63 protein-coding genes, 10 tRNA genes, 1 other RNA gene, 2 pseudogenes and 1 riboswitch are annotated in these 96771 nt (G+C 71.0%); of the genes and pseudogenes, 43 read left to right on the forward strand and 33 right to left on the reverse strand.

The window, feature by feature from the left end; genetic code table 11:
* The first annotated feature begins 847 nt into the window (after window positions 1-847).
* Window positions 848-2341: a SpoIIE family protein phosphatase gene (locus tag ACIQMX_RS20760; protein WP_402480154.1), complete on the forward strand. Its 1494-nt coding sequence runs from the start codon at window positions 848-850 to the stop codon at window positions 2339-2341.
* A gap of 158 nt (window positions 2342-2499) precedes the next feature.
* Window positions 2500-3762: a hypothetical protein gene (locus tag ACIQMX_RS20765; RefSeq protein ID WP_402480043.1), complete on the forward strand. Its 1263-nt coding sequence runs from the start codon at window positions 2500-2502 to the stop codon at window positions 3760-3762.
* A 90-nt stretch (window positions 3763-3852) separates the two neighbouring features.
* Here ACIQMX_RS20765 and ACIQMX_RS20770 read toward each other — a convergent pair.
* A tRNA-Ser gene (locus ACIQMX_RS20770) sits at window positions 3853-3940 on the reverse strand.
* A 122-nt stretch (window positions 3941-4062) separates the two neighbouring features.
* Between ACIQMX_RS20770 and ffs the strand changes: the two genes are divergently transcribed.
* The 6 genes from ffs to ACIQMX_RS20800 all read left to right on the forward strand — a co-directional run bounded on the left by ffs (window position 4063) and on the right by ACIQMX_RS20800 (window position 12653).
* An RNA gene (ffs, locus tag ACIQMX_RS20775) (signal recognition particle sRNA small type) lies at window positions 4063-4159 on the forward strand.
* A 141-nt stretch (window positions 4160-4300) separates the two neighbouring features.
* Complete coding sequence (locus tag ACIQMX_RS20780) at window positions 4301-6472, forward strand: DNA polymerase III subunit gamma and tau (RefSeq protein WP_402480045.1); 2172 nt, start codon at window positions 4301-4303, stop codon at window positions 6470-6472.
* Window positions 6473-6611: 139 nt separating this feature from the next.
* Window positions 6612-7862: a phosphoribosylamine--glycine ligase gene (purD, locus tag ACIQMX_RS20785; protein ID WP_363066720.1), complete on the forward strand. Its 1251-nt coding sequence runs from the start codon at window positions 6612-6614 to the stop codon at window positions 7860-7862.
* 383 nt (window positions 7863-8245) lie between these two features.
* Window positions 8246-9979, forward strand: a complete 1734-nt coding sequence (locus tag ACIQMX_RS20790) for a hypothetical protein (protein WP_402480047.1) — start codon at window positions 8246-8248, stop codon at window positions 9977-9979.
* A 180-nt stretch (window positions 9980-10159) separates the two neighbouring features.
* Window positions 10160-11623, forward strand: coding sequence for a N,N-dimethylformamidase beta subunit family domain-containing protein (locus ACIQMX_RS20795; RefSeq protein ID WP_402480050.1), 1464 nt, complete (start codon window positions 10160-10162; stop codon window positions 11621-11623).
* Between the two features lie 115 nt (window positions 11624-11738).
* Window positions 11739-12653: a phosphoribosylaminoimidazolesuccinocarboxamide synthase gene (locus ACIQMX_RS20800; protein WP_363066717.1), complete on the forward strand. Its 915-nt coding sequence runs from the start codon at window positions 11739-11741 to the stop codon at window positions 12651-12653.
* 59 nt (window positions 12654-12712) lie between these two features.
* On the opposite strand, the gene ACIQMX_RS20805 is transcribed toward ACIQMX_RS20800, so the two are convergent.
* The 8 genes from ACIQMX_RS20805 to ACIQMX_RS20840 form a co-directional block, all read right to left on the reverse strand.
* Window positions 12713-12785, reverse strand: a tRNA-Gly gene (locus ACIQMX_RS20805).
* Window positions 12786-12807: 22 nt separating this feature from the next.
* The gene (locus ACIQMX_RS20810; protein WP_363066716.1) at window positions 12808-13419 is read right to left on the reverse strand and encodes a response regulator transcription factor; all 612 of its coding nucleotides are present in this window, start codon (window positions 13417-13419) and stop codon (window positions 12808-12810) included.
* Window positions 13416-14705 (reverse strand): sensor histidine kinase, encoded by a 1290-nt coding sequence (locus tag ACIQMX_RS20815; protein WP_402480157.1) that lies wholly within the window; start codon window positions 14703-14705, stop codon window positions 13416-13418. The genes ACIQMX_RS20810 and ACIQMX_RS20815 overlap by 4 nt, the downstream gene beginning before the upstream one ends.
* A 19-nt stretch (window positions 14706-14724) precedes the next feature.
* On the reverse strand, window positions 14725-15534 hold the full coding sequence (locus ACIQMX_RS20820; RefSeq protein ID WP_363066715.1) for an ABC transporter permease: 810 nt from the start codon (window positions 15532-15534) through the stop codon (window positions 14725-14727).
* Window positions 15531-16475: an ABC transporter ATP-binding protein gene (locus ACIQMX_RS20825; RefSeq protein WP_402480054.1), complete on the reverse strand. Its 945-nt coding sequence runs from the start codon at window positions 16473-16475 to the stop codon at window positions 15531-15533. Before ACIQMX_RS20825 ends, ACIQMX_RS20820 begins: the two co-directional genes overlap by 4 nt.
* A 188-nt stretch (window positions 16476-16663) precedes the next feature.
* Window positions 16664-16736: transfer RNA gene (locus ACIQMX_RS20830), tRNA-Gly, on the reverse strand.
* Window positions 16737-16816: 80 nt separating this feature from the next.
* Window positions 16817-16888 (reverse strand) — tRNA-Gly (locus ACIQMX_RS20835).
* A 165-nt stretch (window positions 16889-17053) separates the two neighbouring features.
* Window positions 17054-17389 carry an Lsr2 family protein gene (locus tag ACIQMX_RS20840; protein WP_185092256.1) on the reverse strand — a complete coding sequence of 112 codons (336 nt, stop codon included), beginning with the start codon at window positions 17387-17389 and terminating at the stop codon, window positions 17054-17056.
* A gap of 405 nt (window positions 17390-17794) precedes the next feature.
* On the opposite strand from ACIQMX_RS20840, the gene purS reads away from it, so the two are divergent.
* The 8 genes and pseudogenes from purS to ACIQMX_RS20880 form a co-directional block, all read left to right on the forward strand.
* Window positions 17795-18046, forward strand: coding sequence for a phosphoribosylformylglycinamidine synthase subunit PurS (gene purS, locus ACIQMX_RS20845; protein WP_363066713.1), 252 nt, complete (start codon window positions 17795-17797; stop codon window positions 18044-18046).
* Window positions 18043-18723 (forward strand): phosphoribosylformylglycinamidine synthase subunit PurQ, encoded by a 681-nt coding sequence (gene purQ, locus ACIQMX_RS20850; RefSeq protein ID WP_393059395.1) that lies wholly within the window; start codon window positions 18043-18045, stop codon window positions 18721-18723. The genes purS and purQ overlap by 4 nt, the downstream gene beginning before the upstream one ends.
* Window positions 18720-20969 (forward strand): phosphoribosylformylglycinamidine synthase subunit PurL, encoded by a 2250-nt coding sequence (purL, locus tag ACIQMX_RS20855; protein ID WP_402480058.1) that lies wholly within the window; start codon window positions 18720-18722, stop codon window positions 20967-20969. The genes purQ and purL overlap by 4 nt, the downstream gene beginning before the upstream one ends.
* 166 nt (window positions 20970-21135) lie before the next feature.
* Window positions 21136-21702, forward strand: coding sequence for a helix-turn-helix domain-containing protein (locus tag ACIQMX_RS20860; RefSeq protein WP_363066710.1), 567 nt, complete (start codon window positions 21136-21138; stop codon window positions 21700-21702).
* Window positions 21703-21802: 100 nt separating this feature from the next.
* Window positions 21803-22771 carry a M23 family metallopeptidase gene (locus ACIQMX_RS20865; RefSeq protein WP_402480061.1) on the forward strand — a complete coding sequence of 323 codons (969 nt, stop codon included), beginning with the start codon at window positions 21803-21805 and terminating at the stop codon, window positions 22769-22771.
* Window positions 22772-22984: 213 nt separating this feature from the next.
* Window positions 22985-23623, forward strand: coding sequence for a TetR/AcrR family transcriptional regulator (locus ACIQMX_RS20870; RefSeq protein ID WP_402480160.1), 639 nt, complete (start codon window positions 22985-22987; stop codon window positions 23621-23623).
* A gap of 216 nt (window positions 23624-23839) precedes the next feature.
* Window positions 23840-24640: a sterol carrier family protein gene (locus ACIQMX_RS20875; protein WP_363066708.1), complete on the forward strand. Its 801-nt coding sequence runs from the start codon at window positions 23840-23842 to the stop codon at window positions 24638-24640.
* Between the two features lie 138 nt (window positions 24641-24778).
* A pseudogene (locus tag ACIQMX_RS20880) lies at window positions 24779-24928 on the forward strand (META domain-containing protein); the annotation flags it as partial.
* Between the two features lie 237 nt (window positions 24929-25165).
* On the opposite strand, the gene ACIQMX_RS20885 reads toward ACIQMX_RS20880, so the two are convergent.
* Together ACIQMX_RS20885 and ACIQMX_RS20890 are read right to left on the reverse strand one after the other, a co-directional pair.
* Entirely contained in the window at window positions 25166-26614 is a 1449-nt protein-coding gene (locus ACIQMX_RS20885; protein ID WP_402480064.1) for a sulfatase, read from the reverse strand.
* A 559-nt stretch (window positions 26615-27173) separates the two neighbouring features.
* Entirely contained in the window at window positions 27174-27266 is a 93-nt protein-coding gene (locus tag ACIQMX_RS20890; RefSeq protein WP_356741706.1) for a putative leader peptide, read from the reverse strand.
* Window positions 27267-27958: 692 nt separating this feature from the next.
* Here ACIQMX_RS20890 and purF point away from each other — a divergent pair.
* Together purF and purM are read left to right on the forward strand one after the other, a co-directional pair.
* The gene (gene purF, locus ACIQMX_RS20895) at window positions 27959-29485 is read left to right on the forward strand and encodes an amidophosphoribosyltransferase (protein WP_363066705.1); all 1527 of its coding nucleotides are present in this window, start codon (window positions 27959-27961) and stop codon (window positions 29483-29485) included.
* Window positions 29486-29545: 60 nt separating this feature from the next.
* Window positions 29546-30619: a phosphoribosylformylglycinamidine cyclo-ligase gene (gene purM / locus ACIQMX_RS20900; protein WP_402480068.1), complete on the forward strand. Its 1074-nt coding sequence runs from the start codon at window positions 29546-29548 to the stop codon at window positions 30617-30619.
* A 351-nt stretch (window positions 30620-30970) separates the two neighbouring features.
* Here the strand turns inward: purM and ACIQMX_RS20905 are convergent, their stop codons facing one another.
* Window positions 30971-31228, reverse strand: coding sequence for a DUF3073 domain-containing protein (locus ACIQMX_RS20905; RefSeq protein ID WP_033296941.1), 258 nt, complete (start codon window positions 31226-31228; stop codon window positions 30971-30973).
* Window positions 31229-31570: 342 nt separating this feature from the next.
* Complete coding sequence (locus ACIQMX_RS20910; protein ID WP_363066703.1) at window positions 31571-32653, reverse strand: Glu/Leu/Phe/Val dehydrogenase dimerization domain-containing protein; 1083 nt, start codon at window positions 32651-32653, stop codon at window positions 31571-31573.
* Between the two features lie 175 nt (window positions 32654-32828).
* On the opposite strand from ACIQMX_RS20910, the gene ACIQMX_RS20915 reads away from it, so the two are divergent.
* Complete coding sequence (locus ACIQMX_RS20915; protein ID WP_363066702.1) at window positions 32829-33674, forward strand: hypothetical protein; 846 nt, start codon at window positions 32829-32831, stop codon at window positions 33672-33674.
* A gap of 524 nt (window positions 33675-34198) precedes the next feature.
* On the forward strand, window positions 34199-34405 hold the full coding sequence (gene bldC / locus ACIQMX_RS20920; RefSeq protein ID WP_003949541.1) for a developmental transcriptional regulator BldC: 207 nt from the start codon (window positions 34199-34201) through the stop codon (window positions 34403-34405).
* 514 nt (window positions 34406-34919) lie between these two features.
* On the opposite strand, the gene ACIQMX_RS20925 is transcribed toward bldC, so the two are convergent.
* The 3 genes from ACIQMX_RS20925 to hrpA form a co-directional block, all read right to left on the reverse strand.
* A complete protein-coding gene (locus tag ACIQMX_RS20925; RefSeq protein ID WP_402480072.1) occupies window positions 34920-36053 on the reverse strand; it encodes a DUF6274 family protein in 1134 nt (377 codons plus the stop codon).
* Window positions 36054-36191: 138 nt separating this feature from the next.
* Window positions 36192-36266: transfer RNA gene (locus ACIQMX_RS20930), tRNA-Asp, on the reverse strand.
* A gap of 115 nt (window positions 36267-36381) precedes the next feature.
* The gene (hrpA, locus tag ACIQMX_RS20935; RefSeq protein WP_402480075.1) at window positions 36382-40302 is read right to left on the reverse strand and encodes an ATP-dependent RNA helicase HrpA; all 3921 of its coding nucleotides are present in this window, start codon (window positions 40300-40302) and stop codon (window positions 36382-36384) included.
* 158 nt (window positions 40303-40460) lie between these two features.
* On the opposite strand from hrpA, the gene ACIQMX_RS20940 reads away from it, so the two are divergent.
* The 3 genes and pseudogenes from ACIQMX_RS20940 (at window position 40461) to ACIQMX_RS20950 (ending at window position 42709) form a co-directional block, all read left to right on the forward strand.
* The gene (locus ACIQMX_RS20940; RefSeq protein ID WP_402480077.1) at window positions 40461-40856 is read left to right on the forward strand and encodes a hypothetical protein; all 396 of its coding nucleotides are present in this window, start codon (window positions 40461-40463) and stop codon (window positions 40854-40856) included.
* Window positions 40857-40922: 66 nt separating this feature from the next.
* A pseudogene (locus tag ACIQMX_RS20945) lies at window positions 40923-41708 on the forward strand (DsbA family protein); the annotation flags it as partial.
* Window positions 41709-41842: 134 nt separating this feature from the next.
* Complete coding sequence (locus ACIQMX_RS20950) at window positions 41843-42709, forward strand: cytochrome c biogenesis CcdA family protein (RefSeq protein ID WP_363066698.1); 867 nt, start codon at window positions 41843-41845, stop codon at window positions 42707-42709.
* A gap of 38 nt (window positions 42710-42747) precedes the next feature.
* On the opposite strand, the gene ACIQMX_RS20955 is transcribed toward ACIQMX_RS20950, so the two are convergent.
* From ACIQMX_RS20955 to ACIQMX_RS20970, 4 genes are all read right to left on the reverse strand, one after another.
* Window positions 42748-42824 (reverse strand) — tRNA-Phe (locus ACIQMX_RS20955).
* A gap of 22 nt (window positions 42825-42846) precedes the next feature.
* Window positions 42847-42921: transfer RNA gene (locus tag ACIQMX_RS20960), tRNA-Asp, on the reverse strand.
* A 36-nt stretch (window positions 42922-42957) separates the two neighbouring features.
* Window positions 42958-43030: transfer RNA gene (locus tag ACIQMX_RS20965), tRNA-Glu, on the reverse strand.
* A 177-nt stretch (window positions 43031-43207) separates the two neighbouring features.
* Window positions 43208-44767, reverse strand: a complete 1560-nt coding sequence (locus tag ACIQMX_RS20970) for a metallophosphoesterase (protein WP_402480079.1) — start codon at window positions 44765-44767, stop codon at window positions 43208-43210.
* A gap of 85 nt (window positions 44768-44852) precedes the next feature.
* On the opposite strand from ACIQMX_RS20970, the gene ACIQMX_RS20975 reads away from it, so the two are divergent.
* The 9 genes from ACIQMX_RS20975 to ACIQMX_RS21015 all read left to right on the forward strand — a co-directional run bounded on the left by ACIQMX_RS20975 (window position 44853) and on the right by ACIQMX_RS21015 (window position 61544).
* On the forward strand, window positions 44853-45203 hold the full coding sequence (locus ACIQMX_RS20975) for a metallopeptidase family protein (RefSeq protein WP_206309567.1): 351 nt from the start codon (window positions 44853-44855) through the stop codon (window positions 45201-45203).
* Between the two features lie 346 nt (window positions 45204-45549).
* Window positions 45550-46125 (forward strand): hypothetical protein, encoded by a 576-nt coding sequence (locus ACIQMX_RS20980; RefSeq protein ID WP_363066696.1) that lies wholly within the window; start codon window positions 45550-45552, stop codon window positions 46123-46125.
* A 211-nt stretch (window positions 46126-46336) separates the two neighbouring features.
* Window positions 46337-48595, forward strand: a complete 2259-nt coding sequence (locus ACIQMX_RS20985; protein WP_402480082.1) for a DEAD/DEAH box helicase — start codon at window positions 46337-46339, stop codon at window positions 48593-48595.
* Between the two features lie 335 nt (window positions 48596-48930).
* Window positions 48931-51075 carry an FG-GAP repeat domain-containing protein gene (locus ACIQMX_RS20990; RefSeq protein WP_402480085.1) on the forward strand — a complete coding sequence of 715 codons (2145 nt, stop codon included), beginning with the start codon at window positions 48931-48933 and terminating at the stop codon, window positions 51073-51075.
* Window positions 51076-51349: 274 nt separating this feature from the next.
* Window positions 51350-54505 carry an FG-GAP-like repeat-containing protein gene (locus ACIQMX_RS20995; protein ID WP_402480088.1) on the forward strand — a complete coding sequence of 1052 codons (3156 nt, stop codon included), beginning with the start codon at window positions 51350-51352 and terminating at the stop codon, window positions 54503-54505.
* Window positions 54506-54610: 105 nt separating this feature from the next.
* Complete coding sequence (locus tag ACIQMX_RS21000) at window positions 54611-56191, forward strand: amino acid permease (protein WP_402480091.1); 1581 nt, start codon at window positions 54611-54613, stop codon at window positions 56189-56191.
* Window positions 56192-56282: 91 nt separating this feature from the next.
* Window positions 56283-56356 (forward strand) — tRNA-Lys (locus ACIQMX_RS21005).
* Window positions 56357-57201: 845 nt separating this feature from the next.
* A complete protein-coding gene (locus ACIQMX_RS21010) occupies window positions 57202-59508 on the forward strand; it encodes a hypothetical protein (RefSeq protein ID WP_402480093.1) in 2307 nt (768 codons plus the stop codon).
* Window positions 59509-60053: 545 nt separating this feature from the next.
* Window positions 60054-61544 (forward strand): long-chain fatty acid--CoA ligase, encoded by a 1491-nt coding sequence (locus ACIQMX_RS21015; RefSeq protein ID WP_402480095.1) that lies wholly within the window; start codon window positions 60054-60056, stop codon window positions 61542-61544.
* Between the two features lie 243 nt (window positions 61545-61787).
* Here ACIQMX_RS21015 and ACIQMX_RS21020 read toward each other — a convergent pair whose 3' ends face one another.
* Complete coding sequence (locus ACIQMX_RS21020; protein WP_402480098.1) at window positions 61788-62744, reverse strand: hypothetical protein; 957 nt, start codon at window positions 62742-62744, stop codon at window positions 61788-61790.
* Window positions 62745-62748: 4 nt separating this feature from the next.
* Window positions 62749-63126: a peptidase inhibitor family I36 protein gene (locus ACIQMX_RS21025; RefSeq protein ID WP_402480100.1), complete on the reverse strand. Its 378-nt coding sequence runs from the start codon at window positions 63124-63126 to the stop codon at window positions 62749-62751.
* Window positions 63127-63282: 156 nt separating this feature from the next.
* On the opposite strand from ACIQMX_RS21025, the gene ACIQMX_RS21030 reads away from it, so the two are divergent.
* Complete coding sequence (locus tag ACIQMX_RS21030) at window positions 63283-63642, forward strand: peptidase inhibitor family I36 protein (RefSeq protein ID WP_402480102.1); 360 nt, start codon at window positions 63283-63285, stop codon at window positions 63640-63642.
* 175 nt (window positions 63643-63817) lie between these two features.
* Here the strand turns inward: ACIQMX_RS21030 and ACIQMX_RS21035 are convergent, their stop codons facing one another.
* Both ACIQMX_RS21035 and ACIQMX_RS21040 read right to left on the reverse strand, forming a co-directional pair.
* Window positions 63818-65158 carry a protein kinase gene (locus tag ACIQMX_RS21035; RefSeq protein ID WP_402480105.1) on the reverse strand — a complete coding sequence of 447 codons (1341 nt, stop codon included), beginning with the start codon at window positions 65156-65158 and terminating at the stop codon, window positions 63818-63820.
* Window positions 65155-65898, reverse strand: a complete 744-nt coding sequence (locus tag ACIQMX_RS21040) for an FHA domain-containing protein (protein WP_363066685.1) — start codon at window positions 65896-65898, stop codon at window positions 65155-65157. The genes ACIQMX_RS21035 and ACIQMX_RS21040 overlap by 4 nt, the downstream gene beginning before the upstream one ends.
* 365 nt (window positions 65899-66263) lie before the next feature.
* Here ACIQMX_RS21040 and ACIQMX_RS21045 point away from each other — a divergent pair, with 365 nt between their 5' ends.
* Window positions 66264-67781, forward strand: coding sequence for an NAD(P)/FAD-dependent oxidoreductase (locus tag ACIQMX_RS21045; RefSeq protein WP_402480107.1), 1518 nt, complete (start codon window positions 66264-66266; stop codon window positions 67779-67781).
* Window positions 67782-67872: 91 nt separating this feature from the next.
* On the opposite strand, the gene ACIQMX_RS21050 is transcribed toward ACIQMX_RS21045, so the two are convergent.
* Window positions 67873-68283 carry an SHOCT domain-containing protein gene (locus ACIQMX_RS21050; protein ID WP_363066951.1) on the reverse strand — a complete coding sequence of 137 codons (411 nt, stop codon included), beginning with the start codon at window positions 68281-68283 and terminating at the stop codon, window positions 67873-67875.
* Between the two features lie 155 nt (window positions 68284-68438).
* Window positions 68439-68822: a hypothetical protein gene (locus tag ACIQMX_RS21055; RefSeq protein WP_363066683.1), complete on the reverse strand. Its 384-nt coding sequence runs from the start codon at window positions 68820-68822 to the stop codon at window positions 68439-68441.
* A gap of 606 nt (window positions 68823-69428) precedes the next feature.
* Between ACIQMX_RS21055 and ACIQMX_RS21060 the strand changes: the two genes are divergently transcribed.
* The 4 genes from ACIQMX_RS21060 (at window position 69429) to ACIQMX_RS21075 (ending at window position 74012) form a co-directional block, all read left to right on the forward strand.
* Window positions 69429-69502, forward strand: a tRNA-Met gene (locus ACIQMX_RS21060).
* Between the two features lie 362 nt (window positions 69503-69864).
* Window positions 69865-71028, forward strand: coding sequence for a PP2C family protein-serine/threonine phosphatase (locus ACIQMX_RS21065; protein WP_402480110.1), 1164 nt, complete (start codon window positions 69865-69867; stop codon window positions 71026-71028).
* Between the two features lie 274 nt (window positions 71029-71302).
* A riboswitch (cyclic di-AMP (ydaO/yuaA leader) is annotated at window positions 71303-71457 on the forward strand.
* Window positions 71458-71468: 11 nt separating this feature from the next.
* Window positions 71469-72638, forward strand: a complete 1170-nt coding sequence (locus ACIQMX_RS21070) for a M23 family metallopeptidase (protein WP_402480113.1) — start codon at window positions 71469-71471, stop codon at window positions 72636-72638.
* Between the two features lie 429 nt (window positions 72639-73067).
* On the forward strand, window positions 73068-74012 hold the full coding sequence (locus ACIQMX_RS21075) for an aldo/keto reductase (RefSeq protein WP_363066680.1): 945 nt from the start codon (window positions 73068-73070) through the stop codon (window positions 74010-74012).
* Here ACIQMX_RS21075 and ACIQMX_RS21080 read toward each other — a convergent pair.
* The 4 genes from ACIQMX_RS21080 to ACIQMX_RS21095 all read right to left on the reverse strand — a co-directional run bounded on the left by ACIQMX_RS21080 (window position 74009) and on the right by ACIQMX_RS21095 (window position 79948).
* The gene (locus ACIQMX_RS21080) at window positions 74009-75649 is read right to left on the reverse strand and encodes a PrsW family intramembrane metalloprotease (RefSeq protein WP_402480116.1); all 1641 of its coding nucleotides are present in this window, start codon (window positions 75647-75649) and stop codon (window positions 74009-74011) included. The two genes, ACIQMX_RS21075 and ACIQMX_RS21080, sit on opposite strands and share 4 nt — an antisense overlap.
* 199 nt (window positions 75650-75848) lie before the next feature.
* Window positions 75849-76799: a tRNA (guanosine(46)-N7)-methyltransferase TrmB gene (gene trmB / locus ACIQMX_RS21085; protein ID WP_402480119.1), complete on the reverse strand. Its 951-nt coding sequence runs from the start codon at window positions 76797-76799 to the stop codon at window positions 75849-75851.
* On the reverse strand, window positions 76792-78048 hold the full coding sequence (lhgO, locus tag ACIQMX_RS21090; protein WP_363066678.1) for an L-2-hydroxyglutarate oxidase: 1257 nt from the start codon (window positions 78046-78048) through the stop codon (window positions 76792-76794). Before lhgO ends, trmB begins: the two co-directional genes overlap by 8 nt.
* Window positions 78049-78205: 157 nt before the next feature.
* Window positions 78206-79948, reverse strand: coding sequence for a sporulation protein (locus ACIQMX_RS21095; protein WP_363066677.1), 1743 nt, complete (start codon window positions 79946-79948; stop codon window positions 78206-78208).
* A gap of 1314 nt (window positions 79949-81262) precedes the next feature.
* Here ACIQMX_RS21095 and ACIQMX_RS21100 point away from each other — a divergent pair.
* Together ACIQMX_RS21100 and ACIQMX_RS21105 are read left to right on the forward strand one after the other, a co-directional pair.
* Window positions 81263-83380, forward strand: coding sequence for an asparagine synthase-related protein (locus ACIQMX_RS21100; protein WP_363066676.1), 2118 nt, complete (start codon window positions 81263-81265; stop codon window positions 83378-83380).
* Between the two features lie 83 nt (window positions 83381-83463).
* The gene (locus ACIQMX_RS21105; protein ID WP_402480124.1) at window positions 83464-86808 is read left to right on the forward strand and encodes a BTAD domain-containing putative transcriptional regulator; all 3345 of its coding nucleotides are present in this window, start codon (window positions 83464-83466) and stop codon (window positions 86806-86808) included.
* 165 nt (window positions 86809-86973) lie between these two features.
* Here ACIQMX_RS21105 and ACIQMX_RS21110 read toward each other — a convergent pair whose 3' ends face one another.
* Together ACIQMX_RS21110 and ACIQMX_RS21115 are read right to left on the reverse strand one after the other, a co-directional pair.
* Window positions 86974-89025, reverse strand: a complete 2052-nt coding sequence (locus tag ACIQMX_RS21110; RefSeq protein WP_402480126.1) for a sigma-70 family RNA polymerase sigma factor — start codon at window positions 89023-89025, stop codon at window positions 86974-86976.
* Window positions 89026-89629: 604 nt separating this feature from the next.
* Window positions 89630-90544 carry a TetR/AcrR family transcriptional regulator gene (locus ACIQMX_RS21115; protein ID WP_402480129.1) on the reverse strand — a complete coding sequence of 305 codons (915 nt, stop codon included), beginning with the start codon at window positions 90542-90544 and terminating at the stop codon, window positions 89630-89632.
* Window positions 90545-90882: 338 nt separating this feature from the next.
* Here ACIQMX_RS21115 and ACIQMX_RS21120 point away from each other — a divergent pair, with 338 nt between their 5' ends.
* Both ACIQMX_RS21120 and ACIQMX_RS21125 read left to right on the forward strand, forming a co-directional pair.
* On the forward strand, window positions 90883-92280 hold the full coding sequence (locus tag ACIQMX_RS21120) for an NAD(P)/FAD-dependent oxidoreductase (RefSeq protein ID WP_363066672.1): 1398 nt from the start codon (window positions 90883-90885) through the stop codon (window positions 92278-92280).
* Window positions 92281-92474: 194 nt separating this feature from the next.
* Complete coding sequence (locus ACIQMX_RS21125; RefSeq protein WP_402480132.1) at window positions 92475-94139, forward strand: SpoIIE family protein phosphatase; 1665 nt, start codon at window positions 92475-92477, stop codon at window positions 94137-94139.
* 27 nt (window positions 94140-94166) lie between these two features.
* Here ACIQMX_RS21125 and ACIQMX_RS21130 read toward each other — a convergent pair whose 3' ends face one another.
* On the reverse strand, window positions 94167-95474 hold the full coding sequence (locus ACIQMX_RS21130) for an MFS transporter (protein WP_402480164.1): 1308 nt from the start codon (window positions 95472-95474) through the stop codon (window positions 94167-94169).
* Between the two features lie 146 nt (window positions 95475-95620).
* On the opposite strand from ACIQMX_RS21130, the gene ACIQMX_RS21135 reads away from it, so the two are divergent.
* Complete coding sequence (locus ACIQMX_RS21135) at window positions 95621-96175, forward strand: MarR family winged helix-turn-helix transcriptional regulator (protein ID WP_148019506.1); 555 nt, start codon at window positions 95621-95623, stop codon at window positions 96173-96175.
* Window positions 96176-96771: the final 596 nt, after the last annotated feature.

Genomic DNA, 96771 nt, shown 5'->3' on the forward strand with positions numbered 1-96771 from the left:
TGGTTCGTTTAGGGGCGTCGGGGGCCGATGCACCTACACGATCCAGCTGCGCGGTGGTTGGCGGTACCTTTTGGATGTTGTTCTGGCGACAACGGCGGGTTATCGCGGAACAACATGGGGAGCAGCGATGGAGGAGCGGAAGAAGCGCCCGGGGCGTCCCTGGGCGCCGCCCAAAGGAGCCAGCGCCGAAGCCAATGCGCTGGTGCAGATGGTCCGCTCATGGATCGATGAGGCTGGTCTGAGCGTTCGGGACCTCCACAGTCGGCTGACCCCGGAGCACTTCGAGGGCGGGAGAGTTGCAGACCTCCGCCGCCTGCGCATTCATCTGTCAGGGGAAGACCTGACCTGGGATGTCGTGGAGGCCGTTGCGGACGTGTGCTTCCCCGACGAGCCCGGCCACCAGGCGCTGGGCCGCGTACGCGAGGCGCGGGCCCTCTGGGACAAGGCACAGAAGGCTCCGACCCTGGTCGGCGTCGACGGTCAGGTGGTCGTGTCGCCGCGCGAGCTCATCGAGGAGAAGGAACGCACGATTCAGGTTTACCGGGACCTCGTGCGCGCGCGCCAGGCATACGAGACGAGTGAGCAGGGGCGCCAACAGGCGCTCCGGATCGCCTCGATGCTCCTTCTCGTCCTCGGCCAGGCACAAGCCAAGGTCGCTGAGCTGTCGCGACGTATCGACGTACTCACTGGGGTCGGTGTGCACTCCCCGGGCCCGACGCGTGCGCTGCAGCCGCAGCTTGAACGTGCTCGGGACCAAGAGGCGCGCCTGAGCGCCCAGCTCGAACGGGCGGTGAGGCAGCGTGACGAAGCCCAGCGCATCGCCGACCTTGCTGCCCGGCGTGTGCAGATGCTGGAGGCGTATTTGCTGGACATCGGCCAACAGCCGCTGGTCAGTGACTCTGGAGACCTGCCCGCAATCCCCGCAGACGCCATCGTTCACGACGTACCGGGCGAGGACAGCGCTCTTGACCAGTTCGACGAGGTCCTGGCGCGAACCGACGACGCCTTGGACCGTGAACAGGAGGCTGTGCGAGATGCCGCAGACGACCTGGGTGTCACCGCAGCGCACCACGATTCCTCCGACGCACGCGTCATTGCGGGAAGTGTGCTTCCACATCCCAGATCGTCCGCAGGAGGCCCTAGCCCCGAGTTGTTCCAAACAACCCTGAACAAGTCCTACGGGTCGAACGACGACGTTGCCGTGCTGCGCGAGAGGCTTGCTCTCTCCGAGAAGGATCGGCACAAGACGGCCGTTGAACTTCAGCAGTCCCTGCTCCCGCAGGAGCTGGAGGAGCCCGACGATCTGCGCATCGCCGCCACGTACCAGCCCGGAGACTCCGACGCGGGTGGCGACTGGTACGACGTTGTCTCCCTAGGGGCCGGCCGTACGGCCTTCGTCATCGGCGACGTGATGGGCCGCGGCGTGCGTGCCGCTGCGGCCATGGGCCAGCTGCGTGCCGCTGTTCGAGCGTATGCCCGATTGGACCTGCCTCCCCATGAGGTGATCCAGCTCCTTGACGGCCTCGCCGCCGAGATCGCCGCCAGCCAGATCGCCACCTGCGTGTACGCCGTCCACGACCCGCACGAGGGACAGCTCGTCTACGCGTCCGCCGGGCACCTGCCGATTCTTGTGCGGGATGAGGACGGCACCATCCGCCGTGCCGAGAACCCCACCGGGGCCCCTCTCGGCACCGGCGGCTGGCTGCATGCCTCCGGCTCCATCGGCCTGCCGCCCGGCTCCACCGCCGTCCTCTACACCGACGGTCTGGTTGAACGCCGAGACAAGGACATCGACGAAAGCGTGGCCGCACTGGAACGCACACTCGCCGGCGCCCAGGGCACCCCTGCCGACATCTGCGCCACACTCCTACGCACCCTGGGTGGCGACGCCTATCTCGAGGACGACATCGCCGTGCTGGTTCTCCAACAGCCCACCCGCACCGGCGCGGACGCCGAGCTTTTCGTCCATGCGGCGCTGGATCTCGTCGGCGGCATCGAGACAGCCCCGCGGGCCAGGAGCTTCACGCGGGACACGCTCGCCTCCTGGTGCCTCCCGGTCGAGACGTGCGACCTTGGCGTGCTGGCTGCGACTGAGCTGGTGGCGAACGCTCTCCAACACGGCACCCCACCCGTAGGACTGCGCCTGCGCCGCACTGACCGCCGACTGATCATCGAGGTAACGGACGCGGACGATCATCTGCCACGTCGACGGCAAGCTGGACCAGCTGCCGAGGCCGGTCGCGGCATCTCGGTCATCGCCGCGATTGCTTCGTCCTGGGGCTCCCGTCGCGACCCAGGCGGAGGCAAGGCCGTTTGGTGCGAGCTGCCGTTAGGGGCCTAGACACGCCGTTGCGCGCACAGCTATTTCGGATTCCCCCGACAATGCCGTCTGTGTTGCGTTGGAGGGCGGATAGGTCTGCTCGAACTCCCGTTCTGAATCGTCGTGTTGGGTGACCATGCGCCCTTTTGAGTGTCAGTGGTCGTTCCTATGGTGGAGGGATGGCTAATGGGGTGTGGCACACCGGATATGGCATAGAGATCAATCTGTCCCTGCCCGACCTCGGTCACCCGGACCGTCCCGATCTACTCCAGGAGATCACTGCCAGCGTCGCCGAGCGAGACCCGCAGCTGCTCGAATGCCTGGCGCACCACGACAAGCGCGAGTGCCAGTCGGAGTCGGGCGGTAAATCACCCTGGATGTTTATCCGCCGAGGGCGCGTGGGGGGCCGGCGACCACTCGTTGCCTCGCACCTGCCGATCACGCACAAGGCGACGCCGACGGAGAGCGCACAGCACAAGGCCACCAAGGAGCGGATCGTCGAGACCGCCGGGCGGTATGGGCTGGACGCCGAGGCCGAGGTTCCCATCGGCAATCGGCGCAGCATCTCGGACGCCGTAGTCGTCGGACCCGGCGGCACGCGGATCGGCTGGGAGATCCAGTACCACCACCTCAGTCCCAGCAGCGTCCACCGGCGCTCGGTCAACGCCGTGGAGCACGGCATCACTCCTCTCTGGGTCGCGAAGGACCGGACAGCCTCCCTGATCGATCGCGCTCCGTGGGCGCGGGTCGACGACATGCCGTGGAGGGACATCGCCGACGGTAAGGAGATGGTGATCCGCGGTGGGTACCGGCACCTCGAAGTCTGGAAGTGCGTAGCGAGCAGCGAGCGCCACTGCCTCATCAGTGAGGGTGCCGGCCACTGTGGCGCGATTCACGCGGACTGGTTCGTGCCCGCGCTGTGCCTCCCGGAGAAGAAGCCGGTCTTCATCGAGGACTTAGTCCTGCAGAGCGCCACTGGTGAGAGCGTCCCGGTCTACGTGCCCAGCCGGGGAAGCGGCCGTGCCGGTCGGCATATGTGGGTCTCGGCCGACGACTGCGCGCTGTGGCAGGAGCTCATCGGCGAGAAGTCGCCTCTCCCGGCGGCCCCGGCCGAAGAGGAGGACGACGTGATCACCTTCGCCGAGCAGGAGATCGACCGCGCCTGCCGAGCAGGGGAGGAGGGCTGGTTCGTCAGCGACGGCCGGCCCATCCGTGACCTCGACCAGCCGACAGGCGGCTTCACGCTTCCCCGCATGCCGGTTCAGCGCTTCCGCGACCCGATGCGGATCACCACCGTGGAACGCGCCGCCGCCTCCGCCGCGCTGGGATGCCCGCCGTGGGAGCTCGGGCTGTGCGCCGGCTGCGGCCAGCTGATGCGACGCTACGGGCTGAACGCCGCCATGTACTGCAACGTGTGCCGGTCCGCCCTCAACGGGCGATAGCCGGGAACTGCAACCAAAACTGCAACCACATACGTCGAAGGGCCCCACCGCGAACGGTGGGGCCCTTCGACATCGTGCCCGGTGAGGCACTGGCGGAGGATACGAGATTCGAACTCGTGAGGGGTTGCCCCCAACACGCTTTCCAAGCGTGCGCCCTAGGCCACTAGGCGAATCCTCCGCGGCAAACAATACAAGACGTTGAGGAGTGCTCGCGAACCCGTTCCGTCCCGGACCTCTCCGGAGAGGGCTCCGGGGGTGGGGGAGGTGGACTTGCGGGGGTGGGGATCGGCTAAGGTGGGCGTCAGCCCCTCACGTGGCGCTATCTGACTGAACTCCCCCAGGGCCGGAAGGCAGCAAGGGTAGGTTGGCTCTGGCGGGTGCGTGGGGGGCCCTTGTGTTTCCGGGCCCGTCGGCGGCAACGGCTTCCGCTCGCGACCGGGGCTTCAGGCGTCCGGAATCTCTGTGGTGACGTTTCCCGCAGCCGATGGAGCGCCCGGTCCGGGGCCGGTTGTCAGTCCGCCCCGATAACCTCGTATGTGTGTCGTCCCTTGCGCTGTACCGCCGCTACCGCCCCGAGTCGTTCGCCGAGGTCATCGGTCAGGAGCATGTCACTGACCCGCTGCAGCAGGCCCTGCGGAACAACCGGGTCAATCACGCGTACCTGTTCAGTGGTCCGCGAGGCTGTGGCAAGACGACCAGTGCGCGCATCCTCGCGCGCTGTCTGAACTGTGAGCAGGGGCCCACGCCCACACCCTGCGGGGAGTGCCAGTCCTGCCAGGACCTCGCGCGCAACGGCCCGGGATCGATCGATGTGATCGAGATCGACGCCGCCTCGCACGGTGGTGTGGACGACGCCCGTGATCTGCGGGAGAAGGCGTTCTTCGGGCCCGCGTCGAGTCGTTACAAGATCTACATCATCGACGAGGCGCACATGGTCACCTCGGCGGGGTTCAACGCCCTGCTGAAGGTGGTCGAGGAGCCGCCGGAGCACCTCAAGTTCATCTTCGCGACCACGGAGCCCGAGAAGGTCATCGGCACCATCCGGTCGCGTACCCACCACTACCCGTTCCGGCTCGTGCCGCCCGGGACGCTGCGCGAGTACCTCGCCGAGGTGTGCGGCAGGGAGAACAGCCACGTCGAGGACGGGGTGCTCCCGCTCGTCGTGCGGGCCGGTGCGGGATCCGTGCGTGACTCGATGTCGGTCATGGACCAGCTGCTGGCCGGTGCCGCCGACGACGGTGTGACATACGCCATGGCGACGTCCCTGCTCGGTTACACGGACGGCTCCCTCCTCGACTCGATCGTGGACGCCTTCGCGGCGGGTGATGGTGCCGCCGCCTTCGAGGTCGTGGACCGGGTGATCGAGGGCGGCAACGACCCGCGGCGGTTCGTCGCCGACCTCCTGGAGCGGCTGCGTGACCTGGTGATCCTGGCCGCCGTGCCGGACGCCGGGGAGAAGGGCCTCATCGACGCACCGGCCGACGTCGTCGAGCGGATGCAGGCCCAGGCGTCCGTCTTCGGCGCCGCAGAGCTCAGCCGCGCCGCCGACCTGGTCAACGAGGGCCTCACGGAGATGCGGGGTGCGACCTCGCCCCGGCTCCAGGTCGAGCTGATCTGTGCCCGGGTGCTGCTGCCCGGGGCCTTCGACGACGAGCGTTCCCTCCAGGCCAGGCTCGACCGGCTGGAGCGGGGGGCGTCCTTCGCCACCACCGGGCCGGGGCCCTCGATGGGGTACGTTCCCGGGCCCGAGGCACTGGCGCACGCTCCGGTCGCGCAGCAGCCCCAGGCCGCCGCCCCCGCGCCGCCCGCTTTCGTGCAGCCCGACGCCGGAACGGGACCCGCAGCCGCGCGTGCGGCGGCGCGCGGGGAGGCGCCTCCGACGGCTCCCGCGCCCTTCGCTCCCGCTCCTGCTCCCGCTGAGCCGCCGCCCGCCGAGACGCCCGTGGCCGGACAGCGGCCCGGCGCCTGGCCCACTGCCGCCGCGCCCGAGCAGGGCCGTCGGCCCGGCGGCTGGCCCACCGCCTCCACCCCGGGCCAGGCCCCCGCACCCCAGGCCGCCGCCCCCGCACCGGCTGCCGCCGCACCCGCCGCCGCGCCGGCGCCCGTCGCCGCGGAGCCTGCTGCGGGGATGACGCAGGGCGCCGCACAGGTGCGCAACATGTGGCCCGACATCCTGGAGGCGGTGAAGGGCCGCCGCCGGTTCACGTGGATCCTGCTGAGCCAGAACGCCCAGGTCACCGGCTTCGACGGCAGCACCCTGCAGATCGGCTTCCTCAACGCCGGAGCCCGTGACAACTTCGCGAGCAGCGGCAGCGAGGAGGTACTGAAGCAGGCCCTGGCCGAGCGGTTCAACGCGCAGTGGAAGATCGAGGCGCTCGTCGACCCGTCGGGCGGTGCCGGACAGCCCCCGCAGACCGGCGGCGGGCGTCCCTCCGCATCCCCACCGCCCGTACAGCAGCGACCCGCGGCCCCCGCCCCGCAGCAGCAGTACGAGTCCCGGCCGGCGCCGGAGCGGCAGCAGCAGGGCGGCTCCGCGCCGGAACCCGCACCCCCGTCGTACAACGCTCCCGAACCGCCCCGGTCGGTCGCTCCCGAGGACGACACCCCCGAGGCCGACGACCCCGACCTCGTCGACTCGGCGCTGTCCGGCCACGACCTGATCGTCCGCGAACTGGGCGCCACGGTCGTCGAGGAGTTCACCAACGAGTAGGGCGCGCGGCAGGGCACTGCCGTAGGCGTCCCCGCCGCGCCTCCGTCCGGGGCCTCCACCCCGCCCCGTCCGGTGCCCCCGCCGTCCACGGAGCGGCGCCCGTCAAGGGGGCGGCGCCCCGGCGGCTAGGCTGCACCCCGTGAAGGTCCTCGTCATCGGCGGCGGCGCCCGCGAACACGCCCTGTGCCGCTCTCTCTCCCTCGACCCCGACGTCACCGCTCTGTACTGCGCTCCCGGCAACGCCGGCATCGCAGAGGTGGCCGAACTGCACCCGGTCGACGCCCTCGACGGCGCTGCCGTCGCGCGCCTGGCCACCGAACTGGGCGCCGAGCTGGTGGTCGTCGGTCCGGAGGCGCCGCTTGTCGCCGGGGTCGCCGACGCCGTGCGCGCCGCCGGTGTCCCCTGCTTCGGCCCGTCCGGAAAGGCCGCCCAGCTGGAGGGCTCCAAGGCCTTCGCCAAGGATGTGATGGCCGGTGCGGGCGTTCCGACAGCCCGCAGCTACGTCTGCACCACGTCCGCGGAGATCGACACCGCCCTCGACGCGTTCGGCGCCCCGTACGTCGTCAAGGACGACGGCCTCGCCGCCGGCAAGGGCGTCGTCGTCACCGACGACATCGAGGCGGCCCGCGCCCACGCGCTGGCCTGTGACCGCGTGGTCATCGAGGAGTTCCTCGACGGCCCCGAGGTGAGCCTCTTCGCGATCACCGACGGCACCACCGTGCTGCCGCTTCAGCCCGCCCAGGACTTCAAGCGGGCCCTCGACAACGACGAGGGCCCGAACACCGGCGGCATGGGCGCGTACTCCCCGCTGCCGTGGGCCGACCCGAAGCTGGTCGACGAGGTCATGGAGTCGGTCCTCCAGCCGACCGTCGACGAGCTCCGCCGCCGCGGTACGCCCTTCTCCGGGCTGCTCTACGCGGGCCTCGCGATCACCTCGCGCGGTGTACGGGTCATCGAGTTCAACGCCCGCTTCGGCGACCCGGAGACCCAGGTGGTCCTGGCCCGTCTGAAGACCCCGCTCGCCGGTGTCCTGCTCGGCTCCGCCAACGGAACCCTGGACGAGCTGCCCCCGCTGAAGTGGCGCGACGAGGCCGCGGTCACCGTGGTCATCGCCTCGCACAACTACCCGGACACCCCGCGGACGGGCGATCCGATCGATGGGCTCGACGAGGTCGCGGCACAGGATGCGCCGCACGCCTACGTCCTGCACGCCGGGACCCGGCTCGACGGCGACAGGGTCGTCAGCGCGGGCGGCCGCGTGCTCTCCGTGACCGCGACCGCCAAGGACCTCGCGGGCGCCCGCGAGCGTGCCTACGCGGCGGCTGCCCGCATCCGGCTCGATGGCTCCCAGCTCCGCACGGACATCGCCAGGAAGGCCGCGGAGGCCTGACCCGCCCGTAACCGGTACTGAGGGGCCGCGGAGGCCTGCCCCGTACCGGTCCGGAAAGGCTGCGGCCTGCCCCGTACCGGTCCGGAGAGGCCCCTGAGGCCTGACCCCATTGGTCGGGGAGGCCGCGACTGCCTGACCGTTACCGCACTGACCAGCCACTGACGCGCCGCTGCCCCAAGGACAGCGGCGCGTCAGCACCTTTGCCCAAAGCCATTCCATCGAGTGACGGCTGAGCCATCCGGATGACGCCCGCCGAAGCCCCAACTAGGGTGCGGCGCAAGCATTCCGGCACTTGGCCCACCGGCATTGCGATGTCAGTGACGGGTGCCACAGTGGGGGAGTGAGCAACACCGCCGTGGGGGCAGAGGGGGTGACGTCCGGCCGTGTCCGGTACCGGTACAGGTGAGGAGCTGGGTGTGCAGGCAGCGCGCGCCCGGGCTCTCGTGCTGCTGCGCATCCGCAGCAGGGCAACGGCAGTGGCGCTGCTGCCGGCCGCGTTCGCCGTCGTGCTGTTCGCGGCGGGTGCGCAGGGCCTCGCCGAGGGCAGCGGCTGGGACGCGGTGCGCTGGGCCGTGACGGCCTGCGCCGTCGGCGTCCTGCTCGTCGCCGGGGCCGTCGCGATCGCGGTCGTACGCGCGAAGCCGGCGGTCAGCCCGACCGTCGCGCTCAGCGAGGAGGCCGCTCCGGATCTCTACCGGCTGGTCCGCGATCTGGCGGAGCGGCTCGGCGTGCCCGCGCCCTCGGCCATAGCGCTCACGCCCGACTGCGACAGCTGGCTGGAGGACCGTACCCACCCTGCCGCGGACCGGGCGGCCCGCGAAGCCGCTCACCGGGACCGGAGCGGACCGGCGGTCGGTTCGGGCCGTCGGCCGGGGCGGCGTCGCCGGGTCGAGGCGGCACCCGTGCTGGTGATCGGCTCCCCGTTCCTCTGGTGGATGCGCGTCGCCGAGCTGCGTGCGGTGCTCGCGCCGGTCGTGGCCGGCACCGGCCCCTCCGCCCACCCCGACATAGCCGCGGCCCGGCGTTTCGTACGCGGACTGGACGGGGCGGTCGCCGATGCGGCGGAACCCGTCCAGGGGGCGCTGCGCACGGCCCTGAGACTGCCGAGCCGTTTCGTCGGCCGGATCGCCCGGCTGCTGCTGCGCAGTTGCCGCGGCCATGCCGCCGAGATGGAGCGGGGCGTCGCCGCCGCAGCGTCGACTCGGGCACAGGCCGTGGACTACGGGCTGCGGGTCGTCGCCCAGGAACAGGTCGGCCTCGCCTATGCGGGCTGGGACCGGCTGCTCACCCGCGTCGCGCTTCCCGCCTGGCGGATGGGGCGCTGGCCGTCCCGGCTGGATGCGGGCGTCGTCTCCGCCCTCACCGAGCTCTCCCGCCGTGACCGGCTGGCCGAGGGGTTCACCAACCGGCTCGGCGAGCGTCCCGCATGCGATCTCCTGGAAGAGCCGGGGGCGGCCGACGAGGCGGCGTCCCTGCTGGCCGCGAGGCTCTTCCACGGCGGCCCGGCGGCGACCGGGCCCGACTGGGCGCCGGTGGACTGGCAGCAGTATCCGGAAGAGGTCGTCGACCGGAAGTGGCGTACCGAGGCGGCCCGGCTGCACCGGGTCCTGGACAGCATGGGCGTACCCCCCGCTTCCGGTACCGGATCCGACACGGCGAGCGCAGGGGTGCCCACACTGGCGCGCGTCGTCGAGCACCTCGCCGCCGGCCAGGACGGCGGGGAGGAACTGGCGGCCGGAATCAGCGCGGCCGTTGCCAGGGACGAGGCGCGGGCTCCTCAGCCGGTCAGCGGCGGCGCAGGGGGCGCGGGCGGCGATGTGCTGGACCTCGGGGGGCCCGATCCGCTCCCGCTCTTCCCGCTCCAGCCGCCCCGTACGGGTACCGAACTGCTGGCGGACCATGTCGCGGCGATGGTCTGCTGCGCCGCGGTCGACACCGCGGGTGCGGCGCCCGGGCTGGACTGGCTCGACGGACCCGTACTGCTGGTGGACGGTGAACGCCGGGCCGGCCTCGGCAGCCCGGTCCTGAGCCTGGTCGAGGACGGGGACGCGGAGCCGTTGCGGTCCTGGCTCGCCTCGGTCGGCGTACGTACCGACAAACCCGTGCGTCTCGTCTGAAACACGTGAAGGCGGACGGCTGTTCAGGCCGCGGATCCCCGATACCCGGAACATTAGGTTCCGTTCACGTCAATTCGCGACGAACGGTGACGGAGTGCATGCGTTATGTGATGTGCTGGGGATCGGCGCTGACAGTCGGCGCACCACTGTTGTTCCGGGGGCCTGAGGGAGGGATGCGCCATGGGGGCGGAGCAGATTCGTCGTTGGGAGTCGGGTGCCCTGGCGCATGCCGTGACCGATCCCTTCGGCCAGGGGCCCCTTCCCTGGCTGCGCGGGAGTGAGAACTACTTCGACGACACCGGTCAGGTCGTTCCCTGGTACGCCGATCCCACCCTGCCCCGTGGCTCCACCGGCGGCGGTACCCGTACCGCCGACGACGTCCGCCGACAGATCAAGGGATTCATCTCCACCGGTGCCGCGGCTCCTGGCGAGGCGATCGACTTCCACATCACCGTGGACCCGCCCCAGCAGTTCTCCGTGGACATCTACCGGATCGGCCACTACGGCGGCGACGGCGCCGCGAAGATCACCACGAGCCCGCGCCTCTCCGGAATCGTCCAGCCGCCCCCTCTCACCGCCGACCGCACGGTGTCCTGCCACCACTGGTGGCAGTCCTGGCGGCTCCAGATCCCGACGTACTGGTCGATCGGCGCGTATGTCGCCGTGCTCACCACGGTCGACGGCCACCGCTCCCACATCCCCTTCACCGTCCGCGACGACCACCCTGCCGACCTGCTGCTGGTGCTTCCGGACATCACGTGGCAGGCGTACAACCTCTATCCCGAGGACGGTGTGACCGGCGCCAGCCTCTACCACGCCTGGGATGAGCAGGGCCGGCTGCTGGGTGAGGAGGACGCGGCGGTCACCGTCTCCTTCGACCGCCCCTACGCGGGCGCCGGGCTTCCGCTTCACGTCGGCCACGCCTACGACTTCATCCGCTGGGCCGAGCGCTACGGCTACGACATCGCCTACGCAGACACCCGTGACCTGCACGCGGGCCGGATCGACCCCACCCGCTACCGGGGCCTCGTCTTCCCCGGCCACGACGAGTACTGGTCGGTGCCCATGCGCCGCACCGCCGAACGCGCGCGCGACAACGGCACGTCCCTCGTCTTCCTCTCCGCCAACACCATGTACTGGCAGGTCAGCCTCGCGCCGTCGCCCTCGGGCGTCCCCGACCGGCTGCTCACCTGCCGCAAGCGCCGGGGCCCGGGCAAGCCCGCGCTCTGGCGCGAGCTCGACCGTCCCGAGCAGGAACTGCTCGGCATCCAGTACGCGGGCCGGGTACCCGACCCCCACCCCCTGGTCGTGCGGAACGCGGAGCACTGGCTCTGGGACGCGACCGGCGCCGCCGAGGGCGACGAGATCGACGGCCTGGTCGCGGGCGAGGCCGACCGCTACTTCCCGCGCACGACGCTCCCCGAGCACGACAACCGCATCCTGCTCGCACACTCCCCGTACCAGGACAGTGACGGGGTGACGCGCCACCAGGAGACGTCTCTGTACCGAGCGCCGTCGGGTGCACTCGTCTTCGCCTCCGGCACCTTCGCCTGGTCTCCGGCGCTGGACCGTCCGGGCCATGTGGACCCCCGCATTCAGCGGGCGACCGCCAACCTGCTCGACCGCATCTGCAAGCGTGCCTGAGCCACTTCTCCGCCCCGCCCGCTCCCGGAAACACCTCCGCACCCCCTGCGCGGCTGTCCGCACCCCGGTACGGGACAATCGGAGCAGCTCCTGGATCAACCTACGCGGAGGCAGCGTGTCCGGATTTGTAGAAAAGCCCGAGCCCGTGCAGGTTCCGGGGCTCACCCACCTGCACACGGGCAAGGTGCGCGACCTGTACCGGAACGAGGCGGGTGACCTCGTCATGGTCGCCAGCGACCGGATGTCCGCGTACGACTGGGTCCTGCCCACCGAGATCCCGGACAAGGGCCGCGTCCTGACCCGGCTCTCGTTGTGGTGGTTCGACCAGCTCGCCGACCTGGTGCCGAACCACGTCCTGTCCACGGAGCTGCCCGCCGGCGCCCCGGCGGACTGGGAGGGCCGCACGACGATCTGCAAGTCGCTCCGGATGGTCCCGGTCGAGTGCGTAGCCCGCGGCTACCTGACCGGCTCAGGCCTGGTCGAGTACAACGCGTCCCGTACCGTCTGCGGCCTGGCCCTTCCCGATGGCCTCGTCGACGGTTCCGAGCTGCCGGCGCCGATCTTCACCCCCGCCACCAAGGCGGCTGTCGGCGACCACGACGAGAACGTGAGCTACGAGGAAGTGGCCCGCCAGGTCGGAGCCGAGACCGCCGCACAGCTGCGCCGCACGACCCTGGACGTATACAGCCGTGCCAGCGACATCGCTCGCGAGCGCGGGATCATCCTCGCGGACACGAAGTTCGAGTTCGGCTTCGCGCCCACCGCCGACGGCGGCGAGGAACTGATCATCGCGGACGAGGTACTCACCCCGGACTCCTCCCGCTTCTGGCCGGCCGCAGCCTGGGAGCCGGGCCGCGCCCAGCCGTCGTATGACAAGCAGTTCGTGCGCGACTGGCTGACCTCGCCGGCCTCCGGCTGGGACCGCAAGAGCGAACTGCCGCCGCCGGCGCTGCCCCAGGAGATCGTGGACGCGACCCGCGCCAAGTACCTGGAGGCGTACGAACTCCTCACGGGCACGCCCTGGAACTAGCGTCTCCCGACGCACGAAGAAGCCCCCGGCCGAAAGGCCAGGGGCTTCTTGCTGAACCGAGCGGACGACCAGGTTCGAACTGGCGACCTCAACCTTGGCAAGGTTGCGCTCTACCAACTGAGCTACGTCCGCATGCGCCGAAGCGCGAGAACTACTATACCCATCCCCGCTCGCGTGCGAGACGCACTGCGGCATGACGATTCTCCGCACCGAGCTTCGCGGTAGCCGCCGAGAGGTAGTTGCGCACCGTCCCCTGGGACAGGGACGCCCGCTCCGCGATCTCGGCGACCGGCGCCCCGTCGGCCGCCAGTTCCAGCACCTCGGCCTCGCGCACGGTCAGCGGCGAGTCGCCTGCGGCGATGGCATCGGCCGCCAACTCCGGGTCCACATAGCGGTTTCCGGCATGCACGGTGCGGATGATGCCGGCCAGTTGCCGGGCGCTGACGGTCTTCGGTACGAACGCCCGCACACCCGCTTCGAGGGCTCTCTTGAGGTGTCCCGGGAGCCCATGGCTCGTGACGATCATGGTGCGGCAGCCCGGGAGTTCGGACCGTATCGATGTGGCGACGCTCACACCGTCGGCTCCCGGCATCTCCAGATCCAGCACCACCACATCGGGGCGGTGCGCCCGGGCCATGGCAAGCGCCTCGTGCCCGGTGGCGGCCTCGGCGACCACCACCAGGTCGTCCTCCAGCGCGAGCAGGGCGGCGAGCGCGCCCCGGATCAGGTGCTCGTCATCGGCGAGCAGCACCCGTACCGCGGTCATCGTCGTTCCTCCAGAAGGGCCGCACGCGACAGGTCGCCGGCGGCTTTGTGCGGGACTTCAGTGGACTCCTCGCGGGCCAGCGGGATCCGCGCGCTCAGCCGGAACAGCCCGTCCGCTGCCGGGCCCGCCGTCAGAGCCCCGTCGAGCGCGCCGAGCCGCTCGCGGAGTCCGGCCAGCCCGGAACCGGTTCCTTCGGGAGCTGCCACGGGCGCCCCGTCGTTCTCCACGTCCAGCACCACCGCGTCCGCCGAGACGTCGAGGCGGATGGTGCAGTGGCCCGGATCGCCGTGCCGCAACACGTTGGTCGCGGCTTCGCGCACGACCCAGCCGAGCGCCGACTGGACGGGCCCGGGCAGCCCTGTGCCGTCGCTGCCCGTCACTGCACATGTAATGCCCGCTGCCTGCAACACGCCTTGGGCCCCGGCCAGTTCCGTGGTCAGATCGGCTTCCCGGTACCCGCGTACGACGTCGCGGACCTCCTGCTGCGAGGCTCGGGCTATCCGCTGCACCTCGACCATCTGGTCCAGCGCCTCGGGCCTGCCCCGCTGCGCGAGTTCCACCGCCAGCTCGCTCTTCAGCGCGATCACCGCGAGATTGCGGCCCATCACGTCGTGCAGGTCCCGCCCGAACCGCAGCCGCTCTTCGGCGACCGCGAGCCTGGCCTGCACCTCCCGGGCGTCCTCGGCCTGCCACATCACGCTCAGGCTCCAGGCGCTGGGCCGTACCGAAATCAGGACCAGTACGCAGCCGAAGAGCGTGGCCGGCACGACGCCGGCCAAGGTTCCGCCCCGTACCCCGGCCGCGGCGAGTGCGCCGGTGGTCAGAGCGGTGAGGAGGAGCGATTCGAACACGAACGTGCGGACCGGAACCAGGAGCACCCGCGTGATCACCAATGCCATCGGCGTGTTCAGACCCATGAGGAGCAGTCCGGCGCCGGCTACGCCGTCCACCGTGGCCAACGACGCCAGCAGGCCCACTTGGACCAACAGCAGGGCCAGTGGTGCCAGCATCCGCCGTCCGGGAAAGACGGAAAGGCCTAGGTAGTGCGCGTACGACGACTCCACATTGCGGTTGCTCAGCAGGCACTGCGCCATGCTCACCAACAACAGAGCGGCGCCAAGTACCAGCGGGAGCGGTTCATGGCGGATATCCGATTTGAAGGGTGCCAGCTGCCAGCACAGGGTGAAGAGCCAGGGGATCGAGGAGATGGTCATCCGTGAGTACAGATCGATCCGCTCCAGCTTGCTGCGCTCCTGCCAGCCGCGGCGCCATCCCCGTACGTGCACCAACGCGCCACAACCTCTCTCAGCGTCGAGGATCCCAGCGGAACCACCGCTGCACAGCAAACACCGCGAGCGTCGCCCAGACCAGCCCGGTCAGTGCTGCCCCGAGCAGGTCAGTGCCCTCGTTGACGCCCAGCCAGCCCGATCGAACGAGGGTCATCGCGCCGGTCAGTGGCAGGAACTCGCAGGCCGACGCGAGAGGGTCGGGAAATATCTCGAGGGGGACAAAGAGCCCTGACCCCATCATCGAGACGAGGAACAGCGGCAACGTGGTGAGCTGGGCCGTCTGCACGGTGCGCGTCACTATGGAGGTGACCGCGGCCAGCACTGACAACAACACCACGGCCAGCAGCAGCCCCGCGAGGAGCAGTTCCGGCCGTTGCGGTGCGCTGACGCCGAAGAAGGCCGCGCCGGTCACGATGATCAACAGGGTCTGCGTCAGGGCCAGAGCGGCCGAGGGCAGCGCGGTTCCGGTCAGGATCTCGCTGTCACTGACCTCGCCGGTACGCAGCCGCTTCAGGACCAGGTCCTCGCGCCGAGCCACGTAGGCGGCCACCAGGTTCATGTAGACGGCCTGGATGAGCACCGTTCCGACGCCCCCGGTGAGCGCGGCTCCGGCGACCGTCAGCCCGGTCCCGCCGAGATCCACCTGTTCGAGCGTCGATTTCATCGCCATGATCATGGCCGAGGGCACCAGCAGCGCGACGATCACGGCTGTTCTGTTCCGGGCGAGCAGCGTCATCTCGGCTCGGCCGAGGGCCGTCAGCCGGCCCCGGGCCGTTGTCGTGGACCGGACCGTCGCGGTCGGTGTGGTCGTTGGCGCGGTCGTCATGACACGGTCACCCCTTCGGTCTCTGCCGCGGACTTTGCGATATCGAGGAACGCCTCTTCGAGCGAAGCGGACCGGGCGTCGAGGCCGGTCAGCGGAACGTTGGCCTCTCCTGCCCAACTCAGCAGCTCGGTCAGCGACTCCTGGAGCCGATGGGTACGGATCTCGACCCGTTGCCCCTCGGCCGCGGCGCACAGGCCCAGCGGAAGTTGCCCCGGCGTGACCCCGACGGGCAGCTCGAACCGGATCCGCGCCGGGCGCGCGGCCGTAACCTCGGCGGTGCTGCCCGTGGTCACGATCCGGCCCCGATGCATGATCGCCAACCGGTCTGCGAGCGCCTCGGCCTCTTCCAGGTAGTGCGTGGTCAGCAGGACGGTGATGCCGTCCTCCTTGAGCCCCCGCACCAGCTCCCAGGTGTCGCGCCGCCCTTCGGCGTCGAGGCCGGTGGTCGGTTCGTCGAGGAAGAGCACCTCGGGGCGGCCGAGCAGGGCCAGCGCCAGGTCCAGCCGTCGTCTCTCGCCGCCGGAGAGCTGCTTGACCCGGACCCCGGCCCGGTGGCCGAGCCCCACTCGTTCCAGAGCCTCGGCGGTCGGCCGGGCCCCGCTGGTGCAGCCTGCCCACATCCGTACCGTCTCCGCCGCGGTCAGGTCGGACGGGAAGCCGCCCTCCTGCAGCATTACCCCGATCCGAGGCCGGACAGCGGCGCGATCGGCGTACGGGTCGTGGCCGAGCACGCGTATCGCGCCGCTGTCGGGACGGGCCAGCCCTTCAAGGAGCTCGACGGTGGATGTCTTGCCGGCGCCGTTCGTCCCGAGCAGGGCGAACAGCTCACCACGTGCCACGGAGAACGAGACGCCCGTCACGGCCTCGAAGCCGCCCGCGTAACTGCGCCGGACACCGTCCACCTCGATCGCACGGGCATGGGGATTTGCGTCGCTGGTCATGGACTCAAGGTTTCCGCCCGGGCGTGGCCGGGAGCAGTGCGAGCTGTCATCACTGCCCATGACAAACGTCATGCATCGCCGACTCAGGGCAAACGCCATGTGTGAAGACGGCCGAGGAGGGGAGGGATATGACTAGGGCCGAATACGACGAAGGCCCTGGTCGAAATCGACCAGGGCCTTCGATCAAGAGCGGACGACCAGGTTCGAACTGGCGACCTCAACCTTGGCAAGGTTGCGCTCTACCAACTGAGCTACGTCCGCATTGCAGCCACTCGGCTTTCACCGGTGGAGCGAGCACTACTCTACCTGATCCACTGGAGTGGTTGAGGAGAGCGATGCAGAGCGGGTGACAGGAATTGCACACTGCGCCTTCCCCCTGGAAGGGGGATGTTCTACTACTGAACTACACCCGCACGCTGCGTGAGGTTCGGCTTTGCGGCCTTGCCCTTCGGCGTGCTCCAGACTCTAGCCGACCTGCAGGGGTGTCGCGCAAGTCGGCTCCCGCGGGGTGTCGCCCGGGTGGCCGCTGACGGGCCGTCCGGTGCCCGTCGGCCGGTCGGCCGCGACCACCCGTCCGCTCAACTTGCTTCCTGGAATGCCTCGTAGACCTTCTTGGGGATCCGGCCCCGGGCCGGCACCTCCATCCGGTGCGAGCGTGCCCAGGCGCGGACGGCCGCCGGGTCGGGCGCGAGCGAGGTGTGCCGGTACGAGACGGGAACCTTGCCGTGCTTGCCTGCGTTTGTCTGCTTTCGACCGGCTGCCATGTACGGCGCCAAGGCCTTGCGCAGCTTCTTTGCATTGGACGGATTCAGGTCGATCTCGTACGACTTCCCGTCCAGGGCGAAGGTGACCGTTTCCGCCGCTGCTCCCCCGTCGATGTCGTCGGAGAGCGTGACCACTACGCGCTGAGCCACGGATATCGGTCCTTTCCTGCGGCATCCTCGCCTGACATGCGCGGATGCCGGCCTTCCGGCTGTGAGCGCGGATGCGGGCCGGCCGGTGTCGGCCGTTTAGGGGCAATGCTGCTTTCCCCGGTAATCATTTGTACAGCGGCGGGCCCCGCATTGTGAAGCCCGCCCAATTACCTGCGCGTGTCAACCTGATTTGTGTGCTGCTGATGGGGATTTTTGTTGCAGGATTTTCCGCCCCGCCGTAGCGCCCGATATCTCGGCGTGATGCGGTCCGCATCTCGGCGTGATGTGGTCCGCGCGATATCTACCCGCGTAGAATTTCCGGCCAGGTACGCTGAGTGGACCCGCGGGGGTCTGGGGAACCCCCCGGAGAAACAGCCGCACCACACCACCACACCGGGAGTGCCAGTGGCACGCGTCGTAGTCGACGTCATGCTCAAGCCCGAGATCCTCGACCCGCAGGGACAGGCTGTGCAGCGTGCGCTGCCCCGTCTCGGCTTCGAGGGAATCGCGGACGTACGTCAGGGAAAGCGTTTCGAGCTGGAGATCGAGGGGCCGGTCGATGACGCCGCGCTCACTCGTATTCACGAGATGGCCGAGACGTTCCTCGCCAACACTGTGATCGAGGACTTCACCGTGAAGGTCGAGGAGTCGAAGTGACTGCTCGTATCGGAGTCGTCACCTTTCCGGGAACGCTCGACGACCAGGACAGCCTTCGGGCCGTACGCGTCGCCGGCGCCGAACCCGTATCGCTGTGGCACCGCGACAAGGACCTGCACCAGGTCGACGCGGTCATCCTCGCGGGCGGTTTCTCCTACGGCGACTATCTGCGGGCCGGAGCCATCTCCCGCTTCTCGCCGGTCATGGAGACAGTGATCGAGCAGGCGAAGGCGGGCATGCCGGTTCTCGGCATCTGCAACGGCTTCCAGATCCTCACCGAGGCGCATCTGCTGCCCGGCGCGATGCTGCGCAACAACCACCTGCACTTCATCTGCCGCGATCAGAAGCTCCGCGTCGAGAACGCGGAGACGTCCTGGACCTCGGACTACTCCGCAGGCCAGGAAATCTCCGTACCCCTCAAGAACATGGACGGCCGTTACACCGCCGACGAGCGCACGCTCGACGAGCTGGAGGCCGAGGGCCGCGTCGCGTTCCGCTACGTGGACGTCAACCCCAACGGCTCGCTGCGCGACATCGCCGGCATCACCAATGCCGCGGGCAACGTCGTCGGCCTGATGCCGCACCCGGAGCACGCCGTGGAGCCGCTGATCGGCACCGGTCGTACCGACGGTCTCGGTTTCTTCACCTCGATCATCAAGAAGCTGGTCAACGCATGAGCCTGGACACGGTCAAGCACGCGGCCGAAACCCCGGACACCGCGCAGCCCTGGAAGGAGCTCGGCCTCAAGGAGGACGAGTACGCCCGGATCCGCGAGATCCTGGGCCGCCGCCCCACCGGTGCCGAGCTCGCCATGTACTCCGTGATGTGGTCCGAGCACTGCTCCTACAAGAGCAGCAAGGTCCACCTCAAGCAGTTCGGCGAGAAGGTCCCCGCGAACGACGCGATGCTCGTGGGCATCGGCGAGAACGCCGGTGTGGTCGACGTCGGCCAGGGTTACGCGGTCACCTTCAAGGTCGAGTCGCACAACCACCCCTCGTACATCGAGCCCTACCAGGGCGCGGCCACCGGCGTTGGCGGCATCGTCCGCGACATCCTCGCCATGGGTGCCCGCCCGGTCGCGGTCGTCGACCCGCTGCGCTTCGGTGCGGCCGACCATCCCGACACCAAGCGGGTGCTCCCGGGCGTCGTCGCGGGCATCGGCGGCTACGGCAACTGCCTGGGCCTGCCGAACATCGGTGGCGAGGTCGTCTTCGACGCCTGCTACCAGGGCAACCCGCTCGTCAACGCCGGCTGCATCGGCGTGATGAAGCACGAGGACATCCACCTCGCCCAGGCCTCCGGGCCCGGCAACAAGGTCATCCTGTACGGCGCCCGGACCGGTGGCGACGGCATCGGCGGTGTCTCGGTGCTGGCTTCGGAGACGTTCGAGTCGACCGGCCCGGCCAAGCGCCCGGCCGTCCAGGTCGGCGACCCGTTCCAGGAGAAGCTCCTCATCGAGTGCACCCTGGAGATCTTCAAGGAGAAGCTCGTCGCGGGCATCCAGGACCTCGGCGGCGCCGGGCTCTCCTGTGCCACGTCCGAGCTGGCCTCCGCGGGCTCCGGTGGTATGCGCGTCGAGCTGGACACCGTGCCGCTGCGTGACTCCTCACTCTCGCCCGAGGAAATCCTCATGAGCGAGTCGCAGGAGCGCATGTGCGCGATCGTCGAGCCGCAGCACGTGGACCGCTTCCTGGAGATCTGCGAGAAGTGGGACGTCATCGCCACCGTCATCGGTGAGGTGACCGAGGGCTCCCAGCTGGAGATCTTCTGGCACGGCGAGCAGATCGTGGACGTGCCGCCGCGGTCCGTCGCCCACGAGGGCCCGACCTACCACCGTCCGTTCGCGCGCCCGTCCTGGCAGGACGCGCTGCAGGCCGACGACGCCGGAAAGCTGGCCCGCCCGGCTGACGGCGCCGAGCTGCGCGCGCAGGTGCTGCGACTGGTCTCCTCGCCGAACCAGGCGTCGAAGTCCTGGATCACGGACCAGTACGACCGGTTCGTGCAGGGCAACACCGTGCTCGCGATGCCCGAGGACGCCGGCATGGTCCGCATCGACGAGGAGTCCAACCTCGGCGTGGCCATGGCGACCGACGGCAACGGCCGGTACGCGAAGCTCGACCCGTACACCGGTGCGCAGCTCGCGCTGGCGGAGTCGTACCGCAACGTCGCCGCCTCCGGCGCCAAGCCGCTCGCCATCTCGGACTGCCTCAACTTCGGTTCGCCCGAGGACCCGGACGTCATGTGGCAGTTCGCCGAGGCCACGCGTGGCCTCGCGGACGGCTGCCTGGAACTGGGCACTCCGGTCACCGGCGGCAACGTGTCGCTGTACAACCAGACCGGTGACACGGCGATCCACCCGACGCCGGTCGTGGCCGTGCTCGGCGTGATCGACGACGTCACCCGGCGCACGCCCGTGGCCTTCGCGAAAGAGGGCCAGCTCCTCTACCTGCTGGGCGACACGCACGAGGAGTTCGGCGGCTCGGCCTGGTCCGAGGTCATCCACCAGCACCTCGGTGGCATGCCGCCCAAGGTCGACCTGGGCCGCGAGAAGCTGCTCGGCGAGATCCTGATCTCGGCGTCCCGCGACGGCATGATCGACGCGGCGCACGACCTGTCCGACGGCGGTCTGATCCAGGCGGTCACCGAGTCCTGCCTGCGGGGCGGGAAGGGTGCCCGGCTGGTCGTGCCGGACGGACTGGACGCGTTCACGTTCCTGTTCTCCGAGTCGGCGGGGCGCGCGATCGTCTCGATCCCGCGCAGCGAGGAGCTCCGCTTCAACGACATGTGCGGGGCGCGGGGCCTGCCCGTGACCCGGATCGGCGTCGTGGACGGCGAGGAGATCGAGGTCCAGGGCGAGTTCAGCATTCCGCTGAGCGAGCTACGTACGGCGCACGAGGGAACGATCCCCGCGCTGCTCGCGTAGCCGGACGGACGCGTCCGTCACCCCTCGCGCAAGCCCCCGTCCGGTCTCGACCGGGCGGGGGCTTGCGCGTGCTGCTCCCGTCACTGCCGGGCCGCCGGCGCCCCGTCTGCGCACTGGTTTCCCGTAGGCTCTTGACGAGATTACGTAATTACGTAATCCTTGGTCTATGGAGCTGGAGGAACGTGTCTCGGAACTGGAGCGGCGGCTTGAGGCGCTCGTGGGCGAGCGCCCTGACGTGCCGTCCCCGGCAGGGGCGGATTTCTGGGCTCTGGACGGGTTGAAGCAGCAGTTGGAGAGTGCAGGATCGGCCGGCGGTGGAGTGCTCTATACGGGCGCGGTGAGCCTGCCCACGGGCGAGCGGTACGAGTGGCAGTACGGCGCGCTGACGGAGCAGCTGCTGGGTGGTGGCCACGGAGACCCGGGCGCGGCGCATGACGCGGGGGAAGAAGGCGGACGGCCGCCGGCAGGCCCCGACTGGGCGGATATCGCCGAGTCGTTCGCCGCCCTCGGGCACCCGGTGCGGCTGCGGCTGCTCCGGGAGATCCTCGGCGGTCGGCGCACTGCGGCAGAGCTGGCCGCGCTCGACGAGACCGGTACGACAGGGCAGATCTACCACCATCTCCGTCTGCTGACGGGTGCGGGCTGGCTGCACACGAAGGGGCGGGGGAGGTATGAGGTTCCTGGTGCCCGTGTCGTTCCGCTGCTGGTAGTGCTCACAGCTGCGAGGCCCTGAGTCACGCAGAGAGAGCCGCGCCGCGAACCGAGCGCTTGACCGCGCCGGCGATGAGACCGACGACCAGACCAACGACCAGACCGACGATCAGGGGGAAGTCATGTCTGTCCGTAAAGCTGTCATGGTGCTGTACCGGGTCTGCTGGTTCATCTTCTTCGCCATGGTGATCCTCAGCCTCGTCACTACTCCGCCGTTTCCGTACTGGCTGACCTGGGTGCCCGCGGCGGTGGCGATTGCGCTGGGCCTGGCGGCGGGCCGCAGGGCCCGCGCGGCGACTGCGGACTCGCGAGACGCGGTGGAGGTCGACCCGCCGGTGTCCGGGCGGTGGGTGGCGTTGAACAGTCCGGCGGACAAGGTGCCCAGCCACGGGATACACGGCTATGGGCAGACCTATGCGATCGACATCGTGGCGGAGCCGGAGCCGGAGCCGGAGCCTGGGCCTGAGCAGGAGGCTCGGTCCCAGCCTGGTGCTGGTGCTGGTGCTGGTGCTGGTGCTGGTGCCGGGGCGAGGGAGGGTGGCTGTGGTCACGTCGGCTCTTCCCGTCCGAAGTTCCGCTATCTGTGGCCCGTCGTCCGGCGGAATCATCGCTTCCCGGCCTTCGGGGCCCCGCTTCTCGCGGTGGCTGACGGCACGGTGGTGCACGCATCGCATGGCCGGCGTGACCACCTCAGTCGTAATTCCGGTCCTGCGTTGATCTACCTGATGCTGATAGAAGCGTCCGTGCGGGATGTACTCGGCCCGGGGGCCATCGTCGGGAACCACCTCGTGCTGGACCTGGGCGACGGGACGTACGCCATGTACGCGCATCTGCGCCGTGGATCACTCCGGGTGCGCGTGGGGGAGGAGGTCCGGGCCGGACAGATGCTCGCCGAGTGCGGAAACTCAGGGAATTCCACCGAACCGCATGTGCATTTCCAGCTGATGGATGATCCGGACCTGGATGTAGCGGTGGGAATTCCGTTTACCTGGAAGGGGATAGGTCTTCCGGCCAACGGTGAGGCGTTCATAGCCGGGGAAGCTGCCGACGGGCACCCAGTTCAGGATTCGGGTGCGATTCAGGCACTCTGAGGGTAACTGGCCCGGGAGCCGGGAGCCGGGAGCCGGGAGCCGGGAGCCGGAAGCCGGACGGGCAGACGGGCAGACGGGCGGAAGTCGGACGGGTGGCCGTGCCGGTGTAGTGGTTAGCGGTGGAAGGCTCGGCCGGGTGCGCCCCTCCGTGCGAATGTACCAGGACGAATATTTGCCCTGATATAAGTTTAATCCTGGTACAGTGATGCCATGCTGACCGAGGGGATGGGCCTGCGCGAGCGCAAGAAGATCCAGACGCGACGCCGTCTGCTTGCCGAGGCCGCGAGGCTTTTCGGGGAGCGCGGATTCGACCGGGTCTCCGTTGCTGAAATCGCCGAAGCCGCCGATGTGTCGAAGATGACCGTCTTCAACTACTTCGACAGTAAGGAAGACCTGGTGCTCGCTCCTATGGAGGAGCACATCGGGGATGTCGCCCGAGTGGTCCGGGATCGGGCGCACGGAGAGTCCGTTGTGGCAGGCATGCGCCGCCAGTTCCTGGCCGCTGTCGAAAGCCGGGATCCGTCGGTGGGGATGAGTGATTCACCCGTAGCGCTCGGACTCCTCCAGTTGATCCAGCAGACGCCTGCTCTGCTCACCCGCGCCCATGCGTTGTTTGCCCGCACCGACGAACTGCTCGTGGACGCGCTGGTCGAGGAGGGGGAGAACCGGGCTGTCGCACGCATCGTGGCAGCCCAGCTGATCGGGACCCGCAACGCCCTGATCAGCGAGAACCGCCGGCGGCTGTTGGCCGGCGAGTCTGCCGAGGCCATTGCTTCAGATGCTGCGGTTCTTGCCGGACGGGCGTTCGACCTGCTCGAGAACGGCCTGGGCGACTTCGCGACCCGGGGCTGACCCCGACGAGGTGCGGGCGGCTTGGCCTGACCCGGGCGCGCGTGCGGGCGGCTTGGCCTGATCGGTCGGCCCCGGTTGGCTGGGTCCGCCCCCGGGGCAGAGGGGGGCGTATGACGGTGCGGGGGTACGACGGTGCGGCCGCGGGTAGGCCCGTCGGCGGTTGCTGTTGCCGATGCCATGGCATGGGGGTCGGCGGTACGCCGTAGGCTCCCGCTTATGCCGCCGTCCCAGAAGCGCGCCCGCCGCTACGACCCGGTCAGGACCCGCGCCGCCGTCCTGGCGCAGTTCTCCCAAGTCCGAGCTGCGCTAAGCACTCTGACGCCTCAGCAACTAGCAGGACCGAGCGGGCTCGGTGCGTGGACGGTGCGTGAGCTCGCCGTCCACCTGACCATGGCGCTCTCGCACGTCAGCAGGAGCCTGGAGCTTCCGGAGCCCGCCCTTGCCAAGCCGGAGGTGACCTTGCTGGAGTGGCCGTTCTCCACAGCGGGCCGATCCGGCCGCATCGCCGACGACACCGTGGCGCTTGCCGCCGCCCACCTCGATATGGATGCGCTGTACGGAGAGGCGGCCGACCGGTTCGAGGAGCTGGTGCCGGGCGTCTCCGAGGACCGGTTGCTGGCCACCCGGGTGGGTGCCATGCGGCTCGGAGACTTCCTGGTGACCCGCACCGTTGAGCTCGTCGTCCACACGTACGACCTCAACGAGGCGACCGGGTTGGGTATCCCGTACGACCGCCAGGCACTCGCGGCCTGCACCCGGTTGCTCGCGGACGCCTTGGCGGAGAAGGCGCCGGGAGGGTCGGTCGAGGTGCGCGTGCCGCCCTTCGCGGTGGTCCAGTGTGTTCAGGGGCCCCGGCACACCCGCGGTACACCGCCCAACGTCGTCGAGACCGACGCGCTCACCTGGATCAGGCTCGCCACCGGTCGTGCGCAATGGGTACGTGAGCTCGATGAGGCCAAGGTCAACGCCAGCGGTGAACGGGCGGACCTTGCCGCGCTGCTGCCCCTGATGGGGTGACGGGAACCGGGACACCGGTGCCGGTTTCGAGTACGGCAGCAGCAGAGGCAGCAGTGGCGGTAGTGGTGGCTGGGGCGGCAGCGGGCGTGAGGGGAGAGCGACGCACCGACCACCGGCATCCGCGGGGAAGTCGAACCGGTGACGGTCGGCGGGCAGCGTTCCGTCGATCCGGACGGGGCCCACGTCCAGATCGACGCCCAGGGGCGGGCGAGCGGGAACTACGGCTGCAACCACTTCACCGCCGAGGCCCGGTTCGACGGCTACACGGTCACCGTCGAGCCGGGCACGACCACTGAGAGGGTTCGCCAAGGGCGGCACCGTCCAGGACGCCCTTGGCTGCGACAGCCTCCGCGGCACTGCGGACGTCTCCGGCAGCACCCTCGCCGTCGGCCCCGTCGGCCCCCTCGTCACCACCCGCAAGCCCGCCACACGCTGTCCCTCACCGCACCGGACGGCAAGGGAATCGCGGCCTCGGTCCCGGCCCCGGATGAGGAAGCGGAGCGGAGCGGCAGGAGAGGTGGCGGGTCAGGAGGGGGAGGACTTCGGGTAGGGCAGCAGGCCGGCGTCCGTCCGTTCCCAGGCCGCCCGGAGTTCGGCCAGACGCTCCGGCTCGGCGGCGGCCCGGTCGGCCTGTTCCCGCTGGTCGTGCGCCAGGTTGAAGAGCTGATCCGTCCCGCCCTTCCCTCGGTAGTACTTCCAGTCGCCGCGTCGCAGCGCCCGCTCCCCACGTACCCGCCAGAAGAGGTTCCGCTCCTTCGGCTGCTCGCCACGGAGCAAATACCCGGCCAGGCTGATGCCGTCCAGCGGGTAGGCGGGGTCGGGCCGTGCCCCGCCGAGCTCCAGCAGCGTCGCCGTCCAGTCGGGAGAGAACAGGGGCAGGCCGCTCACCTGGTGCGGATCGATCCTGGCCGGCCAACGCAGGACCGCCGGGACCCGGATGCCGCCCTCCTGGAGCGAGCTTTTGTTGCCGGAGAGCGGCCATTGGTACGAGAAGCGCTCGCCGCCGTTGTCACTGGCGAAGAAGACGAGAGTGTCCTCCTCCTGGCCGGAGTGCTTCAGCGCCTTCAGTACCTCGCCGACCGATCGGTCCAGGTCCTCGACCATCTCCTTGTACTTGGCGAGCGAGCCTCCGTCGGCGTGGAACAGTCCTCCGAACCCACCCTCCTTGATCTTCCGTACGATCTCGGCGCTCTCGGCCGTGTCGCCCTCGGCGATCCAGGGCCAGTGGGGGGTGGTGAAGTTCAGGTTCAGCAGCCATGGCTTGTCGTGGTCGCGCTGTATGTACTCGCCCGCCCGCTCGGTGAGGATGCGCGTGTAGTACCGCAGGTCCTTGTACTCGGCATCGCCCTCGTACAGGTCGTACTCACCGGCGAGGCCCAGCTTCGAGTAGTACTCCAGCGCGCCGCCGAAGTTGCCGAAGAACTCGTCCCAGCCGGACCTGGTGGGGCTGTAGTCCGGCAGATAACCGCAGTGCCACTTACCGATCAGCGCGGTCGCATATCCGGCGCCGCGCAGCAGCGAGGCGAGGGTCGGGTGAGTGGGGTCGAGACCGACCGAGCGGTCTGCGATGGGTTCGGCCAGACCACCCTTCGTGCGTCCGGGATAGCGACCGGTGTACAGGCTGAACCGGGTCGGTGAGCACGTCGCGGACCCGGCGTAGGCGTCGGTGAACCGCACGCCCTGCCGGCCGAGCCGGTCCAGGTTCGGGGTGCGGATGTCGGGCGACCCGTAGGAGGAGAGGTCGGCCCAGCCGAGGTCGTCCCCGAGGATGAAGAGGATGTTGGGCCGCCGTGAGTGCCGGCCTCGGGCCGCCCGGAAAGGCTGCTCGTGCGAGGCCGTCTCCGTCGGTGCGGCGGCGGCAGGGGCGGCGGGCAGGCCCACCGCGGCAGTCGCGGCCGTGGCGCCCACAGCCGTTCCGAAGGCGCGCCGCGTCAAAGAATTATGAGAACTGGTGTGCGAGTTACGAAGAGGCATGACTGCTCCAGGGCAGGACTCGGCCGCGCAGGGCGACTAAGGCGAAGGGTCCGTCCGCCCGCCGAAGGCGGATGCGGAAAGCGGAAGGTGACGAATTAAAGGGCGCGGGGGCGCAGGGGTGCAGGGCTGCATGAGGCGCAAGCAGTGCAAGGAGCCTCAGGGGTGCACGGATGCAAGGGGCGCAACCCGCGCCCAGCACCTCACAGGCCCGCGTTCACGCAGCCCATCAGGCTCGCCAGACCCATCAGACCCATCAGACCCATCAGACCGATCGGACCCACCAGGCCCATGACTCATGACCCATCAGACCTGTCAGGCCCGTCAGGCAGACCTGTCGGAGCCATCAGGCCCGTCAGGCTCGCCGCACCCAAGTCGTACCCCGTGCCCGTGGAGAACGAGGCAACGGGAGAACGAGACGGTGAGCCAGCAAGAGAACGAGACGGCGAGGCAGCGGGGTACGAGAGGCGGGGCAACGTGCGACGGGGCAACGAGCGACGGGGCAGCGAGAGACGGGGCAACGAGGTGCGGAGAAGCGAGAGAGCCCTCGCGCGCCGGCGACTCAGGCGTGGCGACAGATGGCGCTCGAGACACGTCCCAGATCGACGTGGCGGCGCTCCACGAGCGTGACCGAGTGATCGCCGAGGGGCTGCATGAGCCAGGAGCCTGCCAACGGGGCATGCGCCTGTCAACGCCGGTCTCGCACTCCGGACGGTCCCCGCGGCCGGCCTGCGGCCTCCCTCCGGGACTCCGGCTGACACTCGGGCGGGGCTCCGACCGGGACTCCGGCTGACACTCGGGCGGGGCTCCGACTGGGACTCCGGCTGACACTCGGGCGGGGCTCCGACTGGGACTCCGGCTGACACTCGGGCGGGACTCCGGCTGGGACTCAGACGGGACTCGGGCAAGGACTCAGACGGGACTCCGGCAAGGACTCCGACCGAGACTCGGCCAGGACTCCGGCGGGACTCCGGCTGGGAATCGGATTGCTCCGGGCGTCACAAGAAGCCGCATACCGGTCGCGCCCGCGGGCGCCAGGTGTGAGGCTCACCACGAAACGAGCGTTCGGCCACCCCCGTGCGAGGCCGTGGCGGGGCTCCTCACGGAGTGCCATGAACCGGCCTGGACGCCCTGCGGTTCCGTGGCCGGAACCCGTCGGTAACCCGGCATTGTTCCGGGCGGCGACTGCCCCGTGGCGGCTGTGGCCGACTGGCCGCCCTCGGGTGACGATCACTCCGTGTCACCCATCGGTGCGGCTGTGGAGGGGGCTCCGGGGGCCTTTCTTCCGCAGTCCGGCGGGGCGTCCCCAATTCGGACCAGTGGTCGATCTCGCCTACACTCGGTGGCGTGCCTCGTGGTGATGGACGACTCAACCACGACCTGCTCCCCGGAGAGAAAGGCCCCCAGGACGCTTGCGGCGTCTTCGGTGTCTGGGCTCCGGGTGAAGAGGTCGCCAAGCTCACCTATTTCGGACTGTATGCCCTGCAGCACCGTGGACAAGAGTCCGCGGGCATCGCAGTGAGCAACGGGTCCCAGATCCTGGTCTTCAAGGACATGGGACTGGTCTCGCAGGTCTTCGACGAAACGTCTCTGGGATCGCTCCAGGGCCATATCGCGGTCGGTCATGCCCGCTACTCCACCACCGGTGCCTCGGTGTGGGAGAACGCGCAGCCGACGTTCCGTGCGACCGCGCACGGCTCGATCGCCCTGGGTCACAACGGCAACCTGGTCAACACGGCCCAGCTTGCCGAGATGGTCGCCGACCTTCCGCGCAAGGACGGCCGCGCCACCCAGGTCGCAGCGACGAACGACACCGACCTGGTGACCGCGCTGCTCGCCGGCCAGACCGACGACGACGGCAAGCCGCTCACCATCGAGGAGGCCGCCGCCAAGGTGCTTCCCGAGGTGCGGGGCGCCTTCTCCCTCGTCTTCATGGATGAGCACACCCTCTATGCGGCCCGTGACCCGCAGGGCATCCGCCCGCTGGTCCTCGGCCGGCTGGAACGCGGCTGGGTGGTGGCCTCCGAGTCCGCCGCCCTGGACATCTGCGGCGCCAGCTTCGTCCGCGAGATCGAGCCGGGCGAGCTCGTCGCCATCGACGAGAACGGTCTGCGTACCTCGCGATTCGCAGAAGCGAAGCCCAAGGGCTGCGTTTTCGAGTACGTGTACCTGGCCCGTCCCGACACCGACATCGCCGGGCGCAACGTCTACCTGTCCCGCGTGGAGATGGGCCGCAGGCTGGCAGCCGAGGCGCCCGTCGAGGCCGATCTGGTCATAGCGACACCGGAATCCGGCACCCCCGCCGCGATCGGTTACGCGGAGGCCAGTGGCATCCCGTTCGGGGCCGGACTGGTGAAGAACGCCTACGTCGGCCGGACCTTCATCCAGCCGTCCCAGACCATCCGGCAGCTCGGCATCCGCCTCAAGCTGAACCCGCTCAAGGAAGTCATCAAGGGCAAGCGACTGGTGGTCGTCGACGACTCGATCGTCCGCGGCAACACCCAGCGCGCACTCGTCCGGATGCTCCGCGAGGCCGGCGCCGCCGAGATCCACATCCGGATCTCGTCCCCGCCGGTGAAGTGGCCCTGCTTCTTCGGCATCGACTTCGCCACCCGCGCCGAGCTGATCGCCAACGGCATGACCGTCGACGAGATCGCCACGTCGATGGGGGCCGACTCGCTCTCGTACATCTCGATCGACGCGATGATCGAGGCGACGACGATCGACAAGCCGAATCTGTGCCGCGCCTGCTTCGACGGCGAGTACCCGATGGAGCTTCCGGACCCGGAACTGCTCGGCAAGCAGCTGCTGGAGACCGAGCTGGCGGCAGGCCCTGCGGCGACCGCCGCGGCCGACGCGCTGCGCCGTCCGTGACCCGGACCGCTCGGCAGTCTTCCCACCAGCCCCGTATTTCCACACGAAAGATCCCAGGCAATGTCTGAGACAACAGGTGCTTCCTACGCGGCAGCGGGCGTCGACATCGAGGCCGGCGACCGTGCCGTAGAGCTGATGAAGGAGTGGGTGAAGAAGACGCAGCGCCCCGAGGTCGCGGGCCTCGGTGGCCTCGGCGGCTTCGCCGGGCTCTTCGACGCCTCGGCACTCAAGCGCTTCGAGCGTCCGCTGCTCGCCTCCGCCACGGACGGCGTCGGTACGAAGGTCGACCTCGCCCGCCAGATGGGTGTGTACGACACGATCGGCCACGACCTCGTCGGCATGGTCGTGGACGACCTCGTGGTCTGCGGTGCCGAGCCGCTCTTCATGACCGACTACATCTGCGTCGGCAAGGTGCATCCCGAGCGTGTCGCGGCCATCGTGAAGGGCATCGCCGAGGGCTGTGTGCTGGCCGGCTGCGCCCTGGTCGGCGGCGAGACCGCCGAACACCCCGGCCTGCTCGGCCCGGACGACTTCGATGTCGCCGGCGCCGGTACGGGCGTGGTGGAGGCCGACCGCCTGCTGGGCCCGGACCGCATTCGCAAGGGTGACGCCGTCATCGCGATGGCATCGTCCGGTCTTCACTCCAACGGGTACTCGCTCGTCCGTCACGTCGTCTTCGACCGGGCCGGATGGACGCTCGACCGCGAGGTCGAGGAGTTCGGCCGGACGCTCGGCGAGGAGCTCCTGGAGCCGACCAGGATCTACTCCCTGGACTGCCTGGCGCTGACCCGTACGACCGAGGTGCACGGCTTCAGCCACGTCACCGGCGGCGGCCTGGCCAACAACCTGGCCCGGGTCATCCCGGACTCCCTGCACGCGACGGTGGACCGCTCCACCTGGACGCCCGGCGCGGTATTCGACCTCGTCGGCAAGGCCGGCCAGGTCGAGCAGCTGGAGCTGGAGAAGACGCTCAACATGGGCGTCGGCATGATCGCGATCGTGCCCGCCGAATCGGTGGACGCGGCCCTGACGACGCTGGCCGACCGCGGCGTCGACTCCTGGGTCGCGGGCGAGATCACCGACCGGGGTGCACACACGACGGGCGCTGAACTCGTGGGCGGGTACGCGCGCTGAGTGTGCGGGCGCAGGTGTCCTCAGGTGGCGGAGGGCGGGCCGTGGAGGCCCGCCCGGACACCACGGTCATGGCCGCCGAGGCCGGACCCCGCCCGAACGGCATGGACGTGCATGGCAGTCCGAACGGTAGGGACATGCATGGAGTCCGAACGTCATGGGCATTCATGGCAGGACCCGTCCGAACGTCATGGACAGGTACGTCGGGGAGCCTCGTTCGTACGCCATGGATCACGACGCCCAGGGCACTCGGGGCCCAAGCGGCAGGGCCGAGGACATCGCGCATTCCGGACCGGGACAGCACAGAACCCGGTCCGGGACAGGCCCGGACCGGGTTGTTGTGTCAGCGCGAGGTCAAGCGCCGCGGCGCTGTGACGACGGACCGGACTGGTCGTCCTCGTCCGCGTCCTCGTCGTCGTTGTACTGATCCGCGTACTGTGCGTACGGGTCATCTTCCTCGTCGTCGTCCTCGAACGGCTCGGCGTTCGGTGGTTGACTCGAAGGTGATGCGCCCAGCTCATTGGCCAGACGCGACAGGTCAGTCCCGCCGCTGCTGTACTTCAGCTGACGGGCGACCTTGGTCTGCTTGGCCTTTGCCCGGCCGCGCCCCATGGCTCGACCCCCTCGGTGACGGGGCTCGACGGCCCCAGAGTCTTGACACGCGTTCATGTTTCAGGACGGACTCTCGGCAGAGAGGCCGTACCTGTGCTTTAACGGTACCTGCTTCCGCGGCCATACGGTACGCCGCCCGCATCACGCGCCTCGGAAGAGGACCCGCAAGGAGCTTGTCCTCGCTGGTCAACTGCGATTTTAACCTCATATCGGCATGCGACCCGCCGACCGGAGTGAGTCTTGTCTCGCCGGTCGGCGGGTCGCTGCGCCACGCGCGGGGATGACGCCCCGCAGGGGCCCCGCGCGGTCACCTGCGCGGGGCCCCTGCGGGCGGCTGTGCGGTCAGCCGCGGCGGGCGTCGGCCATCCGCTGTTCGGCGATCCGGTCGGCCGCCGCGGCCGGCGGGATGCCGTCCTCCTTCGCGCGTGCAAAGATCGCCAAGGTCGTGTCGAAGATCTTCGACGCCTTCGCCTTGCAACGGTCGAAGTCGAAGCCGTGCAGCTCGTCCGCGACCTGGATGACACCGCCCGCGTTCACCACGTAGTCGGGGGCGTAGAGGATCGACCGGTCGGCCAGGTCCTTCTCGACGCCCGGGTGCGCGAGCTGGTTGTTGGCCGCGCCGCACACCACCGAGGCGGTGAGCACCGGAACGGTGGCGTCGTTGAGCGCGCCACCCAGCGCGCACGGGGCGTAGATGTCCAGGCCCTCGGTACGGATCAGAGCCTCGGTGTCCGCGACGACGGTGACCTCGGGGTGCTTCTCGGTGATCCGGCGCACGGAGTCGTCCCGTACATCGGTGATCACCACCTCGGCGCCGTCCGTCAGAAGGTGCTCGACGAGATGGTGACCCACCTTGCCGACACCCGCGACCCCCACTTTCCGGCCACGCAGCGTCGGGTCGCCCCAGAGGTGCTGGGCCGAGGCCCGCATGCCCTGGAAGACGCCGAACGCGGTGAGGACGGAGGAGTCGCCGGCGCCGCCGTTCTCGGGGGAGCGGCCGGTGGTCCAGCGGCACTCGCGCGCCACGACGTCCATGTCGGCGACATACGTGCCGACATCGCAGGCCGTCACGTAGCGCCCGCCGAGCGAGGCCACGAACCGGCCGTAGGCCAGCAGCAGTTCCTCGGTCTTGATCTGCTCCGGGTCGCCGATGATGACGGCCTTGCCGCCGCCGTGGTCGAGACCGGCCATGGCGTTCTTGTAGGACATGCCGCGCGCCAGGTTCAGCGCGTCCGCGACGGCCTCCTCCTCGGAGGCGTACGGATAGAAACGGGTGCCGCCCAGGGCCGGGCCCAGGGCGGTGGAGTGCAGGGCGATGACGGCCTTGAGGCCGCTGGCACGGTCCTGGCAGAGCACGACTTGCTCGTGGCCCCCCTGATCCGAGTGGAAGAGGGTGTGCAGGACGCCGTTGGTCACATCGGTCACTGTGGTGACTCCCAAGTACGAAGCGGCGGGAAGGCCCTCCTGAAGGTGGGGAAGGCCCGGACGGCCCGGCACGGCCGGTCCGTCCGGGCAAGAGCGTAAGTCCTCGGCGGGCGTAGATCTGTTCCAGTGCCGAGGATCACCCCCTACAGGAGTACGGGCGTGACACGATCGCTGCATGTCGGTGGTGTCTTCGGTGCTCGTCCCATACGCGTCCTACCTCCGGGTGTACGAGCCACTGGCGGCCTTCCCGGCGGCCGAACGTGCTCACTGGGCCCGCTATGCGGGCCGCAGGCGGATCCCCACGGCTCAGGACGAACTGCGCCGTTCCCTGGCGGACTTGGCGGCGACCCCTCCGGTGGGCGTGCCGGCGCACGAGAGCGCCGACGCCTTCGTCGCCGAGCTGGACGGTGTCATGTGCGTCTGCCCGTGGCGGACGCGGCTGCGCGGGTGGCTGGCGCTGGACGGGCTGACGGACATGTTTCCCGGCGCGGTGCTCGACGCGGTGCTGCCACCGGTGGTGCGCGGGCAGGCCGTCGCCGACCACGAGCGGTGGGCGGAGCGCAATCCGGACGCGCGGCCCTGGATCCGGACGGCGGTGTGGCAGGTTCCGGTGCGGTGGTTCGTCCTGTTCTCGGACGAGGAGCGTGAGTACCTGGAGGCGGGGGAGGACGGTGAGCCGCCCCTGCTGCGGTACCGGACGCCGATGGTCCAGGCGCGGCGGAGGCTGGCGCGGGGGCTGAAGACGCTGCGGGAGTCCATGGACGACGGTCCGCTGACCGAAGGGCTGGTGGACGTCGGGCGGTGGCTCGAGGAGTTCCATCCGCGCGCGCTCGTGGAGCTGGACTACGGAGGGCTGGTGCACGCCCTGCCGGCGAAGCAGCTCGCGGCGGACCGGAGCGCGGCCGACGTGGCCGAGGGCATCGCGGCGCTGGGCGCCGGGGACGCCGAGCGGGCGAGCGAGGCCTATGCGCGTCTCGCGGAGCGCTGGCGGGCCGTGAGGGACCGCCAGTTCGCGAACTGACGGCCGAACTGACGAGCCATGAACCTGTGACCTGTGTGACACGTGAGGGTGAAGAGGCGGAACGGTATCTCAGTGGTCTCGGGACCTACGTCCCGAACCGGGCCTTTGCCTCAAGCGTGATGGATAGCACTTACGGGGCCCTTGCGTCCTTCCCTACTCCTCGTGCCAAAATAGGACAAGGAGTCCGGGGAGGGCTCCTTCCGTCCAAGTAAGGGCGGAATGCTCTGCATTGCACTCTATGGGGGGTCTGATGACTCCTGATCGCTCTGTGACTGATCGTCACGGTGGTGTGACTGTCCGCTATGGCATGGTCCATCGGCTTCCGTCGCTGATGAACACCTGGGAGGGCAATTCCATCGGTTTGGCCGACGTGGCTGGACGGATGGTGTAGTTGTAGTGCCGAGGACAAGCCGTTCGTCCTATAACCGACTCGGCCCGCGTCCGCCATTTCGGGCAACGCGGGTCAAGGTGCAGAATTTAGAGGAAAGAACCGAGATGGTTCGGTTCTCCCGAGGAGGCCGCTCATGACCGCTCGCACCCCTGATGCCGAGCCGCTGCTGACCCCGGCTGAGGTTGCCACGATGTTCCGCGTGGACCCGAAGACGGTTACCCGTTGGGCCAAGGCAGGCAAGCTCACGTCCATCCGCACGCTCGGTGGACATCGCCGGTACCGCGAGGCAGAGGTCCGCGCACTGCTTGCGGGTATTCCGCAGCAGCGCAGCGAGGCCTGACATACCCCTGTCGCCGCGTCACAACTGGGCTTTTGGGTCCCCCAACCCGCATAGCCCACCTATAGCTCCATATGACGGGCGCCCGCCCCAACGGGCGCCATACCTGTGCCATACGGGTTTCGTCATGAGATCGCGCTGGACTCCGCCGGGTCCAGCGCGATCTTTTTTGTGCGCGCGGCCGGCCGGGAATCCCTCGTCGTCACCCAGGCTCCTGTCCCCGATCCGCCACTGGAAACCGGGCGTCCGGTTGGCTCCCGACGGGTCCCTTGTGTGCGTTCCCGGCCCCGTACGAGGTGTTGCGCCTCGCCTTCCCCGGGGTCGGGTGCGGGCCGAGCGGGGGACTCTGTGGAGGACTCCCACTGAGTGGTGCAATTGCACATATTAAATTCGCCAGTTGTAGGAAGGGTGTAAAGGTACCCCTTCTGAAAACTGATTCGGTGACACCCGTCACATCGCATGAGTCTTGCCAACTACGAGCCTGCCACTGTTAGGGAGCGTAGGGCCACGCCATTGGTCACGCGGCGGGAGGACTTTCGTCCTCCGCCCACCCGGGGCCGCGCCGCCCGTAGGGGCCCGGATCGCCACCGCCGTGGCCCGGATCGCCACCTCCGGGCGACGCCGTGCCGCGTGCGCGGACGAGGCGGATGGGCGCCCGGGCGGAGGCGGGCCGGCTCGCGAGGGCGCGAGGGTCGGTGTCCGGCACCGCGGAGTGGTCCGAGTCCGGCTCCGTGGCGAGCGGTGGAGCCGGATTCGGCCTTGCCGTGGATGACGGCCCCGCCCCCGCCCCTGCCCCCGGCCTCATCGCGCGCGACGGCCCCGCTCCCGGCCTCGTCACAGGCTGCGCGGTCTGTTCCGGCGCTCCGGAAGGCATCACATGCACTCCGGTCTGTTCCGGTGGCTGGAGCGGCTCAGGGGCCGCCACGGCCGCCCAGGCCGTTCCGGGCGGTCCCGGGCTCGTCAGGGGCGCAACTGCCGCGCCTGAGGGGCCAGGGTCCTGCCCTGGGCCGGCGCCAGGGCACGGCTGGGAGACCCGGACCGGCTCCCGCGCACCGAGGCTCGTTTGAGCCCCTTGAGCCCCTTGAGCCCCCTGAGCCCCCTGAGGCGTCAGAGCCGCCGCCAGGCCCGCCTCGGGCAGCCCGGAGCCCGCCACGGCCTCCGGGGCCGTGTGCGTCGCCCCGGAGGCCGTCAGGGGCTCCATGGCGAGCCTCAGCAGCCGTGCGCAGACCGCGCAGTGCCGGGTGAGGTGTCGATAGCCGGAGGCCGCTGCCAAGTGGGCGCGCAGCAGGGCCCGGATCTCGTGCCGGGGCGTCCGCCTGCACACCGGCGCAGGGGCCGGGCCCGAGGCCTGTGCCGGGGCGGGGCGCGAGGCCTGTGCCGGGGCCGGGCCCAAGGTCTGTGCCGGGATTGGGTACGAAACCTGTTCCGGGGCCGGGCCCAAGACCTGCGCCGGGCCCGAAGCCTGCGCCGGAACCGACTCACCGTCTCCGGAGTGAACCGGCTCACGCACTCCGGCGGGGTCCGGTTCAAGCGCTGACGCGCGCACCGGCTCACGCGCTCCGGAGCGGTCCGGTTCAAGCGCTGACGCGCGCACCGGCTCACGGTCTCCGGAGCCGTCCGGAGGGGAGTTCTCGCTCGTGGATGCCGCCATCCGCGCCACCTCCCGGTGGATGCGCGCCGCCCCTCCCGGAAAACCAGGGACAGCCCTTGGTTCTGAGTACTCGTCGGCGGACACCGGAGTCAAGACGCGCGAAAGCCCGGATCCAGAGGATCCGGGCTTTCGTTACTGCGGTCCTGACGGGATTTGAACCCGCGGCCTCCACCTTGACAGGGTGGCGAGCACTCCAAACTGCTCCACAGGACCAGGTTTTCGCGGCTGCCTTGCGGCTGGCTGCGAAGACAGACTGTACAGGAGGTCGGAGGGTGCGGTCGACCTCACTCCTGGTGGCGGGGCCGTTACGCACCCTCCGCCGGTCGCCCTACGGGGCAGCGGCGTCGATCGCCTTCACGATCCGCTTGTCGGAGACGGGGAACGCGGTGCCCAGGGCGTGCGCGAAGTAGCTGACCCGCAGCTCCTCGATCATCCAGCGGATGTCCAGGACCTCCTGCGGAACGGGCCTGCCCTGCGGCAGTTGCTCCAGCAGCCAGGCGTACTCGTCCTGCATCTCGTGGACCTTCTCCATGCGCGTGGTGTCGCGCTGGACGTTCGTCGGCATCTGCTGGAGCCGGCGGTCCTCGGCGACCAGGTAGCGCATCAGGTCGGGCAGCCTGCGCAGCCCGGTCAGGGTGACGAACCCGGACGGCACGAGACGGGCCAGGTGCTCCCGTACGTCCGTGACGTTGTTGATCAGGACCAGGCTGTTGGTGGACTTCAGCCGGCGCTCGCAGGCCTGCCAGGCGGCCAGGATCTGCTGGACCTGGCCGATCGTGCGGACGGTCAGGTCCACCAGGTCGGCGCGCACCTTGTCGTACAGCTTCCGGAACGACGCCTCGTCCCAGGCCGGGCCGCCGTGTGCGGCGATCAGCCGGTCGGCGGCCGCCGTCGCGCAGTCGTCGAAGAGCGCCTGGATGGAGCCGTGCGGATTGCGCGACAGGGCCAGCTTCTGCTGGTTGGTCAGCTTGTCCGAGGCGAACTTCGCCGGGTTCACCGGGATGTTCAGCAGGATCAGCTTCCGCGTACCGCGCCACATCGCCTGCTGTTGCTCGGCCTCCGTGTCGAAGAGGCGTACGGCCACCTTCTCGCCCTGGTCGACGAGGGCCGGGAAGGCCTTGACCGGCTGTCCCGCCCGCCGCGTCTCGAAGACGCGGTCCAGCGTGCCGATCGTCCAGTCCGTGAGCCCCGAACGCTCGATGGACTCGCCCGACGGCCCCGCGGTCGCCGCGGCGGCCTTGGAGAGGGCCTGACGGGCCTTGGGGCGCAGCTGGACCCGCAGCGCCTCCAGGTCCTTGTCCTCGGCGACCTTGCGGCGCCGCTCGTCGACGACCCGGAAGGTGATCTTCAGGTGGTCGGGGACGCGGCTCAGGTCGAAGTCGTCCGCGGTGACCGGGACGCCGACCATCCGCTGGAGCTCACGCGCCAGCGTCACCGGCAGCGGCTCCTGGAGCGGCACGGCACGGTCCAGGAACTTGTCCGCGTAGTTCGGTGCGGGCACGTAGTGCCGGCGGATCGGCTTGGGCAGGGAACGGATCAGCTCGGTGACCACTTCCTCGCGGAGGCCCGGGATCTGCCAGTCGAAGCCGTCGGACGTGACCTGGTTGAGCACCTGGAGCGGGATGTGGACGGTCACACCGTCGGCGTCCGCGCCGGGCTCGAACTGGTACGTCACGCGGAACTTGAGCTTCCCCTGCCGCCAGGAGTCCGGGTAGTCGTCCTTGGTGACGGCCCCGGCCTTCTCGTTGATGAGCATCGAGCGCTCGAAGTCCAGCGCGTCCGGCTCGTCCTTGCGCTTGTGCTTCCACCACGAGTCGAAGTGCGCACCCGAGACGACGTGCTCGGGGATCCGCTGGTCGTAGAAGTCGAAGAGCGTCTCGTCGTCCACGAGGATGTCGCGGCGCCGGGCTCGGTGCTCCAACTCCTCGACCTCGCCGAGGAGTTTGCGGTTGTCGTGGAAGAACTGGTGGTGCGTGCGCCAGTCACCCTCGACCAGGGCGTTGCGGATGAAGAGGTCCCGCGAGGCCTCCTGGTCGATCCGGCCGAAATTCACCTTGCGCTGGGCCACGATGGGCACGCCGTACAGCGTGACCCGCTCGTACGCCATCACCGCCGCCTGGTCCTTCTCCCAGTGCGGCTCGCTGTAGGTGCGCTTCAGCAGGTGCTGGGCCAGCGGTTCGATCCACTCGGGCTCGACCCGGGCGTTGACCCGCGCCCACAGCCGGGACGTCTCGACCAGCTCGGCCGACATCACGAACCGCGGCTGCTTCTTGAAGAGCGCCGAACCGGGGAAGATCGCGAACTTGGCGCTGCGGGCGCCCAGGTACTCGTTCTTCTCGGTGTCCTTCAGCCCGATGTGCGACAGCAGACCGGCGAGCAGCGAGGTGTGCACCGACTGCTCGGGGGCGTCGTCCTCGTTGAGCTCGATGCCCATCTGCTTGGCGACCGTACGCAGCTGCGCGTAGATGTCCTGCCACTCGCGGATGCGCAGGAAGTTCAGGTACTCCTGCTTGCACATCCGGCGGAAGCTGGAGGAGCCGCGCTCCTTCTGCTGCTCGCGGATGTAGCGCCACAGGTTCAGGAACGCCAGGAAGTCCGACGTCTCGTCCTTGAACCGGGCGTGGTTCTGATCGGCCTGCGTCTGCTTCTCGGACGGCCGCTCGCGCGGGTCCTGGATGGAGAGCGCGGCGGCGATGACCATGACCTCGCGGACGCAGCCGTTCCGGTCTGCCTCGATGACCATCCGGGCCAGCCGCGGGTCCACCGGCAGCTGCGAGAGCTTGCGGCCCAGCGGGGTGAGCCGCTTCTTGGGATCCTTCTCCTCCGGATCCAGCGCGCCCAGCTCCTGGAGGAGCTGCACGCCGTCGCGGATGTTGCGGTGGTCCGGCGGGTCGATGAAGGGGAACTTCTCGATGTCGCCGAGACCGGCGGCGGTCATCTGGAGGATGACGGAGGCCAGGTTCGTACGGAGGATCTCCGGGTCGGTGAACTCCGGGCGGGTCAGGAAGTCGTCCTCGGAGTACAGCCGGATGCAGATGCCGTCCGACGTACGGCCGCAGCGGCCCTTGCGCTGGTTGGCGCTGGCCTGCGAGATCCGCTCGATCGGCAGCCGCTGGACCTTGGTGCGGTGGCTGTAGCGGGAGATGCGGGCGTTGCCCGGGTCGATCACGTACTTGATGCCGGGAACGGTCAGCGAGGTCTCGGCGACGTTCGTCGCGAGGACGACCCTGCGTCCGGTGTGGCGCTGGAACACGCGGTGCTGCTCGGCGTGCGACAGGCGCGCGTAGAGGGGGAGTACCTCGGTATGTCTGAGGTTGCGTTTGCCCAGCGCGTCCGCCGTGTCGCGGATCTCGCGCTCGCCGGAGAGGAAGACCAGGACATCGCCGGGACCCTCCGTCTGGAGCTCGTCGACGGCATCGCAGATCGCGGTGATCTGGTCACGGTCGGCGTCGTCGCTGTCCTCTTCGAGGAGCGGGCGGTAGCGCACTTCCACGGGGTACGTACGTCCGCTGACCTCGACGATCGGCGCCTCGCCGAAGTGGCGGGCGAAGCGCTCCGGGTCGATGGTCGCCGAGGTGATGACGACCTTCAGATCCGGGCGCTTGGGCAGCAGCCGGGCCAGATAGCCGAGCAGGAAGTCGATGTTCAGCGACCGCTCGTGGGCCTCGTCGATGATGATCGTGTCGTACGCGAGCAGCTCGCGGTCCGTCTGGATCTCGGCGAGCAGGATGCCGTCCGTCATCAGCTTGACGAAGGTCGCGTCCTGGTTGACCTGGTCGGTGAAGCGGACCTTCCAGCCCACCGCCTCGCCCAGCGGGGTCTTCAGCTCCTCGGCGATCCGCTCGGCCACCGTACGGGCCGCGATACGGCGCGGCTGGGTGTGCCCGATCATGCCGCGGACGCCACGTCCCAGCTCCATGCAGATCTTGGGGATCTGGGTGGTCTTGCCGGAGCCGGTCTCACCGGCGACGATCACGACCTGGTGGTCGCGTATCGCCTCCAGGATCTCGTCCTTCTTCTGGCTGACCGGCAGCTGTTCGGGGTACGAGAGGGCAGGCATCCGCCCGGCCCGCAGCGCGAGCCGCCCGGCTGCCTTCGTGGCCAGGGCCGCGATCTCGTCCAGCACGGCCTGCTGGGCCTCGGGCTTACGAATGCGGCGCGCGCCTTCGAGGCGGCGGCCGAGCCGGTGCGCGTCGCGGAGCGAGAGCTGCCCGAGCTGGGACTGGAGATCGGCAAAGGAAGTAGACATACGGGTCCCAGGATCTCACCCGGGCCCGAGGAACGGCGAACCTATTTCCCGCGGTCTCGGTCACCGGACCCTGACGACCGGGAACGCGGTGATCACAGCACGTACCATTCCGGACAGTCGATCTCTCTGCCGAGCCCCTGCCGGAAGGCCTGTCCGCCGTGTCCCGTTCGTCGTGGTGCTGCCTGGTGGCGGCCCTCGCTGTCGTCCTGGGGCTGTTCTGCGGGCCGGCGACGGCTTCCACGCCGGCACCTTCCACGCCGGCGCCCTCCACGTCGGCGCCTTCCGCGGGCCCGTCCGTGGCCGTGGCCGTGGCCGCGACCGCCGGGCAGGGAGAGGGTCTTCCCGGCTGTGGCAGGAAGGGCAAGCACGACGGCACCGAGCCGGCCGTTCCCGGGCGGGCCCGCGCGGCCCACGACCAGGCGCCGGGCCTCGCGGAATGGGGTCTGCCCGCCGCCACCGTGCCGGTGCCGGTGCGGCGGCCCGTGCCGATGACGCTGCGCGGACCCGACGCGGCCGCGCCGACCTCGGTGGAACTCTCCGTACTGAGGGTGTAGACGGCTGCCGTTTTCCGGCCGTCCCGTTCCATTCCTCCCTCTCGCACCACCAGCTCGGAGTTCCGCATGCCCACGTCCATGTCCAAGCCGCAGTCCCGCACCACCGGCAGGAAGCCGCTGATCTACGGTGCCGGGGTCGTCGTCGCAGCAGCACTGTTCGGATACGTGTCCTACCGCGCCACCGCCCCTGACGCGCCCGCCACCGGTTCCTCGTCCGTGGTGGCCGGTGTCACCGCCGACCCGGACGAGGGCGTCTACCCGGAGCTGGAGAAGCTCGCCCGGCGTGACGCCGGCGACAAGCTGGCGCTGGGCCGGGCCGACGCGCCCGTCGTCCTCATCGAGTACGCGGACTTCAAGTGCGGCTACTGCGGAAAGTTCGCCCGGGACACCGAACCGGCCCTGGTGAAGAAGTACGTCGACGCCGGCACGCTGCGGATCGAGTGGCGCAACTTCCCGATCTTCGGCGCCGACTCCGAGGCCGCCGCACGCGCCTCCTGGGCCGCCGGGCAGCAGAACCGCTTCTGGGAGTTCCATCGAGCCGCGTACGCCGAGGGAGCCAAGGAGAAGGGGTTCGGCAAGGACCGGCTGAAGGCCCTCGCCCGCCAGGCCGGCGTGCCCGACCTCGACCGCTTCGCCCGCGACGCCGAGGGTGCGGCGGCCGCGGCGGCCGTGAGCGAGGACCAGGAGCAGGGGTACGGAATCGGCGCGACGTCCACTCCGTCCTTCCTGGTCAACGGCCGCCCGATCGCCGGGGCGCAGCCTGCGGAGACCTTCACCCGGGCCATCGAGCAGGCGGCCGACCGGGCGAAGAACCTCGGCAACGCAGGCCCGGACACCAAGGACTCCGCCGGCCCGGGAGGCGAGGGAAGAGAGGGAAGCCCGGGAGGCGCGGGAGACTCTGGGCACTCCGCGTCCCCCGACCGTTCCGCGTCCCCCGAAGGATCCGCGTCCCCCGAAGGGTCCGCCTCCCCCGAAGGATCCGAGAAGTGACGGCGGACATCGGATACTTCGCGGCGTTCCTCGGCGGGCTGCTGGCCCTGCTCAGCCCGTGCAGCGCCCTGCTGCTGCCCGCCTTCTTCGCGTACTCCATCGACTCCGCCTCCCGGCTGCTCGCCCGGACCGGGATCTTCTATGCGGGCCTGGCCACCACCCTCGTCCCGCTCGGCGCCGCGGGCTCGTACGCCGGAAGGCTCTTCTACGGCCATCGGGACGCACTCGTGCTCGGCGCGGGCTGGCTGATCATCGGGCTCGGCGTCGCCCAGATCGTCGGAATGGGCTTCGCCTCGCGGCGGATCTCCGAGCTCAGCGGCCGGATCCGCCCCACGACCGCCCTGTCCGTCTACGCGCTCGGGGCCGTCTACGGCCTCGCCGGCTTCTGCGCGGGGCCGATTCTCGGCAGCGTCCTGACCGTCGCGGCCGTCAGCGGCAGCGCGGCGTACGGGGGGCTGCTGCTCGCCGTGTACGCGCTGGGCATGGCGGTGCCGCTGTTCCTGCTCGCGCTGCTCTGGGAGCGGTTCGATCTGGGCCGGCGGGCGTGGCTGCGCGGACGTGCGCTGCGGCTCGGCCGCTTCGAGCTGCACACCACGACGTTGCTGTCGGGCCTCTTCTTCGTCGGCCTCGGCGCGCTGTTCCTCGCGTACGACGGGACGACGGCGCTGCCCGGGCTGCTGGACGTGGACCAGTCGTTCGCCGTCGAGGAGTGGGCCCGGGGCATCGGCGAGCGCGTACCGGACGGGGTGCTGCTGGTGGCGGTGGTGGGTGTGGTGCTGCTGGTCCTCGCGGTGCGGTCCGGGCGGCGCCGGGGCCGGGCCGTCGTGGACGGCGCGAACACCGCCGAGCGGGAAGGCGCCTGACACGGCGAAGGCCCCGTCCATCGGACGGGGCCTTCGGGTGGTGGCTGGGGCCGGGATCGAACCGGCGACCTATCGCTTTTCAGGCGATCGCTCGTACCAACTGAGCTACCCAGCCACGCAGCTCACAAGGGCTGCAGCGGTCCTGACGGGATTTGAACCCGCGGCCTCCACCTTGACAGGGTGGCGAGCACTCCAAACTGCTCCACAGGACCAAGCTTTGTGCGACTAAGTGTCGCACAGGTTGTGCGTGCCCCCAACGGGATTCGAACCCGTGCTACCGCCTTGAAAGGGCGGCGTCCTGGGCCACTAGACGATGAGGGCAGAACTGCTGGTACAGCTTGCTTCCGCGTCTGTCGCCCGAAGGGAAAGTGAAGAAGCGTGTGACTCCGCTTCCCCTCAAGAGGTTCGGCTTCTCCTTCAACCTGTGAGGTTTCAGAACGGTCGAGCCCTGACCGGCGCCCTTGGGCACGTCGGAGACTGTACACGGGGCTTTCGGTGTCAGCCAAACCGAATAGGGGACGGTGTCGCGTCGGGCCTGCTCTCCTTGGGCAGATGGCGGCTGACCTCGGCGGTCGTCAGGCCGAGGCCGCCCAGGGTGATCTCGTCCCAGGCCTGCAGGCGCCGGGTGGATCGGTCCAGATAGAGCACCGACGCGAGCACCTGTTCCGGCTTCTCGTTCTGCACGGCACGAAGGCCGCCGCCGCCCGTGGAGCCCTCGACCATCAGCCGGGTGCCGTCCTTCATGACCTCGTTCTGCCGGTGGTGCACATGGCCGGCCAGGGCGAGGGGGACCAGTCCGTCCGTCTGCCTGACCGCCTCCGGCTCGTGGGCGACGGCGATGTCCGCCGGGGTGCCCGCCCGCCGCTGGTCGCGCAGCGCGGCGGCGAGCCGCAGGCCCGCCGCCCGCTCGACCCCCTCGGCCTGCTCGGGCCCCGTGCGGTCCGGGGTGAACTGCGGGTCCCCGATGCCGGCGACCCGCAGCCCGCCGACGGTCACCGCGCGACCCTCGTCCAGCACGTGCACGTTCTTGAAGCGCTTGTTCTTCTCCAGGTACCGCTGCGTCACGGCCGAGTCGTGGTTGCCGCGGACCCAGACGTAGGGCGCGCCCAGGTCGCTGATCGGATCGAGGAAGCTGTTCTCCACGGCCGCCCCGTGATCCATCGTGTCGCCGGAGTCGATGATCACGTCGATGTCGTACTGCTCGACGAGCGAGCCGATGATGTGCCACGCCGCGGGGTTGAGGTGGATGTCGGAGACGTGCAGGACGCGGAGCGTGGCGGGGTCCGGGCTGTACACGGGGAGCGTCGAGGTGGCGTCGTACAGCTTGGTGACGTTGGTGACCAGGCGGGCGAGTTCCTGCTGGTAGACGTCGAAGTCGGTGACGATCGAGCGGGCGTCGCCGACGACGGAGGGGGCGCTGGACAGCAGCCCGGAGAACTTCGGCTCCAGGACGGACTCCGGGTTCCAGGTGGCGTACGCCCCGACGCCCGAGGCGGTCAGCAGTGTGAGCGCCAGCCCGCCGGCGGCCAGGGCGCGCCGGGGCCTGCGGTAGACGGCGAGGCCGAGTGCGGTGGCTCCGGAGACGACCGCGACGCAGGAGCGCACGGCGAGCTCGCGCGCCCCGGCGGCGACGTCGTCACCGACCTCGGTCTCCAGCCCGGCCAGCCGTTCGGGGTGCTGGACCAGGGCCTCGGAGCGGACCGGGTCGAGGCGGTCGATGTCGACGTCCAGGCGGACCGGAGCGCGGTGCGAGTCCAGTTCCAGGGCGCCGAGCGGGGACACGTTGATCTTGGTGCCGCCACTGAGGGACGGCCGCAGGGTCATGGTCGTGTCCATCGGGCCCACGGGCGTACGGACGCTGCCGACGACCAGCAGCCCCAGCCAGGCGCCGAACAGCACGACGGCGACCAGGCCGAGCGCGCGGCGGTAAGGGTGCGGCGGGCCGCCGAGCGCGTCTCCGGGCGTGCTGCCGGTCCGGCTGCTGGAGCGCGGTCGTGGGCGGAGGCGGATGAGGTGCCGGACGCGGGCTGCTGCGGCACGGAACGGGTCGCGGGCCATTGGGCGCGTATGCCCCGGCGAGGAGTCCGCTATGCGCCTCCGTCGCACCAGGGCGCATCCGGCGGCCGTACGTGACAATGGCGGGGTGCTGGAGATGACGCGGGAAGCGTTCGAGGAACTGGTCGGCGAGGCGCTCGACCGGATCCCGCCGGAGCTCACCCGGCTGATGGACAACGTCGCGGTGTTCGTCGAGGACGAACCGGAATCCGATGATCCGGAACTGCTGGGGCTTTACGAGGGCACGCCGCTGACCGAGCGCGGTGAGTGGTACGCGGGGGTGCTGCCCGACCGGATCACGATCTACCGGGGGCCGACGCTGCGGATGTGCGAGTCGCGCGAGGACGTCGTGGCCGAGACGGAGATCACGGTCGTGCACGAGATCGCCCACCACTTCGGCATCGACGACGAGAGGCTGCACGCGCTCGGTTACGGGTGACGAGAGGCCGCTCGCGTGCGGCTAACGGGTGACGAGGGGCTGCACGCGCTCGGTTGCGGGTGGCGAGGGGCTGCACGCGTCCGGCTAACGGGTGACAAGAGGCTGCCCGCGTTCGGCCACGGGCGAGGAGAGGCCGCTCGCGCTCGGTTGCGGGTGGGGGCGGGGCCTCGCCGGAGGCCCGGGCGGCCCGGGCCTCCGGGTGGGATGCGGCACACCGTGAGGTGTGAATGAGGTGTGCGGGCCTGCCTCAGGGCGTGTCCCCGGCGGGGCGGCGGAAGTTGGGCACAGCGCTCCCGGCTCGTTTCCGTGTCACCTCGTCCTTCTTCGCGCCCCCGGAGGTACCCCCGTGCGCCAGTTGCCCGCTCCCGTCCGCTGGGCGGCCGTCACTGCGGTGACGATCGCCGCGTCCACCGGCTGCATGAGCATCGGCTCGGAGGGCGGGAAACCGGCGCCCTCCGGCTCCGCCGTACCGAAGGGATCGGTGGCCGAGCCGGAAGGAGCCACGGCGGCCGGGACCGGTCACGCCCGTACGGGGGGCGGCGCCGGGGCGCAGTCCGAGCGCAGGGCCGGCCGGTCCGCAGTCCCGAGCGCCGTCGTCACTCCTTCGGGCAGCCCCGGCGTGGAGCCCGGACGGCCCGGTCCCGCGAAGGGTGGCCACCCGCCGGTGCCGGCGTCCTCGGCGCCGGGGCCCGGGGTCCCCGAGCAGCCGGAACCGCCGGCCCCGTCCGACCCCGGCCCCGGCGCCCCGGAGAGCCCGCAGCCGCCGACCCCGCCGGAGCCCGAACCGGAGCCCTCGGAGCCCGAGCCGCCGGTCCCGTCGGCGTCACCGGCCGCTCAGCTCCGCCAGGGCGCGTCCGGCGCGCCCGACGCCCTGTACGCGCTGCGGACTCCGGAGGCGTCGCCGCAGGTGAGACCGGCCTGACGGGACCGCCGGACGGAGGCGGTTTGCGCAATGTGGGTGAGAGTGCGTATGGTGGTAGATCGTTTGATCCCATTGCCCGGCGCCGACACAGAAGAGCGCCGTGTGGCGCGTACTCTCCCTTGCCGTGGCTGGACCGCATTGAGGCGGTCGAAATTGCGAAAACACGGAGTTACGGGCGCGTGCCGAGACTCCGAGAGGTTTCGCATTTCGCATGTCAATTTCCAGTTCTGACCACACCGTCATGCCCGAGAACGTCGAGAACGACGTCGAGAGCGCCGAGCTCATCGAGGCCGCGGAGGCCGTCGTCGCCGAGATCGCGGAGTCCGTCGACTCCGTGGAGACCGACGCCGCCTCCCAGGCCGAGCAGGCCGACACCGACTCCGCCGACGAGGCGGACGCCGAGCCGACCATCACGTTCGCCGACCTGGGCCTGCCCGAGGGCATCGTCCGCAAGCTCGCGCAGAACGGTGTGACCGCCCCCTTCCCGATCCAGGCGGCGACCATCCCGGACGCCCTGGCCGGCAAGGACATCCTGGGCCGCGGCCGTACCGGCTCCGGCAAGACCCTCTCCTTCGGCCTGCCGACGCTCTCCGCGCTGGCCGGTGGCCACACGGAGAAGAAGAAGCCCCGCGCGATCATCCTCACCCCGACCCGTGAGCTCGCGATGCAGGTCGCGGACGCCCTCCAGCCGTACGGCGACGTGCTCGGCCTGAAGATGAAGGTCGTCTGCGGCGGTACGTCGATGGGCAACCAGATCTACGCGCTGGAGCGCGGTGTCGACGTCCTCGTCGCCACTCCGGGCCGGCTGCGCGACATCATCAACCGGGGCGCCTGCTCCCTGGAGAACGTCCAGGTCGCCGTCCTCGACGAGGCCGACCAGATGTCCGACCTGGGCTTCCTGCCCGAGGTCACCGAGCTGCTCGACCAGATCCCCGGCGGCGGCCAGCGCATGCTCTTCTCCGCCACCATGGAGAACGAGATCGGCACGCTGGTCAAGCGCTACCTGAGCAACCCGGTCACCCACGAGGTCGACTCCGCCCAGGGCAACGTCTCGACCATGTCGCACCACGTCCTCGTCGTGAAGCCGAAGGACAAGGCGCCGGTCACCTCCGCGATCGCCGCCCGCAAGGGCCGCACCATCATCTTCGTCCGCACCCAGCTGGGCGCCGACCGCATCGCCGAGCAGCTCATCGAGGCCGGCGTCAAGGCGGACGCCCTGCACGGCGGCATGACCCAGGGCGCTCGTACGCGCGTTCTCGAGGACTTCAAGAAGGGCTTCGTCAACGCGCTCGTCGCGACCGACGTGGCCGCCCGCGGTATCCACGTCGACGGCATCGACCTGGTCCTGAACGTGGACCCGGCCGGTGACCACAAGGACTACCTGCACCGCTCGGGCCGTACCGCCCGTGCCGGCAAGTCCGGTGTCGTCGTCTCGCTGGCGCTGCCGCACCAGCGCCGCCAGATCTTCCGCCTGATGGAGGACGCGGGCGTCGACGCGTCGCGCCACATCGTCCAGGGCGCGGGCGTCTTCGAGCCGGAGGTCGCCGAGATCACCGGCGCCCGTTCGCTCACCGAGGTCCAGGCCGACTCCGCGAACAACGCCGCCAAGCAGGCCGAGCGCGAGGCCGCCGACCTGACCAAGCAGCTGGAGCGCATCCAGCGCCGCGCCGTGGAGCTGCGCGAGGAGGCCGACCGTCTGGTCGCCCGTGCCGCCCGCGAGCGGGGCGACGACCCCGAGGCAGCGGTGGCCGAGGTCGCTGCCGAGGCGGAGGCCGCACTGCTGGCCGCCACCTCGGTGCCGGAGCAGCCCGCAGCGCGCGAGGAGCGTCGCGACGACCGCGGCAACTACGAGCGCCGGGACAACCGCGGTGGCGACCGCGGTGGTTACCGTGGCGGCAGCGACCGTGTCGGCGAGCGCAGCGGCCGTCCGGCCGGCAGCAACGGCTACCGCGGCAGCAGCGACCGCCCGTCGTTCCGCGGCAGCAACGACCGTCGTGAGGACCGTCCGGTCGGCGGTGGCTTCCGCTCCGGCGGTGACCGTCGTGACGACCGTGGCGGCCGTTCCTTCGAGCGTCGTGACAACGACCGCCCGTCGTTCAACCGCGACCGTCGTGACGACCGTCCCTCGGGCGGCTTCCGCTCCGGTGGCGACCGTCGTGACGACCGTGGCGGCCGTTCCTTCGAGCGCCGTGACAACGACCGCCCGTCGTTCAACCGCGACAACGACCGTCCGTCGTTCAACCGCGACCGTCGTGACGACCGTCCGTCCGGTGGCTTCCGCTCCGGCGGCAGCGACCGCCCGTTCAACCGCGACCGTCGTGACGACCGCCCCTCGGGTGGCTTCCGCTCCGGCGGCAGCGACCGCCCGACCGGCCGCCGCGACGACCACCGCGGTGGCACCGGCACGGGTACCGGCACCGGCACCTTCGGCCGCCGCGACGACAAGCCGCGCTGGAAGCGCAACGGCTGATCGTCCGTTCGCGAACGTCTGACCGCGATCGCCTGATGGCTGAGCAGGGCCCGCACACCGCTTCGGTGGTGTGCGGGCCCTGCTTCATTCAACGGGAGAACGCCGGGCTGTTCAGGTCACCGAATACCTTCCGGCGCAGGTGAGGCGGCTGATATCTTCCGTTCACTCGCATGGGGGCAGTGCGGTTGGGGGGCCTTTCCCGCAGCTATGCCCGGCGGACTCGCCGGGCGCGCGGACGTTGCTGATTCCCATGCCTCTCATTTACCTCAGGGGGGACCCGAGTGCCTCGTAGCGCTCTTCTTCGTCATTCCGTCGCTGCCGTAGCCGCAGCGACTTTGCTTGCCGGTGTCGGACCGCTGTCCTCGACGGCTGTCGCCGCCCCCGCCTTTGCCACGTCGGCCGCTGATGCCGGTGCCCTCGGCCCGTGGGCACCGTCCGTCCCGCTGACGGACGGCACGTCCATCCAGAGCGTTCTCGACGTCAGGGCAGCCAGGAACGGTGCCGTCGTCGCCCTGTGGAACCGACTGCCCAGCGACCACAGCAAGCGTGAACTCGTCGTGTCGGTGCGCCCGGCCGGCAGCGCCGTGTGGGGAGTGCCGCATGTCCTCACCACGACCGGGAACGAGCGCGGCAACGCGGATCTCGTGGTCGGGGCGGATGGTTCCGTCACGGCGGCGTGGGTCGAGTACCCGAGCGATGCCCCGCCGTACGAGGACAAGCCGGGTGCCGCCTTCCGGATGTCGGTGCTCGCAGCCGGTGCCACGACGTGGTCGGCCCCGTCCGACATCGTGACCGACCCCGACAACATTCAGGGCGGCAAACTGGCCGGCTCGCCGTCCGGGAGGCTCGTCGCCGTGTGGCGTCACAACTCGGATCGTTCGTCAGAGCTGTACGCGTCGGTCCGCGAGGCGCCCGGGCAGGCGTGGTCGGAACCGGCCCGGCTGGACGAGCAACCCGTGGGCGAGGTGTTGTTCTCCGATCCGGAGCTCGTCTACTCGGACCGGGGCACGGCGACTGTTGCCTTCACGCAGTACTCCGCGAACAAGTCGGAGATCAAGGTAGTGGACCGGGTCGGTGAGGGGCCGGGCTGGAGCGAGCCGGTCACCGTCTCCGACCCGAAGGCCCATGCGTCGATCCCCACGCTGACGCTGGGCCAGGACGGCCGTGCCGCCCTCCTGTGGACCGCCTGGGGAACGTCCGAGGGTGATCGGACACAGATGTTCGCCGGGCGTCCTGCCGGAAGCACGGCCTGGACGGCCGAGGAGCCGGTCACCGGTTTCGATACCGGCGGATGGCGCAAGGCCGTCGTCGGCCCCGAGGGCGATGTCACGGTGCTGGGGGTCGTCTACACCGAGGGTTCCAGCTTCCACGCCCTGACTACGACCCGTTCCGCGGCGACCAGTAACTGGTCCGCGGTGACGACCCTTTCCACGGGCTATGTGGCGGAAGACCAGTTCGATCTCGCCGTCGGCCCCGATGGCAGCGCGCACGCGGTGTGGACGCAGGCCGCCGGTACGTCTCGGGGGCTGATGGCCTCCTCCCGGGTGAACGGCGCATGGTCCGCGGCTCCGACGCCGCTGAGCACCGCTGCCTACGCCATCGGACACATCACCGTCGGCGGCGACAACCGTCCCGTCGCCGTGTGGACCGACGCGACCGGGGACTACACCTCGCAGGTACGTACCGCCACCACAGCGGCCGTCCCTGACAAGCCGGTACCCAAGTGGCGTGACTTCAGCGGCGACGGCAAGGGCGACCTGCTCGCACTGACCTCGGGCGGAGTCCTGACCGTACGTACGGGCACGGGCACGGGTGACCTCCGGACAGGCGCCTCCGCGACCGGCTGGCCTGCGACATCGACGGTGGTTCCGTTCGGTGACCTCTCCGCGGACGGCTGCAACGACGTGCTCGTGCGGAGCTCGGCCGGGGTACTGACGCGGTACGCCGGCAGCTGCGGGAAAGCCTTCGTGCCGAACGGGACCCGCCTGACGATCGGTTCGGGATGGCAGATCTACAACGTGCTGTCCGCTCCGGGCGATCTGACCGGCGACGGTCGTACGGACCTCGTGGCCCGCACGCCGGACGGCGAGTTGTGGAGGTACGCCGACGACGGGAAGGGCAAACTGACCGCGCGAGTGAAGATCGGCAACGGCTGGAAGATCTACAACACGCTCGTGGGTGTCGGCGATCTGAACGGTGACAAGCACGGCGATCTTCTCGCCCGCGACACGGCGGGTGTGCTGTGGCGGTACGACGGCACCGGCAAGGGCGCGTTCGCGGCCCGGACGAGGATCGGCGGCGGATGGCAGGGCTACAACTCCCTCGCCTCCGTGGGTGACATCACCGGTGACGGCAAGGCGGACCTGGTCGCCCGGGACGCGGCGGGTGTGCTGTGGCGGTACGACGGCACGGGCAAGGGCCTGTTCGGATACCGCACGAGGATCGGCGGCGGCTGGCAGATGTACAAGACCCTGTCCTGACCGGCTGCCTGGTTGCAGGGCCCGTACGGCGGATTCCGTCGGCGGGCCCTGCGTCTTTGAACGGGTTCGAAATTCCCTGTCGGGGCTGACACGCTGCTGTTAAAGTCGCCCCATCTGCTCGGGGGCGGTGGTGTGAGCGGTAGCAGCCGCACCACGAAGGCAGTGTGTCCACTGCGTACCTCCCCCGTGCCATGTTTCCCGGGGAGGGACTTTCACAGTGACTCGCTCATCCAGCGGGTGGAGACGTCGGCGTGCGTCCGGCCGTATCGCCCTCATGGTCACCCTGGCGATCACCGCCGGGACCGGTGCGGCCACCACGGGGACGGCAGTTGCCGACACGTCGGCCGAGGCCGTCGTGGTGAGCCCGGGCGCACGCTTCGTGCCCCGCGCCACGCGTGTGCTCAACGCCGGTGAGACCGGCTTCCTGACCGCGCAGGAGGGCGACGACCGCCTGCGCTGGACCGACTACGCGTCCGGGGCGGCCACCGTGCTGGCCGACCGGCTTCCGAAGCCTCTTGAGTACGACCCCGAGGAGGGCCGCCCGCGCGGCGACTGGCCCACCGGATTCGGCCACGGATCCGACACCGTGGCGGTCTACGCGGACAGTCCGAGCCCGCACGTCACGCTGCAGCAGCGCGCGGGAGGCGGCGCGACCGTCACCGTCCCGCTCCCGGAAGGCCAGTCGTACGTCGAGACGTACGGAACGACGGTCATCACCCGGACCGGCACCGAGCGGGCGGCGACGGATCTCCATCTGCTGCGGACCGAGGCCGGCGAGGTCACGGACCAGCGGCTGGAAGGGCTCCCCGAAGGGTGGAACCTGACCGTCTCGGAGGGTGATGCCCGCTCCGCCGTCGTCCGGGGGATCCTCTGGGAGGGCACCACCATGAAGAACGGGTGGTGGCTGGTCGACCTGGCGAGCGGGCAGGTCACCCCGCTGGCCGCGAACGCCTACGGGGTGACCCTCGGGAAGGACACCCTCCTGCAGGTGGGCCCGGGTGACGGCACGGGCGACGTCGCCGAGGTCCTCGACCGTAACGACCTGTCGGCCCCGCCCCGTGTCCTGGACATCGAGAACTTCCCCCGCGACGCCATGCGCCTGGTCGGGGACACGCTCATCGGCGTCCAGGCAGCCAACTCGGGCAACAACCAGTACCGCGGGCAGCCGCTGTACCGGCTCGGCGACGACGGCAACACCGGGGAGGAACTGCTGGCCGCCGCCACCACCGAACTCTCCTGGGCCCCCGACGGCTCCGTCCTGGTGGCCGGAGCCGAGACCGTGACCGACCGAGGTCCCCTCGACTGGGGCTACTACCGGTTCACGGCCGCCGCCGACGGCACCCTGACGCGCCAGCGTGTCGCGGACATCGAGGACATGCCCGCACAGCCCGCGGGCATCGCCCTGGGCAGCGGCATCCTCACCACGGCCGACGACACGAACATCTTCCAGCCGCACACCTACATCGGCAGCTACCGCAGTACCTGGCTCAAGACCTCCGGCCGGCCCGAGGAGATCCGGACCACGGTGGACGGGTACACCAGTGGGCGGGACGCGGACTGCGGATGGCTGGACGCCTCGTACTGCGTCACGATGTTCGCGAGCGGCGACGGGTTCCACGGCCGCAAGGAGGGGACCGAGCAGAGCAGGACCATGCTCTTCCGGAACGGGGAACCGCAGTGGGGGCCGACCGTCACCACCGGCCTGATGTCCCCGGAACTCGTCGACCTCTCCGGCCGGTTCGGTGTGGTGAACGAGGCGTCGGGCGGCAGCCAGGTGATCGGCGAGTTCCGGAGCCCCGATTCCGGCACCGTGCTGGAGCGGCGTCCGCAGGGCGCCGCGGCGCTGTGGGGCAACACCTTCTGGAGCAACGCCCCGAACTCGTCCACGGTGTCCTCGAAGACGCTGCCGGCCGGCCCGGCGGGCACCTCCTTCACCACGCTCAACAAGTGTGTTCCCAGCGAACTGCAGGCCGTGGGCCGCTGGGTGTACTGGGAGTGCCGGGACAACACGAACTGGCTTCAGGGCGCAGGTGTGTACGACCGGCAGACAGGCCGCTCGGCGACGGCTCCGAACGCCAAGGTCCTCCTGGGCGACGGCTACTTCGTCGCGCACACGGAGAAGGACGGTCTCACGCTCTTCGACCTGCACAACGGCCTGCCGGCGGGCGGCACCTACGCGGACCTGCCCCAGCGCGCACTGGTGAGCGCGGCGGAGCTGGGCAAGGGCACGGTGCGCCGCTCCGGCTGGACCGTCGACCGCTTCGGCGGCCATGTCGCGTACACCGGTGACGACCGGCGGGTCCGCATCGTCCCCACGGGCGTTCCGGCATCGGCTCTCTCGGTGATCGACGCGAAGGCCCCCGCGACCTCGCTCGATCTGCGGGCGGCCGCTCCGAGCTGGGCAGGCACCTGGTGGCTGTCGAAGCCCGCCGCGTCGTGGCAGCTCACCGTGAAGAACAAGGCGTCCGGCCAGGTCGTGCGCACGGTCTCCGGTGGCGAGGCCCGCGGCACGGTCACGGCGGCCTGGGACGGCAAGGACGCGGCGGGCAAGCCGGCCGCCAATGGCGCGTACACCTGGACCCTGTCGGCGAAGCCGGCGGACGGTCAGGGGTCGGCTCTGGCGGTGTCGGGCTCGGTGAAGGTGACGGGCGGCGCGGCCGTCCCCCGCGACTTCACCGGCAACGACGGCTTCGGTGATCTGCTGGGGTTCACGGCGGCGGGCGCGGCGGATTTCCGGGCCGGTACGGGCGCAGGCTCGGTGGATGCGAAGGTGTCGGGTTCGGGCTGGACGGGCGCGAACGGTGTGACGGCGGCGGTGCCGTTCGATGATGTGAGTGGTGACCGGTGCAATGACGTGCTGGTGCGGGTGAAGAGTGGTGAGTTGCGGGCGTACAAGCCGTCGTGCGGTGGGGCGTTGAAGTCGACGACCGCGTTCACGAAGGTGGGTCTGGGCTGGAACATCTACGACGCGCTGACCTCGCCCGGTGATCTGACGGGAGACGGGCGGGCGGACGTCATCGCCCGCGAGACGTCGACCGGCTATCTCTACCTGTACGAGAGCACGGGCGCCGGTGTCTTCAAGGCGCGGGTGAAGATCGGTACGGGCTGGAAGGGCTATCTGCTGGCCGGTGCGGGTGATCTGAACGGTGACGGCAGGGGTGATCTGCTGGCCCGGGACGCGGCCGGGGTGCTGTGGTGGTACGCCGGGACCGGGAAGGGGACCTTGGCGGCCCGGGCGAAGGTCGGCAGTGGCTGGCAGGTCTACAACTCGCTCGTCGGCGTGGGCGATGTGAGCGGGGACGGCAAGGCCGATCTGCTCGCCCGGGACACGGCAGGCGTGCTGTGGGCCTACCGGGGTGACGGCAAGGGGGCGTTCGGGTACCGCGCGAAGGTCGGCGGCGGCTGGCAGATGTACTCCGGGCTCGCCTGACGCAGGCGCGAGCCGCCTCTCCTGAGGTAGGTGCGACGCGCCCGGCCGTCACACCGGTCCGCGTCCGACGCATGTCGTGCCCCCGGCGAGGGAATCGCTGGGGGCATGACAAGCAACCCACCTGGAGCGCCTTCCGGACAACCGACCCCTGTCATTCCGCAGAGTCCGCCGGCGCACGCGTCCGGCACAACGTCCCCGCCCGCCGGTTCCGACGAGGCCCGGCTGGCCGAGCTCGGCTACACGCAGGTCCTCGCCCGCCGGATGTCCGCCTTCTCCAACTACGCGGTCTCGTTCACGATCATCTCGGTACTCTCCGGCTGCCTCACGCTCTACCTGTTCGGCATGAACACCGGCGGCCCGGTCCTGATCACCTGGGGCTGGGTCGGCGTCGGGCTGATGACGCTGTTCGTCGGACTGGCGATGGCCGAGATCTGCTCCGCGTACCCGACCTCCGCGGGCCTGTACTTCTGGGCCCACCGGCTGGCCCCACCCCGCTCGGCCGCCGCGTGGGCGTGGTTCACCGGGTGGTTCAACGTGCTGGGGCAGGTCGCCGTGACCGCCGGGATCGACTTCGGGGCGGCGTCGTTCCTGGGCGCCTACCTGAACCTCCAGTTCGACTTCGAGGTCACGCCCGGCCGAACGATCCTCCTCTTCGCCGCGATCCTGCTGCTGCACGGCCTGCTGAACACCTTCGGCGTGCGGATCGTCGCGATCCTCAACAGCGTCAGCGTCTGGTGGCACGTGCTCGGCGTCGCCGTCATCGTCGGCGCGCTGACCTTCGTACCCGACTCGCACCAGTCGGCGTCGTTCGTCTTCACCGAGTTCGTGAACAACACCGGGTGGGGCAGCGGCTTCTACGTGGTGATGATCGGACTGCTGATGGCCCAGTACACCTTCACCGGCTATGACGCCTCCGCCCACATGACCGAGGAGACGCACGACGCCGCGACTGCCGGTCCGCGTGGCATCGTCCAGTCCATCTGGACCTCCTGGATCGCAGGATTCGTCCTCCTCCTCGGCTTCACCTTCGCCATCCAGTCGTACGACGGAGCCCTGGCCTCCCCGACCGGCGCCCCGCCCGCCCAGATCCTCCTCGACGCCCTGGGCGCCACCACGGGCAAGCTCCTGCTCCTCGTGGTGATCGGTGCCCAGCTCTTCTGCGGCATGGCGTCCGTGACCGCGAACAGCCGGATGATCTACGCGTTCTCCCGGGACGGCGCCCTGCCGTTCTCCCGCGTCTGGCACACGGTCAGTCCGCGCACCCGCACCCCCGTGGCCGCGGTCTGGCTGGCCGCCTCCGGCGCGCTGGTCCTGGGCCTCCCGTATCTGATCAACGTCACGGCGTACGCGGCCGTCACCTCCATCGCGGTGATCGGCCTCTACATCGCGTACGTCATCCCGACCCTGCTCCGCCTCCTGCGCGGCGACGACTTCCGTCCCGGCCCCTGGCACCTCGGCCGCTGGTCCCGTCCCATCGGCATCGTCGCGGTGGTGTGGGTGGCGGTGATCACCGTGCTCTTCATGCTGCCGCAGGTCTCGCCCGTCACGTGGGAGACCTTCAACTACGCCCCGGTCGCCGTCCTGGTGGTCCTGGGTTTCGCCGCCACGTGGTGGTTCGCCTCGGCCCGCCACTGGTTCCTCAACCCGGATCACACCCGCACGACCGCCCGCGGTGACGCCCGCTGACCGCGGCTGCTTCCACGGCGACGGGGCCCGGCAACCGATACCCGATCGGCGGCCGGGCCACGGCGGGCTATGCTCGGGGGTGATTCGCCGAGGGCCGTTAGCTCAATTGGTCAGAGCAGCGGACTTTTAATCCGTTGGTTGTGGGTTCGAGTCCCACACGGCCTACGCGAAGCAGGGCGGGGAGATCTCCCCTGGCCTGCTGCTCAGCGCCTCGACCGGCTTCATCCGGTCGGGGCGCTTCGCCGTTCCGGGGCTCTTGCGTGAGCGGACGGTCCGGCAGCAGGCCGAAAGCCCCCGAGCGAAAGCGCCCGGCACGAGGTCAACCCCGGTGGCGCAGGGGCCGTCGGTGGCGCTGCCGGCGTCCTCGCCTCCGGCTCGCCCGGAGCCTTTCGGTCCCGGGCACTCCGATGCGGACCGACACCAACCACTTCATTCCGCCACGGGGGAGGCGACAGCCCTCGGCGGACTGCCGGCATGACGGTGTGCCGAAGTCGGCGTACGGCTCCGGGTTCAGCGGGGCCCGCGCCTCAAGGCCTATGCCGTCGTCGCGCTCCTTGTGCCTGAGCGCGAACTCCGCCGACACGCACCCGCCGACGGACTCGCCCGCCACAGCGACGCGGGAGGTGCCGAGGCCTGCGTCGGCGCGCGTGAGGCTGGATCCGCGCCGACCCGAGGTCCTCTGCCTTCTCGGACCGTGACCGGTCGGATGCCACGCCATTGAATGGGTTAATCGGGAGATTCGTACTTATTATCTACTTTTAATGGGCCTTCCGTATCTACGCATCGGAGGAGTGCCCATGCGTTCGCCGTTGAGAGGGCCGGTCCCATCAGGTCGCCGTGGCGCCGGACGCCGCGCCGTCGGCCGGGTTCTGGCGGGCGCGGTGGCCCTCGCCGCTTCGTTGGGAGCCGCCCCAGCGACGGTCCCGCCACCGACGCCCGCCAGTTCCGTCGTCACCGTCAAGACGGGCGGTGACCGGACCGGCGACTCCGCTGTCGGCCCACTCGCAGGGGTGCGGCTTGCCCTGTACGCCTCGCAGGACGCCGCCGCCCCCATCGACGCCGTGTGGGCACAGTGCACTTCGGACGCGGAAGGCGACTGCAGCTTCGTGGTGCCGGACACCGGTGACGGCGGTGCCAAAGAAGGCGCCCGGTACTACGTCGGCCAGCCCGAGGACGGTGTGCCGCCCGGCTGGTACACCAACACCTCCCTGCGGACCGGAGCGGGCAGCGGGTCGGGCTCCGTCAGCTCCCCGTACCGGTTCCTGACACCGGCGCTGGAGGACGGGCAGACGTACTCCTCCACCCGCGACTTCATGTTCAGCACCAACTACGCGGCCAACCCCTACGTCGCCTCCGGTGGCATCTGGCAGCAGTCCCGCAACAACCCCGAGCTTCCCGAGACCTGCGGCCTGGACATCGCTCTCGTGCTGGACCTCTCTGCGTCCGTGGGAAGCGCACTGCCTGACCTGAAGTCGGCTGCGAACGGCTTCACCGACGCGCTGTCCCGGACCCCGTCCCGGATGGCGCTCTTCTCCTTCGACCGCGGCTCTCCCAGCACGGGCACCGCCAATCACCCCGAGCTGATGCCGGTCTCCACGCAGTCCGGAGCCGACGCGTTCAAGGACCTGTACGCCGACTGGACCCTGGGTTCGGGCACCAACTGGGACCAGGGGCTGTATGCCGTGGCCAAGGCCGAACCGCACTACGACGCGGTCGTCGTCCTCACCGACGGCAATCCGACCTACTGGAACAACCCCCGCACGGGAGACGGCTCGCACACCCACTTCGCCGACGTCGAGGGCGGGATCTTCGCCGCGAACGCGGTCAAGGCCGAGGGCTCCCGGGTGGTCGCGGTGGGGGTCGGCCGGGGGGTCGAAGGGGTCTCGGGGCTGAACCTCCGGGCCATTTCGGGCACGGAAGCGTTCGACGGCACCAATCCGCGCACTGCCGACTACTACCAGACCGCCGACTTCGCCGGTGCCGGAAAGGCTCTGACCGAGCTCGCGCTCAGCAACTGTGCGGGGACTCTCTCCGTCGTCAAGCAGGTCGTGCCCGAAGGGACCACCGGTGAGGACATCACCGGAGCCACTCCGGCGGGCGAGGGCTGGGAGTTCACCGCGACGACCACGACCCCCGGCGTCGGCGGACTGCCCGACACACAGGAGACCACCGCCGACGGCACCGGCGCGGTCTCCTTCCAACCCACCTACCCGGCCGGTACCGACTCGGCCGGCATCGACGTGGCCGAAAGCCGGAAGCCGGGTTACGAGCTGGTCACCCAGGGCGGCCTCAACGCCGTCTGCACCAACCTCGACACGGGCGCACCGGTCCAGGTCACCAACACCGGGACGGCCGGCGACCCGGCCTTCGGTGTGAACGTCCCCCGGCTCTCCGCGATCAGTTGCACCATGTACAACCGGCCGCAGGAGGAACCGAAGGCGGACGTCACCGTCGACAAGGAATGGCGGATCGACGGGGAGACGTACACCCACGAGGACCGCCCCGAGGGCTTTGGCGCGAACCTCGTCCTGACCGGCCCCGGCACCGCCGCCGCCACCCCCCAGGAGTGGGGTGGGGCCCGCGGCGGCTACACCGTCGGCGACACCGCGACGATCACCGAGACCACGACCGTTCCCCGCACGTGCACGCTGGAGGGCAGTCGCGTCGTCGCGGCCAACGGCACCACGGTGGACGAGACCCTGCCGTACGCGGCGCAGCTCACGAAGGCCGAGAACACCTTCACCGTACGCAACACCGTGAGCTGCGAGGGCGAGGACGAGTCCCGCCTGACCCTGGTCAAGCGTGTCGTCAACCAGCACGGCGGGACCGCGGGACCCGGCGACTGGACCCTGACCGCGGACGGCCCCGAGGGCCTCTCCGGTACGAGCGGCAGCAGCGAGGTCACCGACGTCGCGGTCCCCTCCGGCACCTACACCCTCGGTGAGTCGGGTGGGCCCGAAGGCTACCGGCCGGATGGATGGGCGTGCGTCGGGTCCACGGGCGAGAACGTACCGGTCGCCGACGACCGGGTGACGCTCGCCGCCGGGGACAAGGTCACCTGCACCCTCACCAACAAGCACCGCGGCGGCTCCCCGTCGCCCTCACCCCACCCCTCACACACGTGGCCCGGCCCGCACCCCACGCAACCTCCTGGAGGCGGTGACCACGGAGGCGGGCACGGCGGCGGTGGAGGCGGGGAGCTCAGCCACACCGGTGCGGACGGCAACGGCCCCCTCGTGCTGACCGCACTGGGCTGCGTGCTCATGGGCGCGGTCCTGCTGTCGGCCATGGCCCGGCGCCGGCGCCAACGGCACTGAGGTTCCGGGCCTGTTCCGGCACCGGCCCCGCCCCGGAACGATCGACGTTCCGGGGCGGGGCCCTTCGCTCGTCCGGGCCCGGCGGCCGGCCGGCCCGGGGCCCTGTGCGCACCGTACGCACCGGCCCCTCGCCGTCCGCCGCGAACCATTCCGCGCCCGCGGCTCCCCTCAGGAACTCGCCGCCGGGCAGCCGGACCGGCTCACCCGTCCCACCAGCCCTCGGCGCACGGGCCATGAAGACCGACGGCGGCGCTTCCGGGACCGCCGCCCGGGCCTCGGGCGGCCGCGACGGTCTGCGGCGACCACGTGCCGCAGGAGAGTCTTCCGTGTGGTTCCCCCGTGTCCTAGGGTGAAGCGCACCGCGTCATGCGCGCGGCACCGTCGTCAGCCTGCCGCCTCGCGCACAGGCAGGTCCCGCCCTCAGGGAACGGACCCGGTGACGCGTCATGCCAAGAGCTCGTCGCCCAGGGCCAGGACCCAGCAGGGCCCGATCCGGCAACGTACGCCCTGCCCGCCCGGAACATCCCGCAGGAAAGAGGCCGACGGTGACCAATCTCGCCCACCATCTGGTGCGCACCGCCGAAACCCACTCCGACCGGCCCGTCCTCCGTCTCGACGACCAGGTCCTCGACTACCGCGCGCTGGACGAGCGCAGCGCCCGCGTGGCCGCGTGGCTCATCGGCGAGGGAGTGGTGCCGGGCGACCGTGTCGCGGTCATGCTGCCCAACATCCCGCAGTTCGCGGTGGTCTATTACGGGGCGCTGCGCGCGGGGGCCGTCGTCGTGCCGATGAACCCGCTGCTGAAGTCGGGGGAGATCGCCTACGGCGTCGGGGACTGCGCCGCCCGTGTCCTGCTCACGTGCGGACCGTCGCTGCCGGAGGCGCTGGTCGCCGCGGAGCAGCTCGGCACCACCTGCGTCGACGTCGCCGGCGACGACTTCGCGGCCGCCGTCGACGCGGTGCGGCCGACCGCCGCCATCGTGGAGCGGACCGACGACGACCCGGCGGTGATCCTCTACACCTCGGGCACCACGGGCCGCCCCAAGGGCGCGGTCCTCACGCACGGAAACCTGCGGAGCAACACCGAGACCGTCGCCCGGCTGCTCAGCGTCAACAGCGCCGACGTCATCTTCGGCGGCCTGCCGTTCTTCCATGTCTTCGGCCAGACCTGCGGGCTGAACGCCGCCGTGCTGACCGGTGCCTGCGTGACCCTGCTGCCCCGGTTCGACCCGGCCACCGCCCTGCGGATCCTGACCCGCGACCGGGTCACGATCATGGAGGGCGTGCCGACCATGTTCGTGGCGCTGCTCGCGGCGGCCCAGGCGGCAGGCGGAGCGGCGACCGAGGGGGTGCGGGTCGCGGCGACCGGCGGTTCGGCGATGCCCGTCGACGTGCTGCACCGCTTCGAGGCCGCGTTCGGCTGCCCGGTGGTCGAGGGATACGGCCTCTCCGAGACGTCCCCCGTGGTCACGCTCGGCACGGTCGACGGCACCCGCAAGCCCGGATCGATCGGCACCCCGGTCGAAGGCGTCGAGGTCCGTCTGCTCGACGACGAGGGCAAGTCCGTCGCGGAGGGCGAGGTCGGCGAGATCGCGGTCCGCGGTCCCAACGTCATGCGCGGGTACTGGAACCGCCCCGAGGCCGACGCCGCCGCCTTCACCGACGGCTGGTTCCGCACCGGCGACCTCGCCCGCCGTGACGAGGACGGCCACTACTTCATCGTCGACCGCAAGAAGGACCTGATCATCCGCGGCGGGTACAACGTCTACCCGCGCGAGATCGAAGAGGTGCTCTACACACACGCGGCGGTCGCCGAGGCCGCGGTCATCGGTGTGCCGCACGACCTGCACGGCGAGGAGGTCTGCGCGGTCATCGCCCTCAAGCCCGGTGCGACGGCCACGACGGACGAACTGTACGAGTACGTCAAGGCCCGGGTCGCCCCGTACAAGTACCCGCGAACCGTCCGCTTCGCGGATGCCCTGCCCAAGGGCCCCACCGGCAAGATCCTCAAGCGGGAACTCTCCGCAGCTCCCTGACGCTCTCCGCGTGCGTGAGCAGGGGCTGCCCCTGGGTGCGGCGCAGGAGGTCCGGACGGCTCAGCGCCGTCCGGACCGCAGCGCGTCGGCTGTGCGCGGAGCGCCTCACTCGATGCCGTGGAGAGCTTGCCTGCCGAACCCGATGCCGTGGACAGCTTGCCTGCCGACGGGGCCGGAGCCGCGCAGCGTCCGCCCCGGCCTGGCGCTGCGCCGCTCCGGCCCCGTGCGCGGCGGTGGAGCGCCTCACGAGGGCGAGGCGGCAGCCTGCTGTGCGGTGTCCGCGGTGTCCGCGGTGTCCGCGGTCTCCGCGCGTTCCAACGCGGCCCGGCGGGCGGTGCGGAAGGCGTTCAGCATGGACGTCCGGGCGGCGGGCAGTGCCTTCTCGACCTGTTTCTGGGCGCGGAGGACCTGTTCGGCGAGACCGGTCCGGGCCTGGCAGGCGGCGTCCCGCACGGCGATCCTCAGTTCCTCCCGGCCCGTGGCGCGCAGTGCGGCCGGGTCGGAGCCGGCGGCGGCGAGGCGCTCGTGCAGCGCTTTGACCGGGACCTGGCGGTCCTCGTACCGGAAGCCCTCGTCCCGCATGCACGCCGACCACTTCTGCTCCGCCGACTTCACGAGGGGGTGGTCGAGCGTGTCTGCCACGATCGAGTTGCGGAGGTTCTGCAGGGCGAGTCGGTTCCGGTACCAGGAGGTGCCGTACAGGGCCCGGCTCGCCGCGGTCACGCAGGAGTCCGTGGGCACCGACGCGGTCGGCCCGTCGGGGAGCTCGATCTGCTCGCGAGGTCCGTCCGCAGCCCCCTTGAGCGCCTCCTCCCACGCGCGGCGGTCGCGCGCGGCCAGCGTCGACACCCTTCGGGCGTTCGGGTCGGCCGTTGGCTTCCTCAGCCGTTCCGCAGTCAGGCCGTAGCCGTCCTGGCCCGCGCGGCTGCGTGTCAGCAGGCCGTAGGGACTCTCGGCCGCCTTCCGCCGGACGTCACCCACGGGCCTCACCTCGTAGTCGAAGCCGCGGCTCTCCATGCAGGTCCGTACCTCCAGTTCCTCAGCACGGTGCAGTGCGGTGTACTCGGCCGCGGTGGGGTCGAGTACACCGCCCAGGGGACGGGGATCGGGCAGTCTCTCCGCGACGGCCTCGCCGCCGGGTGCCGTGGAGCACCCGGCGGCGAGGACGGCTGCGGCAGAGAGCCACAGCAGTCTGCGCATGGCGTCAGCAGACCCAGCGGTTGGAGGCCAGGTCGTCGGCGAAGATTCCGTTGCGGAAGGTGTCGAGGTTGGAGACCACGTAACCGCGCTCCAGGACCCAGTAGCTGCCGGTGTAGCCCGTCCCGTTGAAGATGCGGACGTCGCAGTTGTTGCCGTTGTTGTAGACCGACTCGGCGTTGTTGAACTTGTTGTACTGCTCCAGGTTGCTGTTGTCCCCGAACACCTCGCCCGGGTCACCCGCGCCGCTGTCCCCGAGGTAGGCGCACAGTGCCCCCGAGCTGCAGTCGCTCCAGGCCGCGCTGGCAGGCGTGGCGGTGGCGGCGATGGCAAGTCCTGCGAGTGCCGCCGTACCGAGTGCGGCTGCGAGCTTCTTCCTGATCATGTGCGTTCCTCCCGTGGTGAGTTGCCGGACGAGCAGGCATCACTCTGGTCGAGGGGACGAATCCGCAGTACCTCGAACATTTCAGGTTGTCCCGGCGGCGGCTCTCCCGCACGGTTCCGGCACAGGCGTACGCCCACCGGCCACCGGGAGACCCACATGCGCAGGACCTCGCACACCCGCCGCACAGCCGCCGCCGTGCTGTCCGGCGCCGCCCTGGTCGCAGGCCTGGCGATCGGAGCGGCGCCGCGGGCCCGGGCAGCGCCGGGTGACTGCTCGGCCGGTGCCCTGTGCCTCTACCGGCAGCCCGGTTTCGCCGGGCCGCCGGCAGAGGTCTTCGGGGCGCTTCCCGGTCCTGTCCAGGGCGTACGGTCGGTCATCAACGCCTCGGACTGCGACGCCCTGCTCACCGATGCGGCGGGCTCCGTGTTCACGGTCCCCAGGGGCTACCTCGTCCCCCGGATACCGATGTCCCGCTCCATCACGGTCATCCAGGTCCGATGGGAAGACTGCCGCTGACGGAGGACTGCCGAAGCCTTTGCTCAGTGACGGAGGACTGCCGGCGCCCTCGCTCACTCACGGATGGACTGCCGGGTTCCTCGCTCACTGACGGATGGCCTGCCGGCCTCCTCGATCACTGACGAGAGGGCCTGCCGGGTTCGGTCACTGACGAGAGGGGCCGCTGGCCCCCCGATCAGGCCGCTTCGCTCTTGCGCAACGCCCGCCACGTGGCCGGTCCGACCATCCCGTCCGCGTCCAGTCCCGCCCGTTTCTGGAAGACGACGACGGCCCCGTGGGTCATCGGGCCGAAGTCGCCGTCCACCTCGCCGACCTCCTCGATGCCGTGCAGGTACCTGAGCAGGCACTGCAACTCCCTCACCTGGCTTCCGCCGTCCCCGCGCTTGATGGTGAAGTCCCAGGTGCCGCTGTGGCCCGCCATGTATCCGCTGCGGCCCGAGGCATCCGCGTACACCACGGGCTCTTCGCAGGTGGGGGGCGAAGCGGCGGCCGGGGCGGATTCCCACGGGGTGGTGCGGGCGAGGCCCGCCGCCCCCACGATCGCCGCGACGAGGGCCGCCGTCAGGGCCGGGCGGCGCCACCGTCTCGGGCGGAGCCTGGGCAGCCGGGCCGATAGGGCCGCGCCCGTCGCCTCCTCCACACGGCGCAGCAACCCGGCGGTCGCCGCGGCGCGTTCGCCGTGGTCCGGGGCCAGGCAGTCGCGCAGGATCTCCTGCCAGACCTCGGGGAGAGCGGGGGACAGGCGCAGCTCCTCACGGCCGCGCGCGTACCGCATCGCCGCGTCGGAGCGGGCCTCCGAAGTGCCGCCGGGCAAGGGGAACTCCCCGGTCAGGACCACATGGGCGAGGACGCCGAAGGCCCACACGTCGGCGGACGGGCGGATCCGCGTCCCGCGCTCGTCCACCTCGGGCCACAGGAGTTCGGGCGGGGTGTAGTCGGGTGTGGAGAACGCCGGAGTGTAGGCGTGGGTGCCTTCCATTTCCGCAGCCATGTTGAAGTCGGCCAGCCGGGCCGAACCGTCCGCCATCAGCAGCACGTTCGCCGGTTTCAGGTCGCCGTGCACCCATCCCGCGTGGTGCAGCTGGTGCAGGCCCTCGCAGATCTGGGCCAGGAGTACGGGGCCGGACGCGGGGGACGGGGTCCGGGACAGTACGGCGTCCAGGGAGCCCTCGGCCCGCTCCAGCACGAGGACCGTCGAGCCGTCCAGCTCCGGGTGGTCCGGGTCGTCGACCGTCAGCGTGTCGTACATCCGGATCAGCCGCGGCGAGCGCAGGCGCCGCAGCAACTGCACCTCGCGGTCGGCCAGGTCGCGCAGGTGGTGCAGCTGGCGCGGGGTGCGGGTACCGGTGGGCAGGAACTTCAGCGCCACCCGGTGCGGCAGCCCGTCGTCTTCGGAGGAGCGGCGGGCTGCCTCGTAGACCGTGGCGAACGCTCCCGACGCGACCGGCTCCCGCACCTCCCACGGCCCGATCCGGTAGCCCTTGGGCACCGGGACCGCGTACGGCCGCCGGTTCACCGTGCCGCCCCGGACGGGACCGGCGCGAGCACCACGAGGTCGTCCTCGCGGACCAGGTCGAAGCGCAGGGCGAGCGCGGCCAGGGAGTCCTTCTTGCCGTGGGTGCGACGGCCGGGCTCGGCGGTGTCCGGGCCGGGTTTCAGCCGCAGTTTCAGGGCGAGGTAGTCGATGTTCCAGTAGACGGCGGAGCGGCTGACCTTCGGCCAGCTGGGGCGCAGCCGCTCCACGATCTCCTCGACGGCGGGCAGCGGGGCGCTGGGCTCACCGCGCAGGCGCCGTTCGCACAGGGCGGCCAGGACCGCGAAGTACCGTTTGGTGCGGTCCAGGGCGAACGCCGGGACGGTGCCGGCCCCCTCGAGCCCCCGGCGTTCGACGCTGCGGAAGGCGTGCCGCGGGGCCCATACGTCGAAGGTGAGCAGGTCACCCGCGGCGGGCAGGGTCACGCGCGACAGCTCGAACGGCACGGGCGCGTCCACGCGTCCCGGCGCGACCTTGACGTGTTCGCCGGCGCCCTCGGGGTTCTCCACCACGTAGGTCTGGTCCTCGCTGAGATTGCTCAGCAGCCAGAACGTCCGGTGTGCCGCGATCTCCCCGGCGACCCGGGGCACCCCCGCGTGCGCGATGACGAGTCCGGCGCCCCCGGGTTCCGCCCTGCCGAACTCGATCCGATCGCCTGCGCCGATCCTGAGCTGTTCGGTGACATTGCCGCACGACGGCGGCACGACGATGACGCTGTACACGGAGTTGTCCCCCTCCCCCGATTGCTCGGGGTCAACTTTCCCCAGTCCAACTCCGGGCAGGCTACGGGAGGCGTTTGCGGGCGACCGAGCCATTGGTGCGGTTCGGCGGGTCGCGTCCACCTCTGACCTCATAGGGTCACTTCCGGCTCTGTGGGCGGTAGTTCTTGATGCGGGAGCGACGCGGGCGGCGTAGGCGCGGTACGCCGGGGGAGCCCCGCCCGCGTCGTTCATCGTGCGGTGCGAGGACGGCCGTGGGTGAGGGCGACGGGGGCCCGGCCGTCTTCGGCCGCAGCAGCGGAAGTTGACGTACGGCCCGGAGCGCCCGGGCTACCGTGGTGGGCCAACACGACGCTGAGGGAGCGGCATTGACACGGGTCGCGGTGGTCGGTGGCGGGATCGGCGGTCTGGCCGTCGCGCTGTTTCTGGGGCGTCGGGGGCATGCGGTCACCGTGCTGGAGCGGGACGGACGCCGGCCGGGGCGCGACCTCGACGCGGACTTCTTCGACTGGCGGCGCCCGGGGGTTCCCCAGGCCGTCCAGCCTCACGGGCTCCTGGCACCGGTCCGCACCGTGCTGCGCGAGGAGGCCCCCGACGTGTACGACGCGATGCTCCGGATGGGCGCGGGCGAACGCAACGAGCTGGAGTGGTTCGCCGAGCGCCCGCCCGCACGCCCGGGGGACGCGGACCTGGTCACGGTCCAGACGCGGCGCATCGTGCTGGAGGCCGCGTTGCACGACGCGGTTCACCGTGAGCCGTCCGTCGACGTCCGGCTCGGGGAGCCCGCCGAGGGGCTCGTCGTCGACCGGCACGGCGGCGGTTGCGTCCCCCGGGTGACGGGGGTGCGGTCGCGGTCCGGGCGGCATGACGCCGATCTGGTGCTGGACGCCGGCGGGCGCCGCTCCCCGGTGCCGGGATGGCTGGCCGGGGCGGGGTGCCGGGACGCGGTCGTGGAGAACCATCCCACCGGGATCGCGTACTTCTGCCGCTGGTACCGGCTGCCGCCGGACGGGCCGAGGGATCCGGGACGGGTGAAGGCGGGCTCGGTGGCGGCCTTCGCGGTCGGCGGGGTGTTCCCTTCCGACAACGGAACCTTCGCGGTGTTCCTGACGGTGTCCATCGCCGATCCCACCCGCGGGGCGCTCCTGGATCCCGAGGTCTTCGAACGGGTGGCCCGGACCTTTCCCGCCGTGGCCGCATGGCTGGGCCTGCGACCCGAGCCGCTGTCCCGGGTGCTGGCCATGGGCGGCCTCGACAACCGCTGGACCGGGCTGTCCGACGCGGCGGGGCCCGTGGTCACCGGCCTGGTCGGCGTCGGCGACGCGGTCACGCACACCAATCCCACGATGGGGCAGGGCGTGGCGCTGGCCCTGTGGGCGGCGCAGTGGGTGGCAGGTCACGCGGCGCACGCGGCCGCCGACCCCGAGGCGTTCGCGGCCGGTTACCACCACTGGGCCGGGCAGACCCTGCGTCCCTGGTTCGACGTCCAGGTCGCGATGGACCGTGCCAACGAGGCCCGGCTCTCCCGTGCCGCGCGGCCGGCCGGGGCGGTGGGGCCTGCGGGGCCGACGGGGCCTGCGGCCGGACCTTCCTCGGAGGCAGGCCGTGACGTGGCCGGCGACCCGGCCCGTGACCTCGCCCGTGACATGGCCGCTGTGTCGGCCTGCTCCTGGGACGACCCGGTCGTCATGCGGGCGCGCGCCCGCATCCGTCATCTCGTCCAGCCCGCCGACCAGGCCTACGGCACCGCCGAGGTGCGCGCCCGTGTGGCGTCCTGGCTGGCGGAGCACCCGGACTTCACACCCGGGTACGACGGCCCGGCCCGCGAGGAGTGGGAGTCGGCGGTGGGCGCGGGCCGCGCCGCGCCGCGACCTGACATGGCATGACATGGAGACGGTGCCGGCCGCGGGGCAGCCGGCACCGTCGCCGTACGGGGTGTCGGACGTGGAGCAGCCGGCACCGTCGCCGTAGGGGACGTCAGACGAGGAGCTTCGTCTTCGCCCGCTGGTACTCCTCTTCCGAGATCGCGCCCTTGTCCTTGAGGTCCGCGAGCTTCGACAGGTCCTCCACGTGGCTGCTCTTCGTCGCACCGTTCGCGTCGGACGAGCCCGCGGCCTCTCTCACGTACGCCTTGAATGCCGCATCGCGTTCCTTCGCGTCCTTCACGTCCCGCTGGCCCATGGATTTGCCACGAGCGATCACGTAGATCAGAACGCCCAGGTACGGCAGCACCAGTGCCAGGACCAGCCAGCCCGCCTTGGCCCAGCCGCCGAGGTCGTCACTGCGGAAGATGTCCATGATGACCCGGAACAGGAGGAAGAGCCACATGATCCAGAGGAAGAACCAGAGCATGGTCCAGAACAGGTTGAGCAGGGGGTAGTCGTCCATCGTCCACTCCAGGCGCCGCGTCGAATGGCTGAATCTGAAATCAGTCATATCACCGCATTTAGGCGTTCGCCCGTTGGGGTTTGCCCCGTTCCGCCAGGAGGGGGAAGAAGGACGGGCGGGTGCGGTGCGACGCGGCGTGGAGCGCGGAGCGGCGGCTACTTCTCCGGTACGGCGGCGGTGCCGGAGGCCTCGGAGGAGGCCGTGTCGGAGGGCTGCTCCGCGGGCTCGGTCGGCTGCGGGGCCGAGGGTGCGGTCGGGGCCTCCGTGGCGCGTGCGGCCGATGCGGACTTCCGGCTGTGCACCATGATTCCTATGAAGCCGGCGATGAACCCGCTGATCAGGCCCGATATCGCGTGGTTGAGCGCATTGGCCGATTCGCTGTCCGGGAGGCCGACGGCGACGTAGTTCACCGCCGCGCTCATCACCGCGCCCATCAGGCCGCCGATGACGCCGCTGATGACGGCGCCGCGTACGGGCGAGGGCGGTGCGGCTGGTGTGGCCGGAGCGGAGGCGGGAGCGGGAGTGAGCGGTGCGGTCATCGTCGAGGGCCCTCCAGACAGGCTGCGATGAGAGACCGGGAGTGGCTTGCGGGGCGCGGTGACTGCGCGTTCCGGGGCCTGCTCGCACGGGCAGCCCACCGGTCCGGGGGATGCAGCAGTTACCTTGCGGCAGAACACGTGTTCCTTGCAACACCTTCCCGTTTTCAACACGTTGACGCCCGGGGTGAGGCCCGCCGCAGGAGGTGAAATGTCCTCTGCTGTCGGGACGTCGCCAAGAGGGCCGCGGGCAGGGTTTGTTCGGGTTTGTCGATGCGGATCCGCCCTCCGTGGAATGAGGTTGGGAGGAGAGGGGAGGGGAGGGGAGGGGAGGGGAGGGGAGGGCGGTGTCGCAGACTCGCAAGAGGTGTGGAGTGCGCGGCAGGCGCGCGCAGGTCGAGCAGGCCGGTCGGGCCGGTCGGGCAGGCCGGTCGAGGAGGCCGGTCGAGCGGGCCCGTCGAGGGGGACTGGTCGAGGGGTCTGTCGACGGTCGGGTGTCGCCTATGGGTCCTGGCGCCGCTTTTGGGGTGTGCGCGCCGGGGCGCGCGCCGGGTAGCCATGGGGGTGGTCATGAGTGCCTCGAACATGCCGTAGAGTTGTGTTTACCGACGCGGGGTGGAGCAGCTCGGTAGCTCGCTGGGCTCATAACCCAGAGGTCGCAGGTTCAAATCCTGTCCCCGCTACTGCAGAATCAGGCCCGGCACGCATACAGCGTGCCGGGCCTGATTCGTTTGCCGCCACGGACCCGTTGCACATCATGGGGCCCGTTGCATGTCATGGGCTCGTCTGTACGTCGTGGGCCCGTTGCGCTTCATGGGTCCGCTGCGTGTCATGGGCTCGTCTGTACGTCGTGGGCTCGTCGTCGGTCCGTGGGCCGACCGGTTTTTCCGGGGCGGCAGGGGTTGGCCGGTGCCGGGCCGTATCGCGTACGCGTCCCCCCATTGGCCGAAGAGGAGTCGCCCCGCGACCCTGCTCCGGGAAGCCTGGGGGTGGTGGTGCGCGGTACCGTCCGCGGCCGTGGTTGCACCGGGCAGGAGACCAGTAGGTGGGGAAGCGGGAGAAGCGACGGGGGAGGCACGCCGGGGGCGTGCGGACCCGCCGGTTCGTCAGGTCGCTGCCCATGCTGATGATCGTCGGAGGCGTGCTCTTCGACGCCCTGACCCCGCCCCAGTTCACCGCCATCCCGTTGTTCACGGCGGCCCCGCTGATCGCCGCGCCGTTCTTCTCACTGGCCAGCACGATCCGTACCGGTGCCGCCGCGATGCTGGCCGTCCTCGGGCTGCGGCTGCACCACGACACCCTGGCTGCGGTCGTGTCCAGCATCGAGCTGCTCACCGTCCTCACCGTCTCCGGCCTCGCCGTCGTGATCAACGGGGTCGTGCGGCGCAGTAACGAGCAGTTGGCCTCCGCCCGCGTCATCGCGGAGACGGCGATGCGGGCGGTGCTGCCGACGCCGTCCGACCGGATCGGCGGGCTGCAGGTCGCTGCGCGGTACGAGGCGGCGCAGTCGGACGAGTTCGTCGGCGGCGACCTGTTCTCGGTGACGGACAGCCCGCACGGGGTGCGGCTGGTGGTCGGGGACGTGCGCGGCAAGGGGCTGGACGCCGTGGCGGCGGTGGCGGTGGTCATCGGGGCCTTCCGGGAGGCGGCCGAACAGGAGGAGACGCTGGAGGGCGTGGCACAGCGGCTGGAGCGTGCGCTGGCGCGGGAGTCGGAACATCGGGGTGGCCTGGACGCGTTCGAGGGGTTCGTCACCGCCGCTCTCGCGGAGGTCCCGCCGGGCGCGGGCCGGGTGCGGATCGTCAATCGCGGTCACCCCGAGCCCCTGCTGCTGCACACGGACGGGGCGCTGGAGGTGCTCGGCCCGTCGGTGCCCGCGCTGCCGCTGGGGATGGACCTGGGATTGTGGCCGGACCGGGTCGACGAGTGGGACCTGCCGGCCGGGGCGACGCTCCTCCTCTATACGGACGGCCTCTCCGAGGCGCGTAACGGCGAAGGGGTCTTCTACGACCCTGCCGAGCGGCTGCGGGGGCGGATCTTCCCGGGGCCCGAGGAGCTCCTCTCCGCGCTGACCGATGACGTGCGGCTGCACACGGGGGGTGAGTCGACGGACGACATGGCGCTGCTCGCGGTCGAGCGGCCCGGCGAGGGGCAGCCCGACCGGCGCAGGACCGTGAAGATCGTCGGCTTGGGCGGCCGCGGCGGCTGAGCCGGCCCCTGTTGCGGCGGCTGCGGTGGGGAGGCGGGCCGCGATGCCACCGTCCGTAACCGAAGAGCATCCCTCCGCATAACATTTGACGCAACGTCAGAGATCAGGTGGTTGTCGAGGGGTGAGTAACTCGCCCGATTCCACCCGGTTGTGTCCCGTAAAGTCCAGGCCAAGGACGTGAACGATCAGTGGGAACGGCTTGGAATCGGGCCCCGGTGTCTATTAACGTTCGATAACGCAGCGCGGTTGTCCCAGCCGCCGTCAGTGGCGGCACCGTGCGCGAGCGCCGAATTCCGCAAGGGAACCGGGGAACCACCTACATGGGGTGAATCGGGCATCTCTGTCTTGTTGCTGAGACGGAGGCACCCGTAGGAGACCTTCCTGCTCCGAACCCGTCAGCTAACCCGGTAGGCGAGAAGGAAGGAAAGGAGTGCGCCCCCGTGGCGTCCAACAAGCCTGCCCCTGAAGCTCCCTCTCGGTTCCGGTCCGAGTACGGCGATGACTTCGCCACCCGGCCCGCCACCGCATTCGGTACGGAGCACGGGGCCGACTACGCGACCGATTTCGGGACCGATCGGGGCAGCGACTTCGGAAACGACTTCCGCGCCGACGAGACCGGGCCCGAACGGACCTGGGAGGAATGGAACCCCACCGAGGAGTCCATCCGCCCCGTGCGCGGCAAGCACCGCGTCGCCAAGCAGCGCAATGGTCTGGCCCGCAGCTCCACCGTCCTCGGCGTCGGCGTCATCGCGGCCGTCGGTGCGGGTGGCATGGCCACCGCCCAGAGCAAGCCGCCGGTCTCCATCTCTCTTCCCGATTCCATCTCGGACAATCTCCCCGACGCCAAGTCCCTCCCGGGCGTCGGCGCACTGTTCTCGGGAGAGTCCGAGTCCGCGGCGGAGAAGGCCGTGGCCCAGACCGCTTCCGCCCCGCTGACGACCGCCGGGATCACCACCGCCGAGGCCGAGCAGGGCACCACGGACGCCGGTGAGGCACTCCGCGCCCGCATCCTCCAGCAGGCCGAGCAGCAGCAGGACGCCGCCGACGCCGAGGTCAAGGCGGCCGCGGAGAAGGCAGCGGCGGAGAAGGCAGCCGCCGAGGCGAAGAAGCAGCAGGACGCCGCCGAGGCCAAGATCGCCGCCGAGAAGAAGAAGGCGGCGGAGGAGGCGGCGAAGAAGGCGGAGGCCCTGCGGCTCGCCAAGCTCGCCGCCAGCTACGCCATCCCCACGTCCTCGTACACGATCACCTCGACCTTCGGCGAGGCCGGATCGATGTGGTCCTCCGGCTACCACACGGGCCTCGACTTCGCGGCGCCGACCGGTACCCCGATCAAGGCCATCCACACCGGCACGGTCAAGTCGGCCGGCTACTCCGGTTCCTACGGCTACCGCACGGTCCTGGAGCTGGAGGACGGCACGGAGCTGTGGTTCTGCCACCAGTCGTCCATCGATGTCAGCGTCGGCCAGAAGGTCACGACGGGTGACACCATCGGACGCGTCGGCGCGACCGGCAACGTGACGGGCCCGCACCTCCACCTGGAGGTCCACACCCCGGACGGCACCGGCATCGACCCGATGGCCTGGCTGCAGGCCCGGGGCCTGACGGTCTGAAGGCCTGACGGCCTGAAGGCCTGACGGCCTGAGGACATCGCGTCCCGGGACGGTCTGAGGGGACCGCTTTCCGGGACGGTTCTGAGAAGGCTGCTTTCGGGGGACGGTCTGAGAGGGCCGTGTCCCGGGGCGGTCCGGCAGTGCCGCGTCCCGGAAGGCCCACGCAGGCTTCCCCAGGTAGGCCCCGAGCCCTCCACACACCCGCCGGTCATCCGGCCACGAAACCCCGGCAGCCCTGACGCTCACCCCCCGACGTCAGGGCTGCCGGTCTGTCGCCGTCCGCATCCACATCCACGTCCGCAACACGTCTGCGCCCACGTCCATCACGTCTACGCCCGCATCCGCATCCGCAGCCGCGTCCACGCGGTGCCCCGGTGAAGATGCACTGGCCACGGAATAGCGCCGCCGGGGTAAGCCGTTGTTCCACCCATGACTTCTCTCCGTAAGCTCGGCTCCTCCAGCCTCCAGGTCTTCCCGCTCGCCCTCGGGGGCAACGTCTTCGGCTGGACGGCCGACGAGGCGCAGTCGTTCGCGGTGCTCGACGCGTACGCGGCGGCCGGCGGCAACTTCATCGACACCGCCGACGCCTACTCGGCCTGGGTCCCCGGCAACGAGGGCGGCGAGTCGGAGACCCTCATCGGCAAGTGGCTCGCCGCTCGCGGCAACCGTTCCGACATCGTCGTGGCCACCAAGGTGGGCGCCCACCCCGCGTACAAGGGGCTCTCCGCCACCACGATCAAGGCCGCCGCCGAAGAGTCGCTGCGCCGGCTCGGCACCGACCACATCGACCTCTACTACACGCACTTCGACGACGAGACGGTCCCGGTCGAGGAGATCATCACCGCCCTCGACCAACTGGTGAAGGACGGCAAGGTCCGCGAGATCGCCGCTTCCAACATCAGCCCCCAGCGACTCCGCGCCTCGCTGGACTTCTCCGAGCGCGAGGGGCTCGCCCGGTACGTGGCCCTGCAGCCCCACTACAACCTCGTCTCCCGGGACACCTACGAGGGCGAGCTCCAGGACACCGCCGCCGAGGCCGGGCTCGCGGCCGTCCCGTACTTCGCCCTGGCCTCCGGCTTCCTCACCGGCAAGTACCGTCCCGGTACTGCCGTGGAGAGCGCCCGTGCAGGCAAGGCGTCCACGCATCTGGAGTCGGAGCGCGGACAGAAGGTGCTCGCCGCGCTCGACAAGGTCGCACAGGAGCGGGACGCGGAGATCGCGACCGTGGCGCTGGCGTGGCTGGCCGCCCGGCCGACCGTCGCCGCGCCGATCGCCTCGGCCCGTACGGTCGAGCAGCTTCCCGCGCTGGTGGCCGTCGCCGGACTGCGGCTGACGGACCAGGAGCTGGCGGACCTCACCGAGGCCTCCGCCTAGGGACTCTCGTCTGGATCATGCCGGGCTCGCGTGGTCCGGCCTGATCCGAACGAAGGACCCGGTCCCTCCCTGTGGCCCCACCCCTGCGGGTGGGTGTACGGGCGAGGGGGCGGGGCGTACGGCGGGGAGCCGTAGGGCTGCCCGCCGTACGGCTGCACGGGCTGCACGGGCTGCACGGGCTGCACGTACGCCGGGTGCGGGTGCGGGTACGGCCAGTTCGGCGCGGGCGTGGAACGAGGGCGCAGACGGCCCGTGGCCTGCGCCGCGTACGTCAGGGCGGGGCGGGCGGTCTCCTTGCGCTGCCACAGGTGGTGCAGCAACTCCCGCTCGCGTTCGGCGAAGTCCGGGCCCGCCGTGCCGCGGCGGGCCCGGCGGCGCAGAAGGGCCAGCGAGGTCGCGAACGACTCGTACTCGGCCACCTCGCGGGCCGCCTCTCTGCCCCGGGCCTTCACTTCCTTCCGCGCGGCGGCGGATATCGGAGGGTGGGCGTGCGCGGGGCCGTGTGCCGGGTGGTGGGCGTGGCTGTGGGGCCTGCCGTACGGGACAGTTGCTGCGCGCCGGCGTGCAACGCGCCTGGCCATGCCGCGGGCCCGCATCGAGGAGAGGGCGAAGGGCTCGGCGGGCGACAGCCAGCCGGCCGCCGCGTACGCCGGAAGTTCGACGCCGAGAGTGCGCAGCTCGCGCAGGCGGGCCCAGACCGCAAGCCAGGTCACCAGCGCGAAGACCGGGACCATGAAAGCCCCGTAGACGATGTAGAAGCCGTACGGGCCGAACGAGGACGACCCGTTCCACAGGGCGTGCATGCCCATGGCGAGAAGCAGGCCCAGCAGCGGGAGCGCGAGGCGCCGGACCCGCTGATGGCGCGCACTGCTCGCGGCGATCCCGAAACCGATGCCGGTCAGCACGGTGAAGAGCGGATGGGCGAACGGCGACATCACCGCGCGTACGAAGAACGTCGCCGCGGTCACCGAGGCGAAGCCCGAGCCGAGCTGCTGGTCCTCGCCGAAGGCGTTGCCCAGATAGAGGATGTTCTCGGTGAAGGCGAAGCCCGTCGCGGTGAATCCGGCAACGACCACGCCGTCGACGATCCCGTCGAAGTCCCGTCGCCGGAAGAGGAAGAGCAGCAGCACGGCCGCCGCCTTGGCGCTCTCCTCCACGACGGGTGCTATGACCGTCGCGCCCAGGGTGTCCGCGTTGCCCGGGTCGGCCGTGGCGATCCACCGCGTCGCGAAGGAGTTCGCGAGGATCGCGACCAGTGCGGCCGCGCAGGCGCCCCAGGCGAAGGCGAACAGCATGTTGCGCCACGGGCCCGGCTCGACCCGGTCCAGCCAGCGGAACACCGTCATCAGCACCGGGACGGGCAGCACGGCCAGGCCCAGCCCGACGAGGAACCCGTGTGTCCCCGTCTGGTCGCGGACCAGGGCGAGGATCACCAGGCCGCAGAGCGCCAGCGCGGTGAAGACGGCGACGACGCGAAGCGTTCTGCTCCGCCACAGCAGGCCGACGCGGCGCGGGCGGTAACGCCACTGGCTCCGGTCCGGCACAGCGGTCAGGACCTCGCCGCCGGCCAGCTGCTCCTCGAGCGACGGGACGGCCGGCTGAGACTGTTGCTGCTGCTGAACAGACCCGTCGGACACCCCACGACCCTAACGAGCTGCACTGACAACGGCCATGGCGCGTGGCGCGTGCTCCGCTCCCGCGCCTGTGCCCGATGCCCCGAGCCCGTGCTCCGCTCCCGCGCGCCGTGCCCCATGAAAGCCCCGGGCCCAATGCCCCATGGTGGCCGCGGCGCGTGGGCCGTTCACATCCTCCCGGCCGTGGTGGCGGGGGCCGCCGTCAGCGGCGGGCGAAGAGCAGGTCGTGCACCACGTGGCCCTTGTCCAGGCCCTGTCCCTCGAACCGGGTCAGCGGCCGGAACGCGGGCCGCGGCGCGTAGCCGCCGTCCGCCGCCGTGTTCTCGAAGCGGGGGTGCGCGGTCAGCACCTCCAACATCTGCTCGGCGTACGGCTCCCAGTCGGTCGCGCAGTGCAGGACCGCTCCGGGCTTCAGGCGCTGTGCCGCCAGGTCGAGGAACTCCGGCTGGATCAGCCGGCGCTTGTGGTGGCGCGACTTGGGCCACGGGTCGGGGAAGTACACCCGCAGCCCGTCCAGCGCGTCCGGCTCCAGCATCTCGCGCAGCAGGATGATCGCGTCACCGTTGGCCACCCGGATGTTGGACACGCCGTTCCGGTCCGCGAGACCGAGCAGGTTGCCCTGGCCCGGGGTGTGCACGTCGACCGCGAGAATGCCGGTGCCCGGGTCGTCGGCGGCCATCTGTGCGGTGGCTTCGCCCATGCCGAAGCCGATCTCCAGGACCACCGGGAGCCCGTCGAACAGCTCGGGCAGATCGAGGACGCGCAGCCCGTCGATGTCCAGGCCCCACTTCGGCCAGAGCCGCTCCAGGGCGTCCTGCTGGCCGGGTGTGACGCGGCTGCGGCGCGGCTGGAAGCTGCGGATCCGGCGCTCGTGGTGCGAACCGGCCGGATCGGCGGCGGGACCGCCGGGGAAGCGGGGTTCCTGGCGCAGCCTGCGGGCACGGTCCAGAGCGGCGGCGCGCAGTTCGTCCGGGATTCCGGCGGTCGCGGGCGCGGCGTCGTCCGTGCCGGTGGAGGCCGCACCGCTGGAGGCCGTGCCGTCCGTGCCGGTGGCGGGCGGATCGGTGGGGGGCGTTCCGGAGGGAAGCGTGCTGTCCGTCTCGGCAGCGGCGTCGCCGGGCGTCGCGGGGGAGGGGTTCAAGGGCTCAGACACAATGCCCTGATTCTACGGCGGGCGGCTTCCACCCCGTTCCCTGTGCCCGGAGCAGCGCCCTGCGTGCCACCTCCCGCCCGATGGGCAGCGCGGCCGTGGCGGCCGGCGAGGGGGCATTGAGTACATGCACGGTGTGCGGGGCCTCACGGATCAGGAAGTCGTCCACCAGCGTGCCGTCCCGCAGCACCGCCTGGGCCCTGACCCCGGCGGGGGAGGGGCGCAGGTCGTCCTCCGTCACCTCCGGCAGCAGCCGGCGCACGGCCGCCGTGAACGCACGCTTCGACAACGAGCGGTGCACTTCGCCCGCCCCGTACTTCCAGTGTCTGCGGGCGATCTGCCAGGAACCCGGCCAGCTCACGGTGGACAGCAGCTCGCGGGGGCGTACGACCGGCCAGCCGTATCCCTCGCGGGCGAGCGCCGGCACCGCGTTCGGCCCGACGTGGACGCTGCCGTCGTGGCCGCGGGTCAGATGAACGCCGAGGAACGGGAACGCCGGGTCGGGCACCGGGTAGACGAGGCCGCGCACCAGCTCGGGGCGGGCCAGCTCGTAGTACTCCCCCCGGAAGGGCACGATGCGCATCCCCGGGTCGTCCCCCGCCAGCCGTGCCACCCGGTCGCAGTGCAGCCCCGCGCAGTTGACCAGCACCCGGGCCCGCACCACCAGGCCGTCCGCCGTCCGCACTGCGACGCCCCAGGGCCGTCGGTCGATCTCGGTGACCTCGGCGCCGAACCTGATCAGGCCGCCGCCGCCCCGTACCTCGGTGGCGAAGCGCTCGGCGACCGCGCCGAAGTCGCAGACCCCCGTCGTGCCCACCCGGATCGCGGCAAGGCCCCGCACCCGCGGCTCGTACTCCGCGATCTGCGCGGGTCCCAGCTCGCGCACCGGCAGCCCGTGCTCCCGGCCGCGCTGCACCAGGGCGTGCAGCCGGGGAAGCTCGGCGCGGCCGGTCGCGACGATCAGCTTTCCGGTCACGGCGTGGGAGATGCCGTGCTCCCGGCAGAAGTCGACCATCTCCGCCCCGCCGCGCACCGCGTACCGCGCCTTCAGCGAGCCCGGGGGGTAGTAGATGCCGCTGTGGATCACCCCGCTGTTGCGCCCGGTCTGGTGGCGCGCGGGGCCCCACTCCTTCTCCAGCACGGTCACCCGCGTGCCCGGCGCGGTCCGCGTGATCGCATACGCGGCCGACAGGCCGACGATCCCGCCGCCGATCACCAGCACATCGCAGTCGTACGCCGCGTGCGTCATCATCACGCCACCTCCCACCCCGATAGTGCACTGACCCACTGACAACGCACTCAAACCCCTGCGGGCACAGCGTGGCGCATCCCGCACCCGTCCCGGCCGTGGCGGCCCGCCGCATCCCGGGACGGGTGCGGGTCCCGGGACCGGACCGGTGCGGGGCCGGCTACGCGGGGGCGACCAGCAGCGGGCGGGCGCGTTCCCGCAGCTCGACGACGCGCGGCTCGTCCCCGTAGGGCTCCAGCCGGTGCAGCAGGTCGCGCACGTACTCGGTGGTCCGCGCGGACGAGATGCGGCCCGCCACCTCCACGGCCCGGGTCCCCGCCGCGCAGGCCGCGTCGAGGTTTCCCGACTCCAGTTCCGCGACGGCCGAGACGACGAGCCGCAGACCGTGCGAGCGGACGAACTCCTCGGTGGGTCTGGACAGCGCCTGCTCGGTGAAGCGCCGCACCTGGCGCGGTGACTTCAGGTCGAGGTGGCACTCCGCGGCGTCGGCGGCGAAGCGGTCGTACGAGTAGAAGCCCAGCCATGACGGGTCCGCGTCGCCGTCCCTGGAGCGCTCCAGCCACCCCTCGGCGGCCTTCAGCGCGGCTCCGGCGGCCGGTGCGTCGTTCGCCTTCGCGTGGGCCCGGGCCTCCACGAGACGGAAGAAGCTCATGGTGCGTGCCGTCGCGAGACCGCGGTTGCGTTCGACCGCCGCCTGCGCGAGGTCCACTCCTTCGTCGGCGAAGCCGCGGTAGGTCGCCTGGAGGGACATGGACGCGAGGACGTAGCCGCCGAGCGGTACGTCGGCCGCGGCCCGCGCCAGGCGCAGCGCCTGGATGTAGTAGCGCTGGGCCGCTTCCTGCTGGCCGGTGTCGAAGGCCATCCAGCCGGCGAGCCTGGTCAGTTCGGCGGCCGCGCCGAAGAGCGCCCGGCCGACCTCGTCGCTGTACGAACCCAGCAGCAGCGGTGCCGCGTCGACGCGTAAGCACTCCGGGACCATGGACGAACGCCAGTCCCCGCCGCCGTACTTGGAGTCCCAGCGGCGCGCGTCCTGAGCGGCCTCCCGCAGTTTGGACACGTCGCTGTGGCCGACCCGCAGCGGCGAGACGGCGTGCGCGGAATCCGGGCCCGGCTGAGCGGGGATCGACAGGCTGTGCCCGGACAGCAGCGACGCTCCGGACCCGGCAGGTGCGTGGTGTCCGGCGGCCGTTCCCGCCGTCCGGCCCGAGGCGTCCGGCGCCGGCGCGGAGCCGGACCTGCCCTGCTGCCCCGGCGCACCGGGCCGGAGCGCGGCACCGGGCGAAGGCGCGGCACCTGGCGGGAGCGGAGGGCTTGGCGCATTCGACGTCCCCTGCGCCCCTGATGCGCCCTGCGCGCTCTCTGTGCCATGAGTACCGCTGGATGCACCGCCGGGCGTGCCCAGGATCGCCGCCACCGCCGCCGTCGAGGCGCGAGCCACTGACGGGTCGGCGGGGGATATCAGCCAGCGGGACGCGGGGGTCGCGTACGCACTCACCGAGAACGAACCGGCCAGCGACTGCCAGATCCCGCCACTGCCCGCCCGTCGCCCGGCCAGATCCAGCCGGTACAACTCGGTCGCCGAACGGACCGCCTCACCCACATCGCGGGGGAACGCCAGCCCGACCTCCGGCGCCGGGTCGGCGTCGGCCAGCCCGATCTCGTGCAGCGGGACCGGGCGGCCGAGCTTGGCGCCGATCGCCGCAGCGATGAGATGGGGCGCGGCGCCCTGCGGCACCATGCCCTTGGAGACCCACCGGGCCACCGAGGTCTTGTCGTACCGAAGTGTCAGTCCGCGCTGCGCCCCGAGGTCGTTGACCCGCCGGGCGAGCCCGGCGTTGCTGATTCCCGCGAGGGCGAGAACGGTTCCGAGCTTGTCGTTCGGTCCGCGTTGCTCCCTGGACATGCGCCACCCCTCGACACACAGACGGCAGCCGCGTCACCGATGCGGCGCGCGGCATTCGTACCGGGTTCTCCCCAGGGACGAACCCTGGCACTCCGGCCGCACACGCATTTGGCCGAGCCCCGAGGAATATGCCGCCCTGCTGAGAACATCAGTAAACCCAGCGTAGTTCGCCGCATCCCTACCGTTAAGGGCCGGACGTCCGTATGGCGGGATTGTTGTCCGTACCGGCCACCCGTGCGGGACGGAGGGAAGCGGGGCGGCGCGTGTGGCGGATGAGGCGGGGCGGGCGAGCGGGAGGCGAAGGCCGCGCGAAGGAAGCGCGGAGGAACGGCGAAGGGAACGCGGGGGCGCGGAGGAGGGCCTGTGGAGCCCCGCCGCGCCCCGCGCGGAGACCGCCGGAGTGGCGTGCGCGAGGGAAGCGGCCGAGGGTGTGGGCGGGGTTCCGGGAGCGGGCGCGGAGGGGCGGTGCCGGCCCTCCGTCCGCCCGCCGACCAGCCAGGACCCGAGCGCCGCGGTGCGCCCGGCGCCCGGCCCGTACGGCTTCCGGAGCCTTCGTTCGGGGCCCTCGATCGGGTGTCGGCGCGTGCTCCTGGCGTGTGGCCGTGCGCCCGGCCGTGCGCTCTGGCCCGGTCCCCGCAGGAGCGCTTGCATGGGTGCTGCGTGGGTCGGCCCGCTGCACTGGACACAGCGGGCTGGGGGAACACCGTCGCCTCATTCCCCGCAGGCGGCGGACCGGTCCGGGAGGCGGACTGCGCCTCCCGGGCCGAGCGTGGAGCCGGTGGGGAACCCGCTGTCCCGGCGGGCCTCAGGGCGACCGCCGAGACGTTCCCCGGCTCGGACGGGGCGGGGCGCGGGTCGTGCGGCAGTGCGGAGCGAACCGGTGCGAATGCATCTATACATGCCCGTGGCGGATCGGCTGATGGGTTCCGGCGCCTCCTCAGATTGGCCGGATGTCGCCGGTGGGACGAGGTTGGGCCGACGGATGCGCGGACATCTCTCCCGTCCTCCCGCTGAGGTACCGGCCGTGGCCGGATCCGGGCCGTCACGCCGGGATGGGTGCGGAGAACCCAACGCCCGGCATCCGCGCTTTCGTTGTCTGTGAGGCCGACGCGCGCGGGCCGTTCACGGAACACCAGGTCCGGCGGCCGAGCTCCGGCCTTTGCCAGGGGCGCATGCGCTCGCGACGTGCGCCGTACGTAGCCACTCCTGCGCGCCGTTGTCGTGGCAGCATGTCCGCAACGGCGCCACTCGTTACCGGAGTTCTCCCGATACCGTCCTGCTGCGCCCTTTTGTCCACAGCCTGTGGAGGCGGCGATGCGTTGGTTGGTGGGTTGGAGCAGTATCGCCGCGAGCTTCGGCACGGTCGGAGCGGTCGGCGGCAGCGACGAGGGGCGCACCATGCACCCCGTGGGCTCCCAACTCCTTTGGGGGGACCCGGATCCGCTCTGGGCGGTGGGAGACTGGCGACCCGACGAGATCCGCACCGTCCGGGTGGACACCGCCGAAGGTGCCCCCACCGCACGGCTCGCGGTCCTCGGCTGCTGCGGTGCCACGGACGAACAACTGCGCGTCGGCCTGCTCGCCGCACGCGGCGGGGCGCTGCGCCACCTCACCGCCTGGACCGGCAGCTACACCGCGGTCGTCCAGATAGGCCGCCGGATCACCGTGGCCGGAGACCTCGCCGGAGCCCGCCCGGTCTTCTACACCCCCTGGGCCGGCGGCACCGCCTACGCCACCGCCGCTCTCCCCCTCGCCGACCTCATCGAGGCCCAGCTGGACATCGGCCACCTCGCGGCCCTGCTCGCCTGCCCCGAAACGCCGGAGGCGCTGCGCGACGGCACTCCGTACGAGGGGGTGAAGCGCATTCCGCCCGGGCACGCGCTCATCCTCCGCGAGGGCTCGCGGGAGATCACGGGGTACGAGGCAGTGGCCTCCCTCGCCGTGGCCGCGCCCGAACTCGACCCGGTGAGCGCCGTCGACGGGGTACGTGACGCCCTCGTCGAAGCGGTCCGCGCCCGGCTCCTGGCCCCGCGCCACGCCCCGGAGACCCTGCCGCCCGACCCGGGCCCCGTCCCCGGCATGGGCCCCGCCGAACGCCGCGCGGCCCGAGGCGCACCCGTCCCCGGAATCGGCTCCGACCTCTCCGGAGGCAGCGCGTCGGCGACGCTCGCCCTGCTCGCCGCCGGGCTCCCCGGCCTGCCCGGGACGATCCTCGGCCACGGCACGGGCGCGGGCGAGCGGCTGCTCGCGGTCACCTTCAACGACCTGACGACCCGCGCCCACGAGGACGAGCTCGAACGCGCCCGGGCCATCGCCACCAACCCGAGGCTGCACCACGTCGTGGTCGCGGCGGGCGAAGAGGCTCTGCCCTACGCCGACCTGGACCTGGAGAGCGGCCCGCTCACCGACGAACCCGCCGCCTCCCTCGTCCTCGTCGAGCGCAACCGCCGCCGCCTCTCCGCAGGCAGCGCGGACCACTTCGTGGGGGACGGCGCACGGCAGGTGCTCGACGCCCATCCGGCCCGCCTCGCCGACCTGCTGATCGATCGCAGACGGCGTCATCTGGTGCGCCCGGTCGCCGCGCTCGCCAAGGCCGAAGGCCCGTCCGCGCACTCCCTGTTCGTGCCGCTGACCGTCTACCGTGCGGCTCGCCGGCTGGCCCGCACGTCCTACCGGACCGGTCTCGAAGCCGCGGCCGGCCGCCTGCCCGACGCCAACCGCCTCACCCCCGACCTGGACACCCCCGCCGACGCCTCGCTCGCCGCACTGACCTGGTCCCGCCCGGGCCCCGCCGCCCGCTGGCTCACCGGAGAGGCACTCGCCGAAGTATCGGTACGCCTCCAGGAAGCCGCGATCCGCCCCACCTCCGTCCAGCGTCCGGGCGAGGCCCGGGCCAGAGCCTCACTCGCCCGGCACGCCGCCGGTCACCGGATCCTGGAACAGGCCGCCGAGGTCCGCAGCCAGCGGCTGCACGCTCCCTTCCTGGACAACCAGGTCGTGCGCGCCGCCCGCGCGCTCCCCGAATCGCTCCGGGTCCAGCCCGGCGCCCGCGCGGCGATCCTGCGGCGGGTCCTGGCGGGTGCGGGCATCCACGAGCTGCCGCCCGGCTGGGGCACCCCGTCCCAGGCCACCTCGACCGCCGTCACCCGGACCGGCCTGCGCGCCTCGCTGCCCGAGCTGATCGCCCTGTTCGACGCCCCCCTGCTCGCCGACGCGGGTCTGGTCGAGGCCCGCGTCGTACGCAAGGCCCTGCGCGCGGCCTCCGAGGGAGAGCCGCTGCCCCTGGACGGCCTGGCCGAACTCGCCTCCACCGAGCTGTGGCTTCGCCGCCTCATCTCGCGACGCGGCACCTGCTGGACGGGGACGGCAGCGCCACGGCAGCGCGCGGTGGCGGGCGGGGTGGCCCCGGCCCGACGGTCGCTGCAGGGCTGAGGCGTGTCGCGTAAGCCTGCGCTGCGCGTGACCGGGCAGGACGTCCATGGCCCGTTGCCCGGGCGGCGGGACACAATGGCGGGGTGCGGTATCTGATCCTGGGCATCACGGAGGCGCGAGACGAGCGCGGCGCTGCGCTGTCCCTCGGCGGTACGCGGCTGCGCGCCCTGCTCGCCGCCCTCGCCCTGCGGCCGGGCCGCGCCGTACCCGTCACCGAGCTCGTCGAGGACGTCTGGGCGGACGAGCCCCCGGCGGACGCGACCGCCGCGCTCCAGGCCCTCGTCGGGCGGCTGCGGCGGGTGCTGGGCAAGGACACGTTGATCAGCGGCCCCGGCGGCTACCGCCTCGCCGCCCGGCCGGACGACGTCGACCTGTACGTCTTCGAGCGGCTGGCCCGGCAGGGCGGGGAGGAACTGGAGGCCGGCGCCCCGGCTGAGGCCGCCCGCAGCCTGCGTACCGCACTCGCCCTCTGGCGCGGCCCCGCTCTCGCCGACCTGCCCGACGGGGACCACAGCCACGCTCTTCGCCCCGAGGCCCAACGGCTGGCCGCACTGGAGCGCCGGATCGAGGCCGACCTGCGCTGTGCGGCGTCCGGGGCCCCGCCCGATGCCGCTCCGGCACCCGGCCACATCCCCGCCCCCACCCCCGCCGCTCTCGTTGCCGAGCTGACGGAGCTGACCGCAGCTCACCCGTACGACGAACGCTTCCGTGCCCAGCTCATCCGCGCCCTTCGCGCCGACGGCCGGCAGGCCGACGCGCTCGCGGCGTACGAGGACGCGCGCCGCACCCTCGCCGACGGACTCGGCACCGACCCGGGGCCCGAACTCACCGTTCTCCACCGCGAACTGCTCGCCCCCGCCCCGGCCGGCCCCGCTGCGACCGGCACGTTTCACGTGAAACCGGCCCGGAGCAACCTGCGCCCCCGGCTCACCTCCTTCGTGGGGCGCGAACCGGAACTGCGCGCCATCCGGGACGACCTGGCCCGGTCCCGGCTGGTCACCCTGACCGGCCCCGGCGGCTCGGGGAAGACCCGCCTTGCCGAGGAGTCCGCGGCACGCGAGGACCAGGCTGCCGCCGAGCCCCGGGACGTCTGGCTGGCCGAACTCGCCCCCGTGGAGGATGCCGACGCCGTCCCGGGAGCCGTGCTGTCCGCGCTCGGGCTGCGTGAGACGGCGCTGCTGCGGGACAGCGCCCACGACGGGCCCTTTACGCGCGCCGACCCCGTCGACCTGCTCGTCGACCGCCTCGGTGCGCGCGCCCGGCCGGTCCTCCTCATCCTCGACAACTGCGAGCACGTCATCGGCGCGGCCGCCACGCTGGCCGAGATCCTGTTGACGCGCTGTCCGCAGCTGCGCGTTCTCGCCACCAGCCGCGAACCGCTCGGCGTCCCCGGCGAGTCCGTACGGCCGGTCGACCCGCTGCCCGCCGCCCCCGCCCACCGCCTGTTCACCGAACGCGCCAAGGCCGTACGCCCCGGCTTCGACCCCGCGCACGAACCGGCACACGATGCGGACGCCGTCGACGAGATCTGCCGCAGGCTGGACGGTCTGCCGCTCGCCATCGAACTCGCTGCCGCACGGCTGCGGCTGCTCGGCCCACGGCAGATCGCGGACCGGCTCGACGACCGGTTCCGCCTGCTGACGGGCGGCAGCCGGACCGTGCTGCCCCGCCAGCAGACCCTGCGGGCGGTCGTCGACTGGTCCTGGGACCTCCTCGACGAGGACGAGCGCACCGCCCTGCGCCAGGTCTCCGTCTTCGCGGGCGGCTGGGACCTGACCGCTGCGGAAGCCGTCATCCGTACCCCCACCGGGTCCGGCCCGCAGGGCTGCGCCGACACCGCCGACCTGATCGGCGCGCTCGTGGACAAGTCCCTGGTCGTCGCCGCCCCGGCCGACGACGGCACGATGCGCTACCGCCTCCTGGAGACCATCCACGAGTACGCCGTCGAGCGCTGCGCCGAGAAACCGGAGGTACGGGCGGCCGCCGGACGGGCGCACACCGCGTACTTCACCGCGCTGGTCGAGGAGGCCGAGCCGCGTCTGCGCTCCGGCGACCAGCTGCCCTGGATCCGGCGCCTGGAGACGGACCTCGACAACATCCGCGCCGCACTGCATCGCACCACGGCCGCCGCCGCGCCTCGCGAGCAGGACGCGACACGGCTCGTGCTGGGCATGGGCTGGTTCTGGTGGCTGCGCAACTACCGCCCCGAGGGTCTCTCCTGGACCGAGCGGGTCCTCGCCCTCGGCCCGGATCCCGAGGACGACACGGACCCGCGGTACTGGGACCGGATGAACCTCCACATCCTGTGGTTCTTCTACGCGGCGGAGCGGGGGGAGACCGGAATGGAGCAGGACGACGCCCAGCTCCACGCGTTCGTGGAAGGAGTGGCCGGCGCTTTCGCCGCCTCCGGGACACGGGGTGCCCGGTTCCCCGGCCTGCTCTGGCCGATGACCTCATTCCTCACCGGGACGTCGGACGACGTACGGAGAAAGATCGACGCCGCCGTCGACAACGCCCGCATCCACGGCGGCGCGTGGGAGTACGGCGTCACGCTGATGTTCCGCACCCACATGATCGTCGACATGCCGGGCGGCATGCCCGGCATCGACGACGACCTCGCCGAACTGCGCGCGCTGAGCAGACGGATCGGCGACCGGTGGATGCGTGCCCAGGTCGCCAGCGCCGCGGCCGAGGCCGGCATGATGCGCGGGCGCTACGACGAGGCCCGTACGGCCTACGAGGAGGCGCTCCTGCTCGCCCGCGAGGTCGGCGCCCACGCCGAGGCCCCGTTCCTCCTGGCCCGGCTCGCCGAACTCTCCTACCGCACCGGCGACCTGGAAGCCGCAACCCAGGGGCTGGACGACTCGGAGGCCGAGGCGGAGAGCCACCAGGTGCACGACGCCGCCGCGTACATCCACTACATCCGGGCCATCATGGCGTTCCACGGCGGCGACGCGGTGAAGGCCCGGCAGTTGCTCGCCGCTGCCCAGGGCGAGGCCGGGCGCGGTGGCCCGCCGTCGCACTTCACCGTGGCGCTGGAGGGCCTGTCGGCCCGGATCTCGGTCTGCGAACCCGGGCCTTCGGGCGGCCCCGTCGCCGGGCTGCGGGGGCTGCTGGCGGCGCTGGTCGCGGCGAAGGAGGCGCGGTGCCCCGAGATCGTCACCGGATACCTGGCGGACGGCGTGGCAACCGTGCTGCCGCAGGTGGGCCGCCATGCGGCGGCCGCACGCGTCCTGGCCGCCGCCGACAGCTGGCGGCTGTCCGGCCCCAGGGCAGCGGCGGAGCAGACCGATGTGGACGCGGCCGAGCGGCTGGCCCGCAAGGAACTGGGGGAGCCGCGGTACGAGAGGGAACGCGCCGCAGGCGTGGGGCTGACCCTCGACGACGTGATCGACCTGCTGGAGACCGTCACCGCGGACCTGGCGTGACGTTCGGGCGCATGGACCTGGTGTGACCGCCGGACGCACGGACCGGGCGTGACCGCCGGACGCACGGACCCGGCGTGACCGCCAAGGGCGGGGGCCCTGCCGTGAGCCTTCAGGGCAGGACGGGGCAGCCCCTGCCCATACGCGGTACGGGACTGCTCCTGCCGCTCAGCGGCAGCTGATGCGCGACTCGGCCCAGTCGGCGAGAGCGATTCCGCCGAACGGTGCCGTCGGCTCCACGACGAGCCGGATCCGCTCCTGGCCCTCGATGCCGACGCTCACCGGAACCGCCGGGTCGTCGCCGTTCATCACCGGTGACTGCCACAGCCGCACCCCGTCGCCGTTGAACACGGAGAACCGCACCGAGCCGAGCCCCATGGTCAGATCGTCCACGCCGACCATTGCCTCGTAGCGCGTGCACGAACGGTTCAGCTGGATGTACACCGAGGAACGGCTGTGGACGGTCACCCCGTGCGCGTACCGCGTCCCACCGACCGACATGCCGGAACGCTGCCAGACCCAGCTGCTCTCCCCGAGCATCACCTCGGGGCCGGTGTGGTCGCCGAGCAGGGTGTAGTTCAGCTCGCTGACCTGGTACACCTCCGGGGCGGGAGCGGGAGGTGGCGGAGTCGGCGCCGGAGGCGTGGGTTTCGGAGCGGGGGACGGCGGGGGCGTGGGGGGCGGAGTGGGTGTCGGTGTCGGCGTCGGCGTCGGGGTAGGCGTGCGCGTAGGTGTCGGGGTAGGCGTGGGCGTGGGATCCGGCGGTGCGGGTGCCGGTGGAGCGGGAGCGGGGGGCGTCGGCGTCGGAGGCGTGGGCGTCGGCACCGCGGGCGCCACGGCGGGGGGCCGCGGGACCGGCTTCGCCTCGGGGCGCGGCTGGTCGTCCCCGACCAGGGCCCAGACCAGCCCGGCCGCGGCAGCGACGGCGACCGCGGCCGCGATGCCTGCCTTCGCCGGAGCCCCGAGCCCTTCGGAGGCGGCGGCGCCTCCGGCGGCGGAACCCGTCGACGAGCCGCCTCCGGTCGCCGCGGCGGCGGCACCCGCACCAGCGGCGCCGACCGCGCCCCCGGCCACGATTCCGGCAGCCTTGAGCGTGTACCCGGCGGCGAACCAGCCGATGACCGCGACCGGCAGCAGCGCGGGGATCCCGGCGTTGACATGGGCCAGTTCGCCTGCCGCGAGCCGGCACTTCTCGCAGGTGTCCAGATGGCCGCGCAGACCACGCTCGGCCCGCATCCGAAGGCCCCCACGGGCGTAGGCGCCGAGCCGGTCCGCGTAACGCGCGCAGTCGCCGCCGGCGGTGAGCGCCTGGCTCACATGGGCTTGCAGATAGGCCTGCTTGAGCCCCTCACGGGCACGGCTCGCCAGCACCGACGTGGCGTTGGCCGTCAGCCCGAGCAGCGGGGCGATGTCGCTGGGCGACTCCTCCTCCACGGTGGTGTGCCACAGGACGGCCTGCCAGCGCTCGGGGAGGCTGCGGAACGCCTGCATCGCCATCGACTGCTCGGCCTCGTGCATCGCCATCACGTCGGCACCGAGATCGAGTGTGTCCGCGTCCGACACCTCGGCGGTGCGCGACGCCTGCGCGGCGAACACCGCGAAGTCGTCGACCAGGTGCTCACGCTTCGCGGTCTTCGTCCACGCGGCGGCGACGTGCCGTACCGCCGTCATCAGGTAGGCCCGTACGGCCTCCTCGGGCCCCTTGCCGCCCCGTACCGCCTGCAGGGTCCGGGCGAAGACCTCGGCCGTCAGGTCGTCGGCGGTGTGCGCGTCCCGACAGCAGGTACGCGCGTAGCGGCGCACCCCGCCGGAATGGCGGCGGAACAGCTCCTCGTACGCGAGGTCGTCGCCCTCACGCATCCGCTGGATCAGCTGGGCGTCGGAGGGTGCGAGCCCGGAGGCGTCCCCGGCAGGCGTGCTGCTGGGCGCCCGCTGCATGGGGACCGCGGCTGCCGCAGCGGCGTCGATCGCGTCCGTGTCCACGGCGGCCGGCTTCTCCACCGGAGCGGGCGGCCACGGCCCGGGCAGGACGGTGCCGCCGCCCTCGTCCTCGCCGCCCTCGTCCTCGCTGCCCTCATGGTCGACGACCTCGCCGCCGGCGCCCGGGCGCCGGGGCCCGGCCTGGCTGGGTACCTGATGCCCGGACGACCCGCCCGACTCCGTGCTGCCGACGGCGGACACACCGTCGAGCGACTCCTCCTGCTGCCCGTCACCGCTCATCGCGGACGCCCCCGTATGCGCTGTCGGACCCGAACACCGGGCAAGCGTGCCACAGAGCGCAGGCACGACGGCCCTTCAGCCCTGGCAACCACTCATCCGGGGCTCTTTCCCGATCGCGCGCACTAGTGGCCACTCATTCGGGGAAGAAGTAACGGGATGTGTTGACGGGGAAGTTGGGACGGAACGACACGAGCGCGACGGAAGCGCTCTACCCGGACCGAGGCAGCCCATCCGGCCATCCGGATCCGACCGAGGCGGCCCATCCGGCAGCAACCGCTCCATCCACCCGGGGCGGCCCCTGGCCAGGGTCAGCCACCCAGCCCGGACCGTGCCGGGCAGGCGTCACGGGGCAACGCCACCAGGCAGAGACACAGGCGCACACCACCGGCCAACGCGCACCCATACGGAGCGGGCACTCACACAGGGAGCAGACCCATACAGGGAGCGGGCATCCACCCACGCGGAGCGGTCACCCACGCAAACAGAGCGAGCGGGCACCCGCACGGAGCGGGCACCCGCACAGAGCGGGCGCCCACACGGAGCGGGCGCCCACACAGAGCGGGTGCGCACCCACAAGGAGCGCGCACCCACGGACATCGCGCACTCACACAGGGCGCGAGCGCAGTCCCTCCAGCAGGATGTCCAGCAGCCGGGCCGAGGCCGCCGCCTGCTGGGCCGCGTCGGGCAGCGACGGCGCCGCCGTGGCGATGACCAGCAGCACATCGGCCACCGTCACCTCACGGCGCAGCTCACCCGACGCACGAGCCCGGTCGACCAGCCGTCCCACGACCTCCAGCAGATCGGCCGCTCCGGCACCGAGGTCCTCGCTCCCGTCCGCCGGTACGGAAGGGCGATCGGCCACCCGTAGACCCGCCTGGCCCGCAGCCTGCCCGGCCTCCTGGCGCTGCTGGGGCACCCGGGGCTCTTCCCACGTGTCATCCGGCGATGCTTCCGCGGCCCGCGCGGTATCCGCGTCGCCGGCCACCGCGGACTCGTCGGCCTCGACACCGACCCGCAGTATCTGCGGAGGCAGCAGCCGCCCGGCACCGGAGGCCACCGACGTCCGCAGGAAGCGCGACAGCGCCGACCACGGCTCCTCCTCCTGACCCAGCGCGGACCGGGCCTGGTCGGTCAGCCGGGCAGTCTCCTCCTCGGCTATCCGCCGCACCAGTACGTCCTTGCTGGGAAAGCGCCGGTACACCGTTCCGACACCGACCCGGGCGCGCCGTGCCACGTCCTCCATCGGAGCGCCGTATCCCAGCTCGCCGAACACCTCGCGCGCTGCCCGCAGTACGTGTTCCAGATTGCGCTGCGCGTCCACGCGCAGCGGTGCCGAGCGGCCGTGTGTGCCGACCCCGCCGGCCTGCGCGCCGAGCGCGGTTCCGAGCGTGCTCAAGGTCCCCGGCGATGCGCCGGCCCCGTCCGCTCCGAGCGTGTTCACCGTGCCGACTGCCCCGATCCGTCCGCTTTCTTCGGACGCGACCGCAGCAGTCGGCCAATGCGATTCCTGAATATGCATAACTTTTCCCCCGGTTATGACGTCTCCCCCCGGAGACTCCCGCCGTATCGGTCGAGGGTGGACCGATGGTCACCGTCCGACACCCCGACGACATACGAACATAGTTGAGCCAGGGTCAATTCAGAAGGGGGCAACCCCCCGGGAGCGTCCTCCGGCCGGGGCACGAACCCGCCCGGTACCCGCCCGGCCCCCTCCCACCACCCTCCCCACAACCCCTGACCTGCGGGACTTTCCCACGCATGGCACTGGCCCCGGCCACAGCCCGTACAGAAGCTCCGGTCACACAATTTGCCGGGGCTGTGGACAAACTCCTGCGCACGTTGCGTCATGGGGTGGTGATGGCTTCAGATTCCGGGGGAACACCCCCCGGCCCCCCGCCGGGTGTGCGCATTCTCGTCGTCGGTGGGGGCTATGTCGGGATGTACACAGCGCTGCGTCTCCAACGGAAGCTGAAGCAGAGACTGAGAAGCGGTGAAGCGGAGATCACCGTCGTCACCCCCGACCCTTATATGACGTATCAGCCGTTCCTCCCCGAGGCAGCCGCAGGATCCATCTCACCGCGTCATGTCGTCGTGCCGCTGCGCCGGGTCCTGCCGCACTGCACCGTCGTCGTCGGGGAGGCCCGGCGCATCGATCACACCAAGCGCACCGCGACCGTCACCACCCTGGCCACGGCCGAGGACGGCACCGGTGCCCTGGAGATCCCGTACGACGAGCTCGTCCTCGCCCCCGGCTCCGTCTCACGCACCCTCCCGGTTCCCGGCCTCGCCGAACACGGCGTCGGCTTCAAGACGATCGAGGAGGCCATCGGGCTGCGCAACCACGTGATCGAGCAGATGGACATCGCGTCCGCCACCCGCGACCCCGCCATCCGCGACGCCGCCCTCACCTTCGTCTTCGTCGGCGGCGGATACGCGGGAGTGGAGGCGCTCGCCGAGCTGGAGGACATGGCCCGCTACACCGCGCGGTACTACCACAACATCAAGGCAGAGGACCTGAAATGGATCCTCGTCGAGGCGACCGGCCGCATCCTCCCCGAGGTCGGCGAGTCCATGGGCAGGTACGCGGTCAGGGAGCTGCGCGGACGCAATATCGACGTACGCCTCGACACCCGGCTGGAGTCCTGCGAGGACCGGATCGCCGTGCTCAGCGACGGCTCCCGCTTTCCGACCCGCACACTCGTGTGGACCGCCGGAGTCAAGCCCGCCCCGCTGCTCGCCGCCACCGGCCTGCCCCTCAACGAACGCGGCAGGCTCGTCTGCACCGCCCGGCTCACCGTCGAGGGCACCGAACACGCCTGGGCCGCAGGTGACGCCGCTGCCGTCCCCGACCTGACGGCTGCCGAACCGGGCACGGAGACCGCGCCCAACGCCCAGCACGCGGTCCGCCAGGCCAAGACCCTCGCCGACAACCTCGTCGCCTCGCTCGACGACCGCCCGCTCAAGGAGTACCGGCACAGCTACGCGGGATCCGTCGCTTCCCTCGGACTCCACAAAGGCGTCGCGCATGTGTACGGGCGCCGGCTCAAGGGATATCCGGCCTGGCTCATGCACCGCACGTACCACCTGAGCCGTGTCCCCACGCTCAACCGGAAGGCCAGGGTGCTGGCCGAATGGACCCTGGCCGGACTCTTCAAGCGCGAGATCGTCTCCCTGGGCTCCCTGGAACACCCCAGGGCCGAGTTCGAAATCGCCGCAGGCGGGCGCCCACGGCCGGACGACGGCGACTGTCAGTAGGGTCCGACACACTGGACGTGTGACCATAGGTTGGCTCACATCTGCACAGAGTGACCCGGCAGGCAGCGACCGACAGTGACCATCGAGGAAGACCCCCTCAGGGGCAACAGACCGCCACCCCATACTTGTGACGCCCCGACAGAGGAAGCAGCCCGCCCGAGCGGACCAGACCGACACACGAGGCAATGGATTCCGTGAACTTCACGCGTTGGAGCGCCCGCCTACCCGGTACGCAGCGCAGAGCAGCCAGGGACGACCGCACTCCCGTACCGGCGGCCCGCGTCGAGTACGCACAGGCCGACACCGGGGCGGGCCCTCCGGACGGTGACCCCGACGGCCCCGGCGAGCGGCCGGCCGGACCCACCCTGGAGGACCTCTCCGCACGCGACATCCTCGGCCGGCTGCCGGCCCTCGTCGCCCTGGTGCACGGACCCGACCACCGCATCACCTACGTCAACGACGCCTACACCGCGGCGTTCGGCCCGCGCCCCCTCAACGCCCCCGCGGCCGAGGCGATGCCCGAACTCACCGAGCTCAGCCTGCTCCCCCTGATGGACCAGGTCCTGCGCAGCGGGACGCCGCGCACGGTCAAGTCCCGCAAGGCCGGCAGCGGCAACTCGTACACGGTCACCTGCACCCCCGTGCGCCACGACCGGGCCAAGGGCCACGAGGGCGGCGTCCTCGTGTACGCCGCGGACGTCACCGACCACGCCGAAGCGGCCGAGCGGCTGCGCACCAGCGAGAGCCGGCACCGCAAGACGGCCGTCACCCTTCAGCGCTCGCTGCTCCCGCAGGAGCTGGAGCAGCCCGACGACCTGCGGATCGCCGCCACCTACCAGCCTGGCGGGACGGACGCCGCGGTCGGCGGCGACTGGTACGACGTCATCACCCTCGGGGCCGGCCGCACCGCACTGGTCATCGGGGACGTGATGGGCCGCGGGGTGCGCGCGGCGGCGGTGATGGGCCAGCTGCGCACGGCCGTGCGCGCCTACGCGCGCCTCGACCTCCCGCCGCACGAGGTGCTCCAGCTGCTCGACGGGCTCGCCGCCGAGATCGACGCCAGCCAGATCGCGACCTGCGCCTACGCCGTCCACGATCCCAACGAGGGCCTGCTCGTCTATTCCTCCGCCGGCCACCTCCCGATCCTGGTGCGGGAGGAGGACGGCACGGTCAACCGGGCCGAGGACCCGACCGGCCCCCCGCTCGGCACCGGCGGCTGGATCCACACCTCGGGCACGATCGCGCTGCCGCCCGGCTCCACGGCCGTCCTCTATACGGACGGCCTGGTCGAACGGCGCAGCGAGGACATCGATGAAGGCGTGGCCTCGCTGGAACGGGCACTGGCCGGCGCGAAGGGATCGCCGCAGGTGGTCTGCGACCGTCTGATGCGTTCCCTCAACATCACCGCGGAGCACGACGACGACGTGGCGGTGCTGGTCGTCCAGCACCCCGCCCGCACGGGCGCGACGGCGGAGCTGTTCCACAACGCCTCGCTCGATCTGCTCGGCGGCATCGAGGCCGCCCCGCGCGCCCGCGCCTTCGCGACGGGTGTGCTGACGTCCTGGCGCTTCCCGATGGAGCTGTGCGAACTGGGCGTCCTCGCCGCCGGTGAGCTCGTGGCCAACTCCCTGCAGCACGGGACGCCGCCGATGCGCCTGGCCCTGCGGCGCACGGACCGAAGACTGATCATCGAGGTGACCGACGGAGACGACCACCTGCCGCGCCGCCGCCGCGCCGAACCGGGGGACGAGGCGGGCCGGGGCATCTCCATCGTCGCGTCGATCGCCACGTCCTGGGGCAGCCGCCGCACGCCCGGCGGCGGCAAGGCGGTCTGGTGCGAATTCGCCCTGCCGCAGTAGCTGACCAGGGCGTATGGACCGGGACTGTCAGTGGACGGCGGCGACGGCCGCCGGTCCGTCGGCCGGCGCGTTCTCCGGCAACGACACCGCCACCACCCGCGACGGCACGGCCGCAAGGGAAGGCTGGTCCTGTACGGGAGTGAGCCGTCGCCCGAGCCGCAGCGCGAGCACCGTGATGCCCAGCGAGAACAGCACGAACGTCACGATGTACGGCCCGTGCAACGAGGCCCCCATCGGGCCGCCCACAGCGGGCCCGACCGCCAGCGCCAGCTGCTTGCAGAGCGCGAACGCCGAGTTGTACTGACCGACCATCGACTCCGGCGCGAGATCGGCGACCAGAGGCGCGACGGTCGGCGACAGCATCGCCTCGCCGAGCCCGAACAGTGCGTACGTGGAGATCATCGCGGCGGTCGCCATGGTCTGGCTGCCGTGCCCCAGACCCGCGTAGCCCGCCACGATCCAGGCGAAGGCCCAGATCAGGCCCACCGAGGCGATGACCCGGCTGCGCTTGCGGCGCTCCACCAGGCGCAGCACCACGAACTGGGCCACGACGATGACGGCGGTGTTGGCGGCCAGCGCGATCCCGAGTGTCGAGGGCTGGATCCCGGCGGCCTCGGTGCCGTAGGCCGCAAGGCCGGACTCGAACTGTCCGTAACAGGCGAAGAACACCACGAAGCCCAGCACGCACAACTGCACCATGGCCCGGTGCGACAGCAGTACCCGCAGCCCGCCACGCGGAGCGGAGCCGTCGGCCGTCGCCTCCTTGGCGACGGCAGTGGGGCGAGGCATCCGCACGGTCGCCGCGATGGCGCCGAGCACGAGGAACATCACCGCTTCGATCAGGAACAGCATCGTGAAGGAGGAGGCCCGGCTCGTGTCCACGATGAGCCCGCCGACCAGACCACCGATGCCGAGGCCCAGGTTCTGCAGGAAGAACTGCATGGCGAAGGCGCGGGTACGGCTGGTGGCGTCGGAGCAGCGGACGAGCATGGTGGCCAGAGCCGGCTGCATGACGGCGGTCCCCGCGCCGAGTACCGCCGCCGACACGACGGCTGCGCTGACCTGCGAGGAGAATCCCAGCGCGACAGCGCCCAAGGAGGCGACGGCCGAAGCGACGACCAGCACGGGCAGTGGCCCGCGACGGTCGATGACCCGGCCGGTGAACGGTAGGACGGCGAGCGCTGCCATGGCGAAGACCGCCAGTACGACTCCCGCCGTACCGGCACCGAGATCCCGCACCTGCGCCACGTAGACGTACAGATACGGAACGGTGAACCCGAGCCCGAACGCGCTCAGCGCGCTCCCCAGCTGGATCCGCCGCAGTGCTGCACCCATTTCCCTGGTCACACTCACCTACCTCAAGGTCTAGAAACCATGTCGCCAACGACTCGAACCCGAAGACTTTAACACTAAAGTTAGAACCTCAACAATACAGATCGAAGGACTTCGACGGCTACGGAGGGCGTGCCATACTGCCCGCCATGTCTGACACCACGGAGCCCGAGCTCCAGGAGCCGAGCCTCGACGAGCAGATCGCCGCCTATCAGCGCGAGTTCCGCGACCTGGACCCACAGGTCGAGCAGGTCGTCTCGGCCCTCGGCCGGTTGAACCGCCGGATGAACGTGGCGTACGGACGGCAGGTCGCCGCTCTCGGCATCAGCAACGCCGAGTGGGAGGTCCTCAAGACCCTCGTCCTGTCCGGAGCTCCCTACCGTCTGGGCCCCGGCGAACTCGCCAAGCGCCTCGGCCTCACCCCGGCCGCGATGACGCACCGCATCGACCGCATGGCGGGCGAGGGCCTAGTGACCCGCGACCGCGACGAGAACAACCGGGTGCGCGTCATCGTCGAGCTGACGGACGAGGGTCGTACGAAGTGGCTGGAGGCGATGCGGATGGCCACGGACTTCGAGGAGGACCTGCTCCAGGACCTCTCGGGCGACGAGCGCGGAGCGCTCGGCGAGATACTGATCCGCCTCCTTCGCCGCGTCGAGCACGCCCAGCCGGACGCCGGCGGACGCCTCACCGACCTGGGCTGAGCCGGTCCGGAGCGGCCCCTGCGGGGGCCGCCAGGGACAGGGTTGACACGACCCCGCGGGATCCGTATGGTTCTTCGAGTTGTCCCCGAGCCGGAACGGTTCTTCGACAACCATCCGCCGCGAATGCGGCAACCACTCTCGACACGATCTCCCACCTCGGGATCTATTTCGGCATGCCGAAATAGATTGCGAAGACTCGATTATGAGTCGCCGGGAAAATTCGCTAGAGTTTGAGACGTCGGAACGGCCCAACAGCCGGAAAGACAAACCCCGCTGACTGGGAATCAGGCCCGAAAGGATCTGATAGAGTCGGAAACGCAAGACCGAAGGGAAGCGCCCGGAGGAAAGCCCCAGAAAATGTTCTGAGGGTGAGTACAAAGGAAGCGTCCGTTCCTTGAGAACTCAACAGCGTGCCAAAAGTCAACGCCAGATATGTTGATACCCCGACCTGCTTCGGCAGGTTCGAGGTTCCTTTGAAAGTCCTGGCAGGCCTTTACCGGCCTGGTAGGCAATGAACACAGCGAGGACATAGCGAACGACCGGTCCTATTCCGACATGGTTGTTCCGCTCTCGTGGTGTCTACCCGATTACGGGAA

Origin of the sequence: Streptomyces sp. NPDC091416 (genome assembly GCF_044756845.1) — a bacterium.
GTDB lineage: Bacteria > Actinomycetota > Actinomycetes > Streptomycetales > Streptomycetaceae > Streptomyces.

What these genes read in the sequence shown, in the direction of transcription:
- ACIQMX_RS20985 (WP_402480082.1), top strand. Translation starts at nt 46,337, where the DNA reads ATGTCAATTTCCAGTTCTGACCACACCGTCATGCCCGAGAACGTCGAG.
- ACIQMX_RS21030 (WP_402480102.1), top strand. Translation starts at nt 63,283, where the DNA reads ATGCGCAGGACCTCGCACACCCGCCGCACAGCCGCCGCCGTGCTGTCC.
- ACIQMX_RS21135 (WP_148019506.1), top strand. Translation starts at nt 95,621, where the DNA reads ATGTCTGACACCACGGAGCCCGAGCTCCAGGAGCCGAGCCTCGACGAG.
- ACIQMX_RS21110 (WP_402480126.1), bottom strand. Translation starts at nt 89,025, where the DNA reads ATGAGCGGTGACGGGCAGCAGGAGGAGTCGCTCGACGGTGTGTCCGCC.
- ACIQMX_RS20795 (WP_402480050.1), top strand. Translation starts at nt 10,160, where the DNA reads ATGGGGGCGGAGCAGATTCGTCGTTGGGAGTCGGGTGCCCTGGCGCAT.
- ACIQMX_RS21115 (WP_402480129.1), bottom strand. Translation starts at nt 90,544, where the DNA reads ATGCATATTCAGGAATCGCATTGGCCGACTGCTGCGGTCGCGTCCGAA.
- ACIQMX_RS21075 (WP_363066680.1), top strand. Translation starts at nt 73,068, where the DNA reads ATGACTTCTCTCCGTAAGCTCGGCTCCTCCAGCCTCCAGGTCTTCCCG.
- ACIQMX_RS20825 (WP_402480054.1), bottom strand. Translation starts at nt 16,475, where the DNA reads ATGACCAGCGACGCAAATCCCCATGCCCGTGCGATCGAGGTGGACGGT.
- ACIQMX_RS20765 (WP_402480043.1), top strand. Translation starts at nt 2,500, where the DNA reads ATGGCTAATGGGGTGTGGCACACCGGATATGGCATAGAGATCAATCTG.
- ACIQMX_RS21095 (WP_363066677.1), bottom strand. Translation starts at nt 79,948, where the DNA reads ATGTCCAGGGAGCAACGCGGACCGAACGACAAGCTCGGAACCGTTCTC.
- ACIQMX_RS20915 (WP_363066702.1), top strand. Translation starts at nt 32,829, where the DNA reads ATGTCGGTGGTGTCTTCGGTGCTCGTCCCATACGCGTCCTACCTCCGG.
- purM (WP_402480068.1), top strand. Translation starts at nt 29,546, where the DNA reads ATGTCTGAGACAACAGGTGCTTCCTACGCGGCAGCGGGCGTCGACATC.
- ACIQMX_RS20875 (WP_363066708.1), top strand. Translation starts at nt 23,840, where the DNA reads ATGCCGCCGTCCCAGAAGCGCGCCCGCCGCTACGACCCGGTCAGGACC.
- ACIQMX_RS21050 (WP_363066951.1), bottom strand. Translation starts at nt 68,283, where the DNA reads ATGGACGACTACCCCCTGCTCAACCTGTTCTGGACCATGCTCTGGTTC.
- hrpA (WP_402480075.1), bottom strand. Translation starts at nt 40,302, where the DNA reads ATGTCTACTTCCTTTGCCGATCTCCAGTCCCAGCTCGGGCAGCTCTCG.
- ACIQMX_RS21055 (WP_363066683.1), bottom strand. Translation starts at nt 68,822, where the DNA reads ATGACCGCACCGCTCACTCCCGCTCCCGCCTCCGCTCCGGCCACACCA.
- ACIQMX_RS20970 (WP_402480079.1), bottom strand. Translation starts at nt 44,767, where the DNA reads ATGGCCCGCGACCCGTTCCGTGCCGCAGCAGCCCGCGTCCGGCACCTC.
- ACIQMX_RS21120 (WP_363066672.1), top strand. Translation starts at nt 90,883, where the DNA reads ATGGCTTCAGATTCCGGGGGAACACCCCCCGGCCCCCCGCCGGGTGTG.
- lhgO (WP_363066678.1), bottom strand. Translation starts at nt 78,048, where the DNA reads ATGATGACGCACGCGGCGTACGACTGCGATGTGCTGGTGATCGGCGGC.
- ACIQMX_RS20925 (WP_402480072.1), bottom strand. Translation starts at nt 36,053, where the DNA reads ATGGCGGCATCCACGAGCGAGAACTCCCCTCCGGACGGCTCCGGAGAC.
- ACIQMX_RS20865 (WP_402480061.1), top strand. Translation starts at nt 21,803, where the DNA reads ATGTCTGTCCGTAAAGCTGTCATGGTGCTGTACCGGGTCTGCTGGTTC.
- ACIQMX_RS21020 (WP_402480098.1), bottom strand. Translation starts at nt 62,744, where the DNA reads ATGCGCAGACTGCTGTGGCTCTCTGCCGCAGCCGTCCTCGCCGCCGGG.
- purL (WP_402480058.1), top strand. Translation starts at nt 18,720, where the DNA reads ATGAGCCTGGACACGGTCAAGCACGCGGCCGAAACCCCGGACACCGCG.
- ACIQMX_RS20890 (WP_356741706.1), bottom strand. Translation starts at nt 27,266, where the DNA reads ATGCAGCCCCTCGGCGATCACTCGGTCACGCTCGTGGAGCGCCGCCAC.
- ACIQMX_RS20860 (WP_363066710.1), top strand. Translation starts at nt 21,136, where the DNA reads ATGGAGCTGGAGGAACGTGTCTCGGAACTGGAGCGGCGGCTTGAGGCG.
- ACIQMX_RS20820 (WP_363066715.1), bottom strand. Translation starts at nt 15,534, where the DNA reads ATGACGACCGCGCCAACGACCACACCGACCGCGACGGTCCGGTCCACG.
- ACIQMX_RS21000 (WP_402480091.1), top strand. Translation starts at nt 54,611, where the DNA reads ATGACAAGCAACCCACCTGGAGCGCCTTCCGGACAACCGACCCCTGTC.
- ACIQMX_RS20905 (WP_033296941.1), bottom strand. Translation starts at nt 31,228, where the DNA reads ATGGGGCGCGGCCGGGCAAAGGCCAAGCAGACCAAGGTCGCCCGTCAG.
- ACIQMX_RS20810 (WP_363066716.1), bottom strand. Translation starts at nt 13,419, where the DNA reads ATGACCGCGGTACGGGTGCTGCTCGCCGATGACGAGCACCTGATCCGG.
- ACIQMX_RS20995 (WP_402480088.1), top strand. Translation starts at nt 51,350, where the DNA reads ATGGTCACCCTGGCGATCACCGCCGGGACCGGTGCGGCCACCACGGGG.
- ACIQMX_RS20885 (WP_402480064.1), bottom strand. Translation starts at nt 26,614, where the DNA reads ATGCCTCTTCGTAACTCGCACACCAGTTCTCATAATTCTTTGACGCGG.
- ACIQMX_RS21130 (WP_402480164.1), bottom strand. Translation starts at nt 95,474, where the DNA reads ATGGGTGCAGCACTGCGGCGGATCCAGCTGGGGAGCGCGCTGAGCGCG.
- ACIQMX_RS21100 (WP_363066676.1), top strand. Translation starts at nt 81,263, where the DNA reads ATGCGTTGGTTGGTGGGTTGGAGCAGTATCGCCGCGAGCTTCGGCACG.
- bldC (WP_003949541.1), top strand. Translation starts at nt 34,199, where the DNA reads ATGACCGCTCGCACCCCTGATGCCGAGCCGCTGCTGACCCCGGCTGAG.
- ACIQMX_RS20760 (WP_402480154.1), top strand. Translation starts at nt 848, where the DNA reads ATGCTGGAGGCGTATTTGCTGGACATCGGCCAACAGCCGCTGGTCAGT.
- ACIQMX_RS21025 (WP_402480100.1), bottom strand. Translation starts at nt 63,126, where the DNA reads ATGATCAGGAAGAAGCTCGCAGCCGCACTCGGTACGGCGGCACTCGCA.